The organism is Microbacterium sp. A94 (assembly GCF_051842855.1).
Classification (GTDB): domain Bacteria; phylum Actinomycetota; class Actinomycetes; order Actinomycetales; family Microbacteriaceae; genus Microbacterium.
Genome location: NZ_JBPXMU010000002.1, coordinates 225,685 through 341,027, shown reverse-complemented (window position 1 = coordinate 341,027; position 115,343 = coordinate 225,685). Strand labels below are relative to the sequence as shown.

Annotated in this window: 98 protein-coding genes, 1 tRNA gene and 3 pseudogenes (2 of these 102 only partly in view); 68 read left to right on the top strand and 34 right to left on the bottom strand. The window is 64.8% G+C overall.

The features are described 5' to 3' along the window. From ACSU1L_RS07490 to ACSU1L_RS07440, 11 genes are all read left to right on the top strand, one after another. Positions 1 to 593, top strand: the 3' portion of a protein-coding gene (locus ACSU1L_RS07490) for a PEP/pyruvate-binding domain-containing protein (protein ID WP_439255275.1). 481 nt of this gene lie to the left of the window's left edge; 593 of the gene's 1,074 nt are visible here — the last part of the coding sequence; the start codon falls outside the window, past its left edge; it ends in the stop codon at positions 591 to 593. A gap of 52 nt (positions 594 to 645) precedes the next feature. Next, positions 646 to 2,493, top strand: coding sequence for a PEP-utilizing enzyme (locus ACSU1L_RS07485; protein WP_439255274.1), 1,848 nt, complete (start codon positions 646 to 648; stop codon positions 2,491 to 2,493). A gap of 17 nt (positions 2,494 to 2,510) precedes the next feature. Next, positions 2,511 to 3,266, top strand: coding sequence for an SDR family NAD(P)-dependent oxidoreductase (locus tag ACSU1L_RS07480; RefSeq protein WP_438253839.1), 756 nt, complete (start codon positions 2,511 to 2,513; stop codon positions 3,264 to 3,266). A 30-nt stretch (positions 3,267 to 3,296) separates the two neighbouring features. After that, complete coding sequence (locus tag ACSU1L_RS07475) at positions 3,297 to 3,617, top strand: 2Fe-2S iron-sulfur cluster-binding protein (RefSeq protein ID WP_439255273.1); 321 nt, start codon at positions 3,297 to 3,299, stop codon at positions 3,615 to 3,617. Between the two features lie 13 nt (positions 3,618 to 3,630). Then, positions 3,631 to 4,914, top strand: a complete 1,284-nt coding sequence (locus tag ACSU1L_RS07470; RefSeq protein ID WP_439255272.1) for an NAD(P)/FAD-dependent oxidoreductase — start codon at positions 3,631 to 3,633, stop codon at positions 4,912 to 4,914. Positions 4,915 to 4,927: 13 nt separating this feature from the next. Beyond that, the gene (locus ACSU1L_RS07465) at positions 4,928 to 5,572 is read left to right on the top strand and encodes an HD domain-containing protein (RefSeq protein ID WP_438253842.1); all 645 of its coding nucleotides are present in this window, start codon (positions 4,928 to 4,930) and stop codon (positions 5,570 to 5,572) included. Beyond that, a complete protein-coding gene (locus ACSU1L_RS07460; protein WP_438253843.1) occupies positions 5,569 to 7,077 on the top strand; it encodes an aldehyde dehydrogenase family protein in 1,509 nt (502 codons plus the stop codon). Before ACSU1L_RS07465 ends, ACSU1L_RS07460 begins: the two co-directional genes overlap by 4 nt. Positions 7,078 to 7,295: 218 nt before the next feature. Then, a complete protein-coding gene (locus ACSU1L_RS07455) occupies positions 7,296 to 8,462 on the top strand; it encodes a thiolase family protein (protein ID WP_439255271.1) in 1,167 nt (388 codons plus the stop codon). A 192-nt stretch (positions 8,463 to 8,654) separates the two neighbouring features. Continuing rightward, positions 8,655 to 9,443: an IclR family transcriptional regulator domain-containing protein gene (locus tag ACSU1L_RS07450; protein ID WP_439255270.1), complete on the top strand. Its 789-nt coding sequence runs from the start codon at positions 8,655 to 8,657 to the stop codon at positions 9,441 to 9,443. A 16-nt stretch (positions 9,444 to 9,459) separates the two neighbouring features. Then, a complete protein-coding gene (locus tag ACSU1L_RS07445; RefSeq protein ID WP_439255269.1) occupies positions 9,460 to 10,446 on the top strand; it encodes a diaminopimelate dehydrogenase in 987 nt (328 codons plus the stop codon). Positions 10,447 to 10,509: 63 nt separating this feature from the next. After that, positions 10,510 to 12,222, top strand: a complete 1,713-nt coding sequence (locus tag ACSU1L_RS07440) for a long-chain-fatty-acid--CoA ligase (RefSeq protein ID WP_439255268.1) — start codon at positions 10,510 to 10,512, stop codon at positions 12,220 to 12,222. 129 nt (positions 12,223 to 12,351) lie between these two features. On the opposite strand, the gene ACSU1L_RS07435 is transcribed toward ACSU1L_RS07440, so the two are convergent. The 8 genes from ACSU1L_RS07435 to ACSU1L_RS07400 form a co-directional block, all read right to left on the bottom strand. After that, positions 12,352 to 13,554 (bottom strand): MFS transporter, encoded by a 1,203-nt coding sequence (locus ACSU1L_RS07435; RefSeq protein ID WP_439255267.1) that lies wholly within the window; start codon positions 13,552 to 13,554, stop codon positions 12,352 to 12,354. A gap of 101 nt (positions 13,555 to 13,655) precedes the next feature. Then, entirely contained in the window at positions 13,656 to 14,489 is an 834-nt protein-coding gene (locus ACSU1L_RS07430; protein WP_438253849.1) for an ABC transporter ATP-binding protein, read from the bottom strand. Then, complete coding sequence (locus tag ACSU1L_RS07425; protein WP_439255266.1) at positions 14,479 to 15,252, bottom strand: ABC transporter permease; 774 nt, start codon at positions 15,250 to 15,252, stop codon at positions 14,479 to 14,481. Before ACSU1L_RS07425 ends, ACSU1L_RS07430 begins: the two co-directional genes overlap by 11 nt. Further along, complete coding sequence (locus tag ACSU1L_RS07420; RefSeq protein ID WP_438253851.1) at positions 15,249 to 16,076, bottom strand: ABC transporter permease; 828 nt, start codon at positions 16,074 to 16,076, stop codon at positions 15,249 to 15,251. Before ACSU1L_RS07420 ends, ACSU1L_RS07425 begins: the two co-directional genes overlap by 4 nt. Then, positions 16,073 to 17,047, bottom strand: coding sequence for an ABC transporter substrate-binding protein (locus ACSU1L_RS07415; protein ID WP_439255265.1), 975 nt, complete (start codon positions 17,045 to 17,047; stop codon positions 16,073 to 16,075). Before ACSU1L_RS07415 ends, ACSU1L_RS07420 begins: the two co-directional genes overlap by 4 nt. A 130-nt stretch (positions 17,048 to 17,177) precedes the next feature. Beyond that, entirely contained in the window at positions 17,178 to 17,822 is a 645-nt protein-coding gene (locus ACSU1L_RS07410) for a GntR family transcriptional regulator (protein ID WP_439255264.1), read from the bottom strand. A gap of 208 nt (positions 17,823 to 18,030) precedes the next feature. Then, complete coding sequence (locus ACSU1L_RS07405; RefSeq protein WP_439255263.1) at positions 18,031 to 19,248, bottom strand: MalY/PatB family protein; 1,218 nt, start codon at positions 19,246 to 19,248, stop codon at positions 18,031 to 18,033. Positions 19,249 to 19,361: 113 nt separating this feature from the next. Then, positions 19,362 to 20,663, bottom strand: coding sequence for a DUF1479 domain-containing protein (locus ACSU1L_RS07400; protein WP_439255262.1), 1,302 nt, complete (start codon positions 20,661 to 20,663; stop codon positions 19,362 to 19,364). 73 nt (positions 20,664 to 20,736) lie between these two features. Here ACSU1L_RS07400 and ACSU1L_RS07395 point away from each other — a divergent pair, with 73 nt between their 5' ends. From ACSU1L_RS07395 to ACSU1L_RS07375, 5 genes are all read left to right on the top strand, one after another. Further along, entirely contained in the window at positions 20,737 to 21,864 is a 1,128-nt protein-coding gene (locus ACSU1L_RS07395; protein WP_439255261.1) for an ROK family protein, read from the top strand. After that, the gene (locus ACSU1L_RS07390; RefSeq protein WP_439255260.1) at positions 21,861 to 23,669 is read left to right on the top strand and encodes an AAA family ATPase; all 1,809 of its coding nucleotides are present in this window, start codon (positions 21,861 to 21,863) and stop codon (positions 23,667 to 23,669) included. The genes ACSU1L_RS07395 and ACSU1L_RS07390 overlap by 4 nt, the downstream gene beginning before the upstream one ends. Before the next feature lie 301 nt (positions 23,670 to 23,970). Further along, positions 23,971 to 24,513 carry a hypothetical protein gene (locus ACSU1L_RS07385; RefSeq protein ID WP_439255259.1) on the top strand — a complete coding sequence of 181 codons (543 nt, stop codon included), beginning with the start codon at positions 23,971 to 23,973 and terminating at the stop codon, positions 24,511 to 24,513. A gap of 144 nt (positions 24,514 to 24,657) precedes the next feature. Further along, positions 24,658 to 25,221, top strand: coding sequence for a hypothetical protein (locus tag ACSU1L_RS07380; RefSeq protein ID WP_439255258.1), 564 nt, complete (start codon positions 24,658 to 24,660; stop codon positions 25,219 to 25,221). A 125-nt stretch (positions 25,222 to 25,346) separates the two neighbouring features. Then, entirely contained in the window at positions 25,347 to 26,540 is a 1,194-nt protein-coding gene (locus ACSU1L_RS07375) for a DUF4041 domain-containing protein (RefSeq protein WP_439255257.1), read from the top strand. A gap of 559 nt (positions 26,541 to 27,099) precedes the next feature. Here the strand turns inward: ACSU1L_RS07375 and ACSU1L_RS07370 are convergent. Both ACSU1L_RS07370 and ACSU1L_RS07365 read right to left on the bottom strand, forming a co-directional pair. Beyond that, on the bottom strand, positions 27,100 to 28,188 hold the full coding sequence (locus ACSU1L_RS07370) for a hypothetical protein (RefSeq protein WP_439255256.1): 1,089 nt from the start codon (positions 28,186 to 28,188) through the stop codon (positions 27,100 to 27,102). A 53-nt stretch (positions 28,189 to 28,241) separates the two neighbouring features. Beyond that, positions 28,242 to 28,658, bottom strand: coding sequence for a hypothetical protein (locus tag ACSU1L_RS07365; protein WP_438253862.1), 417 nt, complete (start codon positions 28,656 to 28,658; stop codon positions 28,242 to 28,244). A gap of 98 nt (positions 28,659 to 28,756) precedes the next feature. On the opposite strand from ACSU1L_RS07365, the pseudogene ACSU1L_RS07360 reads away from it, so the two are divergent. The 4 genes and pseudogenes from ACSU1L_RS07360 to ACSU1L_RS07345 form a co-directional block, all read left to right on the top strand. Next, positions 28,757 to 29,041: pseudogene (locus ACSU1L_RS07360) on the top strand (transposase); the annotation flags it as partial. A 436-nt stretch (positions 29,042 to 29,477) separates the two neighbouring features. Beyond that, complete coding sequence (locus tag ACSU1L_RS07355; protein WP_439255255.1) at positions 29,478 to 30,704, top strand: CaiB/BaiF CoA transferase family protein; 1,227 nt, start codon at positions 29,478 to 29,480, stop codon at positions 30,702 to 30,704. Between the two features lie 57 nt (positions 30,705 to 30,761). After that, positions 30,762 to 31,730 carry an alpha/beta fold hydrolase gene (locus tag ACSU1L_RS07350; RefSeq protein ID WP_438253864.1) on the top strand — a complete coding sequence of 323 codons (969 nt, stop codon included), beginning with the start codon at positions 30,762 to 30,764 and terminating at the stop codon, positions 31,728 to 31,730. Between the two features lie 28 nt (positions 31,731 to 31,758). Continuing rightward, positions 31,759 to 34,047: an arylsulfatase gene (locus ACSU1L_RS07345; RefSeq protein WP_438253865.1), complete on the top strand. Its 2,289-nt coding sequence runs from the start codon at positions 31,759 to 31,761 to the stop codon at positions 34,045 to 34,047. Between the two features lie 178 nt (positions 34,048 to 34,225). Here ACSU1L_RS07345 and ACSU1L_RS07340 read toward each other — a convergent pair whose 3' ends face one another. Next, positions 34,226 to 35,776 (bottom strand): ABC transporter substrate-binding protein, encoded by a 1,551-nt coding sequence (locus ACSU1L_RS07340; protein ID WP_438253866.1) that lies wholly within the window; start codon positions 35,774 to 35,776, stop codon positions 34,226 to 34,228. Positions 35,777 to 36,135: 359 nt separating this feature from the next. On the opposite strand from ACSU1L_RS07340, the gene ACSU1L_RS07335 reads away from it, so the two are divergent. The 18 genes from ACSU1L_RS07335 (at position 36,136) to ACSU1L_RS07250 (ending at position 57,825) form a co-directional block, all read left to right on the top strand. Then, complete coding sequence (locus ACSU1L_RS07335; RefSeq protein WP_438253867.1) at positions 36,136 to 38,694, top strand: CoA transferase; 2,559 nt, start codon at positions 36,136 to 36,138, stop codon at positions 38,692 to 38,694. A gap of 42 nt (positions 38,695 to 38,736) precedes the next feature. After that, on the top strand, positions 38,737 to 39,978 hold the full coding sequence (locus tag ACSU1L_RS07330; RefSeq protein WP_438253868.1) for a thiolase C-terminal domain-containing protein: 1,242 nt from the start codon (positions 38,737 to 38,739) through the stop codon (positions 39,976 to 39,978). A gap of 11 nt (positions 39,979 to 39,989) precedes the next feature. Next, a complete protein-coding gene (locus tag ACSU1L_RS07325; RefSeq protein WP_439255254.1) occupies positions 39,990 to 40,472 on the top strand; it encodes a Zn-ribbon domain-containing OB-fold protein in 483 nt (160 codons plus the stop codon). A 128-nt stretch (positions 40,473 to 40,600) separates the two neighbouring features. Next, positions 40,601 to 41,461, top strand: coding sequence for an HpcH/HpaI aldolase family protein (locus ACSU1L_RS07320; RefSeq protein ID WP_438253869.1), 861 nt, complete (start codon positions 40,601 to 40,603; stop codon positions 41,459 to 41,461). Positions 41,462 to 41,594: 133 nt separating this feature from the next. After that, positions 41,595 to 43,142 (top strand): ABC transporter substrate-binding protein, encoded by a 1,548-nt coding sequence (locus ACSU1L_RS07315; protein ID WP_438253870.1) that lies wholly within the window; start codon positions 41,595 to 41,597, stop codon positions 43,140 to 43,142. A 71-nt stretch (positions 43,143 to 43,213) separates the two neighbouring features. Beyond that, positions 43,214 to 44,239 carry an ABC transporter permease gene (locus ACSU1L_RS07310; protein WP_438253871.1) on the top strand — a complete coding sequence of 342 codons (1,026 nt, stop codon included), beginning with the start codon at positions 43,214 to 43,216 and terminating at the stop codon, positions 44,237 to 44,239. After that, the gene (locus tag ACSU1L_RS07305) at positions 44,236 to 45,111 is read left to right on the top strand and encodes an ABC transporter permease (RefSeq protein ID WP_438253872.1); all 876 of its coding nucleotides are present in this window, start codon (positions 44,236 to 44,238) and stop codon (positions 45,109 to 45,111) included. The genes ACSU1L_RS07310 and ACSU1L_RS07305 overlap by 4 nt, the downstream gene beginning before the upstream one ends. After that, a complete protein-coding gene (locus ACSU1L_RS07300) occupies positions 45,108 to 46,109 on the top strand; it encodes an ABC transporter ATP-binding protein (RefSeq protein ID WP_438253873.1) in 1,002 nt (333 codons plus the stop codon). Before ACSU1L_RS07305 ends, ACSU1L_RS07300 begins: the two co-directional genes overlap by 4 nt. Further along, positions 46,106 to 47,158, top strand: a complete 1,053-nt coding sequence (locus tag ACSU1L_RS07295) for an ABC transporter ATP-binding protein (RefSeq protein ID WP_438253874.1) — start codon at positions 46,106 to 46,108, stop codon at positions 47,156 to 47,158. Before ACSU1L_RS07300 ends, ACSU1L_RS07295 begins: the two co-directional genes overlap by 4 nt. Next, positions 47,155 to 48,423: a 2-hydroxyacyl-CoA dehydratase gene (locus ACSU1L_RS07290; RefSeq protein WP_438253875.1), complete on the top strand. Its 1,269-nt coding sequence runs from the start codon at positions 47,155 to 47,157 to the stop codon at positions 48,421 to 48,423. The genes ACSU1L_RS07295 and ACSU1L_RS07290 overlap by 4 nt, the downstream gene beginning before the upstream one ends. A gap of 144 nt (positions 48,424 to 48,567) precedes the next feature. Continuing rightward, positions 48,568 to 49,758, top strand: coding sequence for a 2-hydroxyacyl-CoA dehydratase subunit D (locus tag ACSU1L_RS07285; protein ID WP_439255253.1), 1,191 nt, complete (start codon positions 48,568 to 48,570; stop codon positions 49,756 to 49,758). Beyond that, a complete protein-coding gene (locus ACSU1L_RS07280) occupies positions 49,755 to 52,199 on the top strand; it encodes a CaiB/BaiF CoA transferase family protein (protein WP_438253877.1) in 2,445 nt (814 codons plus the stop codon). The genes ACSU1L_RS07285 and ACSU1L_RS07280 overlap by 4 nt, the downstream gene beginning before the upstream one ends. 2 nt (positions 52,200 to 52,201) lie before the next feature. Beyond that, complete coding sequence (locus ACSU1L_RS07275; RefSeq protein ID WP_438254274.1) at positions 52,202 to 53,014, top strand: SDR family NAD(P)-dependent oxidoreductase; 813 nt, start codon at positions 52,202 to 52,204, stop codon at positions 53,012 to 53,014. Between the two features lie 29 nt (positions 53,015 to 53,043). Next, positions 53,044 to 53,832, top strand: coding sequence for an SDR family NAD(P)-dependent oxidoreductase (locus ACSU1L_RS07270; RefSeq protein WP_438253878.1), 789 nt, complete (start codon positions 53,044 to 53,046; stop codon positions 53,830 to 53,832). Between the two features lie 22 nt (positions 53,833 to 53,854). Further along, positions 53,855 to 54,148 (top strand): hypothetical protein, encoded by a 294-nt coding sequence (locus ACSU1L_RS07265; RefSeq protein WP_438253879.1) that lies wholly within the window; start codon positions 53,855 to 53,857, stop codon positions 54,146 to 54,148. Between the two features lies 1 nt (position 54,149). After that, the gene (locus ACSU1L_RS07260) at positions 54,150 to 55,634 is read left to right on the top strand and encodes a class I adenylate-forming enzyme family protein (protein ID WP_438253880.1); all 1,485 of its coding nucleotides are present in this window, start codon (positions 54,150 to 54,152) and stop codon (positions 55,632 to 55,634) included. After that, positions 55,631 to 56,848: a D-arabinono-1,4-lactone oxidase gene (locus ACSU1L_RS07255; RefSeq protein ID WP_438253881.1), complete on the top strand. Its 1,218-nt coding sequence runs from the start codon at positions 55,631 to 55,633 to the stop codon at positions 56,846 to 56,848. The genes ACSU1L_RS07260 and ACSU1L_RS07255 overlap by 4 nt, the downstream gene beginning before the upstream one ends. Next, positions 56,845 to 57,825 (top strand): PaaX family transcriptional regulator, encoded by a 981-nt coding sequence (locus tag ACSU1L_RS07250; protein WP_438253882.1) that lies wholly within the window; start codon positions 56,845 to 56,847, stop codon positions 57,823 to 57,825. The genes ACSU1L_RS07255 and ACSU1L_RS07250 overlap by 4 nt, the downstream gene beginning before the upstream one ends. A gap of 17 nt (positions 57,826 to 57,842) precedes the next feature. Here ACSU1L_RS07250 and ACSU1L_RS07245 read toward each other — a convergent pair whose 3' ends face one another. Further along, on the bottom strand, positions 57,843 to 58,772 hold the full coding sequence (locus ACSU1L_RS07245; protein ID WP_439255252.1) for an MBL fold metallo-hydrolase: 930 nt from the start codon (positions 58,770 to 58,772) through the stop codon (positions 57,843 to 57,845). Positions 58,773 to 58,946: 174 nt separating this feature from the next. On the opposite strand from ACSU1L_RS07245, the gene ACSU1L_RS07240 reads away from it, so the two are divergent. Further along, complete coding sequence (locus ACSU1L_RS07240) at positions 58,947 to 60,479, top strand: ABC transporter substrate-binding protein (protein WP_438253884.1); 1,533 nt, start codon at positions 58,947 to 58,949, stop codon at positions 60,477 to 60,479. Between the two features lie 61 nt (positions 60,480 to 60,540). On the opposite strand, the gene ACSU1L_RS07235 is transcribed toward ACSU1L_RS07240, so the two are convergent. Continuing rightward, positions 60,541 to 61,299 carry an SDR family NAD(P)-dependent oxidoreductase gene (locus tag ACSU1L_RS07235; RefSeq protein WP_438253885.1) on the bottom strand — a complete coding sequence of 253 codons (759 nt, stop codon included), beginning with the start codon at positions 61,297 to 61,299 and terminating at the stop codon, positions 60,541 to 60,543. A 130-nt stretch (positions 61,300 to 61,429) separates the two neighbouring features. On the opposite strand from ACSU1L_RS07235, the gene ACSU1L_RS07230 reads away from it, so the two are divergent. Next, on the top strand, positions 61,430 to 62,095 hold the full coding sequence (locus ACSU1L_RS07230) for an SDR family NAD(P)-dependent oxidoreductase (protein ID WP_438253886.1): 666 nt from the start codon (positions 61,430 to 61,432) through the stop codon (positions 62,093 to 62,095). Between the two features lie 39 nt (positions 62,096 to 62,134). On the opposite strand, the gene ACSU1L_RS07225 is transcribed toward ACSU1L_RS07230, so the two are convergent. The 4 genes from ACSU1L_RS07225 to ACSU1L_RS07210 all read right to left on the bottom strand — a co-directional run bounded on the left by ACSU1L_RS07225 (position 62,135) and on the right by ACSU1L_RS07210 (position 66,662). After that, positions 62,135 to 63,091, bottom strand: a complete 957-nt coding sequence (locus tag ACSU1L_RS07225; RefSeq protein ID WP_438253887.1) for an aldo/keto reductase — start codon at positions 63,089 to 63,091, stop codon at positions 62,135 to 62,137. 126 nt (positions 63,092 to 63,217) lie between these two features. Further along, positions 63,218 to 64,585 (bottom strand): amidohydrolase family protein, encoded by a 1,368-nt coding sequence (locus ACSU1L_RS07220; RefSeq protein ID WP_438253888.1) that lies wholly within the window; start codon positions 64,583 to 64,585, stop codon positions 63,218 to 63,220. Then, positions 64,555 to 65,706, bottom strand: a complete 1,152-nt coding sequence (locus ACSU1L_RS07215) for a CoA transferase (protein ID WP_439255251.1) — start codon at positions 65,704 to 65,706, stop codon at positions 64,555 to 64,557. The genes ACSU1L_RS07220 and ACSU1L_RS07215 overlap by 31 nt, the downstream gene beginning before the upstream one ends. Further along, positions 65,703 to 66,662: an enoyl-CoA hydratase/isomerase family protein gene (locus ACSU1L_RS07210; protein WP_438253890.1), complete on the bottom strand. Its 960-nt coding sequence runs from the start codon at positions 66,660 to 66,662 to the stop codon at positions 65,703 to 65,705. Before ACSU1L_RS07210 ends, ACSU1L_RS07215 begins: the two co-directional genes overlap by 4 nt. A gap of 150 nt (positions 66,663 to 66,812) precedes the next feature. On the opposite strand from ACSU1L_RS07210, the gene ACSU1L_RS07205 reads away from it, so the two are divergent. Beyond that, positions 66,813 to 66,956, top strand: a complete 144-nt coding sequence (locus ACSU1L_RS07205) for a hypothetical protein (RefSeq protein ID WP_438253891.1) — start codon at positions 66,813 to 66,815, stop codon at positions 66,954 to 66,956. Here ACSU1L_RS07205 and ACSU1L_RS07200 read toward each other — a convergent pair. Both ACSU1L_RS07200 and ACSU1L_RS07195 read right to left on the bottom strand, forming a co-directional pair. Further along, the gene (locus ACSU1L_RS07200; RefSeq protein WP_438253892.1) at positions 66,931 to 68,097 is read right to left on the bottom strand and encodes an acyl-CoA dehydrogenase family protein; all 1,167 of its coding nucleotides are present in this window, start codon (positions 68,095 to 68,097) and stop codon (positions 66,931 to 66,933) included. The two genes, ACSU1L_RS07205 and ACSU1L_RS07200, sit on opposite strands and share 26 nt — an antisense overlap. Positions 68,098 to 68,155: 58 nt before the next feature. Then, on the bottom strand, positions 68,156 to 68,623 hold the full coding sequence (locus tag ACSU1L_RS07195; protein ID WP_439255250.1) for a MarR family winged helix-turn-helix transcriptional regulator: 468 nt from the start codon (positions 68,621 to 68,623) through the stop codon (positions 68,156 to 68,158). An 88-nt stretch (positions 68,624 to 68,711) separates the two neighbouring features. On the opposite strand from ACSU1L_RS07195, the gene ACSU1L_RS07190 reads away from it, so the two are divergent. The 4 genes from ACSU1L_RS07190 (at position 68,712) to ACSU1L_RS07175 (ending at position 72,649) form a co-directional block, all read left to right on the top strand. Next, positions 68,712 to 69,635 (top strand): SDR family oxidoreductase, encoded by a 924-nt coding sequence (locus ACSU1L_RS07190; protein WP_438253894.1) that lies wholly within the window; start codon positions 68,712 to 68,714, stop codon positions 69,633 to 69,635. 13 nt (positions 69,636 to 69,648) lie between these two features. Next, positions 69,649 to 70,533 carry an amidohydrolase family protein gene (locus ACSU1L_RS07185; RefSeq protein ID WP_438254275.1) on the top strand — a complete coding sequence of 295 codons (885 nt, stop codon included), beginning with the start codon at positions 69,649 to 69,651 and terminating at the stop codon, positions 70,531 to 70,533. Positions 70,534 to 70,570: 37 nt separating this feature from the next. Next, entirely contained in the window at positions 70,571 to 71,023 is a 453-nt protein-coding gene (locus ACSU1L_RS07180; RefSeq protein ID WP_438253895.1) for a MaoC family dehydratase, read from the top strand. A 96-nt stretch (positions 71,024 to 71,119) separates the two neighbouring features. Further along, positions 71,120 to 72,649, top strand: a complete 1,530-nt coding sequence (locus ACSU1L_RS07175; RefSeq protein ID WP_438253896.1) for an acyl-CoA synthetase — start codon at positions 71,120 to 71,122, stop codon at positions 72,647 to 72,649. A 239-nt stretch (positions 72,650 to 72,888) separates the two neighbouring features. On the opposite strand, the pseudogene ACSU1L_RS07170 reads toward ACSU1L_RS07175, so the two are convergent. Then, positions 72,889 to 73,362: pseudogene (locus ACSU1L_RS07170) on the bottom strand (ATP-binding protein); the annotation flags it as partial. Between ACSU1L_RS07170 and ACSU1L_RS07165 the strand changes: the two are divergent. Further along, positions 73,360 to 74,232: pseudogene (locus ACSU1L_RS07165) on the top strand (IS481 family transposase); the annotation flags it as partial. The pseudogenes ACSU1L_RS07170 and ACSU1L_RS07165 overlap by 3 nt on opposite strands. On the opposite strand, the gene ACSU1L_RS07160 reads toward ACSU1L_RS07165, so the two are convergent. The 3 genes from ACSU1L_RS07160 to mftG all read right to left on the bottom strand — a co-directional run bounded on the left by ACSU1L_RS07160 (position 74,229) and on the right by mftG (position 77,508). After that, complete coding sequence (locus ACSU1L_RS07160; RefSeq protein ID WP_438253897.1) at positions 74,229 to 74,639, bottom strand: GlcG/HbpS family heme-binding protein; 411 nt, start codon at positions 74,637 to 74,639, stop codon at positions 74,229 to 74,231. The pseudogene ACSU1L_RS07165 and the gene ACSU1L_RS07160 overlap by 4 nt on opposite strands. An 86-nt stretch (positions 74,640 to 74,725) precedes the next feature. Beyond that, complete coding sequence (locus ACSU1L_RS07155; protein ID WP_438253898.1) at positions 74,726 to 75,943, bottom strand: alpha-hydroxy acid oxidase; 1,218 nt, start codon at positions 75,941 to 75,943, stop codon at positions 74,726 to 74,728. Next, a complete protein-coding gene (mftG, locus tag ACSU1L_RS07150) occupies positions 75,940 to 77,508 on the bottom strand; it encodes a mycofactocin dehydrogenase MftG (protein ID WP_438253899.1) in 1,569 nt (522 codons plus the stop codon). The genes ACSU1L_RS07155 and mftG overlap by 4 nt, the downstream gene beginning before the upstream one ends. Before the next feature lie 648 nt (positions 77,509 to 78,156). Here mftG and ACSU1L_RS07145 point away from each other — a divergent pair. Then, complete coding sequence (locus ACSU1L_RS07145; protein ID WP_438253900.1) at positions 78,157 to 79,665, top strand: ABC transporter substrate-binding protein; 1,509 nt, start codon at positions 78,157 to 78,159, stop codon at positions 79,663 to 79,665. 959 nt (positions 79,666 to 80,624) lie between these two features. Here the strand turns inward: ACSU1L_RS07145 and ACSU1L_RS07140 are convergent. The 3 genes from ACSU1L_RS07140 to ACSU1L_RS07130 all read right to left on the bottom strand — a co-directional run bounded on the left by ACSU1L_RS07140 (position 80,625) and on the right by ACSU1L_RS07130 (position 82,448). Then, entirely contained in the window at positions 80,625 to 80,912 is a 288-nt protein-coding gene (locus ACSU1L_RS07140; RefSeq protein WP_439255598.1) for a single-stranded DNA-binding protein, read from the bottom strand. 184 nt (positions 80,913 to 81,096) lie between these two features. Further along, positions 81,097 to 81,170, bottom strand: a tRNA-Gly gene (locus ACSU1L_RS07135). A gap of 51 nt (positions 81,171 to 81,221) precedes the next feature. After that, positions 81,222 to 82,448: an NAD(P)/FAD-dependent oxidoreductase gene (locus tag ACSU1L_RS07130; protein ID WP_439255249.1), complete on the bottom strand. Its 1,227-nt coding sequence runs from the start codon at positions 82,446 to 82,448 to the stop codon at positions 81,222 to 81,224. Positions 82,449 to 82,534: 86 nt separating this feature from the next. Here ACSU1L_RS07130 and dcd point away from each other — a divergent pair, with 86 nt between their 5' ends. Both dcd and ACSU1L_RS07120 read left to right on the top strand, forming a co-directional pair. Beyond that, on the top strand, positions 82,535 to 83,140 hold the full coding sequence (gene dcd / locus ACSU1L_RS07125) for a dCTP deaminase (RefSeq protein WP_439255248.1): 606 nt from the start codon (positions 82,535 to 82,537) through the stop codon (positions 83,138 to 83,140). Positions 83,141 to 83,180: 40 nt separating this feature from the next. Then, entirely contained in the window at positions 83,181 to 83,756 is a 576-nt protein-coding gene (locus ACSU1L_RS07120; RefSeq protein ID WP_439255247.1) for a hypothetical protein, read from the top strand. Between the two features lie 95 nt (positions 83,757 to 83,851). On the opposite strand, the gene ACSU1L_RS07115 is transcribed toward ACSU1L_RS07120, so the two are convergent. Further along, complete coding sequence (locus ACSU1L_RS07115) at positions 83,852 to 84,487, bottom strand: hypothetical protein (protein WP_439255246.1); 636 nt, start codon at positions 84,485 to 84,487, stop codon at positions 83,852 to 83,854. Positions 84,488 to 84,575: 88 nt separating this feature from the next. On the opposite strand from ACSU1L_RS07115, the gene ACSU1L_RS07110 reads away from it, so the two are divergent. Both ACSU1L_RS07110 and ACSU1L_RS07105 read left to right on the top strand, forming a co-directional pair. Beyond that, positions 84,576 to 85,163, top strand: coding sequence for a MarR family winged helix-turn-helix transcriptional regulator (locus ACSU1L_RS07110; RefSeq protein WP_439255245.1), 588 nt, complete (start codon positions 84,576 to 84,578; stop codon positions 85,161 to 85,163). Between the two features lie 13 nt (positions 85,164 to 85,176). Next, positions 85,177 to 86,010 carry a siderophore-interacting protein gene (locus ACSU1L_RS07105; protein WP_439255244.1) on the top strand — a complete coding sequence of 278 codons (834 nt, stop codon included), beginning with the start codon at positions 85,177 to 85,179 and terminating at the stop codon, positions 86,008 to 86,010. Between the two features lie 12 nt (positions 86,011 to 86,022). On the opposite strand, the gene ACSU1L_RS07100 is transcribed toward ACSU1L_RS07105, so the two are convergent. The 3 genes from ACSU1L_RS07100 to ACSU1L_RS07090 form a co-directional block, all read right to left on the bottom strand. After that, complete coding sequence (locus tag ACSU1L_RS07100) at positions 86,023 to 87,432, bottom strand: MFS transporter (RefSeq protein ID WP_439255243.1); 1,410 nt, start codon at positions 87,430 to 87,432, stop codon at positions 86,023 to 86,025. Positions 87,433 to 87,492: 60 nt separating this feature from the next. Next, positions 87,493 to 88,965 (bottom strand): nucleobase:cation symporter-2 family protein, encoded by a 1,473-nt coding sequence (locus ACSU1L_RS07095; RefSeq protein WP_439255242.1) that lies wholly within the window; start codon positions 88,963 to 88,965, stop codon positions 87,493 to 87,495. 77 nt (positions 88,966 to 89,042) lie between these two features. Continuing rightward, entirely contained in the window at positions 89,043 to 89,891 is an 849-nt protein-coding gene (locus ACSU1L_RS07090) for a serine protein kinase RIO (RefSeq protein ID WP_439255241.1), read from the bottom strand. Between the two features lie 288 nt (positions 89,892 to 90,179). Between ACSU1L_RS07090 and ACSU1L_RS07085 the strand changes: the two genes are divergently transcribed. Further along, positions 90,180 to 91,361, top strand: coding sequence for an MFS transporter (locus tag ACSU1L_RS07085; protein WP_439255240.1), 1,182 nt, complete (start codon positions 90,180 to 90,182; stop codon positions 91,359 to 91,361). A 173-nt stretch (positions 91,362 to 91,534) separates the two neighbouring features. On the opposite strand, the gene ACSU1L_RS07080 is transcribed toward ACSU1L_RS07085, so the two are convergent. Continuing rightward, complete coding sequence (locus tag ACSU1L_RS07080; protein ID WP_439255239.1) at positions 91,535 to 92,449, bottom strand: helix-turn-helix transcriptional regulator; 915 nt, start codon at positions 92,447 to 92,449, stop codon at positions 91,535 to 91,537. Positions 92,450 to 92,587: 138 nt separating this feature from the next. Here ACSU1L_RS07080 and ACSU1L_RS07075 point away from each other — a divergent pair, with 138 nt between their 5' ends. The 12 genes from ACSU1L_RS07075 to ACSU1L_RS07020 all read left to right on the top strand — a co-directional run bounded on the left by ACSU1L_RS07075 (position 92,588) and on the right by ACSU1L_RS07020 (position 106,310). Then, positions 92,588 to 93,049 carry a DUF3817 domain-containing protein gene (locus ACSU1L_RS07075; RefSeq protein WP_439255238.1) on the top strand — a complete coding sequence of 154 codons (462 nt, stop codon included), beginning with the start codon at positions 92,588 to 92,590 and terminating at the stop codon, positions 93,047 to 93,049. 147 nt (positions 93,050 to 93,196) lie between these two features. Then, positions 93,197 to 95,062 (top strand): molecular chaperone DnaK, encoded by a 1,866-nt coding sequence (gene dnaK / locus ACSU1L_RS07070; protein WP_439255237.1) that lies wholly within the window; start codon positions 93,197 to 93,199, stop codon positions 95,060 to 95,062. 2 nt (positions 95,063 to 95,064) lie between these two features. After that, complete coding sequence (gene grpE / locus ACSU1L_RS07065) at positions 95,065 to 95,712, top strand: nucleotide exchange factor GrpE (RefSeq protein ID WP_438253914.1); 648 nt, start codon at positions 95,065 to 95,067, stop codon at positions 95,710 to 95,712. A gap of 7 nt (positions 95,713 to 95,719) precedes the next feature. Further along, on the top strand, positions 95,720 to 96,715 hold the full coding sequence (locus ACSU1L_RS07060; protein ID WP_439255236.1) for a DnaJ C-terminal domain-containing protein: 996 nt from the start codon (positions 95,720 to 95,722) through the stop codon (positions 96,713 to 96,715). Positions 96,716 to 96,745: 30 nt separating this feature from the next. Then, positions 96,746 to 97,174: a heat shock protein transcriptional repressor HspR gene (locus ACSU1L_RS07055; protein WP_439255235.1), complete on the top strand. Its 429-nt coding sequence runs from the start codon at positions 96,746 to 96,748 to the stop codon at positions 97,172 to 97,174. Positions 97,175 to 97,352: 178 nt separating this feature from the next. Further along, positions 97,353 to 98,039: a GntR family transcriptional regulator gene (locus ACSU1L_RS07050; protein ID WP_439255234.1), complete on the top strand. Its 687-nt coding sequence runs from the start codon at positions 97,353 to 97,355 to the stop codon at positions 98,037 to 98,039. Further along, entirely contained in the window at positions 98,036 to 98,986 is a 951-nt protein-coding gene (locus tag ACSU1L_RS07045; RefSeq protein WP_438253918.1) for a carbohydrate ABC transporter permease, read from the top strand. The genes ACSU1L_RS07050 and ACSU1L_RS07045 overlap by 4 nt, the downstream gene beginning before the upstream one ends. Further along, positions 98,986 to 99,807, top strand: coding sequence for a carbohydrate ABC transporter permease (locus tag ACSU1L_RS07040; protein ID WP_438253919.1), 822 nt, complete (start codon positions 98,986 to 98,988; stop codon positions 99,805 to 99,807). Before ACSU1L_RS07045 ends, ACSU1L_RS07040 begins: the two co-directional genes overlap by 1 nt. Further along, a complete protein-coding gene (locus ACSU1L_RS07035; protein ID WP_439255233.1) occupies positions 99,804 to 102,494 on the top strand; it encodes a family 78 glycoside hydrolase catalytic domain in 2,691 nt (896 codons plus the stop codon). The genes ACSU1L_RS07040 and ACSU1L_RS07035 overlap by 4 nt, the downstream gene beginning before the upstream one ends. 61 nt (positions 102,495 to 102,555) lie before the next feature. Next, complete coding sequence (locus ACSU1L_RS07030; protein WP_439255232.1) at positions 102,556 to 103,815, top strand: ABC transporter substrate-binding protein; 1,260 nt, start codon at positions 102,556 to 102,558, stop codon at positions 103,813 to 103,815. Between the two features lie 79 nt (positions 103,816 to 103,894). Further along, positions 103,895 to 104,761 carry a dihydrodipicolinate synthase family protein gene (locus ACSU1L_RS07025; RefSeq protein ID WP_438253922.1) on the top strand — a complete coding sequence of 289 codons (867 nt, stop codon included), beginning with the start codon at positions 103,895 to 103,897 and terminating at the stop codon, positions 104,759 to 104,761. Positions 104,762 to 104,807: 46 nt separating this feature from the next. Beyond that, positions 104,808 to 106,310, top strand: coding sequence for an exo-alpha-sialidase (locus tag ACSU1L_RS07020; RefSeq protein WP_438253923.1), 1,503 nt, complete (start codon positions 104,808 to 104,810; stop codon positions 106,308 to 106,310). Positions 106,311 to 106,457: 147 nt separating this feature from the next. Here ACSU1L_RS07020 and ACSU1L_RS07015 read toward each other — a convergent pair whose 3' ends face one another. Next, on the bottom strand, positions 106,458 to 107,483 hold the full coding sequence (locus ACSU1L_RS07015) for a lactonase family protein (RefSeq protein ID WP_438253924.1): 1,026 nt from the start codon (positions 107,481 to 107,483) through the stop codon (positions 106,458 to 106,460). A gap of 139 nt (positions 107,484 to 107,622) precedes the next feature. On the opposite strand from ACSU1L_RS07015, the gene ACSU1L_RS07010 reads away from it, so the two are divergent. From ACSU1L_RS07010 to ACSU1L_RS06995, 4 genes are all read left to right on the top strand, one after another. Then, complete coding sequence (locus tag ACSU1L_RS07010) at positions 107,623 to 108,603, top strand: LacI family DNA-binding transcriptional regulator (RefSeq protein WP_439255231.1); 981 nt, start codon at positions 107,623 to 107,625, stop codon at positions 108,601 to 108,603. Between the two features lie 246 nt (positions 108,604 to 108,849). After that, positions 108,850 to 110,361, top strand: coding sequence for an FGGY-family carbohydrate kinase (locus ACSU1L_RS07005; protein ID WP_439255230.1), 1,512 nt, complete (start codon positions 108,850 to 108,852; stop codon positions 110,359 to 110,361). Positions 110,362 to 110,386: 25 nt separating this feature from the next. After that, positions 110,387 to 112,018 (top strand): fucose isomerase, encoded by a 1,632-nt coding sequence (locus ACSU1L_RS07000; RefSeq protein ID WP_439255229.1) that lies wholly within the window; start codon positions 110,387 to 110,389, stop codon positions 112,016 to 112,018. Positions 112,019 to 112,158: 140 nt separating this feature from the next. Further along, a complete protein-coding gene (locus tag ACSU1L_RS06995) occupies positions 112,159 to 113,586 on the top strand; it encodes an FAD-dependent oxidoreductase (RefSeq protein ID WP_439255228.1) in 1,428 nt (475 codons plus the stop codon). Here the strand turns inward: ACSU1L_RS06995 and ACSU1L_RS06990 are convergent. Together ACSU1L_RS06990 and mgtE are read right to left on the bottom strand one after the other, a co-directional pair. Then, positions 113,543 to 114,196 (bottom strand): Pr6Pr family membrane protein, encoded by a 654-nt coding sequence (locus ACSU1L_RS06990; RefSeq protein ID WP_439255227.1) that lies wholly within the window; start codon positions 114,194 to 114,196, stop codon positions 113,543 to 113,545. The two genes, ACSU1L_RS06995 and ACSU1L_RS06990, sit on opposite strands and share 44 nt — an antisense overlap. Before the next feature lie 50 nt (positions 114,197 to 114,246). Continuing rightward, positions 114,247 to 115,343: the 3' portion of a magnesium transporter gene (gene mgtE / locus ACSU1L_RS06985; RefSeq protein WP_438253930.1), read on the bottom strand. 274 nt of this gene lie beyond the right edge of the window; 1,097 of the gene's 1,371 nt are visible here — the last part of the coding sequence; its start codon lies off the right edge, out of view; the stop codon is at positions 114,247 to 114,249.

The following is a 115,343-nucleotide window of genomic DNA, read 5'->3' as shown; positions in this document are numbered from 1 at the left end:
TCTACACCTCGCGTGCCATCGTCTACCGTCTGCGCAATGAGATCCCGGACGAGGGCCTATCTATGGCGGTCGCGGTGCAGAAGATGGTCGACGCGAAAGCGGCCGGAGTCGCCATGACCATCGACCCCTCCAACGGTGACCGCTCCACCATCGTCATCGATGCGGCCTGGGGCCTGGGCGAATCCGTGGTCTCCGGCACTGTCACTCCCGACAATCTGCACATCGACAAGGTCCTCCTGACGATCTCCGAGGAGCAGATCGGCGAGAAGCACATGGAGATGGTTCCGGATGCTGCATCCCGCGGCGTCGTCGAACGCGAGGTTGAGGCAGAGCGCCGCAGCATCCGCTGCCTCACTGACGAAGAGGTCACCGCTGTTGCGGCGATCGCGAAGCGCGCGGAGAAGCACTTTGGCTCACCCCAAGACATTGAGTGGGCGATCGATCGCACACTGCCCGCCGGTGAGAACCTGCTGCTGCTGCAGTCCCGCCCCGAAACGGTGTGGTCGACGAAACAGCCAGATCGCGCGCCGACGAGTTCCGGTTTCGGAATCGCCAGTATCACCGAGTCTTTGATGACCCAGATCGGCCGCTGAGCCGCTTACCCGAAGTTTCCGAAGATCCCGCAGTCCCCGAAAGGACGCAGTCATGTCAGAGTCGACCGCTGTAGACACCACCACCACCGCACGCAATTCCTTCCCCAGCCCCTATGAGCAGGAGCCGCCTGCCGGCGCCGAGGGGTGGAAGGACCTCTACGCCTACAACCTCGTATTCCAAGACAACCTCCGCGAAGTGGAGGAGAACAAGTTCTGGTTCTGTGACAGCCAGCACTGGCCCACGGTGACCAAGCCCTTCGAGACGATCGGCTTCGAATTTGCCGTCGGCTGCCTCGGCCAGTACAACGCTCGTCAGCTACTCATTCCCACCGCGAACGGCATCGAATATCGCATCCACAACGGCTACGTCTTCATGTCGCCGGTTGCGGTTGATCCGCAGCACATCGAGGCGCGTGTTCCGGAATTCATGAAGCGCGCCGGGCACTACTTCGAGAATTGGGACAGCCTGCTCGAAAACTGGCACAAGAAGCTCCGTTCTACGATCGATGAAATTGAAGCACTCGACTTCACCGGACTGCCGGATGTCATCCCGATCGAGGACGTGCTGGCAGGCAAGGGCACGAGCCCCGCCACGGAGTTCCTGGAGAACTACGACCGCCTCATTTCGTTGGCCTACCGTGCCTGGCAGTACCACTTCGAGTTCCTGAACCTCGGCTACGTCGCCTACCTCGACCTGTTCATGTTCTGCAAGGAGTTGTTCCCGCGGATCCCCGACCTCGCCATCGCGACGATGGTGCAGGGCGTCGACATGGAGCTGTTCCGCCCGGATGACGAGTTGAAGAAGCTCGCCAAGATCGCGGTGCGTGACGGATTGAGCGATCTCTTCTCGGATGCCCCGGATGCCGAGGCGACACTGGCGGCGGTCGCCGCACATGCTTCCGGTTCAGCGTGGATGCAGGCGTGGAATGACGCACAGGACCCGTGGTTCAACTTCACAACAGGCAACGGCTTCTACGCACATGACCAGTACTGGCGTGATGTGCCGGCGATCCCGCTGGCGTTCATCAAGGGCTACATTGATCGACTGCAGGCCGGTGCGGACATCGACCGAAACGTGGATGCGCTCGTCGCAGAGCGCGACCGCATCACTGACGAGTACGCCGAGATGCTCTCGGGTGATCAACTGGCGGCTTTCCAGGGCAAGCTGGGCCTGGCGCGGGTGGTCTATCCCTACGTCGAGAACCACAACTTCTACATCGAGCACTGGACCATGGGCGTCTTCTGGCGAAAGGCCCGCCAGCTCTCGAACGTGCTGCATGAGGCGGGTTTCTGGGCCGAGGCGAATGACATGTTCTACCTGCGCCGCGACGAGGTGCGCGAGGTGCTCTTCGACTATGTGAACGGGTGGATGGTCGGCGCTCCCGCGATCGGCCCCTCACGCTGGCCCGCAGAGATCGAGCGTCGCCGCGGCATCGTGGACGCACTCTCGACCGCACGACCGCAGCCTGCCCTGAACACGCCGCCGGCGGTCATCACCGAACCTTTCACTCTCATGCTCTGGGGAATCACCGATGACCAGATCCAGAACTGGCTGGGCAAGAGTGACGTCCCCGAGGGAACGCTGAAGGGCATGGCTGCCTCTCCCGGCATCGCCGAGGGCCCCGCGCGCGTCATCGGCTCCGCAGATCAACTCTCCGAGGTGCAGGACGGCGAGATCCTCGTTGCTCCCGTGACCGCTCCCAGCTGGGGGCCGATCTTTGGCAAGATCCGCGCCACCGTGACTGACATCGGCGGCATGATGAGTCACGCTGCCATCGTCTGTCGAGAGTACGGGATGCCTGCAGTCACCGGCACCGGTACCGCATCCGTGCAGATCAAGACCGGCCAGCGGCTGCGTGTGGACGGAAGCTCCGGCACCGTCACGCTGCTGGATGACTGAACGGCCCAGGAGCTGACATGACCGGTACATCGAATGCCCGCACCGTCGTGGTCACCGGCGCCGGTGGAGGCCTCGGAGCTCAGTTCGCTCGAGCCTTCGCCGAGTCAGGCGATCGAGTGATCCTCGCCGACATTGACGCGGATGCGGCCGCCAGAACCGCTACTGAGATTTCGCGCACAGCCGCCGTTCCTGCCGTCGCGGTGCATGTGGATGTCACCGACCGTGCGTCGACGGATGCCCTAGCCGCCGCGGCGATAGCCGTTGGGGGATCCGTCGACGTACTTATCAACAACGCAGCCATCTACGGGACAGTCACGCGCTCGCCGTTCGAGGACATCGACGAGGGTGAGTGGGATCGGGTGATGGCGGTGAACCTCAAAGGTCCGTGGCAGGTGACTCGTGCCCTGTCGCCGCACCTCGCCACTGGAGGACGGGTGATCAACATCTCTTCGGCGACCGTCTTCAGCGGATCTGCGCAGTGGGCACACTACGTCGCATCCAAGGCCGGTGTCATCGGCCTCACCCGCGTGCTCGCCAAAGAGCTCGGCGTGCGTGACATCACCGTCAATACCGTCGCGCCCGGGTTCACTCTCACCGAGGCCAGCAACGCGCTGATCGAGAACGCCGCCGAGTACGGTGTCGACCGCGGGGCGATCCGCAGGCCGATCTCGCCCGAGGACATCGTCGGGACCGTGATGTACCTCGCTTCACCCGCCAGCGCATTCGTCACCGGGCAGACCATCGTCGTCGACGGTGGACGCCAGTTCATCTGAGCACCGATATCTGACCGAAGGAGACCAATCATGAGCACCGTCATCTACACCGCCGACAATGGCATCGTCACAGCGATTGACGGCCGCCCAGGGGATTCGATCATGGAAACCGCGGTCCGTAACGGCGTGCCGGGCATCGTCGGGGAATGCGGGGGGAGTCTCTCCTGCGCCACCTGTCATGTCTTCGTGGCTGCGGATACTCGCGATCTTGTCGGAGCACCGGGCGACCTCGAGGACGAGATGCTCGACGGCACCGCCGTCGATCGCCGAGAAGAGTCTCGTCTGTCCTGCCAGATCAAGCTGCAGGACGGCTGCGAATACCACGTCACCACACCGAGCGACCAGATCTGATTCGGAGCACACCATGAACGCGACACTCATCGTCGGGGCCTGTCAGGCCGGCGTGCAGATCGCATCGGTCATGCGCGACCGCGGCGACACCGCCCCGATCATCCTCGTTGGTGAAGAGGCACACCGTCCCTACCAGCGCCCGCCTCTGTCGAAGGGGTGGATCAAAGGCGAGCTGCAGCCAGACGACGTGATCCTGCGCACCCGGGAATGGTTCGCCGAGCGCGATATCGAACTCGTGACCGGCGACCGGGTCGTCACGGTGCACCGCACCGCCGACGGTACGGGCACCGCGGTGACCGAAGGTGGTCGCCGCATCGCCTTCGATCGTCTGGCGCTCACGACCGGAGCATCCGCTCGTCGTCTGCCCCTAGAAGGCACTGATTATCACGGCGTGCACTACCTGCGCGATGCGGATCATGCGATCAGCCTGCAGCCCGCGCTCGCCGACGCGTCGGCAAAGAATGTCGTCGTGATCGGTGGCGGCTTCATCGGCCTGGAGACTGCGGCTGTCGCCCGAGGGCTCGGCAAGAGCGTCACGGTGCTCGAAGCCGCACCTCGCCTCGTCGGACGCGTCGTCGCGGAGGAGACCAGCGCCTTCTATCTAGGCGCGCATCGGCGCCGCGGAGTGCAGGTCGTCCTGGACGCGCGCATCTCGCGCATCATCGGCGGAGATGCCCGCGTGGCTGGTGCCCAGGGATCGGTAACCGGAGTCGAGTTAGAGGACGGCACCGTCATCCCTGCCGACCTCGTTCTGATTGGCGTCGGCGTGATCCCGCGCACGGAGCTTGCCGAGCAACTGGGCCTGGACGTCGAGGGTGGCATCGTCGTGGATGCGGCGGCCCGGGCATCCGATGGTCTGACGGTTGCGGCAGGCGACTGCACCATGATGCCCAATCCCTACCCGCTCGGTATGGGCGGCAGCATCCGGCTGGAGAGCGTCAACAACGCACTCGAGCAGGCGAAGATCGCGGCCGCTTCCCTTCTCGGTGAACCGGCGGAGTACCGCTCGGTGCCGTGGTTCTGGTCGGATCAGGGCGATCTGAAGCTGCAGATCGCGGGCCTGTCGACCGGCTACGAGAGCGTCGTCGTGCGCGGCGATCCCGATACCGAGAAGTTCGCGGTGCTGTACTACCGCGAAGGGCGATTGATCGCCGCCGACGTCGTGAACCACCCGGCGGAGTTCATGGCGATCAAGTCGGCCCTCATCAAGGGCGGGACGATCTCACCCGCCGCCGCGGTCGACGTCGGCACATCCCTGAAGTCCGCCATCGTCCTGCCTGACGCAGTGAACGCCTGAAATCGGAGTCATCATGACCCTTCCCGATACTGTCCCCGTAGACATCAGCCCTATCGCCGCCGCGGCTGCGAACGACGATTTGGATCCGCTGTGGCGTGCCATTGTTGCTGAGTCGCGCTCGCGGCAGAACGACATCCATCTGCCCATCTCGTTCGCTTTCGCCGAGCGCTTGTGCGCCTCGCACCCCGAGGCAGACGCCCTGGTCGTCAGAGTCGCCATTGTGCTGCATGACACGGGTTGGTCGCGCGTCGACCAGGACCGCATCATCTCCGAGGGATTCTCCGGTGACTGGCGTCGGGCGGATGTTCGATACGAACATGAGCGGCACGGCTGCGACATCGCCCGCGAGGTGCTGCCGCCGCTGGGGTACGACGAGGCCTTTATCGAACGCGTGACTGCGATCATCGATGGTCACGACACCCGCCAGGTGTCGCACTCGATCGAGGACAGTCTCGTGCGCGACGCCGATCGACTCTGGCGGTTCACGCCCACCGGAATCGCGCTCGCTTCGTCGTGGTTTGGCATCACGCCCGCCGCGTACTGTGCACGACTGCGCGTAGAGATCGTGCCTGAGCTACTCACCGACGCCGCAGTGCGCATGGCCGAGGCCGAGCTCGGCCGCGCCGAAGTGCTTCTGAAGATCGAGCAATTGTCATGACGATGCTCGATGACGATTTCGTGGTGGCGATGCGTCATCGCCACCACGAAGCTGCCGCAGGATTGCCCTACACCCACGTCTCTGGACACCGCATCGGCGGAGCCGAGACGAACGGGTCCGGCGGTGGCGTCTCCCCGGTTGTGGACCCAGCCACGGGGGAGCGTTGGGGGTCTGTTCCGGATGCTGATGCGTCCGACATAGACGCGGCAGTTGCCGCAGCTCGCGCTGCCTATCCCCAGTGGGCGGCGCGGGCTCCCTCCGATCGTGCCGAGCTGTTGCGCCGCATGGCGGATGCGATCGAGAACAGAGCCGATGTGCTCAGCCTCACCAACACTCTGGAAAACGGATCACCGGTGGCCGAGACTGCCGGGGCCGCGGCAAATGCGGCATCCATCTTGCGAGTGTTCGCAAGCCTGGCCGGGCAACTCGAAGCGGGCGACGTGCGCGCCTTTCCAGATCGACGCAACGAGACCGTCGTCGCGCAGGACCCCATCGGCGTGTGTGCGCTCATCGCGCCCTGGAACTTTCCGATCAACCTCGTCGTGATCAAGCTCGCCCCTGCGCTCGTTGCCGGGTGCACTGTCGTGATCAAACCCGCGGGGCCCACTCCGCTGTCCATACGGTTCCTCCTCGACGCCGCCGAAGAGGCCGGGATTCCGGCGGGGGTCATCAACCTCGTGACCGGTGACGGTGCGACGGGCGAGCTGCTCGTGCGCCACCCTGGTATCGACAAAGTGGCTTTCACGGGGTCGACACCGGTCGGGCGTCGCATCGCTGCCGCGTGCGGTGAGCTGCTGCGTCCGGTGACCCTCGAACTCGGCGGTAAGTCGACGGCGATCGTGCTGCCGGATGCTGATTTGGATGCCATGTCGGCGGTGCTTCTGCGCAGCAGCATGCGCAATACTGGCCAGACCTGCTACATATCGACCCGCCTGGTCACCACTCCCGATCGCTATGACGAACTGGTCGACATGGTCACAGCGACGGTTGCGGCAGCGCCCGTCGGAGACCCGCTGGATCCTGCGACCGTGTTCGGCCCGGTCGCGACGTTCGCGCAGCGTGATCGGGTGCTCGGGTATATCCGCGCGGGTGTGGCAGAGGGTGCCAGGGCGACGGTCGGCGGAGACGTGCCCGAACCGCTGCGGGGTGGCGCGTTCGTCGCCCCGACCGTGTTTGCCGACGTCACGCCCGATATGACCATCGCCCGCGAGGAGATCTTCGGACCCGTCATCACGCTGCTCCGCGCGCCGTCGGTGGACGCGGCGGTCGAGATCGCCAACAACACGTCGTTCGGCCTCGGTGGGATCGTCTTCGGCGGAGATGAGGATGCCGCGTTCCGTGTGGCGCGACGCATGGACACGGGCTCCGTCGGCGTGAACATGTTCGCCTCGAACCACTACGCGCCCTTCGGCGGGCGACATGATTCCGGGCTCGGGGTCGAGTACGGGCTGGAGGGGCTCAAGGCGTATCTCACGCCGCAGTCTGTGCATCGACGCGTGCGCTGACTGTAGGCGCCGCTGCGTCGGGCTTCGTCGTCCGGTACACCTGTCGGTCGGAATCTACGGATGTCTGTCCAGAACGGGCGGATGCCCCGGCATCCGTGGATCTCGACCGACATCCGTGCCCGGCGAGGGCCGAGGGCTGGTCGATGACACTGCAAAGGCGTAGGCTCGTATCGCCAGGCGAACTCACGTTCGCACAGCGAACGCCACGAGAGGGCGCCGTGACCATTTATATCTACGATGCCGTGCGCACACCGTTCGGGCGTGCGGGCGGTGCGCTCGCCAGCATCCGTCCCGATGATCTCGCCGCCATTGTCATGCGGGCAAGCACTGAGCGCACGGGGCTTGACCCAGCGCGTATCGACGACGTCATCTTCGGCGACGCGAACCAGGCCGGTGAGGACAACCGCAACGTCGCGCGCATGGGCGCGCTGCTGGCGGGCTTTCCGACTTCGGTGACCGGGGCGACGGTGAACCGGCTGTGCGCATCGAGCGTGGAAGCGGTGATCCAGGGGGCGCGGGCGATCGAATCCGGGGATGCCGAGATCATTCTCGCCGGCGGCGTCGAGTCGATGAGTCGGGCGCCGTACGTCGTGGAGAAGTCAGCGAAGCCGTACCCGGCGACCGGCAACCAGATTATGTGGAACACCGCGATCGGGTGGCGGATGACGAACAAGGCCCTTCCGACGCCCTGGACGATCTCCAACGGCGAAGCAGCGGAGAAGGCTGCGCGGGTGGCCGGCATCACTCGTGAGGAGCAGGATGCTTTCGCCGTCCACTCGCATGAACTCGCAGCCCAGGCGTGGGCGGATGGCATCTATGACGGTGAGATCGTGCAGGTTCCGGGCGCTGAACTTGCCCGTGACGAGGGCATCCGCGACGGCTCGACGGTGGAAAAGCTCGCGGGGCTGCGATCGCTGTTCGCCGAGGATGGCACCGTGACCGCGGGCAACTCCTCGTCGATCAACGATGGGGCATCCGCCGTGCTGCTGGGCACGGAGGGCGCCTTGCCGGACGAACCGCTCGCGCGCATCACCGGCCGCGCCGCGCACGGTGTCGATCCCGATGACTTTCCGATCGCGCCGATCGAAGCAGCGAATAAGGCGCTCGCCCGAGCAGGCCGCACCTGGGCGGACGTCGATTTCGTCGAGCTCAACGAAGCCTTCGCATCGCAGTCGCTCGCGTGCCTGCGCGGTTGGCCGGAGCTGGAGCCCGAGAAGCTGAACATTCACGGCGGGGCGCTGGCCATCGGGCATCCGCTCGGCGCATCCGGCGGCCGCATCATCGGCCACGCCGCGCACGAACTGCGCCGCCGCGGTCGGGGTGTCGCGGTTGTCGCGATCTGCATCGGCGTTGGGCAGGGCCTCGCCGTGGTCCTCGAACGGTAAGGCGGTTTTAGAGTGCTCCGGTGGGCTGCGGGATGCGATGGCGGCACCGTGTTGGGCGGAGTTCGCACTGGTGGGCGGAGGTTCGATCCGCATTCCTCCGCCCCACGCTGCGTTCTCCGCCCCACGTTGCGGCCTGCTGCGGCCCGATTCGCGCCGATCAGTGCTCGTGTGCGCGAACGATAGGGTTTCGATGTGACTGAATCGGATGCCGCGCCCAGTGCAGATTTCGTGCAGTCGCTGGCTCGGGGGCTCTCTGTCATCCGCGCCTTCGATGGGGAACCGGCCGAGCTGTCGCTCGCCGAGGTCGCCCGTCGCGCAGACATTCCTCGGGCCGCGGCCCGCCGGTTCCTGCGCACTCTCGAGCAGCTCGGCTATGCGATCGCGACGTCGGATGCCCGATTCCGGCTGACCCCACGGGTGCTCGAGCTCGGCTACGGGTATCTCTCATCGCTGTCGCTGCCCGAGATCGTGCAGCCGCATCTGGATGCGCTCTCGCACCGAATCGGCGAGTCGGTGTCGGTGTCGGTACTCGACGGCGCAGACATCGTCTACGTCGCACGCGCGGCTGCGCGGCGCATCATGAGCGTTCGCATCACCGTCGGCACCCGCTTCCCGGCGTTCGCGACGAGCATGGGGCGCGTGCTGATCGCGGGGGAAGCATCCGACAGGGCCGCTGAGCTGCTGGCATCCGCGCCTCTCCTCTCCTACACCCCGATGACCACCGTGGATCCCGCTGCGATCCACCAGATTCTCGACGTCGTGCGCGATCAGGGCTGGGCGATGGTCGACGGCGAGCTCGAAGAAGGATTGCGTTCGATCGCCGTTCCGCTGCGCGGGCGCGACGGTGCAGTCGTCGCCGCACTGAACGTCTCGACAAGCACGGCCCGGGGATCGGCGGATCAGGTGCGGGCGGAGCTGCTTCCGCCGTTGCTCGAGACTGCGGCCCGCATCGAAGGCGAATTGGGTGCAACCAGCCGTTGAATGCAAAAGTAGGGGTATGAGCGAGAGAATTCGGATCGGTATCGCCGGCTACGGGAACTTGGGGCGCGGCGTGGAGGCCGCGATCGGAAAGAACCCGGACATGACGCTGGTGGGTGTCTTCACCCGTCGCGACCCGGCGCAGCTCACACCGCTGAACCCCTCGACAGACGTCTTCAGCATGGATGATCTGTCCGCGAAGCGCGACGACATCGACGTGCTCATCCTCTGCGGCGGCTCCAAGGACGACCTGCCGGTCCAAGGCCCCGAACTGGCCGCGCACTTCACCACCGTCGACAGCTTCGACACGCATGCGCGCATTCCGGAATACTTCGCGGCGATGGATGCTCCGGCTCAGGCCAGCGGCACGACGGCGTTGATCTCGGTCGGGTGGGATCCCGGACTTTTCTCCATCAATCGGCTCTACGGCGAAACGCTCATTCCCGCGGGCGACACCTACACGTTCTGGGGTCGGGGGCTCAGCCAGGGGCATTCGGATGCCGTTCGACGCGTCGACGGCGTCGCCGCCGGAGTGCAGTACACACTGCCCGCCGAAGCAGCGATCGACGCCGTGCGCAGCGGTACGCGCCCGCAGCTGAGCACGCGTGAGAAGCACACCAGGGAGTGCTTCGTCGTGTTGGAAGAGGGTGCGGATGCAGCATCCGTCGAGCAGGCGATCGTGACGATGCCGCACTACTTCGCCGACTACGACACGACCGTGCACTTCATCTCGGCCGAGGAACTCGCCCGAGACCACCAGGCGATGCCGCACGGCGGATTCGTGATCCGCAGCGGCAACACCAGCGATACGGCAGCGCAGGTCATCGAGTACCGTCTCGCTCTCGACAGCAACCCCGAGTTCACCGCCAGTGTTCTCGTGACCTACGCTCGTGCTGCTTTCCGGCTGAACAAGCTCGGCCAGCACGGCGCGGTAACGGTGCTGGATGTTCCGCCCGCGATGCTGTCGCCCAAGAGCGGAGCAGAACTGCGCGCCGAGCTGCTCTGACATTTCGGGAGCATCCGAGGGCAGTGCTCCCGCGTTACGCGTGGGGGAACGTAGGATTTGAGCATGCAGCTGAATGAGACGCGCGCCTGGAACCGGTTCTACGCGCCCGGGACGCCTATCGACATCGAGCCGGTCACCGGGTCGCTGAGCGATCTGCTCGACGATCGCGTCGCCCAGTGGTCAGACCGACCGGCGATCGCGTTCTTCGACCGGACGGTCAGCTACCGCGAACTCGGCGATCGCGTTTCCCGCGTCGCGAACGCGCTGCGCGAGATGGGCGTCACCGCCGGCGACCGCGTTGCGTTGATCATGCCGAATGCTCCCCAGCACGTCATCGCCTTCTACGCGGTGCTGCGCCTGGGCGCTGTCGTCGTCGAACACAATCCGCTGTACACCCGCGATGAGCTCGAGGTGCAGTTCCGCGACCACGGCGCGACCGTCGTCATCACCTGGGACAAGCTTGTGCCCACTCTGCGCGCACTGCCCGCCGAGCTCGGCATCCGTGACATCATCTCCGTCGACGTCACCCGCGCCATGCCGTTCGCGATGCGCCTCGCGCTGAAGCTGCCGATCGCGAAGGCCCGCGAGTCGCGCGACAAGCTGACCGCGCCGGCCCCGGGCACCATTCCCTTCGCGAAGCTCGAGAAGAGCGCGCCGCTTTCCGCGTCGCATCCGCGCCCCGCGGCATCCGATCTGGCGTCTCTGCAGTACACCTCCGGGACCACCGGCACGCCCAAGGGGGCGATGATCACGCACGCGAACCTGTGGGCGAATGCCCGCCAGGGCGCAGCATGGATGCCGGACTTCACGCGCGGCGACGGTCGCATCTACGGCCTGCTGCCGATGTTCCACTCTTTCGGGGTGCTGCTCTCGGTCATCTACTCCGTTGAGACCGGGTCATGCGCTGTGCTCTTCCCGACGTTCGACCCGGCCCTGGTCGAGAAGGCGGCGAAGAAGTTCCCGCCGACGTTCGTGCCGGCCGTTCCGCCGATGTTCGACCGGCTCGCGCGTGTCGCGAAGGAGGGCAAGCTCGATCTCTCCGGTGTCGTCTACGCGATCTCGGGTGCCATGACACTGACCCCGGCGATCGTCAAGCGCTGGGAGGACCAGGCCGGCAGCATGCTCAACGAGGGCTACGGGCTCACCGAGACCAGCCCGGTCGCGCTGGCGAACCCGTTCACGGATGCTCGTCGCATCGGCGCCATCGGCATCCCGTTCCCATCCACCGACATCAAGGTCGTCGACCCCGCCGACCCGACCCGTGAGGTCGAACTCGGCGAGGCGGGGGAGCTGCTGATTCATGGTCCGCAGGTCTTCCAGGGTTACTGGAACCGGCCGGAGGAGACGGCGGCCACCCTGCTCGAGGGCGGCTGGCTGCGCACCGGTGACCTCGTTGTGCAGGACGACGACGGCTTCGTCACGGTCGTTGACCGCAAGAAAGAACTCATCATCACGGGCGGCTTCAACGTCTCACCCAGCGAGGTCGAGCAGGTGATCGTGACGGTTCCGGGTGTTGCGGCATCCGCCGTCGTGGGAATTCCGCGCGGAAGCGGTGCGGAGATCGTCACCGCCGTCGTCGTGCTGGAAGACGGCGCGACATTCGATGAGGATGCTGCGCGCGAAGCGGCTCGTGAGCGTCTGGCCGAGTACAAGCGCCCGAGCGCCTACGTCGTGTGGGAAGAGCTGCCGACGTCGTTGATCGGCAAGGTGCTGCGCCGCAAGGTGCGCGACACGCTCATCGCTGACCGCAAGGCGACGCGCGCCGCGGAGGACTGATTCTTCCTCCGCTCCGGTCCATCCCATCTCCGCTCCGGTCGCACTTCGTGCTGCTAAAACGCGCGAATAGCAGCACGAAGTGCGACGGGAGCAGGGACGTAACCCGGCGCGGAGCGCGCCGCGTGGAACCTAGCGCGGGTCGAGCACGAACCGGTCGCGCGCGGCGAAGATCCCGAACAGTCCCTGCAGCGACATGGTCACCAGCAGGATGATCAGCGGAACTGTCCAGCTGCCGGTCAGAGCTTGTATGCCGCCGAACAGTGCGGGTCCGACAGCAGCAATCGCATAGCCGACCGACTGCGACATGCCTGACAGTGCGGACGAGGTGCTGTGGTCGCGGGCCCGATCTGCCATGAGCGTCAGCGAGACTCCGAGCGAGATGCCGGAGAACACTCCGAGCGGCACGACCCAGACGCCGATGGCATCCGGCCAGATCATGAGGCCGATGATGCTGAGAATACCGAGTGCCGGGAGCGCCGCCGGAGTGATCCGTGCGCCACGCCCACGCATGACGAACACGACGGTGAGCGAGCCGACCAGGGAGAAGATCTGGTAAACCATCACGTCGACACCGGCGAGGACGGCGCCTCGGCCGGTGTCGACGGACATCGTCGCGAGCCACGTCACCAGTACGTAGAACGTCGTTGACTGCACACCCATGTATCCGGCCACTTGCCAGGCCACCGGGTCACGCCAGATACCCAGGCGAGTCGCCGGCACCGCGGACGCCGCGCGCATCGCGCGCATCTCGCGGCGACTGACCTGCCACCACATGACCAGGGCAAGCGGTGCGATGACCGCGCCGGTGATCAGCAGTGAGGTCCGCCACCCGGCGCCGGCATCGTCGCCGGTGAGGCCGGCGATCGGAACCGCCAGTCCGGATGCCACGGCGCCAGCACCGCCCAGAAGAGCCGAGTACACGCCCATCATGAGGGGCACCCGCAGCGGGAAGTCGCGTTTGATGACGGCCGGTAGCAGCACATTTCCGATCGCTAGAGCGACGCCGATCAGTGCGGTTCCGATCCAGAGCCAGGCGGTGGAGCCGGGCAAGGAACGCACGATGGCCCCGACCGCGAGCAGCCCCATCGCGGCCAGCACGGCGCCGCCGAGGCCGAGCCGGCGGCCGAAACCATGGGCGAATGGGGACACGATCGCCCACGTGATCAGCACGACAGTTGACAGCGAACCGAGTAATGCGAGCGGGATGCCGGTGTCTCCGGAGATCCGGTCGATGAGCGGCCCGACCGCCGACACCGCCGGACGCATCAGCGTCGCGACCAGGCACAGCGCGATGATCGCGAGGACAACCTGCTTGCGTCCGCGTTGTGTCATCTGTTCGGTCCTTTCACACACAGTTCAGGTCGCAGTTGCTGCTGCTAAAACACACGTTTAGCGGCAGCAACTGCGACCTGAACAGAGGGGTGGGGCGTGGATCAGGCGCTGGTCGCCTGCTCCTCGCCGCCGGCGTTGTTCTTGGCTCGTTGGATCTCACCGTAGATGTGATGACGCAGTTCCACGAACCGCGGGTCCGAGCGTGTCGTCAGCTGGTCACGCTCATCGGGCAGGTCGATCACGATGTCATCCTGCACGACCGTCGGTCGGTTCGACAGCACGATGACGCGCTGACCGAGATACACCGACTCATCGATGTCGTGCGTGACGAACAGCACGGTGACGCCGAGCTCCTTCCAGATCTTGCGCACGAGATCCTCAAGGTCTGCCCGAGTCTGCGCGTCGACGGCCGCGAACGGCTCGTCCATGAGCAGAACCTGCGGCCGGTAGGCCACCGCGCGGGCGATGGCGACGCGCTGCTGCATGCCTCCGGAAAGCTGCCACGGGTACTTGTCCGCCGCATCGGCGAGTCCGACCGCTGCAAGCGCTTCGCTCGTGCGCTGCTGGCGCTCAGCCTTGGCGATGCCGGCGCTCTTCAGCGGCAGCTCGACGTTCGCCTGCACGCTCATCCAGGGGTAGAGACTGCGCCCATACTCCTGGAAGACGACCGCCATGGTCTTGGGTGGCCCGGTGATGGCCTTGCCCTCAAGTTCGAGGCGTCCGGCGGTGGGCGGCAGAAGACCGGCGATGCACTTGAGTAGCGTGGTTTTTCCGGCTCCAGACGGGCCGACGATGCAGACCAGCTGTCCCTGAGGGATGCTGAATGTCAGATCGCGGATCGCTTCGACAGCCTCCCCACCGGGAGTCGGTGACGGATAGATCTTGCGCAGACCGTCGACGAGGAGGACAGGGGTGTTGGTGTCTTCAAGATTCACGTTGGACTTCTCTCAATCCGTGGTACCAGCGGAGGATGTAGCGCTCCGTGTAGCGGAACAGCACAGCAAGTCCGAGACCGATCAGGCCCAGCACGAGGATGCCGCTCCACATTTCCGGTATCGCAAAGTTGCGCTGGAATTGGACGATGGTGAAACCGAGACCGGCGGAGGTGTACCAGAGCTCGGAAATGACCATGAGGATCAGGGCGATCGACAGGCACTGGCGCGCTCCGGCCAGAATCTGCGGCGCCGCTGCGGGAAGGATCAGATAGCGCAGGCGCGCCATCCGGCCCAGGCCGTAGCTGCGGGCGGTGTCACGCTGAACTTCATCGGTGGCGCGAACGCCCTCAACGGTGTTCAGCAGCACGGGCCAGAGCGACCCGAAGATGATCACGAAGACCTGCATCCGCCAGTTGACGCCGATGATGATCATCAGCAGCGGAAGCAGCACGGGCGGCGGGATCGCCCGGAAGAACTCCAGCAGCGGTTCGAGCAGTTGGCGAAGCGGCTTGAATGAGCCGATCAGCAGGCCGAGACCCACGCCGATGATGATCGAGCCGGCGATCCCGAGGAACAGGCGGCCAATGCTCGGCAGCACGTCCTCCGCGAGGCGTTCGCCGAACCAGGTGTCGAAGAACGTCGTGACCAGCTCGCCCGGCGTCGGCACGAAGAAGCTGGGATTGACGACCGTGGAGATCCACCACAGCAGCACCAGGACGATCGGCAGGGCGAGTAGGAAGAAGACAGACTTGAGGAATTTCATCCGGCCACATCCATTCGCACTGAGGTGTGCCAGGCGAGCACGCGGCGCTCGACGAACCGGGCCACCAGATTGATCGCGACGCCGATGAGTCCGGTCGCGAGGATCAGGGCGTACATGCTCGTGATCGCTCCGCCCTCTCGCGTCTCGGCGATCTGCTTGCCGAGGCCAGGAGTTCCGATGATGAGTTCGGCGGTGATCGCGAGGATTAGTGCGACGGCGGCGGCCAAGCGGATGCCGGTCATCAGATACGGCAGCGCGGTCGGCCACATCACGTGCCGAACCCGCTGGAACCGGGTGAGGCCGTAGCTTCGTGCCGTGGCATCCGCGACCGGGTCCACGTCCTTTGCCCCATAGATGACCTGCAGCAGAACCTGCCAGAACGCGGCGTAGACGATGAGCAGGAGCCCCGCTTGGATCTTGGTGCCGAACAGGAGCACAGCCAACGGGATGAGCGCAACAGATGGAACGGGGCGGAGAAACTCGATCGTCGAATGCGTCAGACGCTCGAGGAACCGGCTCGATCCGATGAGGAAACCGATCACGGTCGCCGCGACTACGGCGATGATCAGACCCAGCGACCAGCTGAGCATGGTGGAGCCGACATCGCGCCAGAAGGCCTTGTCGACGACGTACTCGCCGAAGCGGATGAGTACCTCGCTGGCCGGGGGAACGAATCGGGAATCGACCAGGTTCAGTCGTGAGGCCGCTTCCCAAATAGCCAGGAATGCGATCACACCGACTGCGCCCAGCCAGGGACCGGCCCCAGGCGAGGGGCGACGGCGTAGCCGCCGCACCTCGCTCAGGGTGTTGATGACAGCTGTCACGGCAGCAGGTTATCGTAGTCCGGCTCGGCCTTCAGGACGCCATAGTTCTGGGCGGCAGCGGCGAGCTTCTCAACCGAGGCACGATCCATCTCCGTCGGGAACCTCGGCAGCGTGATCTCTGCGAGAACCTCCGGCGGAGTCTTCGTGTAGGTGCCCATGACCTCGCGCACGACATCCGGGTTGGAGTCAGCGAACTCCAGCGACTTGGTCATCGCGGACTGGAACTTCTCAAGCAGTTCCGGGTCGATGTCGCTGAGGGCGAAGTATGCGGCGATGTCGAGCTTGGGGTCGAAGTCAGCGTAGGCGTAGGTGACGACGTTCAGGCCGGCTTCCAGCGCAGACGTGACGAACGGCTCCACGACGAATGCTGCGTCGACCTGGTCGTTCTCGACGGCCGCGATGGCGTCAGGGAACGGCACCTCGACGAAGTCGATCGTGGAGGAGTCGGCGCCGGCTTCATCGACGACCGAGCGAACGACGGTGTCGTTGATGTTTCCGACGCTGTTGCTCGACACGGTCTTTCCGGCGAGGTCGGCCGGACTGACGATGCCGGAGTCGGCCTTGGAGACGACCGCGCCCATGTCCTGGGTGGTGTCGCCAGTGCTGGAGACAGCAGCACTGACCATCGTGATGTTGAGGCCCTGATCGGCTGCGACCATCAGTGACAGCTGGTTGCTGAAGCCGAATTCGTAGTCGCCGGAGACGACGGCCGGAACGATCGCTGCCCCACCGGTAGCGGTCTCGATGGTGAGGTCCAGGCCCTCGTCTTCGAAGAAGCCCTGGGCATCGCCGACGTAGAGCGGTGCCGTGTCGGCGATCGGAATCACGCCGACCGTGATCGGAGTCAGGTCAGCAGCAGAGCTACTGGTGTCGGCATCGTCGGTGCCTCCTGCGGGGGCATCGGAGTCGGTGCAACCGCTCAAAACCAGAGCGGTGATCGCCGCGAGGGCGAAAAAGCCTGCCTTTTTCATGTCACTCCATTGTGTGAAAGGGGTATGGATTTCGGGTGGCTGCTGTGCCACTCGATTCGATGACCGTACCCGCGCTTTGACAGCGTTGTCAATTCTGTTTACGAGATTGATAACAATCCGCGTTCGACCCTCAGTGGACGGGTGTCGCCTCGGCGAACTGCGTCAGGGTGGCGATGACGCTGCCGACATGGGTCTCCATCGCGGCGCGGGCGCGGTGCGGGTCGCGCGTGCACACGCCCTCGATGATGTCGAGGTGCTCGGGAAATGAGGTGTTCGGTCGCCCGGGCACCAGGAACAGCTGGAACTGGTGGCGCACCATTTGGCCGTTGAGTTGCTCAAGTACCCGGTTTGCGGCGGCATGCTCGGCGATGTTGCGGATGGTGCCGTGCAACAGGGAGTTGAGTTCCGAATACCGCATCAGCTCATGGTTCTCGATGGCCTCGCGCATGTCCTCGCCGACCTGGCGGAGAAAGATGATCTGCTCCTCGGTGACTCGTTCGGCCGCTCGGGCGGCGACTAGGCCCTCGACCGACTGGCGGATCTCGGTGATCTCGACCGCTTCCGCCGGCGTGATCTCGCGGACGCGCGCGCCGCGGTTCGGTGTCAGTTCGACGAGCCCCTCCGCCTCGAGTTGGATCAGCGCATTGCGGAGGACAAAGCGGCTTGCACCGTACTCCTCAGCGAGGTCGGCTTCGATGAGGCGCTGGCGTGGTGCATAAGCTCCGCGCAGGATGGCGGAACGCAATTTACTGCGGACATCGGGATTCTCGGGCACCGGACGTGCTCCTCTCAGGTCTGCAAGATTGTTGACAATCTAGCGCATGGCGACCCGTGGTGATCACGTCGGTTCTGCTCCTGTCGCACTTGACGCTGCTAAAACGCGGGTATAGCAGCGCAAAGTGCGACCGGAGCGGGGGTCGCGGATCGCGATGAGCATCGCTCTGCCGATCTCGCGATTCACCGCCGAACGCGGCGAAAAATGGTCACACGACCTCATCGACATCGCCGATGCGATCGCCCAGGGGCGCAGCTGACGGGGCCCCACGCTCCGCCAGCGCCGAGGCGATCCGCTTGATCGCCTCGGCCATCAGCGGCCGCGGCATCGCGAACACGAAGCGGGTGAAGCCGACGGCGGCTTCACCGCATGCGGCCCCATCGGTCATCGCGACCCCGGCGTGCTCCCGGAACCAGGCGCCGAGATCACCGGTGAGGCCGGTGTTCCGGAAATCGAGCAACGCGATATAGGTGCCCTCTGGCATTGTCACGCGCACATCGGGCAGGTGCTCGGCGACGAGTGCGGTGAGCGTGCGCCGGTTCCCGTCCAGATACTCGACGACCTCGGCCAGCCACCCCTCGCCCTGGGTGTACGCCGCGACGTTCGCCACCGCGCCGATGGTCGATGTACCGTGGCCGGCCCAGCCGCCGGCGCGCTCCCAGAGCGCAGCATCCGCCTCGTTGGAAATGATGATCTGCGCGCACTTGAGGCCGGCGAGATTCCAGGCCTTCGACGCGGATGCCGCGGTAATGGCGTGATTCGCGGCAACGTCGGAGATTGAGGCATACGGGATGTGCTCGGCAGGCGTGTAGACGAGCGGCGCGTGGATCTCGTCCGAGAACACGCGTCCGCCGGCGGCTGTCACTGTTTCGGCGACCTGCTCCAGCTCTGCACGCGTGGCCACCGTGCCGAGCGGATTGTGCGGATTGCACAGCACGAACAGCTCGCCGCCATCGGCGAAGGCTGCGGCGACGGCGGTGTGATCGATATGCCACCGGCCGTCGACCTCGATGCTCGGGACCTCGATGACCCGGCGCCCGTGCATCTGCGGAACCATCAAGAACGGCATGTACGCCGGAGTCGGAACGATGACCGCGGCCCCGGGCTGCGTGAAGTGCTCGATCGCGAACTCGAAGGCGGCGATGACGTCGGGGAGCGCGTGCACCTGCGCTGGATCGATCTGCCATCCGTGCGCACGGGCATACCGATCCGCCGTCGCCTCGGCGAGCGCATCCGAGAGGTGGGTGGGAAGGTAACCGGTGAGCCCGCGTTCCATCGCTGCGCTGACGGCCTGCGTGACAGCTGGGGCCTGACCGAAGTCCATCTCTGCGACGAAAGCCCCGATCATGCCGGGAAAGGCGGTCCACTTCATGCTGCCCGCATCACGCAGGTCATCTTCGGTGAGCGCGTCGAAATCCTGGGACATGATCGCTTCCTCTCGCAGGTCACGGAGAACTCCGGGTGAGAGTCCTCCGTGACGAGCGTAACCACGATCTGCGTCGAGGAGGCGCGCAGCAGGCGACTACGCGCAGCAGCCGACTACGGCTGCGGCAGCGCCGCCGACCGCTCGACGCGACGCGCCTTGCGGGTGATGCCGAGACCGCGCGCGCCGATCTGGCTGAGCTGCTCCTCGCGGAAGCGGTTCGCCCACTCCACCTCGTAGTCCTCCTTCGGGAAGTCCGCCGGGCTCTCGCCGCGGCGGAAACGATCGGCGACATCCTGGGCGTAGGCGGCGTTCTTCGCGCACATGGGGGCGGCGGGAATGTAGATGACGTTGCCCCAGCCCTCCTGCTGCTCAACCGAGGCGACGCCGTGAATCACATCGGAATGCCACCACACCGAGTCGCCGGGCTGCACGGTGGGGATGCCGGCGCGGGCGCGCATGAGCAGTGGATGCCACTCCTCGCTGATGCCGAGTGCCATGCCCTGCGCCGCGCCGCAGAGGGAGTCCTCCGGCACGTCGTCGAGCAGTGGGCGGATGAGGATGTACGCCATCGCCTCGGGGATCGGGACGGTCCAGAGCACACCCTGGTCATCCTGCATCTCGCTCATCGCAAGCCACCCCTGGAAGCTGCGGAACACGCTGCACATCGTGGATGACGGGTACTCGTCGACCTCGGTGCGGAAGGCGCCGTCCCACGGGTCGTACGATTCGATGTCGCCGTGGAAGATCGACTCGAACACCTGCTGATAGGCCGGCGTGAACCAGCGCTCGATCGATCCGGAGTCTGTGTGCGCACCCAGGCCCTTCGACGTCGTCCCCGGTGGGCGGCGACGGATGCGATCGGGGTACATCGAGTCCTGATCCGGGTCGAACCAGGTCACCCCGCGCGATTCGCTCTTCCACAGTCGGTTGAGGAAACTCTGCGTCTTCGCAGTGTGCTCGTGCTGGCGCGCCTCCATCTGCGACGGTGACCAGTAGATCGGATAGATCTCCGGCTTCGAAGCATCCAGCGTCCCGAAGAAGTTGTCCGCAGGTCCGCGGTACTGCGTCATGAAATCGTTGCTGTCGACGTAGTCCACCAGGGACTGATCCCACTCGGTCGCCTGTTCGGGGGAGACCTGACCGCGTACGACGGCGCAGCCGCGACGGTGGATGAGATCGATGGTCTCCTGTGGGACGGTGCCGGCCTCGATATCGGCGTACTGCACGATCGGCCAGACGTTCTCGCCGCGGGCGTGCGCGGCTTCGATCTCGAGAACCTTCGGCTCGATGAGCGCTTCGATTCGTTTGAAGTAGGCGTCCACGTCGCCGATCTGCTCACGTAGCATCCGTTTGATGGTCCGTACCGCGGCCGGGAAGTCTTCGGGCGGGGATGTCCAGCTCGTCTGCTCTGACATGATGTCTCCTGATGATTCGGGATTCAGTAAGGTATGATTACTGAATGCGTTGGACCCACCATAGGAGATGCGGATGACGACGTCAACAGGCCCGGGTGTCGACCGCACCGTGCCGCGGGCAGAGCTTTTGGCATCCATTACCGACGCCAGCGTCCTTGCGGCGATCCGCAACGCCGACGAGCCGGCATCGCGTGCGGAGATCGCGCAGGCGACCGGACTCTCCAAGCCGGCCGTCTCCACAGCGGTCGCTCGCCTGGCAGCGCGCGGAGTGCTGCAGGAAGTTGGTATCCGACAAGGGCGCCGCGGCGGAGTCGCCACCCTGTTCCGCATCGATCCGGACCACGGCCGCTCGCTCGCGATCGTCATTCAGAATGATCAGATCGCCGTCGTCTCGCGCGATCTCGCCGCCGTTGTGCGCGCCGAGCATCGCGCCGTGGTCGCCCCCGACAGTGATCCGGCCCGCATAGTCGCGCAGACCAACGCTCTGATCGCGGATGCTGCGCGTGAACACGCCGCCCGGGTGCTCGCCGTGACCGTGTCGATCGCCGACCCGGTGGATGCCCGCACCGACAAGCCGGCCGTGCTGGAGCGCTCGGTCTTCCCAGCGGCGCTTATTGACCCGCGCCGGGATCTACAGCTGCCGGCCGGTGCCGATGTGGTCATCGACAACGACGTGAACTGGGCGGCTCTCGGCGAACTGCGCGAGGGCGCGCTGCGGGAGTGCGCGAACTTTCTCTACGTGTACGCGGGGGAGGGGCTCGGCGCCGGTCTCGTGCTGGATGGGCGCCTGTTCCGCGGCAGTTCCGGACTCGCCGGTGAAATCGGATACCTGCGCGCCGACGAGACCCAGGACATCACCCAGCACCTCGCCCGTCTGGGGCTGGGGACTGCCGAGCGCTACGGCCTGGACCCGTCTCGGTTCCCCGGACTCGATGACGAGAGCCTCACCGCGGTTGTGGATGCCCTCGCCCGAGCGGTCGCGAACGCGGTCATCATCGTCAACCCCGAGGCTGTCGCGCTGGGTGGGCCGCTCAGCCGGATCCCCGATTTCGCCGAACGCCTCGGCGACGGCATCCGTTCGCTGAGCATCGATCCGCCACGGGTCATCGTCAGCGCATCGACGCCACTGCGCGGTGCCGCGATCGAGGCGCATCGGCTTGCGCTCGCGCAGATCGGACTTCCGAAGGAGATGACGGCATGAGCGCCCTGCGCCCCGCGTGGTTGCGCGAATTCGATCTGTCGCTGCCGATCACCGCGCAGTACCTCGTCACCGGAAATGTGCACGATCTGCATCTGGATGGGGATGACGGGCACTTCCTCACGACCGTCGATGCGCTGCTGCGCTGCCTCGTCGAGAACGCGTACGACCTCGTCTACCGCTTCGATCCGCTCGAGGGCATTCTGCTCGATCATGCGGGAGCCGGCGTCGTCAGCAACGACTTCTTCCCCGATGCCCATCTGGGCCGCGCAACCGTTGGTGCCATTGCGAAGGTCGCCGATCTCGCGCTGCAGGCGACGGCCGTTTCGCATCTTCGCGTCGCGCTGATCATCGACGGGGCGTCGGCTCTCTGGGCCGACGACATCAGCGTTGAAGTCTCCCGTCTGATGCTCGTGGCTCGCCGGCTTGCCGCGCGGGATTTCGTGGTGGATGCGGTGGATCCTCTTGCAGCGCGTGTCGCAACCAGCAGCGGCGGGCGGGGCGTTTCGCCGCGAAATGCCGTCATCTGGGTCGGTGATGCCGAGGCGGATGCACCCGGATGGCTCCGTGAAGCCGACAGCACTCGTGCGCTGCGGGTGCCGCTGCCGACTCTCGGCGCGAGGCGTCAGGCTGCGATGGAGCTTCTTCCCGCGCTGGACGGCTTTGCCGATTCGGATGCTGACGTGCGCGGTGCCGCGATCGATCTGCTCGCGGCGACCACGCAGGGGGTGACGTTCCGAGGCATCCGAAACATCGTCGCGCTTGCGCGCGATCAGGGAACAGCGCCGGGGAACATCGACGAAGCCGTCCGCAGCCATCTGCTTGGTGTGGTCGACAGTCCGTGGCATGATCCGCACCTGCTGGCGCGCGTGCAGGGGGCTCGCGAAAGCGTGCAGCAGCGCGTTCTCGGACAGGCGCGCGCCGTTGAGCGGTCGTTGGATGTGCTGCTGCGGTCTGCGCTCGGGCTTACCGGTGCTCACCGGGGGCGTCGACGTGGCGGTCCGCAGGGGATCCTGTTCTTCGCCGGCCCGACTGGGGTCGGCAAGACCGAGCTTGCGAAGGCGCTCGCCGAGGTGCTGTTCGGCGCCGAAGACGCCTACATCCGCTTCGATATGAGTGAGTTCTCCGCTGAGCACAGCGAGGCGCGTCTGATCGGCGCTCCTCCCGGCTATGTCGGGCACTCAGCGGGAGGAGAGCTGACGAATGCCGTGCGTGAGCGGCCGTTCTCGGTGCTGCTGTTTGACGAGATCGAGAAGGCGCATCCGCGGATCCTCGACAAGTTCCTGCAGATTCTCGACGAGGGTCGTCTCACCGACGGTAGCGGCAGCACCGTGCACTTCAGTGAATCGCTGATCGTGTTCACCTCGAACCTGGGTGCGGTGGATGCTTTTGTCGAGTCCGATCGAGATGCGCGTCAGCGTCGCATCCTGAACGAGATCCACCGCCACTTCACCACCGAGCTCCAGCGCCCGGAGCTGCTCAGCCGTATCGGTGACAACATCGTCGTGTTCGACTCGATCTCTGCCGCGACGGGAGCGCAGCTGGCCGAGCGTTATCTGGATGCCGTGATCGACACCGTGCGGTTGCGGCGCGGTGTCGCGTTGGAGCTTCAGCCCCAGGTGCGCGCCGATCTGGTCGCGGCAGCGCTGGAGCGGCTGGAGTTCGGCGGGCGTGGCGTTGCGAGTGTGATCGAAGCGGCACTGGTCAATCCGCTCGCGAGAGTGCTGGCGGAATCGGGTGATGCCCGGACGGTTTCTGTGAGGGGACTCGCGCGGGTGCAGGATGCGTGGGTTTTGAGCGTGGCGTAGCCCGGGGCACTCCGATGGAAGTGCTTGTGTGAGTTCTCAAGCTAGTTGGCACACTGAAGGATAGTTGGCACTGATGTTGGCGCGGCTTCTCGCTGCGTCCTGGCATCCGTGTTCTCACACTAGTTGGCATAAATCCAGGAAGAACTTCCTGGTCAACGCACTTTTCATGCGGATGACGTCTCGCTATGCGGTGTCGAGAAGGTCCGCCACGCGGCGGGGCGTCATCAGCCAATGCCGGTCGGTCCAACTGCTGATGTCATCGGTCGCCGATAGACTGCGGGCATTTACTGAGGGAGTACAGATGGCACGTCGTCGTGGTCTTTTCGCTGAGCTTCAGCATCAGGCGAAAGTGGCGGAGCAGCGTCAGCAGGCAGCGATGCGGCAGCAGGCGCAAGCTGCGAAGCGGGCCGAGTCTGCTCAACGCGCTGCGGAACGCGCGAGAATGGCCGCGGATCGCGCTTCCGAGCAGGACCGCAAGCGGCTTGAGCGTGAGGCGGCGTTAGCTTACGCTGCTGCTCGTGTCGCCGAAGCTGAAGAGCTGACTTCTGACCTAAACGGCAAGTTCGCTGAGCTTGATGATGTTCTCGCGGGGACGCTGTCGGTTGATGACTTCGTCGATCTTGAGTCGCTCCGTGCGGTGGTAGTTCACCCGCCGTTCCCGCATGTGGATCTGCAGATACCGATCCCCGCCCCAACGCCGATTCCTGATCCTTCACTGCCGGTAAAGCGAGAACCCGAGCCGGTGAAAGGGCTGTTTGGGCGCAAACAGAAGCAGGAACAGGCGGTTGCTGCTGTTGAGGAGCAGTACGCGGTCGACTACGCAATATGGGAGGCGGCCCGATAGGAACTGCCCGCTAAGCGTGCGGCGGCGTCGGCTAGGCACGCGGAGGCTGAGCGGCAGCGTGAGCAGAGTCTCGCAGCGGCGATTGCGCGTTATGAAGACGAGAGTGCCGCGCGTGAGCGTGCGGTCTCTGCTCAGAATGAGGAGTTGGATCAGTTGATTGCTGGTCTTGGCTACGGAACTGTGGATGCTGTGCAGGAGTACGTCTCTATCGTGCTTGCCAATTCCACGTACCCGGAATGGCTTGAGATTACGCATTCTGCAAGGTTTGATCCTGCTGAGGCCGAACTAACGATGCGAGTCCTGGTTCCAGGTCCGGGCGTTGTGCCCACATCGAAGCACTACAAGTACACGAAAGCAACGGACGAGATCACACCAGTCGCCGCGACCCAGAAGGATACAAAGGAGCGTTACACCGCACTAGTTCACAACGTTGCGTTGCGTTCGCTTCATGAAGTGTTCGAAGCGGATAGGCGCACGCTGATCAAGACGATTGCGCTCGAGCTCGGAACACAGACGATCAGCCCCGCGACGGGCCAACCGACTTACGTGCCGTTCGTCGCGGTGGCTGCGAGTCGTGAAGAGTTCGACAAGCTCGATCTTTCCGGCGTCGTGCCCGCGGCAACGCTGGAGCACCTTGGTGCTGCCATCTCCAAGAATCCACACGGACTCCTTCCGGTTGTCGCTGGCGGGGTTCGGCGCGCACGATGAGCAGCACTGGTCTGTCGTTTAATCCTCCGCCTGGCTGGCCTCAGCCTCCGTCGGGTTGGGTGCCACCGGCAGGCTGGACGCCGGATCCGTCGTGGCCCGAGCCACCTCTGGGGTGGCAACTGTGGGTGGTCGATTCGCTCGAAGCTCCTCAGCAGAGCGAGGCAGAGGAGCCACTGGAGGAATTTTCTACTGCGAACGAGGAAGTTGAGTACGCGGGCGACTCTGGCCGTCTCGCGTTTTTGGAGGCCGAGAACGCGGCATTGCGCGCGCAAATCACGGAGTCCAGTTCCGCGGAGTACGTGGATCTCGACGATGCGCGCGTGCTGCAAGACGTTGGAATCTACCGTTACCACCATCCCCTGGAGTCCGCTGCGGCGTATCAGGATCAGTTGAGAACTCTGGAGAAGGAGATTGCAGCACTCGTTCTTGCCGGAAACGCGATTGTCCGATCTGAGCTCTTCACGTTCAACAACTCTCTCGCGCAAGGGCGCCGGATGACGGATGACCTCGCCAAGCTCATGCTCCGCGCGTACAACGCCGAAGCAGACAACTCGATTCGTGCTCTCCGTGCCGGCAACGTGGTGACAGCGAAGAAGCGCCTCGATGCGTCGCGCACCGCGATTGCGAAGCTAGGCAAGCTCATGGAAATGCGCATCAGCGACGAGTTCCATGACCTTCGGGTGCGCGAGATTGAACTCACTGCAGACTGGCTCTTCAAGAAACAAGAAGAGCGCGAAGCTGAACGTGAGGAACGAGCGCGCCTTCGAGAACAGAAACGAGTTGAGAGGGAGCTCGCAGAGGAGCGCGCCCGACTAGACAAAGAGCGGTTGCATCTGATCAACACTCTTGCTGCGTTGCAGCAAAGCGGTCATGTTGACGAGGCCCTTGCGCAGCGGTTGTCGGCTGTGGACGAGGCGATTGCGCAGAACGACTATCGAGCGGCGAATATTCGAGCTGGGTACGTGTATGTGATCTCTAACCAAGGCGCGTTTGGAAAGAACGTCGTCAAGATCGGGCTGACGCGGCGCCTTGAGCCTCGCGACCGCATCTTCGAGTTGGGTGGCGCATCGGTACCATTCAGGTTCGATACTCATGCCTTGTTCTTCTCCGAGAACGCGGTCACGCTCGAGGCCGACCTCCACCGCCACTTCGCCGATCGAGCGCTCAACCGTGCCAATTCACGTAAGGAGTTTTTCTTCGTGACACCGGCAGAGGTCCGCGAAGTGCTTTTGAGCAAGATCGGGAACATTCTCGAGTTCAACGAGAACGTTGAAGCGACCGAATATCGACAATCGGTCGGGCTCTGGCCCGTACCCTAAGCGGCCCCCGAGGGCTCTTAACCGGGTGAAGCGGGTGTAGTTCCCCGGGATGACTTGCGGCACGCTGGGCTTGCCCAGGCTGGAGCGACGACACGGGAATCATGACCCGCGCGGGTCACCGCACTGCACCCGCGGCGTTTATCCAACAGCGCGCCGCGGACGATCTGAGGAAGAACGTGAACTCGCGTACTGGCTCGCAAACGAACGTAAGAAGGCGCCCGCGCAATTCATCCCGGAACAAGTCGAACGGCTCGCAGCACTTGCGGTCCTTGCGGACAATCGAGGGAACCAAACACGCGACAGCGCCATCGCGCAAGAAGATGCGTAGTCGAAGGCTGTCCACGATAGGGGCCATTTCGCTCGACCGGCTGGTGAGGCGGGTGCGGTCGGTACGCAACTGGCCTGCGAAGGGAAAAGGTTAGAGCACACGTCGGCCGATCTGCGTCCTGGCATGGCGGGGATGGAGCTCGCCCTGGTTGCCCGCGGATCCGTAGGTGTGGACGTAGATTGCCGGTGCCTCCGACTCAGCGACGAGAACGCGGAGTCGGAGGCACGGGGTTCAAGTGATGTTGGCGGTCGGCGCCGTTATGTTGGTGCGACGGCGGAGTTCTTTTCGCCCACGGGTACGAAGCGCAGCGGTGAATGCGGATTCGCGCTTCTCGTAGAGCTCTTTCTCTCTCGCGTCCTCCTCTTCCGAGGTCATGTCGTCTGGCCAGGGCGCGGAGTCATCCTGGTCGAGGTTCCAGATGAGGAAGCAGGCGCCCATCGCATCGAGGAGGTCCTCCAGCAGATCCGGTCCAGGACGCTGAACATCGGGCAGATCCTCGAGCGAGGTGAGGTGCATGTTGTAGCCGTTGGCCACAGCGAGAGCCTCGCGGACCATGGCGGTGATGATGGACTCTGCTGACTGCCGCTTGGCCATCCGCTCGAGAACCAGTGTGGGGCGCTCGCACGCGAAAGGTTCGATGTTGTCCGCCGTCATGACGACCGCCGTATGGCGAATGCCACTTGCCTTGGAGGCGAGGAGCGCCGCCCAATTCAGCCAATCGGCGACCGCCACAGCGCAGGCCACCGGCTCAAGACCGATGAACGCAGACGGGCGGGCCATCGGGTCGGCGGTGAGAAGTTCATGCGCGCGTGCCACATGAGCGGCGGAGACAACTGAGCGGCTGAGAATGCTTGCCTGCTCACCGCGTCCGCTGAGGTCTCCTGCCTGCGCGGCGGTGACCGCGAGGATCTCGGCTTTGGACTCGTCCAGAATTGCGGCGAGTAGCGTGGGAGATCCGACCGCGTGGAGGATACGCCCGACGGCATGTCCGGATTCCTCGGCGTCGTCGTATGAGATGTTCATGCCGCCGGACGCGAGAGGCAAGTTCGGCTTGCTGACCGCGTTGAGTGTTTCCTGATACTTATCACGATCCGGCCCGGCGTCGTGGCCTGGAACGTCCTCGTGTTCGTCGTCTTCCTCGGGGCTCTCGTAGGCAACCCAAAGGGCGGTTGAAAGGCGGGTCAGGGCCTTCGCGAGTCCGATGGCGTAGGGCTCAAGGGCGGCATCGATTGACGTGAGATCGCTTGCGCGGTCTCCGATGGATGTGGGGTATGTACGGACGATCGTTGAGCGGGATTCATCTACTGCGTATCTGGTCATCGCTTCTCCTATGTTGGTGGTGGCTGATGGTGTGTGGACCGACCATCTGTCGGTCAGCCGTCAGTTTCATTCGGGAAGGCTGCGCGGTAGGCGGATTCCAGTTCGTCGAACACGGCCGTATCGCCACGTGTGAGAAGCGTCCGGAGCAGGTCCTGCGGGTCGAGACCGACGTCGATCGAGTCCGTGCGGTGGTCACCGCCAGCCGGCGCAAGCAGAGCCCCAAGTGGTTCAGGGAAGCGCGTGGCGAGTGCATGGTCGATGCCGGGGCGAGAGCTGCGGCTTTGCGGTCCGGGAACCATGGTCGGATTGGTCATGGGGCTGAGAGCCCAGCCGGTGTTGATGCTCCACACAATGTGTCCGGAAGTGCCTACGAGCCGGAAGACCAGGCCCATGCCGATGAACCTGCCGTGCGGTTCGTCGCGGGTGTCGTATCCGGTGGCCGTGGTGACGGTGCGGCTAAGAGTGGTCATGTTTCTCCTGTGCGTGGTTGAGTTGCTGTTAGGCGGGTGGAGGTGTGGAGCGGGGGTCGGTCTCTGCGGTAATGCGCTTGAGCGTGGCGTGATGTCGCTTCGCCGCATTCCCGCGGCGTCACTGGCGTCAGATCTGGTCCACGAACCCGCTGGAACGCGTGAACAAGGAGATCAAGCGTCGCACCGATGTTGTCGGGGTGTTCCCCAACTCGGCCGCCCTGCTGCGCCTGGCTGGGGCCGTACTGATCGAGCAACACGACGAGTGGGAAGCCGGCGAACGCCGCTACTTCTCCGAAGCCTCGATGCTCGAACTCGCCACGATGAACGACCCCATTGAGGCTGTCAATGAGGAGGTGATCCTCCCAGAACTCGCCGCCGCCTAAACTAGAACAACTGACCTGCACGGTGTTGAGGAAACTCCACCACCTAGCGGGACGTCACCCCCGCGCAGGGCGAGAAAGCAATGCGCGCGAGCTCGACATCATCATCCGCGAAGTGTGTCGCACGCGCGATGCGGAGGATCTTTACGAGGCGCTCGCTCCGCTCGGTGTTCCCGTCGGATATTACGCAGATGCGCCTGCCCTGGTTGCGTCAGTGCACGCACGTACCCGTGGAGATTTGACGATCCTGGATCATGCGCAGCAAGTACTGATGGTCCCACGTCCCGGATACACATTCGGGGGTGAGCAGCTTGGTCCGCTGACCGCGTGGCCAGCTTCGCCAGGTGTCGACAATGAAGATGTCGATGCGTGGCCGGACGAGTCTCCTAAGCACGTGGCGACTCAGGATCCGCATGAGCACGCAGAGCAAGAATCGAGCTTGTCACACCTACCCCTCACGGGCGTACGAGTTCTCGACCTTACTTGGGTGGCCGCGGGCCCGTACTCCACGCAGTTGCTGACAATGCTGGGCGCGACTGTCGTCAAAGTTGAATCATCCAAGCGCCCGGACCTGTTCCGTCAGATGGTCGGCACGACAGCGAAGGGGCTCGACAGTTCGGCTCGCTTCAACTCAGTCAATCTGGGAAAGGCGAGTATCGGCATCGACTTCAAAGCACCGGACGGGCGGGCGCTTCTGAGGCGTCTGGCGCTGACATCGGATGTCATCGTGTCGAACTATCGGGCGGGGGCGCTGGAAGGCCTCGGGCTTAGCTACGAGGACCTCAAGAGCGAGCGCCCCGATCTCGTCGTGACCTGCATCTCTAACGGAGGTCGCGGTGGAACGGACCCCGGGTACGTCGGTTACGCGTCGAACTTCAACTCCATGGGCGGATTGGGGCACTTGACGGGATACCCCGATGGTCCCCCGACTGAGGTTAGAGACTCCATCGATCTTCGTGTCGGCACCGTGGCCATTGTCGGAACTATCGCAGCGCTCTTAGGCGTGGCGAGGACGGGACGGGGCGGAGCGGTCGATGTGTCAGCCCAGCAAGCGATCACCGGCCTCGTGGGCGATTCAGTGTTGGAGTATCAGCTGACCGGTCAGGTGCCATTGCGTTCGGGCAACGGGCTCTACTCGCAATGGCCGTATGGCGTCTATCGCTGCGCGGGGGACGATGAGCGGGTCGCCATCGCCACCGGGACCGTAGAAGAGAGAGCGAGATTGTTCGCAGTCGTAGGGCTCGAGCAGGCCAGCGCATGGTTCTCCGATGGTGATCAGCGAGTTGTGGCCGAGCATCAAATCCAGAGCTGGGTGGCGTCTCGCGCCGCAGACGAAGTAGCCGCGGAGCTGAGTGTTGCCGGCGTCGCGAACAGCAAGGTGATGAATGGCCCAGATCTCCTGGATGACGAGCATCTGCAGAGCAGAGGTCTCCTGCGTAGCGTCACCCATCCGTCACTTGGCGAGCAGATCGTCGTGGGTGCACCGTGGCTCATAGACGATCGTGCGCCAGAACTCACGTGTGCACCTGAACTTGGACGGGACACCGCAGCTGTTCTGGATGAATGGTTAGGGCGGACCGGCGAAGAAATCGCGGAGCTGATCTCGACGGGGACGGTCGAGTCATCGGAGAGCATCCGAGACAAACCGGAGGCGGCTGTAATATGAATCATTCATAGTTCGATCGGAAACTTTCCTAATGCATAAAGATCGTCAGGTGTAGTGATGAAGAGTGAGTGCAGCGAGCCCGATCGGGTAGGCACTGGGGCGCTCGCTCGGCGTCTCGGCGTTGACGAACCGCGACCCGAGCGACGCAGTCTTCCAACCAGCTCAGGCTCGCTCAGCGCCTTGCAGTGGGGCGTAGCGCCGCCGCAGATCATCCTTTTGCACGGAGCAGGGCTGCACGCGGGGGCGTGGTCACGAATGCTGCTCGAGCTGAACCTTCCGGCGCTCGCGATCGACCTGCCTGGTCATGGGGTCTCGGATCATCTGCCCGTCGAGTCATATCGAATCGCATCCATGGCTGACATGCTGGCAGAGGCGCTCGATTCCATCGCGATCAACGATGTCGTCTTTGTCGGACACTCACTCGGAAGCTTCGTCGCGGCATGCGCTGCTTCCAGCCTGGGGGGCGTCAGCGACTTGGTCGTACTCGATGCCACCCCGCATCGTCTGGGCATGAGCGATCCGACACGGATGCATTCGGGTACGCTCGATGAGCTCGTCGAAGCGATGCTTGTGCGCATGCCCCAACGATCACGTGAGTCGCTCGAGCGTTCGATCATTCGCAACACGAGACCAGTGTCCGGTGGTCGCCGCGAGTGGCTGTGGGATCCGGCGTTCGTCGACGCGGCACCCCTCCGAGCGCGGGAGCGCGAGAGCGTGTGGCGAGCGTTCGCAAGCGCTGCTGCGCGCACTGTGCTTCTCCGGGCCGAGAGGGGCGGTGTGACCGAAGACGAGGCTGATGAGTTCGCGCGCCGGGTTCCTAGAGCACAGGTGACGACGGTCGCGGGCGCGGGCCACAACCTGCACAGTGACCGCCCCGATTTCGTCGCGGAGAGGATCCGAGGGCTCCTCGAGGATGGCGAGTCACCTTCGAACGGGTTAGATGTAACACTGGGGGAACGAACAGGCGATCAAGAGCGATCTCTCCGGGTGTCAGTGTCGAAGTCCAAGTGGCGCCCGACGGGGTAACGCTGCCAGCGAGAAGGATGGATGAGTAATGTCGGAGTCGATGCTGCCGCGCCCCTATCAGTTTGCGAAGGATGTTCAGCCCGCCTGGCCTGACCCGTCCCGGCCGCCTGCGGGTGCGCCGAATGTGATCGTGATCCTCGCCGATGATCTCGGATTCAGCGACATCGCCCCCTTCGGCTCGGAGATCGAGACCCCCGCCCTCGACGAGCTGGCGGCCTCGGGCTACCGCATGCCGAACTATCAGACCCCGCCGCTTTGCGCTCCCGCGCGTGCAGCGCTGCTGACCGGACTGAATCCGCATCGCGCCGGGTTCGCCACCGTCCCCCACTCCGATCCGGGTTATGATCACAGCCGGTTCGTCCTTCCGCCTGGTGTGCCCACTCTCGCGGAGTCGTTCGGCGGGGCGGGCTACGCGACGTTCATGCTCGGCAAATGGCATCTGACCCCGGAAGCGCAGCAGCATGACCTGGGAGAACGAGCATCGTGGCCGTTGCAGAAGGGATTCGACAGATTCCTGGGGATCCTCGACGGCTTCACCAACCAGCATTCGCCGCACCGGTTGATCCGGGACAACGGGCTCGCGGGCACCGAGGAGTACGCCGAGGACTACTTCCTGACGGATGAGCTGACAGATCAGGCGGTGCGCTGGATTCGCGAGACGAACAGCACCGGGGAGCGCCGGCCGTTTTTCATGTACTTCGCACATCCGGGAATGCACGCGCCTCTTCAGGCCCCCGTGCGCACCGTGGACAAGTATCGAGGCAGGTACGCGGAAGGGTGGGATCGCCTTCGCGAGCAGCGATTCACCCGCCAGAAGGAGCTGGGAGTCATCCCGGAAGGCGCTAGCCTTCCACCGTCTAACGCCGAGCCAGGAGGCGACGTCGCTGACTGGACGGAACTGGATGACGCGTCGCGAGCGCGCTTCGAGCGGTACATGGAAGTGTACGCAGCGGGCGTCGATGCCATCGATCAAAGCACTCGACGCATCATGGATGTCCTGCGTGAGCACGGCGAGCTCGAGAACACGATCATTGTCTTCACTTCGGACAACGGCGCGAGCGGCGAGGGCGGTGCGCATGGCACACGCAGCTACTACAGCCAGTTCGGCGTCGCGGCCGACGTCGAGGACTGGCCTGTCGATGTCGAGGCTCCGCTCGCGGAGATCGGCACATCGCGCACGATGTCGCACTATCCCCGCGGCTGGGCGCAAGTGTCCAACACGCCCTTCCGCCTCTACAAGTCGCATCTGCTGATGGGGGGTGTGCGGGCGCCGCTGATCATCTCCTGGCCCGCCGGCCTGCCGCGCGCCGAGGGCGACGGGGGCATCCGAGAGCAGTTCGCCTTCGCCACCGACATCGGTCCCACACTTCTGGATCTCGCGGGCTGCGACCGCGTCACGAGGACCGAGGGCCGGGAGCCTGTTGCCATCGACGGCGAATCGCTGAGCGACGTCATCGCAGACCCCGCTGCCGCGCGGCTCCGCGAGCAGTACCAGGAGCTGATCGGGCGACGCTCCCTCACCCGCCATCCCTGGAAGCTCGTCAGCTCGGTGCGCGGTGGCCCGGCCTGGAAGGAGGCGGACTGGGCGCTGTACGACTTGGGGGCGGACCCGACCGAGATTCATGACCTCGCCTCAGAGTTCCCGGACCTCGTGGCGGAAATGGCCGACCGTTTCGTGCAGTTGGCGTGGCAGAACGGGGTGTTCCCGATCTTCGACGACGGATCCCAGAGGCGGCGGCGTCCGGAGAGTGAAGCGCACCTCTCCGCCCCGGTTCGCCTGCATCCCGACCTGCCTCAGCTGGAGCGTTTTCGCTCGGCCCGACTCGTGCAGTCCCGTACCGTCACGATCCGCTGCGTGTTCGTGCACTCGGACGGCGACGAGGGTGTGCTGGTGAGCCATGGCGACCAGGGCGGCGGCTACGCGATCAGGGTCGAGTCCGGCGGTGTGCGCCTCATCTACAACGAGTACGGAGCGCTCCGCAGCTTCTGGCAGGAATCCCCGAGTGCCTTCGCGGGCCGACGATCGGTGTCCGTGCGATTCGAGCACCGCCCCGGGCGTCGGTGGGGGGTCTGGATGGCACAGGGGGCTGGCGAGCTCCAGGAGGTTGGAACGGTGCGGCAGCTGCTCGGCATGGCGCCGTTCGCAGGCATCAGCGTTGGTCGCGATGCAGGCGGACCGGTCGACTTCGAGCGGCCGAGGGGCATCGGTGTCGATCGATATTCCGGAATGGTTCTCCATGTCGACTACGAGCCCGGTCCACTGCAGTCGGAGGCCGGATACTCGCTGGCGCCGCGTTTCAGCGCCGCCTTCGATTAGTCAGCTTCCGGCCGGCCGGCCGCGGCGCGATCAGCGGAGCTTGCGGTGGCCCTGCTTACGCGGAGCTGTTCCAGTGGGTCAGCGCGTTGCTGGGGAAGTCGATCGCGCGACGAAGCGTTCCCCGCAGATCGCTCTCGGAGGATCCGCGGGGAACGCTGTGCCGTGCACAGGTGTCAGGTCACTTCTTCACGCCGACCCCGTCGAGCATCGGGTATCCGGCCTGGGATTCGGTGATGCCGAGGACATTGTCGCGGTACGCGATGGTGTAGCTTCGCCACAGAATGGGGATGTACGCGGGCACGGTCTCGGATGTCGCCACGGCGATCTCGGCATAGAGCTCCTCCCGAGCGGCGTCATCGATCGTCTGCTGCGCCTCTTGCATGAGGTCGCTCAGACCAGGCACCTCGACGCCTCCGGGATTGCGGATCGTGTCGGTGCTGAGGTGGCGCCAGAGGAATGCGGAAGGGTCGACTCCCGGTACGAGGTTCTGCGGTGCAGAGGGGATCGTCGGCTTGGACCAGATGGACTCGGCGACTCCGCCGGTCGCCGGGAACACCAGCTCGACGTCGACGCCGATCTCGGCCCAGCTCGCCTGCACAGCTTCTGCGAGCTGCTTGTTGTTGGGAGGGACCGCCATGGAGAACGAGAATCCATCGGCGTAGCCGGCGTCAGAGAGGAGCTGCTTCGCCTCGTCGAGGTCGGCGGAGGGCTGAGGAACGTCGGAGTTGTGCCCCGGTTGCCCCGGGGCGATGAACTGATTCGCGACATCTCCTCGGCCGAACATCACTCCGTCCACCAGGCCGGCACGGTCGATGGCTTTCGACAGGGCCATCCGAACGCGGGGATCTTCCAGTTCAGGTGCGAGATCCGGGTTCAGGAACATTGCCACCAGTTCCGCGCCGACGATGTCGTACGTCGCGATGCCCTGTGACTCGATCGCGTCGGCTTGCGTCGGCTCGATGACCGCGATGTCGATCTCGCCGGAGCGGATTGCGTTCGACATCGCGACGGGATCCCGCAGAGCGCGAAGCGTTACGCCGGCGACCTGGGCCGCGTCGGGATTCCAATGCGTCGCACTCTTGACGAGCCCGATCTGCACGTCCGGAACGTCCTCCTCCACCAGGAACATTCCCGTGCCGACGGGCATCTCGAAGTCTCCGCTGGCGACGACCTCCGAGCTGAGCATTAGCCCTACGCCCCCCGCCAATGTCAGCGGCAGGGTCGCGTTGGGGGAGCTCAGCTCCACGCGCACCGCATGATCGTCGATCGCTGTGATGTCGACGACCTCAGCCAGATCAGCGCGGATGTTCGACGACGGAGCCATGTAGTGCGAGAGGGTTGCGACGGCGTCCGCAGAGTCGAAGTCCGTTCCGTCGCTGAACACCACGTCTTCGCGTAGCGTGATATCCCAGCTTGTCCCCCCGTCGGGAGTCTCCCACGCCGTGGCCAGGCCCGGCAACAGTTCTCTGTCGTCTCCCAACAGGATCAGGGGGTCGTACACGAGCTGGTAGATCGGCACGATTGTGGATCCGGGCATCTTGGACGGATCCCACGAGTTCTTCAAGTTCCGGACGCCGACGGTGATGTGCCCGTCTGGATCCATCGAGGCAGCCGCGTCGGAACCGGGACTCCCCTCATTCTGCGGTGCGGCGCATGCAGTCAGTGGCGCGGCCATGAGCGCGAGGGTCACGAGGAACGCACCAGTATGTCTGGCGATCGTCTTTGGCATGTCACTCCTTTGTGAAGGCGAGACGGAGATGGTATGTAACAAATTATCCGTCGGCGTGGTCAGAGCATTACACAATGTCCCTCTCGTGGTCAAGGGTGCCATTGTGAAGTGATGAAAAACGCCGCCGAATCAGTATCGAGAGCTGGGCCGCGGTGTAACGATCACGATTGACACGGAAGCCAAATTATGTAACCGTTGAGCACACGACAAGTAAATTTGCATTATGCAATAAGGAGATTCTCGCCGCGGGCGGTCGTCGATCACGAGGGAGTGACATGGGGAGTATTGCCAACGCAGACGCAGGTGTACCGCGATCGCGAAGCCGGTCTGGGGAAGGTCAAGCGGGCGTCGGGCGGTTGATGGCGCCCCTCAGTGGCATTCGTGTTCTCGAGATCGCCGACCAGCACGGCGAGTACCTGGGACGGACGCTCGCCTCGCTCGGCGCGGATGTCATCAAGATCGAGCCTCCAGGCGGGGAGGTGACGCGTCGACTCGGACCGTTCGCCGGTGATCCGACCGACCCGGAGCAGAGCCTGCACTTCCGGTACTACAACCTCGGCAAACGAAGTGTGGTGGCGAGCCTGGATACATCTGCGGATCGTGCGCACGTAGAGAGTCTCCTCGAGACGGCAGATGTGCTGATCGATTCGCGGGCGAGCGGTCCTGTGTTCCGTCCGCAGGAGCTGGAAGGTCGATGGCCCCACCTCATCCACGTGAGAGTTTCTCCGTTCGGAGATGAGGGTCCCTGGAGCACCTTCGTGGGAAGTGACCTCGTCCACCTCGCGCTCGGCGGAGTCGTCATGAACTGCGGATACGACCCCGACCCGACGGGGGCATACGACACGCCTCCGGTAGCCCCCCAGGGTGGGCAGGCATATCACATCGCCGGCGACCAGGCGCTCATCGGCGTTCTCGGCGCCCTCCGCTACAAGCGGCGGACGGGGGTGGGGCAGCGCGTTGCCGTCTCCGTCCACCACGCAGTCAGCCAGAGCACCGAGCTCGACCTGCCGAGCTGGATCTACAACCGCGAGGAGCGCAAGCGGCAGACTGCCCGGCACTCGTCGCCGCAGTCCACAGAGCGTTCCATAGCGATGACCAAGGATGGTCGTTGGCTCGCGACGTACCGCACGTACCTTCAGCACTTCCTGCCTGCGTACCGTGGGAACGTCGCCTTGCTCTCACGCTTCGGGATGCAGAACGGCCTCGATGCGCCCGAGTGCCAGGAGGAGGCGAAGAAGGGAACCCTGGCGCTGAGTGCGCGGGTATCCGCCGCGGTGGACGCATTGGTTCAGCGATTCCCGTTCGCACGGGACCTCTGGCGGGATGCTCAGGAGCTCGGCATGTCGTGGGCGCCGGTGCGGTCGCCTGAGGAGAATCTTCACGATCCCCATTGGCAGGAACGCGACACGTTCGCAACCGTGCTCGAGCAGGATCTCGGGACCGAGGTCAGGTACCCGCTCGGCCGGTGGTTCTCGGAGGACTCGAAGTGGGCGATCGGTGCGGGTGCTCCTCGACTGGGCGCACATTCACGGGAGAGCTGGCACCCCGCCGAGGAGCGAGCATCGTCCTCTGAAAAGTATGGGTCGCCTCTGCCGTCGGATGCCCCTGCTCACGCGGACGGAAGCGATGCGGAGCTGCAGGATTGGCCGCTCGCCGGTGTTCGAGTAGTCGATCTCTCCTGGGTGCTCGCGAGCGGGGGCGCGGGGCGATTCCTCGCCGCGCTCGGCGCCGAGGTGATCAAGGTCGAGCACGATTCTCGCCTCGACGGGTATCGGAACAGCGTCGGCCTCGTCCCACCGGGCGGCAGAGAGGAACGGGACCGTGCGACATCACGTCTCACGCCTGAGCGCACGAGCATCAACCAGAGCGGGGCCTTCCTCGAAGCGAACGCCGGCAAGCGCAGCTTCAGCTTGAATCTGAAGAGCGATCGGGGGCTGGAGATCCTCACGCGTCTCGTGGAGGAAGCGGACGTGCTCATCGAAGGCTTCTCTCCGGGTACCCTGGCGCGGCTGGGCTTCTCGTCGGAGCGATTGCGTGAACTGAATCCTCGACTCGTCTACGTCGCACAATCCGGAATGGGCGCTCACGGGAGCTACGGCGACGTGCGCACCTACGGGCCGAGTGCACAGGCCTTCTCCGGGCTGACGGAGATGAGCGGTCTGCCCGATCCCTATCCTCCCGCCGGGATCGGATACTCATATCTCGACTGGTACGGGGCTTACAACATGGCGTCGGCGGTCCTTGCCGGACTTTATCAACGCGACGCGTCGGGGCAAGGTGTTCACCTGGATCTCTCACAGGTGGAGATCGGGCTGGTGCTCGCCGGACTTCCGATCGTCGACTACCAGGTGAATGGACGTCCGTCGGCGCGACAGGGGAATCGGCCTTCGTACCTGAAGTCGGCCCCGCACAATGTCTACCCGGTTGCGGGGGACGACCGATGGATCGCAATCACCTGTATGACCGACACACAATGGCGGAGCCTGGTAGAGGTGCTCGGATCGCCCGCCTGGGCGGATGATCCGGCGTTCGCGTCCATGGATGGTCGGCTCCGCGATGTCGATCGTCTCGATTCATTCATCGCGGAGGCCACTCGAGGCTGGGACGGCAACGAACTCATGATGCGGTTGCAGGCGGAGGCGGTGCCTGCAGGGATCTGCCAGACAGCAGCCGATCGCTGCGACAGCGATCCGCAACTGTGGAGCGATCGGTGGATGGCTGAGCTTGACCAGATCGACATGGGCAGATGGCCGGTTCGAGACGTGGCATTCCGGCTGTCGCGAACACCCGCGCGCATCGGAGGGATGCTGCGCAGGAGCGGACCCAGCTACGGCCAGGACAACAACTACGTGCTTCGCGACGTCTTGGGTCTTACGGAGGAAGAGATCGCGGACTTGGCTACGGACGGAGCCCTCTGAATCAAGAGGGTCCGGTAATTGAATTCTGAAGAGAGGAAGAAGATGGGCAATCTGCGAGATAAGTACTGCATCGTCGGCGTCGGCGAAACTGAGTACACGAAGAACTCCGGCCGAACCACCCGAGCGCTCGGGACGGAGGCGATTCGAAACGCGTTGGCTGACGCCGGGCTTCGACCTGAAGACGTCGATGGAATGATGAGCTATAGCGATCGGGACTCCACCGCCTCGACGGCGATGGCGCTCGACCTGGGCATTCAGCTCAACTTCTACATGGACTGCCAGGGCGGCGGGTCGAGTACGGAGGCCCTCGTCGGGCTCGCCATGGGAGCTATTGAAGCGGGCATGGCCCACACGATCGTCATCTTCCGAGCGATGAACGGCTACAGCGGCGTTCGCATCGGCGGTACACCGACGGACAAGACGGGCGTTGCGACGAAGATCACGGGTCAGGACCTGGACACACTCCCGTACGGGTACAAGTCGGCAGCGCAGAAGTTCCAGTTCGCCATCGCCCGGCATATGCACGAGTACGGCACGACGAACGAACAACTCGCGCACATCCGTGTGGTGCACAGCAAGCATGCCGCCAACAATCCGAAGGCATACTTCAAGGACCCCGTGACCGTCGACGATGTCCTGTCCTCGCGTTGGATCTCTAAGCCGGCGACTCACCTGCTGGATTGCTGTCTGGAGACCGACAACGCAACATGCATCATCGTTACCTCAGCGGAGCGCGCACGAAATCTACGGCAACGTCCGGTGTACGTGAAGTCCGTCGCGGGCCGCGTCACCAAGCCCTTCCCGTCCGCGTTCTACCACTATCAGTGCGACCCCATCACGCGGCAGGCGGGTGAGTACGCCGCTCGCACGGTGTTCCGGAACGCAGGTGTAGGCCCCGAGGACATTCAGATCACCGGCGCGTATGACGCTTTCACCTTCACTACGCTCTTCCTGCTGGAAGGATACGGCTTCTGCGAGAGGGGAGAAGGAGGCGACTACGTCACGAGCGGTGCGATTGAGCTTGGCGGTATCCGGCCTAATAACACAAGCGGAGGGCTGCTCTGCGAGGGCTACACGAACGGAATGAGCCTCGTCATCGAGAATGTTCGGCAGCTGCGCCACGAAGCTGATGATTACTGTGAGGTGGACGCGGCGGGCCGGAGGAAACACACCTATGATTACTCGGCTGGTTGTCGTCAGGTCAAAGATGCCGAGCTCGCGATGTCGATGGGGGAATCGGGCGTCGTCTCGACCACGAGCGCGCTGATTCTGGGGGGTAAGTGATGTATCTCGGAATGGATCTGATCGTCGAGAGCAACGACTCCGAACGCCAGGGGTACTTCGAGCATGCGAAGGCAGGGCGACTGGTCGTCCAGAGCTGCGATGACTGCAGTTTGCTGCGGGGTGCCATCGGTTCCGGCTGTCCTTTCTGCGCGTCGCCGAACTGGAGCTGGCGCGAGGTGAGTGGACGCGGCCAGATTTACAGCTGGCAGATGGTCATGCATGCGATCCAGCCGCAGTTCCGCGACTGGGTGCCCTATCCGATTGTCCTGGTCGAGCTCGACGAGCAGCGGAATGTGCCATGGCGCGACGGACGCGAGGGCGAAGCGGTCTCAGTGCGGCTCATTACCAATCTCGTCGCGGAGGACGTCATGCAGCCGGAACGTCGAGAGGGCGAGATACGGATCGGTCGCAGGGTCGAGGTCTGTTTTGCCGACATCGACGAGACACGGGCGCTCCCGCAGTTCAGGCTGATCGATGACGAAGAACTCGGGTAGCAGTCGTTCGAGCGGCGCCCCGGCTGCGGGGAAATCCGCGCAGCCGGGGCGCCGTCGTTGGCGGGCGGTCGACGCCACCAGTGGAGTTGCGTGGGCGCCCAGTGCACAGACGGCCGGGGGAAGATGTCATGACGCGGCTCAATAAGGTTGTCGGCCTTCTTGAGGACGGACTCCCAGCTTTCGGGCCGCTCGTGGCTTCAGCGGGCAGTTACCAGGAGGCGAATGCACTCGCCGATTCTCCCTACGACATGGTGACGTTTGACCTCGAGCACAACCCATACGATGTCGATGCGCTGCGTATTTCGCTGCAGTTCCTCTTGAACAGGCGCCAGATCCATCGGGCAGAGACGGTGGCGCCCTCGATCGTTCCGTTCGTCCGCGTGCCGGTGAACGGACGCGAACGCAATGAATGGATAGTGAAGCAGGTGCTCGACCTCGGGGTGTTCGGCGTAATCTTCCCGATGGTCAACACAGTCGAAGAGGCCGAGCATGCCATTGCGTCGTGCAGATACCCCCGTCCACAGTCTCGGACTTCCACCGAACCTTCCGGGTTGAGGGGGCATGCACCGACCCATGCGGTGCGCTATTGGGGTCTCACGCCGGACGAGTACTACGAGAAGGCGGACGTCTGGCCGCAGAACCCTGACGGGGAGATTCTGCCGATCCTGCAGTGCGAGCACGTGGAAGGCGTAAGCAACATTCGCCGAATCCTCAGCGTGGCGTCGTCGCGCCCTGGCGTGGTGCTGATCGGAGAGAACGACCTTTCGGTGTCGATGGGTTATGGGGGTAAGTCAACGCCGGAGGTCGAGTCCGCGGTAGGCGAGGTGATCCGGGCCTGCCATGAGTTTGGCGTTCCCTACGGCACTGCCCGAGGCAACGCGACGTCGATCGAGCAGAAGGTGGCGGATGGCTACCGCTTCATCTTCACGCGTGAGTTGCCGTCGTATGAGGTGCTTCGTGCCGGGCTGCGGGCGGCCGGCAGATCGTAGAGGCCGTGCCCGGTAGTCCCGCACGTCCTTCGAGCGACCGGGGTTTGACGCCTGCCGAGATATGTGTAACATCTAATCTAGTGACCGTGTGTCGAATCTTTACATTTAGCGGGACAACTCACAAAGGAGTGACATGCTCAGGAATACTCAGAAGCGCCGGGCGCGGACGTGGGGCGCGGGTCTTCTCGCCGTCACGATCGTGCTCTCCGGGTGCGCAGGCGGGAACACCGCCGAGGAATCGGGAGCGACCGCGGAGACGGACCCGAACGCAGAGATCTCGATCGGCGTACGCTTCTTCGGGACGTCGTGGGACCCCGCGACGATGCCCGGCGCGACGATCGTGCCGATCTATCAGCTCGTGTACGACAACCTCATCGGTCTCGATGCCGATCTGGACCTGGTTCCCTCCCTTGCGGAGGAATGGTCCACGGACGACGGCGGTCTGACGTGGGACCTGACGCTGCGCGAGGGAGTCGTCTTCAACGACGGCTCGACCTTCGGGTCGGAGGATGTCATCGCGACGCTGGACTACTACGCGGGTGACGGGTCGAACACGAAGGCCGACCTTGCGGGAATCAGCAGCGTCGAAGCAGTCGACGAGACCCACGTGCGGATCGCGCTGACCAGTGCGAACGTGGGGTTCCCTCAGGTGCTCGCAGGCCGCGCGGGACTGATCCTCAGCGCAGAAACGGTGGAATCCGGTGACTTCGCCTCCCCGGTCGGCACGGGCAAGTTCCTCGTCGAGAAGTACATCGAAGGGTCCGAAGCCGGCTTGGTGCCGAACCCCGACCACTGGAACGCGGATGCCGTCAAGCTCGGCGGCGTCACCGTCCGCTGGATCGAAGACCCCGTCGCCATGGCGAACGCCATTCGCTCGAACGAGATCGACATGGCCGTGATCGAGCCAGCACAGGTCGATGCCGTCGAGGCCGCCGGCATCCGCACGTACACCGTGCTGGGAGCGCAGCTCGTCGCCATCGGTCTCAACGACGACCTTGCTCCCGAGCTCGAGGATCCGCGCGTTCGCAGGGCGCTGTCGATGGCGATCGACCGCGAAGGGATCGTGCAGGGGCTGAACTTCGGCCGCGCGACCGTCGCCGATCAGCTGATCGCTCCCGGACGCGTCGGCTACAACGAAAACCTGGGTGAGATTCCGTACGACATCGACGGCGCCAAGAAGCTCCTCGCTGAGGCAGGGTACCCCGACGGCTTCACCTACACGATGGCCGCGCAGGCGAACAACAAGCAGCTCGCCGAGGCCATTCAGGCCAGCTGGGCCGAGATCGGCGTCAAAGTCGAGCTCACCTTCCCCCCGGGCAGCGGTGTCGCCGACGCCACGTGGGCCAACCCCACGATCGCGATCGCGACGCAGAACCTGGTCCCCGACGTCGACCCGGCGCCGTTCCTGTGGCGGCACATCAGCACGGAGACGATCCGCAACCCCGGGAAGATCGAAGTGCCCGGCGTGGAGGATCTGATCCGTCAGGCGCAATTCACGGCAGATGGCGACGAGCACGACGCCATCTTCGACGAGATCGCCGAACTCACGCGTGAGAACATGTCGGCGTACATTCCGGTCATGTGGCGGAACTACACCGTCGCGTACAGCGAGGACTTCGTCGGGATGCAGGAATGGCAGGCCGGGTACCCGATCATCGACGGGCTCGGCGTCAAGAAGTAACAGGATGCGCCGGTGGGGACAGTGCTGCTCCCACCGGCTCCGTCTCGAAGGAAACGGGAGAAGGAGTTACCATGACGGCGACCAAAGCTGAGGCCTTGCGCCGAGCGCCGGCGGACGGCAGAGCGGATCGGCGCCCCATCGTGACGCGGGGCGCCCTCCGGTTCCTCGGTACGAAGTTCGGTCGGATGCTGCTCGTGTTCATCGCGACCACGCTGCTGGTGTTCAGCCTGACATCGCTCGTGCCGGGGGACCCCGCACTGGCCCTCGCTGGTGATGATGCGGACCCAGCGACCGTTGCCCTCATTCGGGCCGAGCTCGGCCTCGATCGCCCGTGGATCGTCCAGTATCTCAGCTGGTTCGGCGGGCTCTTCGTCGGAGACTTGGGTACATCGTTCACCCTCCGAGCTCCGGTGGGTGCGCTCATTCTCGACCGGCTCCCCGCGACGATGTCGATCGCGCTGACGGCCATCGCCATCGCGGTGATCGCTGGCGTGCTCGTCGGGATGCTCGCCGCCGCCTATCGTGGGCGGATGGCGGACCGCGTAACCACTGTCCTGTCGACGCTGGGAATCGTGACTCCCAACTTCTGGGTCGGGATGATCCTCATCCTCCTATTCGCCTTCGCCATCCCGATCTTCCCCGCGGTGGGCTACACCGCATTCGAGGACGATCCGGTTGATTGGTTCGCCCACATCATCCTCCCGGCCATCGCTCTGGCCATGGCCGTGGGCGCAGAGTTGCAACGTCAGACTCGCAGCTCGATCTCCGATACGCTCACCCAGGACTACATTCGCACTGCCCGCTCGCAGGGTCTGTCGCGCTCCCGTGTGCTGTGGACCCGAGCGCTCAAAAATGGTTCGCTGCCGGTGGTCACCGTGATCGGCTACCAGATGGCGGGGCTGCTCGGCGGCTCGGTGGTGGTGGAAAAGGTCTTCAACATCCCAGGTCTGGGTACGCTCGCGATCAATTCGGTCGTCGCCAAGGACATCCCCGTCCTTCAGGGCATCGTGCTCGTAACCACAGTGATCGTGATTGTTGTCAACTTCCTCACCGATGTGCTTTACACCGTTCTGAACCCGAAGGTGCGCGTGTCATGACCTTCACGATCCAAATACCCACTGGTCGTCGCCCTAAGCGTGTCGGCTTCGCACAACGCTTCGCACACCAGAAGCTCGCCATCGCGGGTCTGGTAGCCCTTGTGCTCACGGTGCTTGTGGCTGTCTTCGCCGATCTGTTGAGCCCCTATGACCCAGACGCGACAGCGCTCACATCCGTCCTGCTCGCCCCCGGTGTCGACGGTCATGTACTTGGCACCGATGAACTTGGCCGAGACCTGATGAGCCGACTCATCTCAGGCGCGCAGGTCTCGCTCAGCGCCGCGCTGCAGGGCACCGTGCTTACCGTATCGATTGGGGTGACGCTCGGGCTCGCGGCAGGGTTCTTCCGCGGATGGGTGGAGCGAGTCATCATGTTCGTCACCGACGTATTGATGAGCTTCCCCGGCATCCTGCTCGCAATCGCGATCGCCGGAATCCTCGGACCCAGCCTCAGCAACGCGATGATCGCACTGGGCGTGGTGCTCGCCCCCGGAGCGATCCGTCTCATCCGTGGGTCGGTCCTCTCCGTTCGGGAGGAGACCTACGTAGAAGCGGCGCGCAGCATTGGCACGCCGTCCGTGCAGATCCTCGGCCGACATATCCTGCCGAACGTCATTCCGCCGCTCATCGTCTATATCGCCGTTTTGGCCGGGCAGGTCATGCTCATCGAAGCGGGCCTGAGTTTCATCGGCGTCGGCGTCCAACCGCCACAGGCTTCCTGGGGTGCAATGCTCTCTTCCTCATTCGCTTACATTGATCGCGCGCCGTGGCTTGCGGTCTTCCCCGGCCTGATGATCGCTCTCTGTGTCTTCTCCCTCAATCTCTTGGGCGATGGCATCCGCGACTCCATTGGAAAGAAGGTCGTTCGATGACTCTTGACCGCACGGAACCAATTCTCGAAGTCGCCGACCTCCGGACGGAGATCGAGATCGACGGGCGCTGGATTCCCGTAGTCGACGGCGTGACCTACTCGGTGCGCCCCGGTGAGACGCTGGGTCTCGTCGGCGAATCAGGCTCCGGCAAGAGTGTCTCCGCCATGACGATGATGGGGTTCGTCGGACGCCGACGAGGCCAGCGTGCGTCAGGGCGCGCGGCGTTCCGAGGGTCCGACCTCCTGACGATGCCAGAGAAACAGCTCGCCCGGCTTCGTGGCAACGGCATGGCGATGATCTTCCAGGAGCCGATGACGAGTCTGGACCCTTCGTTCAAGGTGGGAAACCAGATTGCCGAAGGGATTCGTCTGCACCAGGGTGTGACGCGTGCCGAGGCCAAGCGGCTCGCGATCGAAGCCATGGACAAGGTCCGGATCCCGAACGCGAAAGCGCGCGCCGAGAGCTACCCGCATGAGTTCTCGGGTGGCATGCGCCAGCGTGTGCTGATCGCGATGGCGATCGCCAACGACCCTGCCCTGCTGATCGCCGACGAACCGACCACGGCGCTCGATGTCAGCGTCCAAGCGCAGATCCTCTCGCTCCTGGCAGATATGCGCGACGAGCTCGGTCTGGCGATGATCTTCATCACGCACAACATGGGTGTCGTCGCCGACATCTGTGACCGGGTGGCCGTGATGTACGCAGGGCAGATCGTGGAGACGGGAGACGTGCGCGACACATTCGCCTCGCCGCAGCACCCGTACACTAGTCGGCTACTCGCATCGATGCCGCGACTCAGAGGCGCCCGCAAGCAGCTCGAGTGGATCCCCGGTACGCCGCCGCGGCCGGTTGAGTTCACCGCCGGCTGCCGATTCGCGCCACGATGCATGCATGCGCTCGAGGAGTGCCTGCAGCCGACGACGCTCATCGAGGTCGGAGACGACCGCGCCAACCGATGCACACGGGGCGTTCAATGGAAGGAAGATGTGACGTCATGAGCGATGCTGCGAACGCTGCGAACGTCCTCGAGGCCGAGAATCTCGTGGTCTCCTTTCCCGTGGTCCGCGGCGGCCACCGCACCACGGTGCGCGCGGTACGCGGAGTCGACCTCACGCTCGGCGCTGGCGAGACGCTGGGAATCGTGGGGGAGTCCGGGTCCGGCAAGTCGACTCTCGCGCGTGCCGTGATGCGACTGATCCGCTCTGAAGGGCGGATTGTCCTGCTCGGGTCAGATGTCACGGACCTGAGCGAGAGGCATTTCCGCTCGCATCGCCGCAAGGTGCAGATGGTGTTCCAGGATCCGTACTCGTCTCTGAATCCCTCGCTCACCGTCGGCCAGAGCGTCGCGGAACCGCTCAAGGTGCACGCGCGGCTATCCGCCAGGGAGCGTCGCGAGCGCGTCGCGGAGGTGCTGGATCTCGTCGGTCTGCGTCCCGAATTCGCGGACCGCTACCCTGACGAGTTCTCCGGAGGTCAGCGGCAGCGCATCGCGATCGCGAGGGCCATCGTGCTCGAGCCGGAGATCCTCATTTGCGATGAGGCGGTCAGCGCGCTCGATGTTTCGACGCAGAATCAGGTGCTCAGCCTACTCGAGAGCCTGCGTGAGCGACTCGGGCTGTCGTATCTCTTCATCTCCCACGACCTCGCCGTCGTCCGTCACATCTCCGATCGCGTCGCAGTGATGTACCTGGGCGAGGTCATGGAGGAGGGCCCGGTCGATCGGCTGTTCGACGGTCCTGCGCACCCCTACACCCAGGTGCTTCTCGAGGCGGTGCCTGAGCCGGATCCGGAGCTGCAGCGGTCGACGGCTAAGCGCGTGCTCGACGGCGACGTCCCCGACCCGACGAATCCCCCACCCGGATGCTCGTTCAGCAGCCGATGCCCGTACGCGATGGAGATCTGCCACGTGGAGCCGGCGCCGGTCATCGAGGTCATCGGAGGCGGGATCTCACGGTGCCACCTCCACACCACCGGCCCGGCCCTCGCGGGCGCGCCGCTGAGAGCACTCCCGATCATCGGCGTTACCCAGGGCGGGGCATCGGTATGACGCAGAAGTGGCAGGGCGTGCGCAGCGTCAAGCGGCTCGATTCGGTGCGGGAGGCCACCGCGTTGAACAAGGCCCACAGCGAGCTCATGTGGTCCGACATCGCGAACGGCAGCCCCTTCGTCTTCGGTTACGGCCCCATGGAGCTGTTCAATGCGATGGGGATCCACCTCGTGTTGCCCGTCCAATACGGCTCGGTCCTCGCGGCTAAACAGATGTACGGTCAATTCCAGCGTGCGATCGAACGGCGGGGGTACTTCCCCTCTCTCTCCAACTACGAGAGCCTGCCGCTGGGTTACTGCTTCGATCCCGACCCCCGCGCGCCGTACGGCGGGCTGCCCACACCGGCGGCCATCTTCGGTGGATACATGCAGGAGCCGGGCATCTATGAGCTGTACGGCCGCGAATTCGGCGTGCCCGTGCTCCTGACCGACGACCCCTATCGGCAGCTCGGCATCCCCGACGGCTGGTGGGACGGTCCCGAATGGCGCGATCCGCGAATCCTCGACTTCGCGACGAACGAGGTGCGCGCGGCGGTGCGGCTGCTCGAGCAGGTCACCGGCATACCGTACCGGGAGACCGATCTGCGCGAGCTGATGCATCGCGCAAACGAGATGGCCGAGTACTACGAGCGCATCGTGCAGCTGGGGTGGGGGAGCGGCGGCCCCGCGCTCTTCACAGCGACGGATGCCTACTCCGAGGTGGCCATCTTCGAGACCCACTTCGGCCACGAGTGGGCGCTCGAGCACGTCAAGCGCGTCCACGCAGAGGTCGAGCAGCGCGCCGCCGACGGAGCCTTCGCGGTGCCGGAGGAGAAGACCCGTCTGCTCTGGGGTGGGACGCCGCTGTGGTTCAACCTCGGCTTCCTCAACGCCTGGGAGGAGAGTCACGACACCGTGTTCATCGAGACGATGTACTTGCCCCGGGCGAAGCGCCTCATCCAGGACCCGAGCGAGGATGCGCTACGCTCGGCGTTCCTGCGCCGCCACATGAAGTACACCGGCAGCAGCCCGAAGGCCGCCGCGTCGCTGATCGTGGCGCAGTGCCGGGAGTTCGGGATCGACGGCGTCGTCCTTCCTGCCAGAGCGGCGACGCGCGACACCATCGCGTCGTCCCGATACATGGCGCTCGAGCTGCAGGTCGCGGGCATCGAGGTTCTACTGCTCGACTACGCGCCATTCGACAGCGAGGCCTGGGACGAGGAGTCGATGCGGGCGCAGGTCACCACCTTCATCGAGGGAATCCAGAGCAGCACGGGCAGTTCCTAGATCTGAACGGATCGACGGGTGGTGCACGTCGTCACGCCCGCCAGTCGTCACGCGGAAGACGCAGACGGCCCTGCAATATGTGTAACACAATTCGTTCGATCGAGTGGTAAGATATTAAACATGATGGTGAATGAGGAGGTTCGCATGGATCGCGATACGGCGTTCAGCGTGTTCCATCACGTCGTGGAGGCGCGTTGGGATGCGGCCGCGATCACCGAGCTGACCGGCGGGGTCGATGAGCCCATCGCCGGATTCCTCGACACCGGCTTCCCGGAGGAGATCGCGATCGCGGCGGGCTACCGCCCGATGCTCCTGACCGGCGACCTCGCCGTCGCACCCGCCACCGTCGACGCCCATCTCGACGTGTCGGCGCCCACCCGCATCCGCTACCTGTACGAAGCGCTCGCCACCGGTCGCCACGATGCCGTCGAGGTGCTCTGCGTCACCGGCGGTGACCGCTGGATCGGCGAGACCGCAGGCTTCTTCGAGGCCTATCGCTCGGTCTTCGGCGCGCCTGACATCGCGCACACCCTGTATCTCGAACGCGCACGCGGGAGCTTCGCCGAGCACCGCGAATACAATCGCGCCGGAATGGTGCTCCTCGCCGAGCAGCTTTCTGCGATCGGCCCGCGTGCCGTCACCGCCGACAGTCTGCAGAATGCCATCCGACTCGTCAATCGGACGCGCGAACTGCTCCGTCGGGTCGAGGCGATCCGCGCATCCGACAACTCCACCATCACCGGCGTCGACGCTGCGGCCATCGCACTCGCCGCCATGCTCATGCCGAAGCAGCGCTTCAACGGGCTCCTCGAGGAGACGCTCGACGCGCTGGACGAGCGGGAGCCGGTGGGTGGCTTGGCCGGCGCGCCGCGTGTCTTCCTCAGCGGCAGCTCCGTCGACCAACTCGGCTTTGTCCGCCTGATCGAGGATCTCGGAGCCGTCGTCGTCGGCGAGGACACCGAGTTCGGCATGCGCTACGCCCACACACCCGTGCGCGAGAACTCCGATCCCTTCGACGCACTGGCCGATCGCTGGACGTACAAATTCCCCGAGAGCTGGGCATTCGGTCGCGAGCGCCGCATCGCGCAGCGTGTCGAGATGGCGGCGGCGACACAGCCGGACGCCGTCATCGCGCTCCACCTCCGCGGCGACAGCGCCTACGGTTGGGACTTCCCGGACCAGGCCGAAGCACTGCGCGCTCGCGGCATCGCGGTGCTGGCACTGCCCGACACCGACTACGCGCTCGAAGAGACGGCGCACCTGCATGCTGTGATCGGAGACCTGCTCAGCGGTCTCGACCCGCGGCGCGACGACACGACAGAGGAGAAGCGATGACCGCGATGCTCGAAGGGGTCCGCGTACTGGACCTGACAGACGAGATGGGATTTGTCTGCGGAAAGATCCTTGCGGAGCTCGGTGCCGAAGTGATCAAGGTTGAACGCCCCGGCGGCGACCCTGCCCGGAAGCTGCCACCGTTCCGCGGCGACGAGCCCGGCATCGAGAACAGTCTCTACTGGCGGTCGTTCAACGCCGGCAAGCGCAGCATCGTGCTGGATCTGGACACCCCCGAAGGTGCAGACGCGTTCCGCGCACTCGCGCGGACGTCGCAGATCATCGTCGAGGGGTCCGACCCGCGTGCCCTCGAACGTCGCGGTCTTGCGGTGGCAGACCTCCGCGCCGAGAATCCCGCACTCATCGGCGCCTCCGTGACACCGTTCGGCCGCACCGGCCCGTACTCCGAGTACATCGCCTCCGAGCTGACAGTGATCGCGATGAGCGGAGTGCTCAACAACACGGGAGACCCCGATCTGCCGCCGGTCAAGGAAGCTCTCGACTCGGGCTACTTCCACGCCGGTGTGGCAGCGGCGCTTGGCGTGATGCTCGCGTACTTCGAGGCCGACACCTCGCACACGGGTCAGGACGTCGACGTCTCCGTGCAGGAGGTTGCCGCGAGCCGGATGACCTCGGCCATCGTGGCCTGGAGCGAGGGCGTCGCCCTCTCCCGTGAGGGGCACAAGTCCCAGCTTGGCCCCACGGCGACGGACTGGTTCTGGCCCTGCAAGGACGGGCACCTGTTCTGGCACATGCTCGGCGGCGCCTTCGGGGCGACCGCCAACAAGGCGCTCAGCGACTGGATCGGCGAATACCACCCGGTTCACGCGCTGCAGGAGATCGACGACTGGATGTCGTTCGACAAGGCGGGCATCACCCAGGAGGAATGGGGCCGCTTCGCCGACGTGATCGGTCCGTTTTTCCTCCGCTTCACCCGCGAGGAGGTCCGCCGGGAGTCGCTCGCACGGGGCCTGAATGCGACCGTGGCCAACGAGCCGGGCGACGTCCACGCCTGTGAGCACCTCCGTTCGCGGGAGTACTGGTCGCGTGTCGAGGACCCTGCGCTTGGTCGCATCGACATCCCGCGCTACTTCTTCAAAGCCAGTGTTTCCACGACCGGCATCACGACGCCGGCCCCCACGCTCGGCGCCGACACCGAAGAGATCCTCGCCGGCCTCGGCGGCGCACCGAGGGACACCGTCGCCGCAGCTCCGTGTGACGCTCCGACCACGCCAGCGCTCGCCGGGATCCGTGTCCTCGACTTCGGCTGGGCACTCGTCGGGTCGATCACGGGCAAGCTCCTCGGCGACCACGGGGCAGAGGTCATCCGAGTCGAATCCTCCAAGCGTCCCGACATGACGCGCGTCGACCGCCGCTTCTCCCGATCGACGCGCACCAGCTTCGACGACAAGCCCTGGTTCGCGCACTTCAACACCTCGAAGAAGAGCCTGTCGATCGACCTAAAGAACCCCAAGTCTCGTCGCGTCATCGAAGGACTGATCCGACAGGCCGACGTCATCAACGAGAACTTCACCCCCGGCACCCTCGCCGCCCTCGGTTACGGGTACGAAGACGTCAAGAAGATCAACCCCGATGTCATCTACATCAGCGGCAGCCTGTTCGGTCAGACCGGGCCGCTGGCGAACGAATGGGGCATCGACGGCACCGGCGCGGCGATCTCGGGGCGACTGCACCTGACGGGATGGCCCGATCGCACGCCGATCACCCCCAGCGCGGGCATCTACGGCGACTACATCGTGCCGCTGGTCAACGCGATCGGCGTGGTGGGGGCGCTCCTTCACCGACGTCGTACCGGCCAGGGCCAGTACCTCGAAGCGAGCATGTACGAGGTGACCGCACAACAGATCATGCCCGCGACCCTCGATTTCGAGGTGAACGGACGCGAGCAGAGTCGCACCGGCAACCGCGTGACGGATGCCGCGCCCCACGGTGTTTACCCCTGTGCGGGTGAGGATCGCTGGAGCGCGATCGCGGTGTTCGGCGACGAGGAATGGTCGCGCTTCGCCGCGGCCATCGGCGCACCCGCATGGACGACCGATCCTGCCTTCGCCACGCACGAGGACCGCAAGCACAACGAGGATCGCCTCGACGACCTCGTCGCGGAGTGGACGCGCGAGCGCGAGCCGCACGAGGTCATGACCTTGCTCCAGGCCGCCCGCGTCCGTGCGGGCGCCGTGCAAACTCCGCACGACTTCATCGATGCCGATCCTCAGCTCACCCACCGCGGGGTCCTCGCGGAGGTACCGCACTCCGTGCTCGGCGCTTTCCCGCACCAGGTGCCCCCGTTCCGTCTCTCACGCACGGTCGCCGAGGTCACCGCCGCGCCCATGATGGGCGAGCACAACGAGCAGATCGTCACCGGTGATCTCGGTTTCAGCGAGGTCGAGTTCATCGACCTGCTCTTGGAAGGAGCACTGCAGTGAGTATGGATTCAGGATCGGGTCGACTGTCCGGGCGAACGGCCATCGTCACAGGCGCCGGCACAGGCATCGGACGCGCGATCGCGGAGATGTACGCGCGAGAGGGGGCTCGAGTCGTCGTGACATGCCGCACCGTGGTCTCCGGTCAAGAGACCGTGGAGCTGATCCGCATCGCCGGCGGCCAGGCGCACTTCGTGCGCGCCGACGTCTCGAAGGAGGACGAGGTGCGCGATCTGGTCGCGGAGACGATCCGTGTCTTCGGTAGGGTCGACGTGCTCTGCAACAACCACGCCGTCTACGGGATCGAACCGCCCGAACTGACCGACCTCACCGAGGAGGTGTGGGACCGGACTATGGACGTGAACGCCAAGGGCGTCTTCTTCACCATGAAGCACGTTCTGCCCGTGATGCGCGAGCACGGCGGCGGATCGATCGTCAACATCTCGTCGATCGCCTCGCTGGTCAAATCCGCGCTACCCGTCTACGCCGCATCGAAGGCGGCGGTCAACGCGCTCACGAAGGCGGTCGCCGCGCAGGCCGCAGAGTACGGCGTGCGGGCGAACATCATCACCCCCAGCACGATCGAGACCGACCGGCGCACCGAGTTGGCGCACATCTCGGAGTACAAGAACGACTTCATCGCGACGACGGCCGCCGAGCACGACGCACGGCCGATCGTCAGCAAGGTCCTGCCGGGATTCGGCGAGCCGGACGACATCGCCTATGCGGCGACGTTCCTGGCATCTGATGAGGCGTCCTACATTACTGGCACGGTGCTGCCGGTCGATGGCGGCACGACACGCACGCGGACGGACTGACCATGGCGCGGGAAGAAGGAGCACAGACAATGAGCAGCGGCAGGATCGCAGGCAAGAGCGCCATCGTCACCGGAGCCGGCAGCGGGATCGGACGGGGCATCGCCCGGCGGTTCGCGGCGGAAGGCGCATCGGTCACGGTCGCCGACCTGGCGTTCGAGGCGGCCCAGGAGACGGTCTCGCAGATCATCGAGCGCGGCGGCAGAGCCATCGCCCTGCGGGTGAACGTCACCGACGCGGATGATGTCGCGGCGATGACGCAGGCCACCGTCGACTCCTTCGGCGGGATCGACATCCTCGTCAACAACGCCGGCATCTCGTTCGGGGACACGCTCAGGCTGCACGAACTCGAGCAGGACGCCTGGCAGCGCCTCCTCGACGTCAACCTCACCGGTGTGTTCCTGTGCTGCAAGCACACGCTGCCGGCGCTCATGGAGCGCGGCGGCGGCGGATCGATCGTGAACATTGCCTCGGCCGCCGCGATCGGCATGGCGCCCCGCGCCGGGTACGCCGCGTCGAAGGGTGGGGTGGTCGCTCTCACGCGCAGCCTGGCCTTCCAGTACGGCGAGTACGGTATCCGCGTCAACGCGATCTGCCCCGGTCCCGTCGAGACCCCCATGAGCAACGCCGTGCGCGCCTCCGGGATGTACGACGACGACGGCATCGTCGATCTGTCGATCAAGCGCCGCGGCACGCCCGATGACATCGCGAGCGCGGCGCTGTACTTCGCGTCGGATGAAGCGCGGTACGTGACATCCGACATCCTCCCCGTCGATGGCGGTTCCCTTCGCCTGCGAGCAGAAAAATTCCGCGGCCGCTGAGCCTCGGAGAAAGGAAGAGAATATGACTACTTGGACTGCAGGAACCCGTGTGTTCAGCGCCGCGTCCAGCGTGGAGGCGATCATCGTCACCGGTGCGGATGTCGAGCTCGCGTGCGCAGGTGCGCCTATGCTGACCGAACGCCCCGAGGGTGTGGAAGGGAACGGCGATGGTGCAGAACTCGCCGTCGGAAAGCGGTTCGAGGATGCGCAGACCAGCCTCGTCGTGATGGTCACACGCCCCGGCGCCGGTCCGCTCACCGCCGATGGCCGTGAGCTGGGCCAGCGCGCCGCGACACCACTGCCCTCCTCGGATTGACATGAGCATCTCCGTTCTGCTCAGCACCATCGCCGAGATCGCGCCGGACCGAACCGCGATCGTCGATGGACAGGGAGCGCTGTCGTATGCAGAGGTGCAGCGGGGTGCGCAGTCCCTGGCGGCCCGTGCAGCCCACGACGGCGTAGAGGCGATCGCGTTCATCGGGACAAACTCGGCGGCGGTGCCGCTGCTCCTGTTCGCCTCCGCCTCCGCCGGTATCCCGTTCGCGCCGCTGAACTATCGGCTCGCCGACGAGCAGCTGCGCCGCCAGGTCGAGCGCCTCGGGCGGGTACTCATCGTCACAGACGACGCAGGCGCACGTCGCGTCGGGGGTGTGGGCGACGCGATTCTTCTCGATATCGCTCAGGCGCGGACGCCTGCTGTCGTCGAATCCGCCTCCTCTGATGGCGGGAACATCGCGGTGTGGCTGTTCACCAGCGGCACCACCGGTGAGCCGAAGATCGTGGAGCTGAGCCACGAGAATTTGACGTCTTACATCCTCGGCACCGTGGAGATGCTCTCCGCACCCGAGGAAGACGCCGCGCTGGTCAGTGTGCCCCCGTACCATGTCGCGGGGATCGCCGCCGTGCTCTCGTCGGTGTTCGCCGCGCGGAAGATGGTCTACCTCGACTCGTTCGACGCGGAGGGATGGATCGCCGCCGTGAGCGACCAGAAGGTGACCTCGGCGATGGTCGTGCCGACCATGCTACAGCGGATCCTGGACGAGCTCGTCTCGACCGGTGAGACGCTGCCGTCGCTGCGCGCACTGTCCTATGGCGGCGGACGGATGCCCGTGGAGCTGATCAGCGCCACTCTCGCGCACCTGCCGCACGTGGGGTTCACCAACGCCTACGGTCTGACCGAGACGAGTTCGACGATTGCGCTACTCGGACCGGACGACCACCGTGAGGCACTGGCGTCTTCGGACTTGTCGGTGCGTGCGCGCCTCGGCTCCGTCGGTCGGCCGATCCCGTCGATCGAGCTGCAGATCCGCGGAGATGACGGTGCGATCGTGCCACCGGGCGACGAAGGTGACATCTGGGTGCGAGGTCCGCAGATCGCGGGTGCGTACCGCGGGATGGATTCACACCTGGTCAACGGTTGGTTCGCGACGAAGGACCGAGGCAGGCTGGACGTGGGTGGCTACCTCTTCCTCAGCGGACGTGCGGACGATGTGATCATACGTGGAGGCGAGAACATCTCGCCCGGTGAGATCGAGGATGTTCTCCGGGAGCATCCGACGGTAGTGGATGCCGCCGTTGTGGCGATGCCGGATGACCAGTGGGGCGAGGTGCCTGTGGCGGTGCTGGTGATATTGCCCGGGGCGACGGTGGACCCGGATGAACTCCGAACGCTGGTTCGATCGCGTCTGCGGTCTTCACGGGTGCCGGCGAACATCGTTGTGTGGGGCGAGCTGCCCCATAACGAGATGGGCAAGCTCCTGCGCAAGGACATCCGCGCGCAGCTGGTCGAGCGCGCGTCGTGACACCGGAGGCGTCGTCCGAAACCTGGTCCAACTGGAGCGGGTCTCGGACTGTCTCCGTCTCGCGGCAGGAGCGCCCGGCCAATGAGACCGGCATCGCGCAAACGGTCAGGCAGGCCGTGGCCGAAGGGCGACAGGTGCGCGCGGTCGGGCCGGGCTTCTCCTGGGCAGACACCGTCGGCGAGGAGGCGGTGGTCATCCACACCGATCGCCTGCAGGGTGTGCGCAGCATCGACCTCGACGCCGGCATCGTCTCGGCGGCCGGGGGAACGAGACTGCTCGACCTGTGCGCGGATCTATGGGATCGAGGTCTCGAACTTCCGACTCTCGGTGGGTTCTCTGGGCAGAGCATCGCCGGTGCCCTGGCAACCGCGACGCACGGCTCGGGCGCGACGCAAGCGGCACTGTCTGCATACGCGCGCGCCTTTCGAATCGTGGATGCCCACGGTGAGATCATCTCCGTCACCGGCGACGACAACGCCGTGCTTCGCGCTGCGCAGGTGAATCTGGGCATGCTTGGCGTCGTGACCGAGGTTGACATGAGCGTGCATGCGGCGACTTGGATGACGGTGCGTGACTCCTGGTATGCCGAGTTCTCGTCTGGCTGGCTCACCCAGCAGGACGGAGTCCGACGCGCGGTGCGGTGGCACCCACGAGGTGACGGTGCTCCTGAAGGACGCCGATTCCACTTGAAGGAGTGGGCGCCGGCGCGGCCGGGCGCCGAGGGTGCACTACCGAGCTACGTGGCGCTCGCTTCCGCAGGTGCGACGGCGCCTGCGGCCTTCACCGTTACGGAGCATGCAGCGGCGGTGGATCGGGCAGGCGACCTCGTGCGCGAGATTGACGATGCACTCCGGCGGGCACCAGAGGTCGAGATCGCGATGCCTGTCGCGCTGCGGGTCGTGTCGTCGGATGCGGCGTACCTGTCGCCGTACGCCGGGCGAACGTCGGTCACGGTGTCCGCTGCGGCTCCGAGCGGCGAGCGATTCCCCACGTTGTTCGCGATGCTCGAAGAGATCTTGGTAGTCTATGGCGCGCGACCGCACTGGGCGAAGGAGCATTGTCGCTCGGTCGAGTACCTGAGCGCTCAGTACCCGGATTTCACGAAATTCGAAGGCGTACGCTGCGGTTTCGATCCGATGGGGAGGTTCCTCACACCGAGTCAGAGAGTGTTGACGGCGCACGTCGGCGGGTCACGAAGAGGAGAGAGCATATGACGACGGTTCTGGACGATTCGGAGAGCGATGCCGCCACCGTGGGTGGCCGTGCGGAGGGAAGGCTAGCTCGACGCATTACCGCACGCGACATCATGGCGACCTTCTTCGCATATTACTGGCGCAATGACGCTGCCATCGAGGTCCCGGGCACCTTTCTGGTCTCGGTACTCGCGGATTTCGACGTCGCGGCACCGAACGCGCGTGCCACGCTCCGCCGTCTTGAGCGCGACGATCTCCTCGAGACACGAAAGGCCGGCAGGAATCTCTTCTTCCGCGCCGCTCCTCCTACGCGAAGCCGCGCAGAGCCGGGTGTGCGACGAATACTGAACTTCGGCCTCACCGACGATTGGTCTGGGGTGTGGACAGTCGTAGCATTCTCCGTGCCGGAGCAGCAGAGTCGGATTCGCATGGCACTGCGCGACTCGCTGAGATTGGAGGGCTTCGCACCGTTCTACGACGGCGTGTGGATCGCGCCTGGAGACCTGCGGGAGGTCGCCGTCACGAAGGCCGACGTTCGCGGGGTCGAACAGCTCAGTGCGCATCTCGTCGAGGATTCGTCTTTCATGGTGCGCGGCCGTCAGCCGATCGAATCGTGGGACCTCGAAGGCATCAATGCGGCGTATGCGATCGTCCTAGACGAGGCTGAAGAGCTCGCGGCGCAGTTCGCCGCTGGCGATCTCTCTCCCGCGGCAGCACTGGTGAAACGAACGCTGCTGCTCACTCGATACCGTCGTTTGGTGCCGCTAGATCCAGGCCTGCCGCTCTCGCTCATGCCGGAAGGCTGGCTGCGGCGGGAAGCACGAGACTCCGTCGCCCGCGTGTTCGACGCGCTCGGTCCGCTGGCAGTGTTCCGCTTCGAGCAACTGCTGGACGGAATCGACGAGGTCTGGGCCGAACGCGTGCGGGAAGCCGCGCTGCGCACTCTCGACGAGCTTGCGGCAATGTCACCGGGCGACCAGGACCTGCTGACGCGTTGATCGCCCGCTGAGCGGCCTCAGTGAGGCGCGACCACGAGCATGCCCTGGAAGCGCTGGGCCTGCGACGACTGGACGCGCATCCCGGTCGGCGCCACCCAGTGCGAGCCGAGGACGAGTACATCGCGATCGGCGACCTGCGCGAGCAAGCTACGCCGCGAACGCTCTGCCTGCGCCGGATCGGTGTCGATCGAGCAGCCCCACTCTGGGAAGCTGATGTGGCTGGGGTGGATGAGGAGATCACCCGTGATCCACGCCTCTGCGCCGTTGGATCGGACGCGGACACACAGGTGCCCTGGAGTGTGTCCGGGGAACGGCACGACCTCCACGCCATCGTTGATCTCCTGCGCGCCGCGAGTAGTGGTCATCACGCCATGCGCGCGTAGCGGCAGCAGTGAATCCTCGATGGCCCGCATCTGCGCATCCTCGTCGTTGGCGGGGCTCCGTTTGCCCTCGGTCCAATACGCGAGCTCGACATGATCCATCACATACCGGGCCTGCGGGAACGCCGGAACCCAAGCGTCGCCTTCGAGCACGGTGTTCCACCCGATGTGATCGAGGTGCCCGTGGGAGTTGATGACGGTGGTGACGTCGCGCCTGCTGTAACCTGCCAGCGCGAATGAGTCCAGGTACGTCGTGCGAAGCATATGTGCGTTGACGCGACCGGGGCGCATCTTCCGATCGCCATAGCCGGTATCGACGACGATCACCTCGTCGCCGATCTCGATCACGAAGGAGTGAAAGCTCTGCACCGCGTCCCCGTCTGCGGTGACGGCGGCGCGGGGCATCCAGCCGAGCTCGGGGGCATCCGGGTCACCGTCCGGCAGGAAGGTGGCGAACGCAAGCTCGACGTACTTCTCGGGGATACGCGTGATCCGTGCCTCTCCGACCTGCCAGCGCAACGGGAACTCCGCAGGGCCTGGAAGCGGTGTACGCGCAGAATCTATCATCTTTTTTCCTTCCGATCAGAAAATTAAACAAGCGTCACGTTCAAACTGCCCGTGCTGTCGGAGAGTATCCGCTCTCTTTTTAGCAGAGATATAGAAATAAACACATCAATCGCACTCCGATCGGATGCAATGCTAGTGTCTGTTATCACGGTAATGCAGACACAAAGGAGTGGAATGAAGAACCGGAAACTAGCGCGATCGATATCCGCGATCGCCGGGGTGACGCTTGCGCTCGCGGGGTGCGCAGGAACATCTTCCGCGGAGAGTGCGGACGACGTCACGATCGACACGGGGGCGACGATCTCGATCGGAGTGCGCTTCTTGCACAATTCCTGGGATCCGTCCAAGATGCCCGGGGCCACGATCGTCCCAATCTACGACATGGTCTATGACACCCTCGTGCGTGTGAGAGCTGACCTGACGCTGGAGCCGGGGCTCGCCGTGGGTTGGGCAACGCCTGATGCGGGTTCGACATGGGAGTTCGAGCTCCGCGACGACGTCGTCTTCAGTGACGGGTCGACCTTCGATGCGCAGGACGTCAGCGACACTCTCGAGTACTACGCGGGTGACGCTTCGAATTCGAAGGCCGACCTCGCGGCGCTGGCCGGCATCGAGGTGATCGACGACACGCACCTTCGCGTGACGCTCTCGGCGCCGCAGGTCGGATTCCCCGAGACGCTCTCGTCTCGCGCTGGGCTGATGCTGAGCTCCGACGTGGTCGCGTCCGGTGACTACGAGCTTCCGATCGGAACCGGCAAGTTCACCGTCGATCGAGACGCGCCGGGAGTGCAGCTCGACCTCATTCGGAATCCCGATCATTGGAACGCGGAGAGCGTTCAGCTCGCCGGCGTCTCGCTGCGCTGGATCGAGGATCCGACCGCGATGGCGAACGCCGTCCGATCCGGAGAGATCGACATGGCGCTGATCGAGCCGGCGTTCGCCGACTCGATCAGCGCCGCAGGCATCCCTTCCTATGAGATTGACGGCTCGGAGTTTGTCGGCATCGGACTCAACCCCGATCTCGCCCCCGAACTCGCTGATCCGCGCGTGCGCGCCGCGATGTCCATGGCAATCGATCGCGCGGGCCTCGTCGATGGCATCTTCTTCGGCCATGCTGCAGCTGCCAATCAATTCATCGCGCCCGGACGCTTCGGGTTCGATGAGTCCCTTGCGGAGATCCCGTATGACCTCACCCGGGCGCGCGCACTCATGGCGGAGGCGGGGTACGCCGATGGATTCAGGTACACATTCGCGGGGCAGGCGAACAACAAGCAACTCACGGAGGCGCTCCAGGCGTCCTGGGCGGAGATAGGCATCGATGTCGATCTCGCGTTCCCTCAGGGTGCTAGCATCGCGGAGGTTACGTGGGTGAAGCCCACCATCCCCATCGCCACCCAGAACCTCGTCCCCACCCTGGATCCGACGCCGTTTCTCTGGCGGCACCTGAGCGCCGAGTCGGTGCGGAACCCCGGATCCATCACGGTCGATGGCCTGGATGAGCTCATCCGCGCGAGCGAGGGGATTGTGGACCCCAACGAGCGCGCGCGGGCTTTCGCGGACATTGCGCGCCTGACGCAGGAGACGGTGCCCGCCTACATCCCCGTGCTGTGGCGAAACTACACCGTCGCATACAGCGACGATCTGGTGGGCATGCAGGAGTGGAAGGCCGGGTTCCCGATTATCGACGGGGTGGCCGTGAAAAAGTAGGCGAAAGGCGAGGAAGCGGCGTGGGTCATGACCCACGCCGCTTCCTCGTGTCCTGCACGACTCAGACTGCGGAGCGGCCGCCATCCACCAGGATGACCTGACCGCGAAGGTGGCGGGCGCGATCGGACAGCAGGAATGCCATCCAGTCACCGATCTCCTCCGGCTGCGCGCGGCGTCCGGCGGGGGCGCGCATCGGGGCCGTGACCATCGTGCCGGACCCGACGGCGGCCGAGCCGAATCCTGTCTGCACCGATCCCGGGCAGATGCAGTTCGCGCGAACACCGTGCGCCGAGAAGCGCGCGGTGAGGTGGCGGACGAACTGCGTGACGGCGGCCTTCGATGCGCCGTAGGCGGGGGTGGAGGTGGGGTGACCCGAACGAAAAGCGCCGAACGAGCCTGTCGTCGCGATGGCGCCGCCACCGGCCTCGATCATTGGGTTGAGGAAGCGTTGAGCGGCGAGGAATTGCGACTCGAGATTAATCGCAAACACTAGGCGCCAATCATCGACGCTCATGGAGCGGACATCGCCTTCACCGCCGATGCCTGCGTTCAAGCACAGGCGCGTCGCCGGACCCCGCCACTGCTCGGCGAGCGACGCGATGCGATCGACGCCGTCGACAGTGGATGCGTCGCCGGGTGCGGCGAGTGCGACACCACCGTTGGCGATGATCTCCCGCGTCACCGTGTCTGCGCGCTCCTCCGAGAGGTCTGCGACGACGACAGCCGCGCCTTCCCGGCCGAGGCGCAGTGCTGTCGCGCGTCCGATTCCGCTGCCACCACCGGTGACGACGGCCACCGTTCCGTCAAGTCCGAGATCCATGATCTTCTCCTCTTCGAGTTTCAATATGCATTATATCAACATATGATCGGGGCTATATTGATTTATTTTGCTCCGGGGTGCGTCGAAGTCGTCGCACGTTCGTGCGCATATTCAGAGGCAAGGGGCAGATATGGATCTCAAACTGGCTGGCAAGACGGCGCTCGTCACGGACGCGACTTCGGCTATCGGAACCGCGGTGGCAGAGCGACTCATCGTGGAAGGTGCCGCGGTGCTGCTCGTGGACGACGTAGCGGAGGCGGTAGCGGCTTTGGCGGCGAAGCATTCCGGTGCCGGAGGCAAGGTCGCTTCCGCGGTTTCGGAAGGGGCTGTCCTTCCCGCTGTTGTCTTCGACTGGTGCGAAGGATTCGACGTCGCATGGCTTGGCGGGCTCGCCGGTATGTCGTCGGTCTCGGATGTCGTGCGCCTGGTAGATCTGATCGCCGATCATATGGCCGACCGCCGGGGTGGCAGCATCGTGCTGCAGTCGACGACCGCGGCCGCGGTGGATGTTCCCGGCGCGAGTGCCCCGTACTCAGCGATGGCGGCAGCTGTCACCCAGATCGCTCGACAGGTTGGGGTGCGACGAGCCGAGCAAGGCATACGTGCGAATTCGGTCTGTGCTGGAGGGATCCTCAATCCCATGACCGGATCGGTCATCGACGCACCCGCCGTGCCGCTGGCCCCCGCAGCTCCCGCATCCGACGTTGCGGACGCAGTGGTGTTCCTGATGTCGCCTCTCGCGTCGTACACGACAGGGCAGGCGATCGTGATCGACGGCGGCGCTTCGATCATCTGAGCGGGCCTCTGCCGCCGCGCGGTGTCCACCGCCGGGTGCTCACGCGAACGACATGGACGCCTCCGTAAGTGCAGCGGCGGTTTCGCTTGGAAGCGGCGCCAGCTCGTCAAGGATTTGCGACAGCTGCTGAGGTGTTCGCGCGCCGACCACAGGCGCCGTCACGCCCTCGCGTCCGGTCATCCACGCGGTAGCCACGGCTGCCGGTGAGCGGCCCACCTGGCGTGCGATGTCACGGAGGATTTCGACAAACGTAAACGCCTCATCCTTGGTGAACACCGCGGTCATCTTGGCTCTCGCGCTGGCGGTGACCTCGTCCTGTGAGGAGAACTTCCCGGTGAGCAGACCGGATGCGAGGACGAAGTACGCAAACCCGGCGAGGGAGAATTCGGCGATTATCGGCAGATAGTCGCGTTCGAAGCTTCGCCGTGAGATGAGGTTGTATCGCTGCATAACTGCGACGGGGCGGCGTGCCCCGATGCGGTCGGCGAGTTCGATCCATTCACGCATCCGCTCAGGCGTGTAGGTTGACAGGCCGACGCCTCGGATGAGGCCCTCGCTGACGAGTGCATCGAACGCCGTCACTGTCTCCTCGAGAGGCACGGTCGGGTCGTCCTTGTGGGCGTAAAAGACGTCGAGATGGTCGGTGTTCAGCCGTCCCAGTGACCCTTCCGCGCCGCGCCGAATCGCATCCGCGGAGAGGAGGCCGCGCCCGCTTCCGCCGCCGACTTTTGAGGCGATGAGCGTCCGCTCCCGGACGCCTGGACGGGAGGACAGCCAGGCGCCAATCACTCCTTCCGAGGTGCGGAGCACCTCGTCGCTGGATCCGGGCGCCGTGTAGACGTCGGCGGTGTCGAGCAGGATCGGTGAGGTGCTGCGGTTGAGCAGCTCATCGAGCACTGCGGCGGACTCGTCTGTCGATGCCGTCCAGCCGAAGGCGTTCGTACCCAGGGCGATGCGGGGCTCGAGGGAGCGGAGCTGTCGGGAGATGTCGGCCACGGGATCCTCCAGAATCGGTCGGTTCGTCTCCACTCTAGATGTAACGTTGAAGTATTCGCACGTGTGCCAGAATACTGAATATAAAGCTTCTGTACGGCGCGGCCGTCGATCCGAAAGCCTCGTGCCTTATGCGGAACCGAAGACGTCCCGACCGTCTCGAAACGTGGCGAGCACGTCGACCCTGGACAGATCGCGGCGGGCATCAGTCCAGGTGCCGTCGATGATGCAGAGGTCCGCCGGGTCTCCGGGGCCCAGGTCCAGGCGCGGTGCTGTCCCGTTCCACCCTCCGCGACGGAACAGCGTGAAGGCATCCTCCGGGCTGATTGCCTCGTCCTCGCCGAGGATGACCCCCGACGCGGTACGACGGTCCACTGCAGCCTGCATCGCCGTCCAGGGGTCATCCGTGGAGAAAGGCAGATCCGTTCCGCCGAGCAGTGTTAGCCCGGCGTCTGCCCAGGATCGCACCCGCAGGTAGTTCGCGACATCAGACGCCACGCCATGGCGGCGGAGACGGTCGCCGTGGGTGCGCAGGAATCCCGGATGCACACCGATTGCGGGCGCGTCGGCGTGGCGCGCCGCCCACAGCAGCGTGACCTCGGCGGCGGCGACGAAGGCATGCTCGATGCGGTCGCGGGCCTGCAGCACGTCAGCCGCGGCGAGCAGCATCGCCATGGTGTCGGCTGTGACGCAGTGCAGCGCGACGGCGGCCGGCCGGGCGGCAGCCACCGCCGCGGTGATCGTCTCGGGCAGCGGCACCTCGTGGTCTGCGAGCACGATCTTGACGCCGTCGGCTGCGGCGTGTGCGCGTGCGGGATCAGAGTTTGCACCGAAGACCGTCAGCGCCAGGTCCGAGCCCACCAGGCTGCGAAGGGTCTCTGCATCGATATGCGACAGCGTCGGAGTCATGTCGTCGGTGCTCACGACGCCGCGGGAGTGCAGCCGCGCGATCACCGATGATAGTGCCTCGGCTGAGGTCGTCGTAGATGTGGCCAAGGTGGCATCCTGGTCCCAGAATCGCCCGTCGGCGGGAACTTCCACCGTAGATTCGAGGGCCCGGCACGCGGCGCTGCTGAGCACCCAGAGGTGCCCTCCGCGGTGCTGCACGCGCACCGGGATGCGGGCGCCGAGCAGCTCGTCCAGAAAGCTTCGGTCGAGGGGACCGACGACTGTGTCGTCGTACCCCACCACCCGCAGCGGCTCGCCCCGCGTCGCGGCGGCACGCAGCATCGCGGTGAAATCCTCGCGACTGCGGCAGCCGCTCGCGTCGATCGACCTCCGTCGCGCGGCCGCCGCGTACAGGTGCACGTGATGATCGTGCAGCGCCGGAAGAAGAGTGCGGCGGGGTGGCGGCGCAGAGGAGGGCGACACGGCGACGATGACGCCGTCGGCGATGTGCACGTCGATCGCGGATCCGCGCCAGTCGAGGCCGCTGATCATGCGCGGATGGGTCACCATCGTGCCGCTCATGAGATCGCCGAGACGGATGCCGTCCATGCCGCGACCTGTGACAGCGCCATGTCCACGCGGCCCGCGCGGCCGTTCGCCGCCATGCCGAACGCGGCGACCGCCGCGATGATCCCTGTCAATGGGTCGGCAATGGCATCTCCGAGGAACTCGGGGCGGCTGCCACCCGTGTCGGAGGGGTACCAGGCGACGAGCCCGCCCTCCACCGCGCAGTCATCGCCGAAGCCCACGCGGTCGATGCCCGATCCGGTGCCGTGCGCGGTGATGGCCAGATGCAGCGCGTCGGGTCGCGCCGCAGGGAAACGGGCGAGCGCATGCGGTCGCATCGAGGTGATTACGATATCCGCCTCGCCGATTATCTGCGCGAGGTGCGTGCGATCGGCAAAATCGAGCTCCCGTGTCTCCTTTGCGGAGTGCAGGCGGCTCTCGAAGGCGGCGTCTGTCGGTTCCACTGTCGCCGGTGCGGTCACATCGACGAGCCGAATTACGTGTGCACCGCTCTCCGCCAGCAGTGCACCGGCCAGCGGTCCCGCCCACAGCCGAGACAGGTCGACGACGACGCGGTCGCGCCACTGGCGCCCGCTCCGCGCGGCCGAGGCGTCCACCGCGAACGGCGACGCCGTGGCCGTGGCCGTGGCCGTGGCCGACGGCAGGATGCCGACCGCCAGCCCCAGCAGCCGGGCCCGCGCGAGGACGTCGCCTGTACGCTTCTGCGCGCACCACTCCAGCAGGCCGTCACCGGCGGGCTCTACGGCTCCGCCGGTGAGGGCGGGGAGGCTCTCGCGGTCGTCATCGCGCGCGAGGTTGAGGGCGAGCCATCCGTCGGAGCAGCGGTGCAGCCGCGTCGCACCCCGCAGCGATCGCCCCGATGCCGGGATGTGGGTGTCCTGCGACAGCCGCTCGCGTTCGGCGAGCAGGCCACCATCAATTCCCGGCCGATCCGCACCGGCGCGCTCAGCGAGCATGTCGGCCAGTGAGCCCAAGCGCTCGATCACGGCGCTGACATCGGCCGACGGCCGTGCGCCGGAGATTGTCAAGGTGCGTGTGAAGTCCGGAGCCGAGGTATGAGTCCGGGGTGAGAGGACACCCGGAAACGGATCGTCGAGCGCTCCGCGCAAGCTGTCCGCGACGAGGTCAGCGGACTCGATCATCGTGCGATCTCGTCGATCAGGCCCCAGGCCAGCGCTCGTTCGGCATCGAGGACCCGGCCGGTGAGCATGAGCACCAGCGCGCGGTTCGCCCCGATGCGGCGCGGTACGCTCACCGTGCCACCCGAACCCGGAAGAAGGCCCATCCGCACCTCGGGCAAACGAAAGCGGGCATCCGGTCGGGCGATGATTCGGTCGGCGAAGGCGCTCAGTTCCAAACCCGCGCCGATGACGGCACCGTGCACGTGCGCATCGAGGCGAGCGCCCAGGTGCGCCACGGTGGCTGCGAGTCCCTGGCGCAGGCGCACGCGATGGGTCTCGGTGACGTCGGTGGGGGCGGAGAACTCCTCGAGGTCGCCGCCGGCGCAGAAGTGCGGACCGACGCCGCGCAGTATGATTCGGCTTTCGTCGTACCGCAGCCCAGTCAGCGCTTCGACGAGCTCATGCCGTGCACGGGTGTCGAGCGCGTTGGCGTGTAGGGGGCGGTCGAGCCAGATGGTGACGGCCTCGACATCGGCCTCGATCCGAATGCGAGGGCTCGGATCGCCCGCGGGTTCGGGCGCCCGACGCCGTGACAGCCACGTCTGGTATTCCTGTCCTGCCTGCAGGGCGGAGTAGGAGATCGACTCCATCGCCAGCGCGTCATCGATCGGAAGGGCCGCGGTGGCCCGGACGAGCTGGGTGAGGACGACGGATGCCACCGGGTTGCGGTTCACGGCGGTGACGAGTGCATCCGCGGAGGACGCGGGAACCGCGAGATCTGCGGTCTCGCTCTGGCGCGGGGGGATCTCCTCGGCGACGCGTTCGTACGTGATCGCTGGCAGCGTGCGGATCGCGAGGACTGCGGCAGGGTCGGCGTTCGTGACATCGAGGATCGCAGGCACGACCTGGGCGGCGTCAAAGTGCCCCGCCGCCAGGAGCGCGAGTCGTTCATCGACCGTGAGGGCCGGCTCGTTCATGCTCGCCAGCTTACAAGGTGCACGGTAGGCGAGCGTTGGTTCCGAGTGTGCTCACGCCCCGGAAGTCAATACAATTCTGGAGCGTACGACATGTTCTGGTAGCGTGCATGTGCTCGCGGGTTCGGCATCGCCGTTCGCCACCCAGGTCGCGTGAACGAGAGCGCCGGTGGGGCACCGGCCAGCGTGGAGCTCGTCGATGGGCCACGTGCCGGGCACGACATCATGTTGGAGCGCCCGCCCCTGATTGCGAACCTGATCGCCGCAGATCTCAGCGCGTCAGGCGCCGCCCGATGATCTCTTTCATAATCTCCGTGGTGCCGCCGAAGATCGTAGCGACGCGGGAGTCCATGTAGTCGTGCGCCACGGCGTATTCGCGCATGTAGCCGTAGCCGCCGTGCAGCTGCAGGGCGCGCTGGATGACCCGCTGGTGCAGTTCTGTTGCCCACCACTTCGCCATCGCCGCAGTCACCTCGTCCAACTCGTGGCCGGATGCGTCGAGGATACACCGATCGATGAACGTCTGCGTCACCTCGATCTCGGTGGCAAGCTCAGCCAGGTAGAAGCGGTTGGCCTGAAAGTCCGCGATGCGCTCGCCGAAGGCCTTGCGCTCGGTCGCGTAGATCAGCGCCTGGTCGAACGTCGCCCGCATCCGCGCCATGGATGTCACGGCGATGCTGAGACGTTCGACCGCGAGGTTCCGCCGCATGTGGGTGAAGCCCTCGCCCGCCGTGCCGAGGATGTTCGTGCGCGGAACGCGCACGTCGGCGAAAGACAGCTCGGCGGTGTCCTGCGCGGACAGGCCGATCTTCTTCAGCGGTCCGTTGCGAGTGAATCCCGGAGTATCAGCATCCATGATGAGCAACGTGATGCCCTTGCGGCCGGCTGCGGGATCGGTGCTGACGGCGACGATGAAGAAGTCCGCGAGCAACCCGTTCGATATGAAGGTCTTGGATCCATTGACGATGAGGTCGTCACCATCCGCGATCGCTGTCGTCGTGATGGCTGCCAGGTCGGAGCCCGTGCCTGGCTCAGTCAAAGCGATGGCGCCGACCAGGTCTCCGGAGATCATCGGAGCCAGCCAGCGGGCGTTCTGCTCGGGTAAGCCGAAGGTGATGAAGTAGGGCGCCACGAGGTCGTTTTCGCCGTCGATCGACATGGAGACGTCTGTCGCGCCGGCGCGGGCGAACTCCTCGATGATGATCGCGTTGTATCGGAAGTCTTCGACGCCGCCGCCACCGAACTCCTCGGGTGCGGTGATGCCGATCAGGCCGGTCTCGGCTGCCTTGCGGAAGAAGCTGCGGTCGACGCGACCTGCTTCACCCCACGCTTCGAGATTCGGGCTGACCTCGCGTTCGACGAAACGACGAACGACGTTTCGGAACTCGTCGTGCGACTCGTCGAAGATCGTGCGGGGAAGGGCGACGGATGTCATCATCTGCTCGATTCTGGAGGCGGGTTTGCTAAGGCTGCGAGACGAGTGTTCGGGCGTCGGCTCAATCGGATGGGAAGGCGAGCTGCCGGAGCACACGGCTGAGCGTCTCGCGTTCGGATGCGGTGAGGGGAGCCAGTAGCTCTTCCTCGGCCTGTCGTACTTCGACGCGGGCGCGGGCGTGTGTTGCTTTACCCTCGGGTGTCGCAACGAGGACATTCGATCGACGGTCGCGGGGGTCCGGCACGCGTTCGACGTATCTGCGCTCCTGGAGATCGTCGATGAGGCTGACCACCTGGCTGGGATCCAGCCGCAGCAGCTCGGCGATCTCCTTCTGACTGGGCCGGCCACCGTCGCAGGCGAGCGCCAGCACGCTGTACGAACGCACGCGGAGGCCGTGGCCGGCGAGCCGGGTGTTGGCGGTCGAAAGCGAGACGGCGTTCGCGCGGGCCATCAGGAAGCTGACGTCGCTCCCGATGCTGCCAGCGGCCAGCTGCTGCTGACGTGATGGGGTGTCGATGTCGGTGGTCACACGACCAGCATAGCGAATGAAGAAGTAGATAGTTGACTTTTCCTACTATTGTGTGGTCTTATCAATTTACGACCTTAAGGAGCACACCATGTCGCTGAACGGCAAAGTCGCCATTGTCACAGGTTCGGGCCGCGGCCTCGGCCTCGCCTACGCCCAGGAACTCGCGCGGCAGGGCGCATCCGTCGTGATCAACGACGTCGACGCGCAGACCGCCGCAGATGCGGTTGCCACCATCGAGGCCGACGGTGGCAAGGCAGTCGCCGTGGTCGCGCCGGTCGGTTCGACTGAGACGGCGAAGCAACTCGTACAGACTGCGGTCGACTCCTTCGGGGGACTCGACATCCTCGTCACCAACGCGGGAGTGCTCCGCGACACCGTGCTCTGGAAGATGAGCGACGAGGACTTCGACCTGGTGATCAACGTGCACCTCCGCGGCACCTTCACCTGCGTCCGCGAGGCAGCGACCTACATGCGCGAGAACGGTGTCGCTGGCCGCATCATCACGATCGGGTCCCCGACTGGTCAGCGTGGCAACTTCGGCCAGACCAACTATGGCGCTGCCAAGGCCGGCATTGTCGGGATGGTCCGAACCTGGGCGCTTGAGCTCAAGAAGGCAGGCATTACCGCCAACGCAGTCATTCCGGTTGCTGCGACCGCGATGACCGCCACCGTGCCGTACTTCGCCGCTGCGGTCGAGGCCGATGCGAAGGGCGAGCCAATGCCGGAGTTCTTCCGCAGGGAGATCGGCTTCGGCAACGCATCCGACGTGTCCGGCCTCATTGCATTCCTCGCGTCCGACGAAGCAGCCGCGATCACCGGTCAGGCGATCGGCGTCGGCGGCGACCGTCTGCAGGTCTGGAGCCACCCGGAGCCCGCCGTCACCGAGTACCGCGACGGCGGATGGACCTTCGACGCGCTCGTCGAGCAGTCTGCTCTCCTCACGGGCAACGTGCAGTCGGTCGGCGAGAAGTTCCCGGCGCTTCCTGCCGAGCTTCAGCCCGCTCAGGCGTGATCCGATGCCTGCGATGACCCGCTACGAATCTGCGATCGACCTCGAGGCGATCACTGCGATCGACATGCACGTGCATGTCGAAGTCGACGGACACGGACACACCTCCTTGCCCGATGACCTCAACGAGGCCGCGACGAAGTACTTCTCCACCGATGCCGGGCGCCCCGACCTTGACTCCATCGCGGAGTACTACCGTGAGCGCAAGATGGCGGCGGTCGTGTTCTCGGTCGACGCCGAGACTCACCTGGAGCACCCGCCGATCTCCAGCGCGGAGATCGCGGAAGGCGCGGCGCGTAACAACGACGTCCTCATCCCGTTCGGCTCGGTCGACCCGAATCGGGATGACGCGGTCGAGCGGGTCGCTCGCCTGATCGGCGATCATGGCGTGCGCGGCTTCAAGTTCCACCCGACGGTGCAGAATTTTGATCCGAGCGACGTGCGCTATCAGCCGATCTATGCAGCTCTGCAGGATGCCGGTGTCGTCGCGTTGTTCCACACCGGGCAGACCGGTATCGGCGCTGGCCTTCCTGGAGGCCGTGGCCTTCGGCTCGGGCTGTCGAACCCGATGCTGCTGGACGGTGTGGCCGCAGAGAATCCCGACCTGCAGATCATCATGGCGCACCCGTCTGTGCCGTGGCAGGACGAGGCGCTCTCGGTCGCCACGCACAAGCACAACACCTGGATCGACCTGTCCGGGTGGAGCCCGAAATATTTCCCTGCCGAACTCGTCCGGTACGCGAACTCGCTCCTGAAGAAGCGCGTCCTGTTCGGGTCGGACTTCCCGCTCATCACCCCGGACCGCTGGCTCAAGGATGTCGAGCAGACGGCCCTCAAGTCCGAGGTGATGCCGGGAATCCTCAAAGGCAACGCGGCCCGTCTCCTCGGCCTCGACGCTTGAACGCTGACGTCATTCCCCTCTGAAAGGACTCACCACTATGACCACTACAGTCACTTACGCGGACCTCGCCACACTCATCGGATCGGAGCTCGGCCCGTCCGAGTGGATCGATATCACTCAGGAGCGGGTCAATACGTTCGCCGATGCGACCGATGACCACCAGTGGATCCACACCGACCCCGAGCGCGCGAAGGATGGCCCCTTCGGCGGTCCGATCGCGCACGGGTTCCTCAGTCTGTCGCTGCTCATCCCGCTGTGGGAGTCGCTGCTGGACGTCGAAGGTGTCACGACCAAGGTCAATTACGGTCTCGACAAGGTCCGCTTCGTGTCGCCTGTCAAGGTTGGATCGCGTGTCCGCGCGACGGCCACGGTCGCCGAGGTCACCGAGGTGGCCGGCGGTGCCCAGCTCACGATCGATGTCACGATCGAGGCGGAAGGCAACGGCAAGCCCGCCGTCGTCGCCCGGAGCCTGCAGCGCTTCTACGCCTGACGCACTCTCCGGGTCGGCCTCCCCAGCGCGCCGGCCCGGAGATTCCACCATCGCGACGGTCGTAGACGACTGCCAGCCTCGACGGAGAGACATACGATGCATGATCATGGACTCGGTTCCTGGATGGCGACGCGTCGTCTGAAGACCCCGGATAAGACCGCACTCGTCTTCGAGGACGGGCGCAAGCTCACGTACCGCGAACTGGCAGAGATGGCCGATATCGTCGCGGCCGATCTCGTCCGTCGCGGCACCGGGCCGGGAGATCGCGTCGCCTATCTGGGCGAGAACAGTCCCGACTTCCTCGCGGCTTTGTTCGGAACAGTACAGATCGGGGCGGTCTTCGTTCCCGTCAACACCCGACTCGCTCCTCCTGAAATCCAGCACGTACTCACGGACTCGGGAGCGCGAGTGCTGATCCACGATGCCGAGTTCAGCGCTCGAGTATCGGACGTCGCATCTTCGGTCGCGCATGTGATCGCGGCGGGTTCCGCGCATGAGCGGGAGGCATCTGCGCCGCGCGAAGCCGTGGGCGTTCCGCGGCAGAGCAATTCTGAGGATGCGCCTGCCGCGCTGGACCGGCCCGCGGCCATCCTCTACACCTCGGGAACGACGGGCAAGCCGAAGGGCGCGGTCCTCACGCACGGGAACCTGACCTGGGCGGCGCTGAACGCGATCATCGATTACGACATTGTCTCGACCGATGTGGCCCTGATGATCTCGCCGCTTTTCCACGTCGCATCCCTCGGGATGGGCGCGCTTCCGATCATCATCAAGGGCGGCACGCTGGTGCTCGAGAAGCGGTTCGATCCAGGTCGTGCGCTCGCGCTCATCGAGCACCACGGCGTATCGATGCTCTCCGGCGTGCCGACGACATACCAATTGCTCTGTGATCACCCCGATTGGGCAACCACGGATGTCTCGAGCATGCGGAAGCTGACCTGCGGAGGATCCGCCGTACCCTCACGCGTCCTGAACGCCTACGAGGAGCGAGGGTTGTCGTTCTCGCAGGGCTACGGAATGACCGAGACGGCTCCGGGCGCGACCTTGCTTGCTCCTGAGCGCACGCGCGAGAAGCAGGGGAGTGTCGGGGTTCCGCATTTCTTCACTGGTGTGCGGATCGCCGGCGAGGATGGCCGTGCCGTGCCGAGCGGCACCGTCGGAGAGATCGAGATCTCCGGACCCAACGTGTTCGCCGGCTACCACGGTCGACCCCAGGCAACGACGGAAGCGTTCACCGCAGACGGATGGTTCCGCTCCGGTGACCTCGGATACCTCGACGGTGACGGCGTGCTCTACATCTCGGACAGACTCAAGGACATGATCATCTCCGGCGGTGAGAACATCTACCCCGCCGAGATCGAGAACCTCATCAACGACATGGATGGTGTCACCGGTGTGGCCGTCATCGGAGTTCCCGACGAGCGTTGGGGCGAGGTGCCCTGGGCTGTGCTCACTGTTCGGGACGGCATCACGATCGACACCGATCAGGTGCGTGCTCATCTGGATGGGCGACTGGCGCGCTACAAGGTGCCCGCGAAGACCGTGATCGTCGATGAGCTGCCCCGAACGGCGAGCGGCAAAATCAGGAAAGCTGACCTACGGGTTCGATTCGCGCCCTCGATATAACCGCCGGGCGGCGCTCCTGATGCGTCTGAGCTCGTCAAGTTTGGCGGTCCTCGAGCGCTGAGGTCGCCGTGCCCACATGGTGCCCACGACGAAAATGGATCTAGCCCTAATGAACCTGGATTTACCCAGAATCCTGTGATGTCTCCAGATATCGTGCACGCCTGAACCCCCGTTCTTGTCGGCGGCGCGCGAACTTTGAACGTTTGCGGCCGTTCGAAAAGTGAACGGTTTCGAGCAGTTTAGTCAGGCGTTTGGTTGGTTGTGGTTTTGATGCTGGGGAGGCTGTCGATGCCTCGTCCTCGGAGCCTGAAGCTGGCGCCTTTGAGGGTGACGACGTCGGCGTGATGGACGATGCGGTCGATCATCGCGGCGGCGACGGCTTTGTCTCCGAAAATGCCGCCCCAGCCGGAGAATGCCAGGTTGCTGGTGAGGATGAGTGAGGCGTGTTCGTAGCGAGATGACACGAGCTAGAGGAACAGATTCGCGGCGTCTTGCTCGAACGGGTGGTAGCCAACTTCGTCGACGATAATCAGCCCGTAGCGTCGCAATCGTGCGAGCTCTTGTGGGAGCCGGCCTTGACGGTGCGCGTCGGTGAGGCGGGTAACCCATTCCGTCGCGGTCGCGAATAGCACCCGGTGCCCATGGCGGGCAGCGATCATTCCTAGCCCGCTCGCGAGATGGGTTTTGCCGGTGCCGGGAGGGCCGAGCAGCAATCCCTCCAGGTCGCGCGCGGTACCGTCTCGAACTGGGTGGCCCGCTACCGGGCCGAGGGCGAGAGCGGCCTCCTGGACCGTTCCTCGCGGCCACTGCGATCGCCGGGCCAGACACCCCAGAAAACTGAGCGACGAATCGTCGCATTGCGAGTCACCAGACGGTGGGGCCCCGCACCGAATCGCCTATCACCTGCGTCTGCCGCAATCGACGGTGTCGAAGGTCCTCGCCCGCTGCCGTGTGCCACTGCTGGGACACATCGATCTGAACACCGGGGTGCGGGTGCGCAAGCAGAAACCGGTGCGTTACGAACATGAACGCCCCGGCGATCTGGTCCATGTCGATGTGAAGAAGCTCGGCCGGATCCCTGACGGAGGAGGACATCGCACCCTCGGCCAAGCGAAAGGCAAGAAGAACAAAACGAGTGTCGGGTACTCGTTCCTGCACCCCGCGATCGATGACCACTCGAGAGTGGTCTACTCCGAGATCCTCGATGACGAGAAGAAGGAGACGGCGGCAGGGTTCTGGGAGCGCGCGAACGCGTTCTACGCCAGCTTGGGTATCACCGTGCTCCGCGTCCTCACCGACAACGGCTCCCGCTACCGTTCACGGCTGTTCAACGACGCGCTCAGCGAGCAGGTGAAAACACAAATTCACCCGCCCCTATCGACCGCAGACGAACGGGAAGATCGAGCGATTCCACCGCACCCTTGCGTTCGAATGGGCCTACGCCCGCCACTACGGATCAGATACCGCCCGAGCAGGCGCCTACCAGGCCTGGATCCACGACTACAATCACCACAGACCCCATACCGCTCTCAGAGGCCTCACCCATCGACCGCGTCCATAACGTCAGTGGGAAGAACACCTAGGAGGAGAGAACGGCAAGAGCGGCTTCGACGCACTCGTCGTCCTGTGCGGAGGTTGCCGCGCCGCTGACTGCGATCGCCCCGACGACTATCCCCTCCTCGCGGATGAGCGCCGTGCCCCCGCCTGCCAGAATCGGAGTCTGGACGACCTGGGCCAACTGGGCGAAAAAACTGGGTGCGGATTCCTGCATACGACGAAGGGTTGCGCCGTCGTAGCCGAAAATGGCGACGCTGTTCGCTTTGGCCTGGGCCACCTGGACGGTGAGCGGTGGGACACCGTCCATGCGTCCGAAAGCCTTCAGATGTCCGCCTTCGTCGACCACCGCCACGGTGATCTGTGTTTCAAGCTCAGTGGCACGCTCGATGGCGCCGCTGATGAGGTCCTGAACTTTTTGAAGCGTGAGTGGCATGGGATTCCTTGGCGTTGATTCGAGTGGACAGTGTGACCAGCTTGCGCGTTGGGCGTGCACACCTGCGTTTCGCGATCAGCGAGGTATCACCAGCGCTGTTCGCCGCTCCACAGTGCGTCAGCGCGCGCGACGTCGTTTACGGTCTGGCAACCGGTCAAAGCTAGGGTCGAGGACAATTCGTCGGACAGGATGTCGACGACTCGTCTCACACCCGCCCGACCTCCGACGGCCAGTGCCCACAGGGCGGCTCGGCCGACGAGCACCGCATCAGCCCCAAGGCTGAGGGCCTTGAACACGTCCACGCCGCTGCGGACGCCACTGTCAAGGTAGATCTCCATCCCGTTGCCGACCGCCTCTTTGATCTGGGGCAGGGCTTCCAAGCACGGCGCCATTGCACCCATGGACGGCGGCACACCACCGTGGTTGGATACGATCACCGCGTCGGCGCCGTGATCAACCGCGCTGATCGCGTCAGCCGGTGTCTGTATGCCCTTGATGACGATCGGTAACGACGTGCGAGCGCGGAGCTTAGTAACGTCATCCCAAGTCAATGACGGCTGGATAGCCTGACCGAAGACCTCTGGGATCTCGTGCTTTGTGCCTCTGTACTTCTCGACATTGGCCCACCTGGGCGGTCCATTCAGGTGTGGCCACACGATTGGGGAGACATCAGAGACTCCGTGCAGCGCCGCGCGCTCGGGGAATCGGCGTGCGCCGACGATGTGATCAACTGTGAGGATGATGGCCTCGTATCCCTGCTCCTCGGCACGGCTGACGAGGTCATTGGTCACATACTCGTCTCGAAGCATGTAGAGCTGGAACAGGAGGCGCGCGGACGGAGCGCGATCTCGAACCTCTTCGAGTGAGAGCGTCGAGAGGGTACTCAGCCCCATGGGGATGCCCGTCTTGGCGGCGGCTTCGACCATAGCGCCCTCGCCTTCGGGGTGGAATCGCTGCTGGCCGCCGGCTGGAGAGATCATGACGGGAAGCGGGCTTGGCTTTCCGAGGATCGACGTACTGATGTCGGGTTCGACGACTCCGGCGAGAACCCGTCCGCGGATGAGCCGTCGCTGGAATGCCCAACGGTTCGCGGTCAGTGTTTCCCACGTCGGGGCGCCCTCGCGGCCGAAGTGATTATCAAAGCCCCCCGCAGGGAGCACTTCGCGCGCTTGAGTCTCCAACTGCGCGACACTCAAGAATGTCTGTTCGCGTGACTCTGCAGGGCCGGATCCGCGCTCGCCGACGGGTGACGGAATCGCGGCGTCGACGCCCGCCTCAAGCCGTGCTGAGGACTCGTTCATCATTGCTGTGTTCCTTCGCTCAGGTGTGAATCTTCATCCATCAGTGCGGCGATGCGCTCCCCGATCATGACCGCAGTTGCATTCGTGGCGGCGCGTACCCCTTGGGGGATGATCGAGGTGTCTGCGACCCGAAGGTTGGCGACGCCATACACGCGGCCTGCTTGATCTACCACGGCGGCAGGGTCGGTGGTCGGCCCCATCTTGCAGGTTCCGGTTATGTGCAGCGAGGACATAGAGGTTCGCCGCAGCCATCCGATCAGCGCCTCATCGGTCGCCAGATCTTCGTCCCGCGGCTCGATCCGGTCATCGAGAATGCCGGCGAAGCTTTGATGTTCACCGAGTCTCACTGCAAGCCGGACGGCCTCGACCATTCGGGCGAGGTCTTCTTCTTTCTCTAGCAGCCGGAAATCGATGGTGGGCTGAACTTCCGGGTCGTTCGATACTAGCGAGAGTTCGCCGCTTCCGAGCGGACGCTGCAGTCCGACAACCATGCGGACACCGAGTGGTTTGCGAGGCTGGCCGGGCTGCGCCCGTTCAGTGGCGTAAGACTGCATCGAGATCTTCAAATCGTTGCGGAACTCTGACGATTCGCTGGAGTAGTGCAGAGAAATCTGTGCGCGCGGCGCACGGGGGTCGGTTGCATGCCCTGGCTGTGTGTGCCAGGTCACCCAAGCGGCAGGATGATCGTCCAAGTTCTTACCGACACCAGGAAGATCCACCAGCACCGGAACTTCACACTCCATCAACTGGCGCGCGGGTCCAACACCGGAGAGCATCATGATGTGCGGAGAGCAGATAGCTCCCGCGCTGAGAACAACCTCTCTTCCCCGCACCCGCAGCACCTCCCCCCCGCGGGAGACTTCGATGCTGGCGACACGATCGCCTTCGATCACAAGGCGGCGCACGAAGGTGTCTGCCCAGATGGTCAGGTTCGAACGGTGACGGGCCTGCGTCAGATGACCCAGGGCCGTGCTATACCGAATTCCTCCGGGATTGTTGAGAGGTGTTGGCCCGACACCGGTTGAGCCGGGCGCGTTGTGGTCTCCGCAATTCTGGAACCCGGCCGCGCGGCACGCCTCATAGAACGCGACTTGGTCAGCATTCCATTCCGATCGGGGATAGCGGTGCACTGGGATCGGGCCGGAAGCGCCGTGGAACTCGTCATCGTAGTCACGGTCCTGCTCCAGCCTGCGGAAGTACGGGAGCACCTCGTTGTATGACCATCGGTCGTTGCCTCCGGCTGCCCACTCATCGAAGTCCTCAGGGATGCCTCTGACGAAGATCTGGCCGTTGATGGCGCTCGTGCCGCCTGTCGCTTTCCCCCTGAGTACAACGACCTCTGGTGCCTCATCGGTTGCCTTGCCCGTGAACTGCCAGTTGTGTGCTGTCGTAGTCATGTCGAGTTCAGTCGCATGCCCGTACTTGAGCTCGTCCGGCAAATCGTCCAGCGTGGGGTAGTCCGGACCTGCCTCGATGAGCAGGACGGATCGCTTTGGGTTCTCCGAGAGCCGCGAGGCGAGGGCCGCTCCCGCTGAGCCGGCCCCAACTACAATGACGTCGTATTCCAAGTTCGCTCCTACCACTCTGTAATCTGCGTTATCAGGGTGAGTCGCATTGGTGTCTGAGCATGAAGGTCTGTGTCACGCTCCGACAATTGCAATTATGCTCGACAATTAGCGCTGTAATAAGGGCGTCTTTTGAACGCGAAACAGCGATAGGTCAGGACTCCAATTTGATGGTGCTCAGCCGCGACGGGTTTCTCCATGCATCGAGCGCGTTCCATAGCTCCACGGTTTAGCTCTCTCCAATGAGGCACGGTCGATTGTGGTGCTCGGGCTCTCTGATCATGACACCTTGCTCGAGTCGGCGTCAAATCAGAAAATGCCACAGCAATACAATCGTTCGGTGGCAGTATGTGTACACGTCCGTGCTCTTGTGTCGATCACAGATCAGATTCGGAGCCCAGGCTAATCGGAGACACGGGGGGCAGTTCGCTAGATGTACGCTACTGTCAAGCCCGGCGACAGTGATGTTGCTGATGTTTCATTACCGAGCGGGGTGGTCGTGAAACGTCGCCCGCGGAGGCATGCTCGTACGTTGACACCGGTGTGCATATATGTAAACTTTGGAACCACGATCGATGTTTTTGTGGTTCGGTCGCAACACAAAGGAGTGAAATGCGCAACGCTACACGGAAGCGCCGGCACAGAACATGGGTGGCGGTCGCTGCCCTGACCGCAGTAATGCTCACCGGCTGCTCTATCGGCGATAAAACGCCCGCCCCCGCGGACGCGGCCACCGACCCCGAGGCGACGATTTCGGTCGGCGTCCGTTTCCTGCTGAATTCGTGGGATCCGTCGAAAATGCCGGGTGCCACTATTGTCCCTATTTACCAGCTCATTTATGACAACTTGATTGCGCTGGAAGCAGACCTCGAATTGGTTCCCGCTCTCGCTGAAACGTGGGTGACCGTAGATGATGGACTTACGTGGGAGTTCGGGCTCCGGGACGGCGTAACCTTCAGTGATGGTTCATCTTTCGACGCCGAGGACGTGAAAGCCACGCTCGAGTACTATGCCGGCGAGGGATCGAACATCGGCGCTGACCTCGCATCGATGAGCAACGTAGAGATCGTTGACGAGCAGACGGTCCGCGTTGTGCTGTCGACCCCCAACGTCGGGTTGCCTGGTCTCCTGGCAGGGCGCGTCGGTATCATGCTCAGTTCCGAAAGTGTCGCGTCTGGCGACTTCGAGTCCCCAGTCGGAACCGGCAAGTTCCTCGTAGAGAAGGACACTCCCGGAGTCCAATTGGACGTCGTGCGCAAACCTGATTACTGGGACCCGGACGCGGTGCAGGTCGCCGGAGTGACCTTGCGTGCGATCGAAGACCCAGTAGCCATGTCCAACGCAATCCGCTCGCGCGAGCTTGACATGGCGATTATCGAGGCACCGCAGGCGGACGCCGTTGAGGCGGCGGGATCTTCCACCTACGCGCTCAATGGTTCACAGCTGATGTCGATAAGCCTCAACCCTGACTTGGCGCCGGAGCTTGCGGATCCACGGGTTCGGATGGCTTTGGCTATGGCAATCGACCGTGAGGGCATCGTGAATGGGCTCGCGTTCGGTCGAGGGGAAGCGGCCAATCAGTTCGTCGTGCCTGGGCGCTTCGGCTTCGATGCCGATTTGGAACCGTTCGATTTCGACGTAGAGGGCGCTCGCAAGCTGTTGGCCGAGGCCGGCTACGCGGACGGTTTCACGTACACGATGGCTGCGGACGCGAATAATAGGGCGATCGCCGAGTCCATTCAGGCCAGCTGGGCGGAGATTGGTGTCGACGTGGAGCTCACGTTCCCGACCGGAAGCGCGATCACAGAGGCAACCTGGATCAAGCCGACGATCGCCATCGCGACACAGAACTTGGTACCCGACCTTGAGCCGACTCCTTTCCTGTGGCGGCACCTGAGTACTGACACGATCCGCAATCCCGGTAAGGTCGACGTTCCCGGCGTGACTGACCTGATGCTCAAGGCTCAGTCGACCGTAGACGACGACGAGCGGGAAGCGATCTTCTTCGAGATCGCGGAGCTGACGCGCGAGACGATCTCGGCGTACATTCCAGTGATGTGGCGCAATTACACCATCGCCTACAGCGACGACCTCGTCGGGGTCCAAGAGTGGCAGGCCGGCTACCCCGTTCTCGACGGAGTGGGAATGAAACAGAAGTAACCACTCGATCCCGGCGGGCTCTGCCTGCCGGGATCGATCTTCCGCGTCATACCTGATCGTGGCCGTTCTCGTCTGGCTGAACGCGCCGTACTCGCGCGGACGCGTGACATGTGGTGTCACTTCCAAAGCTATTGCGTACTCTAAACGGCATTGGAGTGGGAAACCCGGACTGATGTCTCAGTCGATAGGAAGTGCTGTGACGGTTGCTGAGGGCTTCGGCGTGAGAGCCGTTCGCCACAGCGGTTCGCGCGATCGCGGAGGGACGCCAGCACACCGCCTGTGGAGAGTTTGCCGACGGACGCGCGGCGCCCGTCCCCGGCCCGCCTCAAGACTTTGATCCGTACTCGCACCGAGCTCTGGAACACGTTCGTCGTGCTCCGCGAAACCTTAAACGGGGGGCGGGGTACTCGAGAGTCTGCGCGAACGTCGAGTCCTCGCCCCGCGACCAATCGGAACGGGGAAGCTACCAGCTATGCGAGGTATCAGTTCCGCAGCGAGGGGCATCTGCTTGGCGTCATCGAGCCGCCTGATCGCTGTGTCGTGGTCGATCGCCGCGCTGAGCCGTTCGATCATTTCGCCGCACGACGCCGTACCGCGCCACTCGGCTGTCGACGGATCCGGAGAATCGATTTTCCAGTAAAATCTGTCGGCATTGGCGGACGACGGCCGGATGGTCCATACGTCCTGGCTCAGCTCGATGTCGCCGGCCCGGCCGACTTCGGCTGGATCCAGGCGACGCCACGCGCCTCGGGGCCGGTGGTTCTGCTCGAGATCATTGAACAAGCGTGTGACGCTCGGTCGCTCCTGCGCGTCCGTGATCTGGTTTTATTCGCTCATGGTGCTTTCCTCTCGACCTCTTCTGGCCCGATCGGTTGGTCGTGTGCGACATCGCCGGCACAGTGAAGGGGCGTACGGATCCGGGGTCTGGATCCGTACGCCCCTTCTGAGACGTTCAGCGGTCAAGGTGCGATGGTCGCGACCTGCCAGGGCGTCTCAGTCGTCGCCACCGGCCCAGTCGCCGAAGCTTCCGGGCTCGGCGCTTTTGGGTTGCGGTGCACGTCCACCCTCGCGAACTTCAACGAAGGAGCGACCGCGTCCGCCACGATCTGCGTGCCCTGCCGACGCTGACCGTCCTTTACATACGCCTGAAAATGCAGGTCGCCGGAGACAATGACTCGATTCCCCTCTTTGAGAGATGCAGCGACGTTCTTAGCCTGCTTCCCGAACACGGCCTCGTTGTGGGAGATCGGCTCGCCGACGTCCTCCTACTCTTTGGTCTCCTCGTTGAGCCGACTAAGGTGCTCAAGAAATGGGTAGGTAGGCCCTGGCGTCTTCACTGTGTCGAAGTCCGCGACGCTGTTTGGTGAGTGCCAACTACCCTGCGAAAGTGCCAACTACGTTGAGAACTCACAGCTTGGCAGAAGATTACTGTGGAGGGACTGACGGGAATCGAACCCGCGCTATCTGCTTGGGAAGCAGAAGTTCTACCATTGAACTACAGTCCCACGGCCTTTCGGCGTTCGGCCAGCATAACAAATGTGGCGACTGTCACGCGCTCACCGCAGCGGATCGAATGCCGCGATAGCCGGATCCACCCGACCGGTCGTGATCTGCTCGGCGAGCAGTTTGCCTGTGGCGGGCCCCAGCACGATGCCCCACATCCCGTGGCCGCCGGCGACGTACACACCGGCCGCTCGCGTTGCCCCGACCAGCGGCAGCCCGTCCGGGGTTACCGGCCTCGAGCCGACCCACTCGTCCTGGCGGTCATCCAGGTCGACGCCCCGCAGCAGCACCCGCGACTGGTTGACGATCGCCTGCACGCGGCGCGCCTGGAACGGCTCGTCCGGCCCGCGGAACTCCATCGTTCCGGCCACGCGCAGCCGGCCCTGATACGGAGTGCAGGCGATCCGCTGGAACGGCAGGTAGATCGGATGCTCCGCCGGCTGCTCGGTCGCCACGGTGAAGGAGTATCCGCGACCGGCCTGTACCCGCGTCTTCACTCCGAGCTCGCGCGCGAGCCGCGGCATCCACGCGCCCGTCGCCACGACCACCGAGTCGGCATCCAATCGCTCGCCGGATGCCAGCACCACCGCAGGTCGCGCGCCACCGGTGACAACCGCGGTCACCTCTGCGTCGGTACGCACAGCGCCGCCTCGAGCGACGACCGCGCCTGCCAGCGCCTCGACGAACGGTGCCGGCTCGAGAAACCGCTGCCCCTCCAGCCTGTATGCGACCTTCACCGCATCCGAGAGCATCGGAGCAAGTGATCGCGGGTCGTCCAGCGGCTCGAACGGCACATCCTGCCCGTGCCGGATCACTCCGGCGATCTCCTTGAGGAAGCCCTTCGAATGCGACCGATCAGCGAAGCCGATGACGAACGGGCCCTCGCGCGTCCACGAGTCGACCCCGCCGTCGGTCAACTCGTCGAAGCATTCCAATGCGATGCGGTCGATCGGCGTGAGTGCCGCCATCGTGCGATCCCACGCTCTGCTGGTGCCGTGCGAGGCGAAGCGTGCGAGAAAGCTCCACAGCGCGGCATCGACGCGGAACGGGACGTGCAACGCAGCATCCCGATCGAGCAGAGCCCGGGGACCGTACGTCCACAGACTCGGGTCCGCCAGCGGAATCGCCTTGCCCGGCGTCAGCCAGCCCGCATTGCCCCACGAAGCACCGGCCGCGATGCCGGTGCGATCGAGCACCGTGACTTCGACGCCGCGTTCCTGTAGATGCCACGCGGTCGCCAACCCGACCATTCCCGCCCCGATGATGATCGAGCGCGCCATTGCAACCTCCCGAGTACGACAGTCCTGCCCAGGATGTCAGAGTCCCGCGGCTACGGCACCTGGTGCAAGCCCATTAGGCTGATCCCGTGCTTCTCAGTGACCGCGACATCAGAGCAGAACTCGCAGCCGGCCGCATCGGGCTGTCGCCGCACGAGCCGGAGATGATTCAGCCTTCCAGCATCGACGTGCGGCTGGATCGGTATTTCCGGCTCTTCGATAACCACAAGTACCCGTATATCGATCCCGCCGAGGACCAGCCGGAGCTCACCCGGCTCATCGAGGTCAAACCCGACGAGCCGTTCATTCTGCACCCCGGCGAGTTCGCCCTCGGCGCCACATTCGAGCAGGTCACGCTGTCGGATGACATCGCTGCGCGGCTGGAGGGCAAGAGCTCGCTCGGACGCCTCGGTCTCATCACCCACTCCACGGCTGGTTTTATCGACCCGGGCTTCACGGGCCACGTCACCCTCGAGCTCGCGAACGTCGCGACCCTGCCGATCAAGCTGTGGCCAGGCATGAAGATCGGCCAGCTCTGCTTCTTCCGCCTGACCTCGCCTGCCGAGAACCCGTACGGCTCAGGCCCGTACGGCAACCGCTATCAGGGGCAGCGCGGACCCACGGCATCCCGTTCGTTCCAGAACTTCCACCGCACGGATGTCAGCAACACCGATCTGGGGTCACTCGGCGGCTGACCGGGCGCGTATCGCCGCACCCACACGTAGTATCGAGAGCGTGAGCGGCGAAAACACGGAAAACCCGCAAGATCCCGGCGCGGATGCCACGACTGATGTGCCCGTGCCCGGTGGTGAGCCGCCGGCATCCCCCGTTGCTCCGGGCGTGGAAGCCTTCGACGTCCCGCCGCCGGAGACGGTCGCCACTCCCGATGCTGAAGCGGCTATCGAAGGTTTCGAGGTGCCGCCGCCGCCCACATTCGGTGCAGCGCCGCCACCTCCCAGCGCGGAGCCGGTCATCCCGCCGGCGCCATCGGAGAATGGCGGAGCTGCCGCAGCGGATGCTCCGGCGCTCCGCAAGCGCAGCACGTGGGCGCCCAACGACACGTGGACGTCGGCATCCGCTCACAAGCAGGAGGTGGTGCCGCCGACCGCTGCGCAGAAGGCCGAATCTCGCGCGGCCGCGTCACGTGCTGCGACGGCGCGCGACGAAGCGACGCGGAACTACGTCAGCCCGGCCGCAGGCGGAACGGACGGCCAGAGCTACCGCGGCTGGACGATCGTGATCTACACAGGTCTCACCGTGCTGCTCTTCGGGGCCGTCGGGCTCATGCTGTTCCTGGGGGCACAGGGCTGACATCCGCGGCGTCGGCCTCCGTGTCGATAGAAAAGGAAAGCGCCGGGCATGAGTGTTCATGACCGACGCGTGCCATCCATCCTGCGTGACGCAGGTCAGCGGTCGTTGCGACCCCGGCTGAAGCCGGAGTCGAAGCCCCGCTCGTAGGCGCCCTGCGCGAAGTGGGCGAAGTGCGCGCGGCCGTGGCCGTGGTGGCCGTGGTGGCCGTGGTGGCCGTGCTGTCCGACGCCGTGCCCGTGTCCGACGCCGTGTCCGTGCCCGTGTCCGTGCCCATGGCGGTGTCCGAAGCGGCGGTGCCGTCCGTGTCCGCGGGGGAGCGGTTTCTCTTCGTCCCAGCCGAATGCGCGAGCAAGCTGTTCGAGCGTGGCCAGGGTGGTCGCAAGATCTTCGGCGGGCACCGCGTCAGTGACCTTCGCGCGGATGCCGTCGACGATGCTGCCGAGGCGATCCTTGGCCGTGCGCCCTTCTTCGGTCAGGGCCCAGCTGCCGTCGGCATCCGACACCCAGCCGCGCTCGATGAGTAGGCCGAGTTTGTGTTCGGGCAACGGGCGCTCGCTCTTGCGGCGACCGGCCGGAACCGTGCCGTCGACGATGTTCAGCAGTCGCCATTCACGACGCGTGATGCCCTCTGACTCGAAGGCTCTGGCGAACTCGGCTGTCATGAGGCGATCGACGGCATTGAGCCAGAACCCGAATGGGCGGGAGTTTTCATCAGTGTTCATGGTGTCCATGAGTGAATCCTTTTGTTTGTAATATGACATGTGTATGTATTGTGACATGCAGTGGGGATGCATGTCAAGTGGCATGTAAGGTCGAGGTGTGAGCAACCAGGATCCCGACCCCGCCGAAGCCATCGCCCAGGCGCTGTCTCGCTTGCGAGGGCGGCGCCCACACGGCAAAGCACCGCACGGCATGCGCGATCACAGCGGCCCCCACGACCAGCACGAGCACGGCCAGCATCCGCACGACCAGCGCACGCACGGCGAGCATGCCGAGCATGCCGGACACGGACACCGCGGTGGCCGTGGATTCGGCCCGCCGCCGTGGGCGGGTGGTCACGGACCGCGCTTCGGCGGCCCCGCACTCGTGCGAATGCTGGATGCGCTCTCCGCAGCATCCGCGCCGCTCAGCGTCAGCGCGCTGGGCGAGGCGATCGGCGTCGACCAGCCGCGCGCATCCCGGCTCGTCCAACAGGGTGTGCAACGCGGACTCGTGCTGCGCGAAGCCGATCCCGATGACGCGAGACGCACACGGATCGCGCTCACCGATGAAGGGCGACGCATCGCGCGTGGCGTGCGGGGCGAGAGACGTGAGGCGCTGGGTCGTGCCCTGGAGACCTTTTCCGACGAGGAGAGCCGAGAACTCGCGCGTCTACTCAACAAACTCGCCGACAACTGGTCGGTATGAAGGAGACGGCCCGATGACTACACCCCAGACGCGCCCGCGTCGTCCCCAGCGTCCGCAGATCGTGCTCGAGGTGATCGAGCGAATTCAGCTCACCCCGCATATGGTCCGTATCGTCGCGGGCGGGCCCGGGATCGCTGTGGTGGAGGATGCTGGATACACCGACGCCTACTCGAAGATGCTCTTCGCCCACCCGGAGACCGACCTCACGCCGCCCTACGACCTCGCGGCGCTGCGCGCCGAGCTGCCGATCGAGCAGATGCCTTCGCAGCGCACGTATACGATCCGCCGGTTCGACCTGACTGGCGGCCGGCTCTGGATCGACTTCGTCGTGCACGGCGCAGACGGTGTGGCCGGGCCATGGGCTGATGCGGCACAACCGGGCGATGTGGTTGTTCTCGGCGGGATCGGTGGCGGATATGCCCCCGACCCCGATGCTGACTGGCACCTGCTCGCCGGTGATGACGCTGCGCTGCCGGCGATCGCTGCCGCGCTGGAAGCCATGCCTGCGCAAGCCGAGGGCGTCGTGCTGCTGGAGGTAGACAGCGCTGCCGATCAACTCGAGCTCACCGCACCCGCCGGCTTTGAAATCGTGTGGTTGCACCGCGAAGGACAGCAAGCCGGAACGACCACGCTGCTCGCCGACGCGGTGCGCGAAGTGGAGTGGCGCAGCGGACGCGTGCAGGTGTTCGCACACGGAGAGCGCGGCGCCATGAAATCGCTGCGGCCCTATCTGACCGACGAGCGCGGACTCGACCGCACCCAGCTTTCACTCTCGGCCTACTGGGCATATGGGCGCCAGGAGGAAGCCTTCCAAGCGGAGAAGCGCGAGGCCGTCGGGCAGATCTGAACCGTTTGGACCTCAGCTGACCCGGCTCGCCTTGACCGGAAGCAGCAGCAGGAACCCGGCCAGCAGCACGAGCATGATGCCGAGGATTCCGAACGCGGTCGACCCGGTCAGCACGATCAGCAGTGCCCACGCTCCCGACGCCATCCAGCTAGCTGCGCGCCCGGTCGTGGCGTAGAGGCCGAAGATCTCTCCTTCGCGTCCGGCCGGAGTCACACGTGCCAGGAACGACCGCGACGCAGCCTGGGCGGGGCCGACGAACGCGCAGAGGATGAGTCCGCCGATCCAGAAAACGATGGTGCCAGCATCCACCAGGAAGAACACTGCCAGACCGGCGACGATCATCGACGCGAGCGCGAACAGAATGATGCGCTTTGGGCCGTACCGGTCATCGAGGCGGCCGGCGAGGATCGTCGAAATCCCGGCGATGAGATTCGCGGCGATGCCGAAGATCACGAGTTCAAGGAACTCGAAGCCGAACACCAGGTTGGCGATCACCGCGCCGAAGGCGAAGACGCCGCCCAATCCGTCGCGGAACACGGCGCTGGAGAGCAGGAACCAGAACGTGGTCCGCGTCTCCGTGTTGCGGTACAGGCCGATGACGTCTTTCACCAGCAGTACGTACGACTGGAAGAATCCGACCTTGCGCTCCGGGCGTCCGAGTGACGGCTCCGGCACATTCAGGAAGATCGGGATGCTGAAGATGATCGCCCAGATGGCGCAGCCTACGGCGATCAGACGGAACGGCAGACCGTTCTCGGTAGCGAGGCCGAACCAGTCCGCCATGAAGAACACCACGACGAGCACGAGCGCGATGATTCCGCCGATGTACCCGAATCCCCAGCCGAGACCCGAGACCTTGCCGACCGTCTTCGGGTTAGCGATCCCGATCAGCATTGCGTTGGAGTTCACCGCGGCGATCTCGCCGAACACCGACCCGGCCGAGATCAGTGCGACGCCCAGCCAGAACAGTGTCGGGGTCGGTTCGACGAACCACAGTCCGAACATGCAGAGGATGAGGGCCCCCGTGCCGATTCCGAGCCACAGCTTCTGGCGGCCCGCAGCATCCGCTCGCTGTCCGAGAACGGGTGCGACCAGGAGGATGGCGAGGCCGGCGATGGTCGAACCGAGCCCGAGGCCGGAGGCGAGGCCTGCTTCGGCGGCGGTGCGGATCGGGTCGCCCGTGTCGAGGGCTGCGATGTCTGCCGGCAGGAAGGCGTCGGTGGTCAGATAGAGCGCCGTGAAGATGAACGTCAGGATTACGGTGTTGAACGGCTGCGTCGCCCAATCCCACAGCGCCCACGAGTAGACCTGTTTCTTCGGGGCGGGCGTGTCGCCGCGCAGGTTCAGGCCGATCACGGCAACAGCGCCCGTATTGGCGGTCGCCTCGGGGGTGGCGACATCGTCATTGTCAGAAGCACTCATGATCGCAGTCTGGCCAATGCCGGTGAACGGAGGGTAGCGGCGCGCCGTAGCGGCCCCGCGTCAGCGCTCGTCGTCATCGCGTACGGGGATGTCGTTGTCCTCCGCATCCTTCAGCCGACCCGCCGTGTAGTGATCTCCCTCGCGGAGCGCCGCCAGCAGTGACTGCGGGATCTCGCGGAACGCCGGAACGGAGACCGCGTCGCCGGATGCTTTCCGCTTCAGAACATGGTGGAAGAGGATGTTCAGCGCCAGAGCGGCGATCGTCGTCGAACTGATCGCCGAGTTGAAGATCACCGTGAACCAATCCGGGAAGCCGGAGTAGATATCGGGCTTCACCAGCGGCAGCAGGCCGAAGCCCAGCGCGACAGCAACGATGATGAGGTTCAGGCTGTCGCGGTAGTCGACCTTCGCGAGCGTCGCGATACCGCTGGCCGCCACCGAACCGAACAGGACGATGCCGACGCCGCCCAGCACGGGTGTCGGGATGGCGGCGACGACGCGGCCGAGCACGGGCAACAGGCCGAGGATGACCAGGATCACACCGCCCGCGGCGACCACGAACCGGCTTTTGACCTTCGTGATCGCGACCAGGCCGATGTTCTGCGCGAATGCGGTCTGCGTGAACGAGTTGAAAATCGGCGAGACGGCGCTTGCGAGCATGTCGGCCCGCAGTCCCGCCGCGATGCGCTTTGAGTTGACCTTCGTGCCGACGACCTCACTGACCGCCAGCAGGTCCGCGGTCGTCTCCGTGAACGTCACCAGCACGACGATGAGCATCGAGATGATGGCGGCGATATCGAACGTCGGCATCCCGAATGCGAATGGCGTCGGCAGGGCAACGATCGGTCCCTCCGCGACGGTCGAGAAATCGGCGACTCCGATCACAGTGGCAAAGATGGTGCCGAGTACGAGGGCGATGAGGATGCTCAGACGCGAGATCGTCGCCGAACCGAACTTCGACAGCACAATGACCAGCAGCAGTGTGAGAGCGGCGAGCCCGATGTTTCCCACCGAGCCGTAGTCCGCCGCGGTGTCATCGCCGCCCATCGCCCACCCTGCCGCGACCGGCAGCAGCGACAGGCCCACGGCGGCGATGACAGACCCGGTGACCACGGGCGGGAAGAACCGCACGATCATCGCGAACGCCGGAGCCAGCACCAGCCCGATCACGGAGGAGACGAGCACAGCGCCCATAACCGCCGGCATCCCGCCCTCGCCCATGATCGCGATCATCGTCGCGACGCCCGAGAATGACACGCCCTGCACGAGCGGCAGCTTCGAACCGAAGAACGGCACGCCCAGCGTCTGCAGCAGCGTCGCGAGTCCGCCGATGAACAGGGCGCAGGCGACCAGCATCCCGATCTCAGCCTGATTCATGCCGCCGGCCTGCCCCATCACGAGCGGCGGTGCGATGATTCCGCCGTACATGGTCAGCACATGCTGCAGCCCGTAGGCGAAGCTCGGGCCGATGCCCAGCTTCTCGTCTTCGGGGCGGGTGGCGGTGGTCTTCGAGCTGTTCTTCGAACTGGTCATCGGGGGGAGAGCGCCTTCGGAAGGGGACGGATCGACATCTGAGAGTATCGCGAGCGCGGGAGCGGCCACGTGCCGGGTCATCCGAATGATGCCGCCATCAGTTCGGCGAACAGGTATTCGGCGTCGCACTCCACCCGATGCCGGGCGAACCAGTCGCAGATGTTCACGCAGTCCCGGTGCAGCAGATCGAGTCCCTGCGGGTTTGCGATGACGTCGACGATCTGCGGCACATCGATCGCCCAGACCCTGCCATCGTGAACGAGCAGGTTGTAGGCGGACAGGTCGCCGTGCGCGAACCCGGCCCTGGCGAACAGGTGCATGATCTCGACGATCTGGTTGAAGTAGTCCGTCAGAGCGCGCCGGTCGCCGCGCACCTGGGCCAGTCTGGGCGCTGCGGTGGCGCCGGATCCGATGAACTCCATCAGCACCTCGGTGCCGTTCACCTGCACGGGATACGGAACCGGAGCACCGAGCTGCCACATGCGGCTCAGTGCGCTGAACTCGGCGAACGACCATTGCGCCGCGGCGATTTCCCGGCCGAAGGTCGATTTCTTCGCCATCGCACGCGAATCGCGTGAGCTCTGCACGCGTCGCCCCTCGGTGTAGACGGTCGATCGGTGGAAGGAGCGATGCTCCTCGCCGCGGTAGCGCTTCGCGACCAACAGGGTGCGCTGCGACAGGTCACCGGGGACGGCGCGCTCCAACAGATACGCGTCGGCCTCCTTGCCGGTCTTGAGGATGCCGAGTTCCGTGTCGAGCGCGCCCGCGCTCGTCACGACCCAAGCGGGCCTCGGGTCGGGTCCGCGTTCGGATGGGGTGACAGCCGGCCAGGTCGACCAGCGCTGGTTCTCACCGGGGTCGACATCGGCGAAGGCGAGATTCTGGGAAAAGGGGGATACGTCGAATGACGCGGAGGGATCAGTCACGGTGGTTGCTCCGGGAAAGGAGACCACGCGCGGATCAGGAGCGGGTGGCCTCGAAGGGAAGAGTATCGGCGAGAAGCGCGACAGAGACAGTGGACATCTCGTGCTCCTTCCGCTCGGCTCTTCCGGGGCGTTCCCGGTGTGATGAAAAAACACTAGCAGTGTCATGCGCTCCTGTTGAACACCTCTGTCGCGGCCGTGCGGTCACGGCCACGGCTACGCCGGACGATCGGTCGGATGCTGCGGACGCGTGGTCGGGTGAGGCATCCGCGTTGCTGACAACGTTGAATCATGACCGTCACCGCTCCTGTCCCCATCCCCGCCGCCGAGCGCATCAGATACGGTGCGCTCATCGTGGTGATGCTGCTGAGCTTCCTGCTGGTCACGGCCGAGTTCCTGCCCAACGGCATGCTCACAGAGATTGCGGACGGGCTCGGCATCACGCCAGGGCAAGCCGGACAGATGGTCACCATCACGGCACTCGTCGGTCTCTTCGTGGCACCCACCGTCGGGATGGTGTTTCCCCGGGTGGATCGACGCACACTTCTGGTCTGGATGGCGCTCGCCGCGGCCGCATCCAATCTCATCGTCGCCGTATCGCCGAACCTGCTCATCATCCTTCTCGCACGCTTCCTGCTCGGCGCAGCCTTGAGTACGTTCTGGTCGATGTCGATCACGGTCGCCGTGCGCATCGCCGGGCCGGAACGGCTGGGACGCGCGGTGATGTTCACCTCTGCGGGCACGTCGCTGGCGACTGTTGCAGGTGTGCCCGTCGGCGTCATGCTGGGCGAGATGATGGACTGGCGCGCAGTGTTCGCGCTCACCGGAATCGTCACGGGTCTGCTTGCGATCGCGCTCGGCACAATGCTTCCGCCGGTTCCTCCCGCGCAGGTGTCAAGCTTCGGGCTGCTTCTGGACACGATCCGTCGCCCGGGTGTGGCTCTGGGGCTGACCGGACACATCTTCGTCGTGCTGGGGCATTTCCTCGCCTACACCTACATCCGTCTTGCTCTGGAGCGGGTACCGGAGGTCGACGGCGGAACGATCGTGATGTTGCTCGCCGTCTTCGGTATCGGCGGCCTGATCGGCAACGTCGCCATCGGCGTGATCATCGACCGGACATTCCGAACGCTCGCTGTGGTGGCGCCAGCTGTGATCGCGGTGGCGGTCGGCGCGACCATCGTGCTGTCGGACTCCGTGCTCGGCGTCGGGATCGCTGTGTTCGTCTGGGGCTTCTTCCTCGCCTCCTGGCTGCTCGTGGTCAACACCTGGGTCGGGCATCGGATGCCGGATCGCCTAGAAGCGGGCGGAAGCCTCGTCGTCGTTGGATTCCAGGCGGCGATCATGGTCGCGGCCGGGGTCGGCGGGATCCTCGTCGACAGTGTTGGTGTGGAGCCGTCGTATGCGCTGGGCGTTATAGCCCTGGTGATTGGTGCGGTGCTGTTCGGGCTCTCGAACCGCGCGCGTGGGTGATGTGTGGGAGCGCTACGGGTCAGTTGCGGTTCAGTGGCGGCTCACAACTCCTGAAGAACTGCGCGCTGCGCGTCGGATTCGGCCCGTTTCGGGAGACCCGGGCCGATTCTTCAGGAGTTGTGCGCGCCGGACCCGGCCCGGTGGGCTCCGAACATTCCCCGGGCTAGGGAAGGCTACGCCGAAACCAGATCGCGGCTGACGCGCCAGGCGGACGGGGTCATCCCCGTCGCACGCCGGAACGCGCGGCTGAATCCTTCGTCCGAACCGTAACCGAGGTTCCGTGATGTCTCCGAAACGGAGTGGCCAGCCTCCAGCATCCGCTTCGCCGACTGCATGCGCACCTCGGTGACATAGCTCACCGGCGAGCGGCCGAGCGCTGTGTGAAAGCGTTCGGCGAAGACCGACCGTGACATCGCGCCGATGCCGGCTAGGGCCTCGACCGTCCACTCGCGTCCTGGCTGGTCATGGATGGCGTCGATCACGCGGTCGAGGAACGGATCGTTCGAGCGGGACGGCCAGCCCGTGGGGGCGCAGCCGTTTTCGGCCCAGGCGCGGATGACCGACAGGAGCACCGTCGTTGTCATCAGGCGGCAGATGACGGGGTCGCCCGAGCGCAGCGGGCAATCGTCCGACTCGGCGGGACCGAGATTTCGCGCGAGCGCTGCCGCAGCCGGTTCGAGGCCGGCGAAGTCGGTGACGGTGACGAACTCGGGCAGTACGGTGCTCAGTGTGCTTGCTGTTTCGGACAACTGCAGCTCCGCAATCATCAGGGACGCGCCGTGCTCGGACTGCAGGGCAACCGATCGGCGTCCCAGGGTGAGGAAGGCGTCGCCTTCTCCGAGTACCTCGCGCTCGCGACCGGGTGAGAGCGCGACGGCTGATGATGCGCGGTCGACATCGAATGAGCATGCCTGCGCCAGCGGCGGTTGCCCGGAGACACTGCCTGCGGACACGAACACGAGCCAGATCGCTCCGGATGCCAGCGGCGCGATGCCTCCTGCATCCAACTGCACCCGTCGTGCCGCGCCCAGGCGCACGTCAATCGACGAGAGCACCCTCTCAAGAGCATCCGCGTCGATTGTCGTCATGCTCAGAGGCAACCGTGCGGTGTTGGCGGCTATTCCTCACTGTTCGGAGGAACGAGGTTCACAGCCGGCACCATCCGCTGTGCTTGGTGGCAGCTGCAGGAATGTAGCGTGGAGGGACACCCCAACATAAGGAGCGCGATGTTCCGCACGCCTGCCAGTCTTTACCGCGTCCTCGCGATCGCCGAGGCGATCACCTGGACCATTCTCATCTCGGCGTTGATCGCCCGTGCCGTCGGGGCTCCGGGCATCGTGGTCACGATCGGTGGGGGCATCCACGGTTTCGTATTCCTCGCCTACGGTGCGACGGCGATTCTTGTGGCCTTTAACCAGCGGTGGTCGATCGGCCTCGGTGTGCTCGCCGTCGTCAGTGCCGTCGTGCCCTATGCGACGATCCCGATGGAGATCTGGCTGCACCGCAAGGGTCGGTTGCAGGGGGATTGGCGTCTTGAGGCGAGCGACCACCCGCAGGACCGCACCTGGTACGACCGGACGATGCGCTGGTTCCTGCGCCACGCGTGGGTGCTCGTGGCGCTCATCGCCGTCGCTGTAGTTGCGCTGTACGTGATCCTGCTGACGATCGGTCCTCCCGGCGGGAAGTAAGCGCCTGAAGCGGACTTGAGTCGCCTCGTATCAACTTCGCTTTGACAGTATCCGCCGTCGGGAGTACAGTTGAGCCATCGCGACTCAGGTTTGCTGATTCGCTCACAGAACTTCACTAACGAACTTCAACTCAGAAGGAGAAAACACATGGCACGTGCTGTTGGAATCGACCTCGGAACGACGAACTCCGTTGTCAGCGTCCTCGAGGGTGGCGAGCCGAAGGTCATCGCCAACGCCGAGGGTTTCCGCACCACCCCGTCGGTGGTCGCGTACACGAAGGACGGCGAGATTCTCGTCGGCGAGACCGCGAAGCGTCAGGCTGTCACGAACGTTGACCGCACCGTTGCATCCGTCAAGCGTCACATGGGCACCGACTGGGGCTTCGACGTCGACGGCAAGAAGTGGACGCCGCAGGAGATCTCCGCGCGCATCCTCATGAAGCTCAAGCGCGACGCCGAATCCTACCTCGGCGACACAGTGACGGATGCTGTGGTCACTGTTCCCGCGTACTTCAACGACGCCGAGCGTCAGGCTACGAAGGAAGCCGGCGAGATCGCCGGACTCAACGTCCTGCGCATCATCAATGAGCCCACCGCTGCGGCCCTCGCCTACGGCCTCGACCGTGGCAAGGAGGACGAGCTCATCCTCGTCTTCGACCTCGGTGGCGGAACCTTCGACGTCTCGCTGCTCGAAGTGGGCAAGGACGACGACTTCTCCACCATTCAGGTGCGCTCCACCTCCGGTGACAACCGCCTCGGCGGTGACGACTGGGACCAGCGCCTGGTCGACCACCTCATCAAGCAGTTCAAGGACACCAGCGGTGTCGACGTATCGGGTGACAAGATCGCGCTGCAGCGTCTGAAGGAAGCAGCCGAGCAGGCCAAGAAGGAGCTGTCGAGCTCGACCAGCACCTCCATCAACTTGCCGTACCTGTCGCTGACCGACTCCGGCCCCGTGTCGCTGTCCGAGACGATCACCCGCGCCAAGTTCGAGGACCTCACCAAGGACCTCCTCGACCGCACGAAGAAGCCGTTCGAAGACGTCATCCGCGAGGCGAACATCAAGGTCAGCGAGATCGACCACATCGTGCTCGTCGGTGGATCGACCCGTATGCCTGCTGTTGCTGAGCTCGTCAAGCGCGAAACCGGCAAGGAAGCAAACAAGGGCGTGAACCCGGATGAGGTCGTCGCCGTCGGCGCCGCGCTCCAGGCCGGCGTCCTCAAGGGCGAGCGCAAGGACGTTCTCCTCATCGACGTCACCCCGCTGAGCCTCGGCATCGAGACCAAGGGCGGACGCATGACCAAGCTCATCGACCGCAACACCGCGATCCCGACCAAGCGCAGCGAGACCTTCACCACGGCAGATGACAACCAGCCGTCTGTGGCGATCCAGGTCTTCCAGGGCGAGCGCGAGTTCACCCGCGACAACAAGCCGCTCGGCACGTTCGAGCTCACCGGAATCGCTCCGGCGCCGCGGGGCATCCCGCAGGTCGAGGTCACGTTCGACATCGACGCCAACGGCATCGTGCACGTGTCCGCGAAGGACAAGGGCACCGGCAAGGAGCAGTCGATGACGATCACCGGCGGCTCGTCGCTGTCGAAGGAAGACATCGAGCGCATGGTCCGCGAGGCCGAGGAGAACGCCGCCGAGGACAAGAAGCGCGCGGAAGCTCTCGAGCAGCGCAACCAGGCCGAGACGCTCTCGTACTCGATCGAGAAGCTCATCAAGGAGAACGAGGACAAGCTTCCCGCCGATGTTAAGGACGAAGTCCAGGCCGACGTCGACGCTCTGAAGGCGGCTTTGGCCGGCGAAGACGATGACGCCGTCAAGGTGGCCTTCGACAAGCTGAACGAGTCGCAGGGCAAGCTCGGCGAAGCGATCTACGCTCAGTCGCAGGCGGATGCCGCGGCCGGCGAGTCCGCTGACGGCGAGGCCGGTGAGTCTGACGCCTCCGCCGAGGAGGATGTCGTCGACGCCGAGGTCATCGACGACGAGGACGAGGAAAAGAAGTAACCATGAAGGATAAGAACTTCGACGAGAACGGCGAGGTTCGTCCTGAGGACGAGGGGTCGGATGCTGCGGCATCCGGCCCCGCGTCGCAGGAGAACCCGGACTCCGCTGACGCGGCTGCCGCTGAGGGTTCGGATGATTCGATCATCGACTCGGACGACGAACTGACGGTCGACGACATCCTCGGTGCCGATCAGACCGGCGAGGCTGCTGCGGAAGACGCGGTCCTGGCAGATCTGGAAACAACTCTGCTGAACGACCTCAAGCGGCTGCAGGCTGAGTACGCCAACTATCGTCGGCGTACGGAAGAGCAGCGTCAGGTCGAGATCGAGCGCGCGAAGGGGGAGGCCGCCAAGGGGCTGCTCCCGGTGCTCGACGATTTCGATCGCGCAGCGCAGCACGGTGATCTGGTGGAGGGCACCCCCTTTGCTGTGATCGGCGAGAAGATTCGCGCGGTCGTCGAGCGACTGGGCGTGGTTGCCTACGGTGCGAAGGGCGAGGAGTTCGACCCCCAGCACCACGAGGCGATCTTCCAGCAGCCGACTCCGGGTGCCGAGTCATCCACGATCCTCGAGGTCGTCGAGGTGGGCTACCGCCTTGGTGATGTCGAGTTGCGCCCGGCGAAGGTCGTCGTCGCCGTCCCCGCGGAGTAGGAGACCTATGGCCAGCCAGGATTGGTTCGATAAGGACTTCTATAAGACGCTCGGCGTCGCCAAAGACGTCAGCGATGCGGATCTGAAGAAGACGTATCGCAAGCTCGCGCGCAAGCATCACCCGGACTCCAATCAGGGTGATGCCAAAGCCGAGGCGAAGTTCAAGGAGGTCAGCGAGGCGTACTCGGTGCTCTCCGACGCGGAGCAGCGCAAGGAGTACGACGAGATCCGGGCGATGGGCTCGGGCGCCCGTTTCACTTCAGGCGGCGCGGGCGCCGGCGGCGGCTTCGAGGACGTGTTCAGCCGATTCGGCCAGGGCGGCCGCGGTCAGAGCAACGCTGACTTTGAGGACATCTTCGCGATGTTCAATCAGGGTCAGCCGCAGGGCGGATCGTTCGGAAACGGACGCTTCGGCCAGACCAGCGGCGGGTTCCGCGGCTTCGGGGGACCTCAGAAGGGTTCCGATGTCACGGCGCGCACGACGCTCGACTTCGCCACCGCTGTGCAGGGTGAGACCATCTCGCTGCAGGGCGAGGACGGCAAGCCGTTCAAGGTGAAGATCCCTGCCGGTGTCGCTGACGGACAGAAGATTCGTCTGCGCGGTCGGGGTCGACCCTCGCCGGACGGCGGGGAAACGGGTGACATCGTCGTGACGATCAAGGTGCGCTCGCATCCGGTCTTCACGCGTGACGGCCTAAACCTGCGAGTGACGGTCCCGGTGACCTTCACCGAGGCGACGCTGGGGGCGACGATCGAGGTGCCCACTCTGGGCGGCGACATCGTCAAGCTCCGGGTGGCACCGGGCACGCCGTCCGGTCGTGTGTTGCGTGTCAAGGGACGCGGAGTCCAGACCTCGAAAGGCACCGGTGACCTGCTCGCCGAGCTGCAGGTCGCCGTCCCGACCCACCTCGACGACGCAGCCAAGGAAGCGCTGCTCGCCTTCCAAGCGGCGGAGCCGAAAGAGAACCCGCGCGCGGAGATGATGGCAAAGGCCCAGGCCTGATGATGACGAGTTCGAACTGCGGAGGTGATCATGATGGTCGAGGATGAAGACGCCCCGATCTTCGCGATCGCCGTCGCAGCCGAACTCGCCGCGATGCATCCGCAGACGTTGCGCCAGTACGACCGCATCGGACTGGTCATTCCCGGGCGCACCCGTGGCGGCTCGCGTCGTTATTCTGCACGCAACATCCAGCAGCTGCGTGAGGTTGCGCGCCTCAGTGCCGAGGGCATGAGCCTTCCGGCGATCGCACGCCTGCTCGATCTCGAGGATGAGGTGCGGATGCTGCGCAGCCGAGTCGTCGAGCTCGAGACGTCGCTGCGGGCGGAACGCGAGAACCGTCCGGGTGTGCGAGTCTTCGCTGCGGGGGCCGGCGGTGTCATTCCGGTTCTCAGCGGTCGCCGCATCCGCCGGTCCACCGATGTGGTGCTGTGGCGCCCCGGCGGGCGCACCGAGAGCTGAGGCTGCTGGCGCGTCGGCGCGCCACCCGTTTCCTGTTCAACAAGCGCAAATGGCTGCATTCTCCTCTGAGATGCAGCCATTTGCGCTTGTTGAACGCGCGCTGCGTGGCCCGTACTTGACTTCTGAAATCGATTCCAGTTAACTGTCAATCGTTAACGGTACACAAAGAGGTGATGTCATGGTGTCAATCCGACCTACCCGCGCTCCCGCTCTCGGCGAGCAGCTCGCTGGCGTTCTGCGCGACCAGATCGTGCGTCGGCAGCTTGAGCCCGGGACTCATTTGGTTGAGGACTCGCTTGCCTCGCAATACGACGTCAGCCGAGGCCCCGTCCGCGATGCGCTCCGTCAACTCGAGTCGCAGGGGCTGGTCGAATCCCGTCGCCGCGGTTACTTCGTCGTCGGACTCAGCCAGAGTGACATCAACGACCTCTACGAGCTGCGCGAGTCGATCGAAGTGAGCGCAGTGACCCGCGCGGTGTCGCGCTCGTCCGAAGCGTATCTGCGGACCGGGCGCGCGATCGTGGATGAGATGGTCGCCTGTGCCGGACGCTCTGCCGCGGCCGACTTCGCCGACGCGGACATGCGCTTCCACGCCCTGCTCTATGAAATGAGCGGCAACCGCCGGCTCGTCGACGTCTGGGAGGCATACGAGCCCGTCTTCGCCAGCCTGATGCAGCTCACCGTCGAAGAGGATGTTGACCTGCATCCTTCCGCACATGATCATGGCCGACTCATCGACCTCATCGAAGAGGGCGATGTCGTGAAGATCCAAGCCGAGCTGCGTGAGCACCTTGACGGCGCACGTGCACGCATGGCGAGCGCCGTCGAAGCGCTGATCCCACTGGACGAGATGAAGGTGTCATGACGACTGTCGATATCGAGCGATCTGCAGACGTGATCGAGCAGAAGCCGGCCGCTGAGGTGCCGGCAGCGCGTCGGCGCTTCGTCGGGGTGGCGCAGTCGCGCACACTGCTCGTACTGGCCATCCCTGCACTGATCTTCTACGCCTTTGCCGTCCTCGTGCCCTCGGTGCGCGGTGCGGTTCTCGCATTCACAGACTGGGATGGGCTGTCCCAGAACTACGACTTCATCGGGTTTGACAACTTCGTCCGCATCTTCACGACGCAGAGCTCACTCGAAGCGCTGAAGATGACGCTGATCTTCGCGATCGCCGTGACGGTTCTTCAAAACGGCATCGGGCTTCTCCTCGCACTGGGCGTGAACAGCGGCCTGAAGTCGCAGAACTTCCTGCGTGTGCTTTTCTTTGCTCCGGTCGTGATCACGCCCGTCGTCGTCGCCTACCTGTGGAAGTTCCTGCTCACACCGAACGGTGCGGTCAACACGGTGCTGGGTGCCGTCGGCCTCGGGGACCTGGCGCCCAGCTGGCTGGGTGACCCTTTCTGGGCGGCAGCATCCGTCGTGATGATGATCGTTTGGCAGCACGCCGGATACTCGATGGTCATCTACATTGCGGGGCTGCAGTCGATCCCTCAGGAGATCAACGAAGCCGCAGCGGTCGACGGCGCCGGATCCTGGCGTCGGTTCTGGTCGGTCACGTGGCCCCTGCTCGCACCCGCTACGGCGATCAACATCATGCTCACGATCATCGGGGGGCTGAAGATGTTCACCGAGGTCTTCGTGCTCACCGCCGGAGGCCCTGGTGGCTCGACGGAGACGATGTCGACCTTGCTGTACAAATCCGCCTTCCAGTTCAACGAATTCGGCTACGGCATCGCACTGGCGCTCGTGCTCGCGGTCATCGTGGTGTTCTTCTCTGTCGGGCAGCAGCGCATGGCGCGGAAGGTAAACTGATGTTCCGTTACACGAAGGGCACGTTCGCCCGCGAGATCGTGATGCTCATCGCTGCGGTCGTCTTCATCTTCCCGGTGTACATTCTCGTCAACATGGCGTTGCGGCCGGCGAATGAGGCGACATCGCCGCTCGTGCCGTCCGCGCAACCGACATTCGCGAACTTCATCGAAGCGTGGAACCAGGCGGGTCTCGCGCAGGCGCTGCTGAACAGTGCGATAGTCACCATCACCAGCGTCGTGCTGATCGTCGCCATCTCTTCGATGGCCGCCTATCCTCTCGCGCGGGTGATGTCGAAGCTTTCGACCACACTGTTCTGGGTCGTACTCGTCGGCATGATGATCCCCTTTCAGGTCGCGCTCATCCCGCTTTACCAGACGATGCGAGACCTCGGCCTGCTCGGCTCGCTCGGCTCATTGATCCTGTTCTACACCGGCAGTCAGGTGCCGTTCTCGGTATTCCTGTACACGGGTTTCCTGCGCACACTCGAGCGCGACTACGAAGAGGCGGCAGCGCTGGACGGCGCGGGCACGTTCCGCACCTTCCTGAGTATCGTGTTCCCCCTGCTGCGGCCGATCACCGGCACCGTCATCATCCTCAATGCGATCACCGTCTGGAACGACTTCCTGGTGCCGCTGCTCTACCTCAGTGGCACGCCGCAGCAGACCGTCACCGTCGCGCTGTACGCGTTCGTTGGTCAATTCGTCTCCAACTGGCCAGTGGTCTTCGCCGGTCTGGTCATCAGCGTGGCGCCGGTGCTCCTGGTGTACTTCCTGATGCAGAAGCAGATCATCAAGGGCTTCGCTGGAGGGCTGAAGGGATGAGTCTCGAAGCTTACGCGCTGCGCGCCGACGGTCAACACGAGCCGCAGGGCATCATCTCAGCGCCCGCGTTCTCCTGGCGATTGCGCGCTGATCGCCGAGGCGCCCGACAGACAGCATTCCGCATCGTCGTCGCGCTTCGCCTTCCGACAGGCGTGGTGGCCACCGTCTGGGATTCCGGCCGGGTCGAGACCGATGTGACGGTGGGCGCACGCTACGCCGGTGCACCGCTGGCAACCTCGGCCGACTACGTATGGACGCTCGAAGTTGAGGATGAACACGGCGTCAGCATGCGCAGCAGCGCGACGTTCGCGACCGGCATCGTGCACCGCGACGAGTGGACTGCGGCATGGATCGGCCGCAACCCGGTCTTCCGGCACACCGCTCTGCCGCCGCAAGACACCGACATCAGCTTCACCGTCAACAAGTTGCAACCGGTACGCCGTTTCGTGCGCCACTTCGACCTGGATGAGGTGCCGACAGCGGCCAAAGTCCATGTCTCAGCGCAGGGTGCATACCGTTTGTACATCAACGGCAGCAAAGTCGGAACGGATGAACTCGCACCCGGGTGGACCGAGTACCGCGATCGCATCACCTACCAGTCGTGGGACGTCACCAAACACCTGCGCGCCGGTCGTAACAGCATTGCCGCGCTGCTCGGCGACGGATGGTACGTGGGCTTCATCGGTACCGATCGTCGCCATCAGGCGCAGCACTACGGCAAGCAGCCCGCGTTGCTGGCGCAGCTCATGCTGGACACCGGCGACGGCGGACGAGAGATTCTCGCCACAGGCGAGGGGTGGAAGGAAGACGCGTCCGACATCCTGTACGCCGACATGCTCATGGGGCAGTACGAGGACTCGCGTCGCGCCGAGCCCGACTGGCACCTTCCCGAGCACGACATCACCGATTGGTCGGATGCCGTGATCACCGATCGGTCTGTCGAACTGCTCACCCCTGAGGTGGACCCCGGCGTGCGGACGACTGTGCGCTTACCTGCCCTCGCGGTGGAACAGCGCGAACCCGGCCGCTTCATCGTGGACTTCGGCCAGAATCTCGTCGGACGGGTACGGCTCACCCTCCGCGACCAGCCGGCGGATCGTCGCATCCAGCTGAACCATGCCGAGGTCCTCGATCACGGTGAGCTGTACACCGCCAACCTGCGCACAGCAGAACCCGTCGACGTCTTCTGGACCAACGGTGACGCCGAGCAGGTTTTCGAACCGCGGTTCACACTGCACGGTTTTCGCTTTGCTGAGATTCAGGGCATAGCGGGAGAACTGCTCGCATCCGATATCGAAGCGATTGTTCTGCACAACGACGTCGACATGCTCGGCGAGTTTGCCTCGTCAGATTCATCGCTGGATCGGCTCTTCCAGAACATCGAATGGGGGCTTCGGGGCAACTTCGTCTCCATCCCGACCGACTGCCCGCAACGCGACGAGCGGCTAGGGTGGCTCGCTGACGCCCAGGTCTTCGCTCCGACCGCCCTCGCGCTCGCAGATCTCGGCCCGCTGCTGCGTCGTTGGATGCGCGATGTGCGCAGCGCGCAGAGTGCCGACGGCGCCTTCCCCGATATCGCCCCGCATCTCATCCACCTCCGTGAAGGCGCCCCCGCGTGGGGTGACGGCGGCGTGACGATCCCCTGGAGCGTCTATCGTGCAACCGGCGAGGACGCCGTGCTGGCCGAGGCGGCGGATTCGATGATCGCTTGGGTTCGCCACATCGAACGACACAACCCCGACTTGATCTGGCGCGCCCAGGTCGGCAACGACTACGGGGACTGGCTGCAGATCGGCGAAGAGACACGCAAGGATGTCCTCTCAACGGCCTACTTCGCGCACAGTGCGAATCTCACAGCGCGGTCACTGCGCGTGCTGGGCCGTGACGTGGAAGCGGCCGAGATCGAGGAGCTGCACGCGCGCATTGTCGACGTCTACCGATCGAACTTCATCGCAGCCGACGGCACGGTCGCCGGTGACACGCAGGGCGGACAACTGCTGACGCTTGCCTTCGGTCTGTTCGCCGGAGACGTCGAGCGCGATCGTATCGCTGTGAAACTCGTCGAAACCGTTGAACGGCGCGAGGTCTCACTGACGACAGGGTTTGTCACGGTCGGCCTGCTGTGCCCGGTGCTCGCTCAGATCGGTCGCGAAGATCTCGCCTTCCGGCTGCTGCACAATGATCAGTACCCGTCGTGGCTGTACTCGGTGAAGAACGGTGCCACCACGATCTGGGAACGCTGGGACGGCTGGACGCCCGAGCACGGATTCCAATCCGCGCGAATGAACAGCTTCAACCACTATTCGTTGGGATCGGTCGGAGAGTGGTTCCTCTCCGGCATTCTCGGCATCGGGCAGGAATCTGCATCCGCCGGGTACCGGGAGATCGAGCTCGCACCTCGATTCGATCCCTTCCTCGACCACGCGGAAGGCTCCCTTGAGACTCCCCGCGGTCGGGTCGTGAGCACCTGGCGGCGTGAGGATGACCAGATCCGTTGGTCGGTCGTTGTCCCGCCGGGCCCTGGTGCCACGGCGGTCGTGCCAACAGCATCCGAAATCACGGAAGGAGGCGAGAACGCGACGCACTCGCACGGCGTCACCCTGATGGATCGAGATCAGCGGGGCACCCATCTTCGGCTGGAATCCGGAGCCTATGAATTCCGTTTCCCGGCCGGGCGCACCCTCTGACAACCCTTTACCACCTGTATCGGGGGCTCCCGCCCCCTTCCTGCATTGGAGTTTACTCACCATGAAATTGCGTTACATAGCCGTCGCAACCGGTGTCGCTGTCGCGGGCTTGAGCCTGTCAGCATGCTCGGCGTCGGAGCCGACATCGCCCACCGAGCCGACCGACGCACTCACCATCGCTACGACCTCGAACAACCAGGGTCCGATGGAAGCGGTTGTTGAGGCATACAAGGAGAAGACCGGCCTCGACATCAACCTGACTGTCGCCGACACCTCTCAGTTCCAGACCACCATCCGCACTCAGCTCAGCAGCGGGACAGCACCCGATGTCTTCACCGTTTGGGCCGGCGGCGGCAACCCGGGTGCGATCGACGTGCTCCAGGAGGCCGGCTACCTCGCGGATCTCTCGGACCGGGACTGGGTGAGTGACGTTGACCCTGGCACGGCTGAAACGTTGCAAATCGACGGCAAGACGTACGGGCTGCCCTCCAAGCTCGACGCGGTCGGCACGATCTACAACAAGGCCACTCTCGATGAGCTGGGGTTGGAGATTCCGATGACCTACAGCGAGCTGCTCAGCTACTGCGGCGACGTGGCATCCGCCGGCAAGGTCGCTTTCGCACTCGGCATCCAGACCGACTGGGTTACTCAGCTGGTGCCCTACGCGCTCGTCGCGGCCACCGTGTACGCGGATGATCCCGACTTTGACGGGCAGCTCACCGACGGCTCCGCGACGTTCGCGGGATCGGGCTGGGGCGATGCGTTCGACAAGTATCTCGAGATGGACGAAGCCGGATGCTTCAACGCGGACCCGCTGGGCACCGACGTCACAGCGTCGTACGAGCTGGTCAACTCGGGCGAAGCCGTCGGCGTCGTCCAGGTGCTGGCTTCGTACCCGCAGATCGCCTCGACAGCTGCGGAGGGCACCGAGTTCGGCTTCTTCCCGCTGCCCGGTGACGACTCCGGTGAGCCTTCGATCGCCCGCGGAATCGGTGTGAGCTTCGCCGTGAACGAGGGTGCGAAGAACAAGGTGAATGGACTCGACTTCGTCGACTGGCTCGCAACGCCCGAGGCAACGAGCATCTGGTTCGACGCTGCTCCTGGAATCCCCGCGCTGGTCACCACAGAGGTCGAGCTCGACGACGTCATGCAGACCGCAGCTGACGTCATCGCCGCCGGTCGCACGGCGCCGATGCCCGATCAGGGCTGGCCGAATGCCAAGGCGCAGTCTGCTCTGTTCATCGGCTCGCAGCAGCTGTTCTCCGGCCAGGCCGGTTCGGACGATGTTCTGCGTTCGATGGATGAGGCCTTCGCCGGCTAATCCATCTGGCTTCGGGGCGGATGCGATCGCCTCCGCCCCGAAGTGCCCACCGTCATCACTTCTGAAAGACAGCACACGCATGCCTACGCACGACATCATCACCGCCATTCCGCTCGCCTTCGACGAGCACGGTGCCCTCGACCTGGCAGGCAGCCGGACGATCCTCGAGTACGTTGCCGATTCCACAGTTCAGGGGGCTCTCGTCCTCGGAACCACCGGCGAGTTCCCGGCACTTTCGATCGAGGAGCGCAACCTCATCGCTCGGCTCTCCGTCGAGGTGCTCCAGGGCATGCGAGTCATCGTGCACGTCGGGGCGGCCAGCCGTTTCGAGGTCTCGCAGCTCATCCTGGGAGCGCGCGAGGCCGGTGCGACCGAGATCGCGGTCCTCACGCCGTACTATCTTCCGGCGCCGCCCGAGGATGTCTTCGACTTCTTCAGCGAGGTCGTCGCCGAAGCCGCGGGACTCGATGTTTACATCTACATGTTCGAAGCGCGCACTGGTATCCCGGTCGATGAGGAGCTCATCGTCCGACTTGCGGGGCTGTCGGGTGTGGTCGGGGTGAAGGTGAGCGGAGAATCTCTCGAGCTCATCTCGTCGTTCCGGAAGCGGCTCCCCGAAGGATTCCGGATCTACACCGGATCGGACGGTGACTTCGCCCGTGCAGGTTTGGCAGGGGCTGATGGAGTGATCTCCGGCGTTGCATCTGCGTTCGCACGTCCCTTCGTGGCGATGCGGGAAGCGCTCATCGCCGGGGATGAAGAACGTGTGGCGCAGTTGCAGGTCGATATCGATGAAGTCGTCGAATCGGTACAGGGATCGCCCGCGCGTATGCGGGCGGTCCACCGGTTCGCGGGGCATCCGGTCGGCGGTCGGCGGATGCCGATTCCTGAGCCCGATGCCGCGACGCTGGCGCGTCTTGAGCGCGCGGTCCAGTCGCACCACTGAAAATCGTGGCGCCCAAACACTGGGAGCCCAGGAAATGGAGATTGCAATGTTGCCCTCACCCACCCCGTCGAGGAAGCGGCGGCTGACTGCAGCTGCGGTGCTCGGCGTCGTCGGACTGATCGCCGGACTGACATCTGCTCCGGCCTACGCCAACGTCGATGACGCACCCATTCGGGTAGCGGACGGTCTCATCGACCTCGCCGACACGAACACGCTGGGCCTACCGCAGTCTGAAGGTGCGGAAACCATCACGATCTTCGCGCCCGGTGATGATGACCTGAAGTTCAACCACGGCGTCGTGCTGATGCCATTCAAGGGCAAGCTCTACGCTCAGTGGCAGACGTCTGAGTGGGACGAGGACACTCCGGACACGGTCGTTACGTACAGCGTCAGCTCTGACGGCGACGACTGGAGCGCGCCGGTGCATATGACTCAGCCCCGTGAAGACGGATACACCTCGAACGGCGGGTGGTGGACGGATGGTGAGACGCTGATCGCCTATCTCAACGTCTGGCCGGCATCGACGAGCCCGCGCGGCGGCTATGCCGAGTACATCTCCAGCACTGACGGAGTGAACTGGACAGAGCCCCAGCGGGTGACCGGAGCTGACGGACAGCCAATCAACGGAATCATCGAGCAGGACGTCAAGGCGCTGCCAGGCGGACGAATTCTCACCGCGTTCCACGTGCAGCCCGGGCTGCACGTCAAGCCGTTCTACACGGATGACCCGCTGGGGGTCACCGGCTGGACCCAGGGTGAGTTCGAGAATCAGCCGAACACCGATGACATGTCTCGCGAGCTCGAGCCGAGCTGGTTCCAGCAGCCGGATGGCTCAGTTGTCATGGTCTTCCGGGACCAGGGCAACACCTTCTACAAGCTCGCTGCAATTAGTGAGGACGAGGGTGAGACCTGGAGCGAGTCCGTGCTGACGAACATCCCAGACAGCCGCACCAAGCAGAGTGCAGGAAACCTGCCGGACGGGACCTCCTACCTCGTCGGAAACCCCACTGGAAACAATCAGCGCATTCCGCTTTCGATCCTGCTGAGCGCGGATGGCGAGACGTTCGACACTGGGTATACGCTTCGGGATGCTGATGACCTGCAGCCGCGTCGATATCAGGGAGTCGTCAATCGGAAGCCGAGCTACAGCTATCCGAAGAGCATCGTCTGGGATGACCACCTGTACATGTCGTACGGCACGAACAAGGAGGACGCGCAGCTCACACGCGTTCCGGTTTCCGAGATTTCGCTGCGCGACGTCCCCGGCGAGATCACGACCCTGCGTGCCATCGGTCAGAATCGCTCGCTCTCGGCGATCTGGACGCCTCCGGCCCAGCAGGGGGATGCTGCTATCACGGGCTATGTCATTACCGCTGAGGCCACGTCGGGACGAACCGCGACGGTCGAAGCTGACGCCGACGACACCCGCGCCACACTCACTGAACTGCACCCGGGGCGTTACCGCATCACGGTGACAGCAGTCAACCAGTACGGCGCAGGGGAGGAGTCCGACTACTCCGCTTGGGTCAATGTGAATGGGCGGCGTTGATCGAGCGTAAGTAGCGCTCTACGAATGGGCCGTCTTCCTTGGGAAGGCGGCCCATTTATGTTCGAGTTTTCGGAATGACGCATCACGTCGAGAACACGCAAACCGTCCTTCCCGAGCCACGGGATGGACGGTTTGTGCGTTCTGGAATCAGACGAACCGGACCCAGTTCGCACCGCGGCCGGTCTCAGCCTGCTGGAGAAGTTCGAGGTCGTCGCCGTGGACGGCGTAGAGCGAGACGGTGGTGGATTGCTCGCCGGTGGCCACGAGATACCTGCCATCGGGGCTGACGGCGAATCCGCGCGGCTGGGGCTCGGTCACAGTGAAGCGCTCCGGAGCTGAAACGGATCCGTCGTCGGACACCGTCACCGCGCCCAGCGTGCTTTCCGTGCGCTCCGTCGCCCACAGGTGGCTGTCTCCGGCAAAGTGGATGTCGGCACCCCAGATGTAGTGGTTCGCCACCGGGTCGGCGCCGAACACGCTGTGCCCGAGGTTCTTCGTCGTGTCGTAGGCGGTGCTCGCGCCGTGAAGCTCGAGCTGGCCACTCTGCACGTCACGCGTGAAGTGGAGTACCTCGCCGGAGAACTCGGTGAGCACGTACACGGCATCTTGCGCGTCGTTCAGCACGAGATGCCGCGGTCCGCTGCCGTCCGGAGCCGCCACCGTCTCCGGCGTGAGAGGCACAAGCCGGGCATCGTCGGCCACCGCGTACTGCGCGACGACGTCGGCGCCCAGCGACACGAAGTACGCGAAGCGGCCGTCTGCGCTCGGCAGCACCGAATGCAGATTCGGGAACTCCACCTTCGATACCGGATCGCCCACGGCGCCGTCCGCGATCGAGCAGCTGATGCCGTAGCCACCGCCGTAAGACGCGCCGAGCAGGCCGGTGCCGTTGCGCGTGAGCGCAAGGTAGTTCATGCCTCCGTTGGGGAGGTCGAGCCGCGACTGCGGTGTGAGCTGTCCGCTCGCACGGTCGAGGGACAGCGTCAGGATGCCAGCGGGTTCACCTTTTACCCCGGCATAGACGAGGTCGCGGGCAGCGTCGACCGCGAAGGTCGAGCATCCGATGATCCCCTCGGTGACGGCCAGGCGTTCGAGTCGTTCGTCAGCGAGCTGGAAGGTGCTGATGGAGTTGTCGCCCGCATTGGCGACCAGGACGAGCGCGGAGTCGGTCATACCTTGATCGTAGGGCGCGTCGGCCTCAGCGGGTGCAGAATGACGGGGCAGCAATCGGTTTCAAGAATGACGCTCAGCGCGCGTTGCCAGGCGATACTGTTCACACACGAAGAGTGATGGAACACCTTGGGAGGTGCTCGTGTCCACGATCTACGACGTCGCGAAGCTCGCGCAGGTCTCGCCGGCGACGGTGTCGCGCGTGTTCAACGGCACGAGCGTCTCGGCCCAGAAGGTCGAGGCGGTGCGTGCCGCCGCGAAGCAGCTGAAGTTCACGCCGAATCGCACAGCGCGTTCCCTGCGCCGACAGAGCTCCGAAGTAATCGGTTTGGTAATTCCGGACATCGAGAACCCGTACTTCACCGAGATGGCGCGCGGAGTCGAAGATGTCGCCTCCGAGGCGGGATACTCCGTCGTGCTCTGCAACTCCGACTCGGTGCTCGAGAAGGAAGCGACCTACCTCGGCATCGCGATCGCAGAACACATGTCGGGAGTGATCATCGCGACAGCATCCGATGAATCAAGCCTCGACACGATTTTGGCCACCGGGCGACCTGTTGTCGCCGTCGACCGCGACACCGGGTACGAGATCGACAGTGTCGTGATGGCCAACCGGGCAGCAGGAGCAAGCGCCACGCAGGACCTCATCGATGCGGGCTACGAACGCATCGCCTACATCGGCGGCCCGCAAGAGATCGATACCGCCGCAGAGCGCGCCGACGGATGGCGCGATGCCCGGACCAAGGCGGGGCGCCGGGCTGACGATGACCTCATGCGGTTCGCAACCTTCCGCGTCGATGGTGGACGGGCTGCGATGGAAGAACTGCTCGCGCTTCCCGAACCGCCCGATGCCGTCGTCGCGGGCAACAACCTCATCGGAGTCGGCGCGATTCAGGTGCTCACCGAGCACGGGCTCACACCGCCGAGAGTCGGCGTCGCTGTCATCGGATCGCTGCCGTTCACCACGCTCTCGCCAACCGCGGTCACGGTGGTGCGCCTCCCCGCGCGGCACATGGGCGTGACCGCCGCCCGGATGCTGCTGGAGCGGATCTCCGGTGACACGCAGCCCGCGCGCACCGTTGTGCTGCGCAATGAACTCCAGGCTGCCAGCGCGACGCGCTAGCCCGCCGCGCCCGCACCACACACCGCATCGCACACCGCACCCGGCCCCCGCATCCCAACTGCTCCGGTCGCATTTGGTGCTGCTCTGAATGCGGAATAGCGACATCAAATGCGACCGGAGCGAGGGGCAGCGACGCCATTGCGAGCTGAAATCGATTTCAGGTAGACTCGCCACACGCGCGATCACACACCCGATCGCACACGCGATCAAGCACACGCGATCACACACCGCGATCAAGGAGGACACATGCGCTGCACGCTCGGCGTCGATGTCGGCACGTCCAGCACCAAGGGCGTGCTCGCAGCCGAAGACGGCGCGATCCTTGCAACGGTCACCCGCGCACACGATGTGAGTCGTCCACACACCGGTTGGGTGGAGATGGACGCGCGCATCTGGTGGGACGAGTTCGTCGACATCGCCGGTGAACTGATCACGACCCTTCAGCAGGCCCAGGGCCCGGAGGCCGTCGAGATCACCGCGGTCGGAGTCAGCGGCATGGGACCCTGCGTGCTGCTCACCGATGAGGCCGATGAGCCGGTGCGCCCCGCGATCCTGTACGGCGTCGACACGCGCTCCGGCGCCCAGATCACGCGCATGACCGAGGAACTTGGCATCGACGAGATCACCCGCATCGGCGGCTCGACGCTCACCTCCCAGGCGGGCGGAGCGAAGATCGCCTGGGTCGCCGACGAGGAACCGGATGCTTTCGCCAGGGCGGCTCGCCTGTTCATGCCGGCATCGTTCCTCGCTCGAAAACTCACCGGCGCCTATGTGCTCGATCACCAGTCCGCGAGCCAGACCTCACCGCTCTACGACATCGAGAACGAGACCTGGTACGAGCCGTGGTGGCAGCAGTACGCCAGCACGATCGAGCCGCCTCGGCTCACCTGGGCGGGTGAGATCGCCGGCACTGTCACCAGCGAAGCGGCTGAAGCAACCGGCATCCCGGCCGGCACTCCCGTCATCACGGGCACCATCGACGCGTGGACAGAAGCGGTCAGCGTCGGCGCACACGGGGTCGGCGACCTCATGCTGATGTACGGCACGACGATGTTCCTCGTGGCGACCGGCGAGCAGACGCTGCGTACCCCCTCGATGTGGACGACCGCCGGAGCCTTCCCCGGCACGCGCAACCTCGCCGGCGGCATGTCGACGTCGGGCGCCCTGACCGCCTGGCTGAAGGACCTCACGGGTTCCGACTACCCGGAGCTGCTTGCCGAGGCGGAGGCATCCGGTCCCGGCGCCAACGGCCTGCTCATGCTGCCGTACTTTGCGGGTGAGCGCACGCCGATTCAAGATCCGGATGCCCGCGGCATCATCGCGGGCCTCACACTGCAGCACAACCGCGGCGACCTGTACCGCGCAGCTCTCGAGGCGACAGCCCTGGGAGTTCGCCACAACGTCGAGACCATGCGCGCGGCCGGTGCGGATATCCGCCGAATCGTCGCCGTCGGCGGAGGAACGCAGGGCCAACTCTGGCTGCAGGTCGTCTCCGACGTCACCGGGCTGGTGCAAGAGGTCCCCGCCACCACGATCGGCGCAAGCTACGGGGCGGCGTTCCTGGCAGCATCCGCCATCGCCGGCGAAAACCACGCGGACAAACCGGTCATCACCGACTGGAACCCGGTCACGCAGACAATCACACCGAATCCCGACCTTCGCGACTTCTACGACACCCTGTTCGACCGTTATGTGCGGCTGTACGAGGGCTCGAAGGACGTCATCCACGAACTGGCCGTCGACCAACGCGACGCCTGAACCGCCACCACCAATGGAGAGCAGCATGAGCTACACCCTTCCCGCGCCGGCTACGCGTCCGGCATCCGTCCCGAAGACCGCGTACCTGATCACCTCTGGCGATCTGCGCGAGGCCGCCAACGTCGGTGGCTGGCCGACCCAGGTTGCGCTCGAAGCCGGCGTCACCGGCGTCTTCAACGAGCTCGGCTGGAACGTCATCCGCGCCTTCGATGTCGACCCCGCCACCGGCCACGGTTTCATCTCCAGCCAGCGCATGGGCCTTGAGGTCTTCAAGAACATCCCGGCGGATGCCCCGCTGATCGTCGCCATCGCCAACTGGCAGTACTCGCACCACGTGCTCGCGGGCCTCCGCACCCACGAGGGTCCGATCCTCACCGTCGCGAACTTTGCCGGCGACTGGCCCGGACTCGTCGGCCTGCTCGGCCTGAACGCGGGCCTGACGAAGATGGACAAGCCGTACTCGTCGACCTGGTCAGTCGACTTCACCGACGACTGGTTCACGGCCACCCTCAGGGAGTGGACCGAGACCGGAACGATCACGCACGACTACTCGCACGTCCGCGCTCTTCCCGCGCTGCCGGACAGCCCGGAGAAGGAGCTCGGCCAGGCGCTTGCCGCGCAGCTGCGCGACGAGAAGGCCATCATCGGCGTCTTCGACGAGGGCTGCATGGGCATGTACAACGCCATCTTCGATGACGAGATGCTCAACCACACCGGCATCTACAAGGAGCGCCTGTCGCAGTCGGCCCTGTACGCCGAGATGCTCAACGTCGCTGAGGAAGAGGCGGATGCCGCCTTCGACTGGCTCGTCGAACGGGGGATGACGTTCCACTTCGGTGAGGATGGTGCCACCGAGCTCACCCGCGAGCAGGTGCAGTGGCAGATGAAGATGTACATCGCTGCTCTGCGCATCTCCGATGACTTCGGATTGGATGCTGTCGGCATCCAGTACCAGCAGGGGTTGAAGGACCTCGTTCCGGCATCCGACCTTGCCGAGGGCATCCTGAACTCCACTGAGCGCCCGCCGGTCACCTCGCGTGATGGCAAGCGTGTGCTGCACGAGGGTCGCGCGTTCCCGCACTTCAACGAGGCGGATGAGGGTGTCGCGGTCGACGCTCTGGTCACCGACCGTGTCTGGCGCGCGATGGGTCTCGTGCCCGACAACACGCTGCACGACGTGCGCTGGGGCGAGGACTACAACGGCGAGTTCGTCTGGGCGTACGAGATCTCCGGTTCCGTGCCGGCATCGCACCTCGGCGGCTGGGACAAGGCCGAGGGCTGGCGCCAGGGCCATGTCTTCTTCCCCGCCGGCGGTGCCACGCTCAACGGCGTCTCCAAGCCCGGCGAGATCGTGCTGTCACGCGTGTTCATCGCTGACGGCATTCTGCAGGCGGACATCTTCCGTGCATCCGTCGTCGAATTGCCGGAAGAGGAGACTCAGCGCCGCAAGGCTGCGACGAACGAGGAATGGCCGCTCGCGCACGTCGTGCTGCACGGCGTCTCGCGCGACCAGTTCATGGCCCGCCACAAGGCAAACCACGCGCAGCTCGTCTACGCACCGGATGCTGAGACCGCTGACCGCGCCCTGATCGCGAAGGCAGCGATGTTCGACGGCATGGGCATCAAGGTCAACCTGATCGGCGACGTCAAGATCTGACCGGTTGCTGGGAGGACTCCCGCGCGAGAATTGCTTTCCCGCATGAGACAGGGCGTAGTACGGCCTGTCTCATGCGGGAAACTGTTTTTCGTGGATGCTGCGCCCGGGCTGCGCCGCGTGAGCAGGTAGTCTTGCGACCGATGAGAGTCACGCGTCGCGAGCTGCTGATTGGCGCCGGAGCCGGCGCCCTCAGTGTGCTGCTTGCATCCTGCACCCCGACGCCGTCGCCCACCCCGACGCCGACGCGTTCGCCGATTCCGCTGCCGGTTACGAGCGTTCCCGCTCCCGCGGCGCTGATCCGCAGCCGCTGGGGAACCGATCCGTTCTCGCGCGGCGCTGCCAGCTTCACCCGCATCGGCGTGCAGCAGGCGACGCGTGACACATTGGCGGCGCCCGTGGACGGGCGGCTGTTCTTTGCCGGCGAGGCGACGGACACCCAGAACCCCGGCACGCTCCTGGGGGCGATCCACTCCGGTGAAAGTGCCGCCATGCGCGTCCGCGCGACAGCGGCACCGGGCGAGCGGATCGCGGTAATCGGTGCGGGACTTGCCGGTGCCGCCGTCGCCGCGAAACTCGCCGATGCTGACATCGAGGTCACCGTTTTCGAAGCACGCGACCGTGTCGGGGGACGGGCGCACTCAGACCTCCACGATGACTGGCCGCTGCCGGTCCAGCTCGGCGGCTGGCTACTGCCCGCCGCGCCCGCCACCGCAGACGGCACAGGCACAGACAACGGTGACGGTGCAGACAGCGCCGACGCCATCGGCAACGCCGCAGCCACGACCTTCGCGGATCTGAAAACAGTGGATCTGGCATCCTCGCTCTGGCGCTCGCCGGATCAGGACACCGAGCACATCGGAAACGCCGCACTGGAGACGGCGATCGCTGCCGCGCAGTCGCTGCCAGCAGATGTCTCGCTCACCGAGGCGCTCGCAGAAACCGGCGCCGAGCCTGATCAGCCGGAACTCGCGGCGCTGTTGGCATACCTGACCACGACCTCGGGTGCGGATGCCGATACGGTGTCCAGCTGGTTCCCGCCGGCTCTTCCGGCCCCGGCACGAACCGGCATTCTCGGAGACCTCGGAGAGTACGTCAAACAGCAGTTGGAGGGGGCGCAGCTGACACTCGCCTCGCCGGTGACCCGCATCGCCTACGACGATGCGGGCGTCAGCCTGCGACTCGGCACCGGCGAGTCCACCTCGTTCGATCGCGTCGTGATCACCGTGCCGCTGGGCGTGCTGCAGCGCGAGGGTATCGAGTTCGCACCGGCACTGCCGTTCCCGCATCGCGGCGCAATCAATGCCCTCGGCATGGGGCACATTGAAACCGTGTGGCTACGTTACGACGAGTCGTTCTGGGACACCGAGGCGACGCTCTGGCACGCGGTCGACTCAGACCAGCTCGTGCGCACCTGGATCAACCTGCTCCCGGCTACCGGGGAGAACGTGCTGGTCGGAATCGTCGGCGGCACGGCAGCGGAGAAATTCGCTGAGCTGGAAGATGAACCCGCAGCCCTTGCGGTGCTCACATCGCTCGAGCTCTTTGCACCTTCCGCCGCGCCGGAGTGATTCTGCTGATCACGGCCAGGATCATCGCGATGAGCGCGAAGATCGCCAATGCGATGCCACTGGTGATCAGGAACTCGTCGATGCCTCTGACCTGGCGCAGGTCCAGGAAGTAGTACGGGTACCAGCCGATCCTGGGGCCGCGCCACATCGTCACGCCGCCCCAGACCAGGGGAAATGCCAGGCTGCCCGGAATGATCCACCATGGCACGGAACGGTGACCGGGAGTCAGCGTCCACGCGATCGCGGTAAACGCGGGCAACCAGAAATGAAGTACCTGATCTGACCAGGGAACGTCCACCCGGATGCCACGGAGCCCTGCCTGCCAGACGATCAGGGCGAAGGCAAGACCCGCAGTGATCGTCCAGGTCAGTACCAGCGAGAGCGCGATGCTGAACCAGCGCGGATCCTCGTCGCGTCGGAACGCCAGGACGCCGCCGACCACGAGCAGCACAACCAGCGCGCAGTTCGACTCAACGGTGAGGTAGGCGAAGAAGTTGCGACCGGCGATGGTCTGCGAGCTCAGCCCCCAGAACAGTCGGTGCACGAGCGCGATCAGGCACACGGCTGCTGTGACAAAACGAAGCACGCCGAACGTGAATCGTGCCCTCACTGTCGCCAGCCTCCACATCGACGCGATCGTACGCCGTCCGGCGATTCTACTTAAATGCCCAGGATGGCACGGGCGATGACGAAGTAGATCACCAGTCCCGTGGCATCCACGAAGGTCGTGATGAACGGGTTCGAGAACACCGCGGGGTCGACGCGGATCATTCGCGCGACCAGGGGCATAACCCCGCCGATCGTCGCCGCCACGGTGCACACGGCGAGCAGTGTGCAGCCGATCACGAGGCCGATATGCCAGTCGTAGACCAGCGCCGTGATCGCGAATCCCAGCAAGCCCAGCAGAATTCCGAGCGATACTCCGACGCGCAGCTCACGGGTCAGCACGCGCAGTAGATCGCGCGGTCGCACCTCGCCCAGAGCGAGAGCGCGAGTCACGGTGGTCGCTGCTTGGTTCCCGGTGTTGCCGCCGGTGCCGATCAGCAGTGGCACGAACAGCGCCAGCACCGTCATCTGCTCCAGTGTCGCCTCGAACACCGACAGCACCTGCACGGTGAGCGTGGCCCCGATGGCGAGCACGAACAGCCACACGATGCGCGAGCGCACGATCTTGCGGATCGGCGTCGACAGGTACGGACGGCCGAGCGGCTCGACGCCACCCTGACGCGCAGCATCCTCATTCTCTTCACGCTTGAGAATGCGAACGGCATCATCGATCGTGAGGATGCCGACCAACCGGTTCTCGCTGTCCACGACGGGAACCGCCAGCAGCCCGAGGTCCGTGCACTCGCGGGCGGCGATCTCGGCGTCCGTTTCGGCCAGCGTGGTGCGAGCGTCGCGCATTAGAGCGTCGATCGTCGCGTCATCATTCGCCGCGAGCAGATCGCGCAGGCTCACCACGCCGATGACCCGTCGGGCGTGGTCGGTGACGGGGAGCGTATAAATGGTCTCGGCATCATCGAGTCGCGCGCGCAGCCGTGTCATCGTCTCGCCGACGGTCAGATCTGGGTGCGTCGTGACGTACTCGGGGCTCATCCGACGGCCGATCGAGTTCTGCGGATAGCCAAGAACAGCAGCCGTGAGCTCGCGCTCGCGGACGGGCAGCCCACGCAGCAGGCGGGGCGCGACGGATGCCGGAAGCTCCTCCAGCAGCCAGACGCGGTCGTCCGGGTCCATCTCGGCGAACAGTGTCGCGA

Bases quoted from the DNA above. Each gene is read 5' to 3' on its own strand.
- ACSU1L_RS07485 (WP_439255274.1), top strand. From the start codon at position 646: ATGTCAGAGTCGACCGCTGTAGACACCACCACCACCGCACGCAATTCC.
- ACSU1L_RS07480 (WP_438253839.1), top strand. From the start codon at position 2,511: ATGACCGGTACATCGAATGCCCGCACCGTCGTGGTCACCGGCGCCGGT.
- ACSU1L_RS07475 (WP_439255273.1), top strand. From the start codon at position 3,297: ATGAGCACCGTCATCTACACCGCCGACAATGGCATCGTCACAGCGATT.
- ACSU1L_RS07470 (WP_439255272.1), top strand. From the start codon at position 3,631: ATGAACGCGACACTCATCGTCGGGGCCTGTCAGGCCGGCGTGCAGATC.
- ACSU1L_RS07465 (WP_438253842.1), top strand. From the start codon at position 4,928: ATGACCCTTCCCGATACTGTCCCCGTAGACATCAGCCCTATCGCCGCC.
- ACSU1L_RS07460 (WP_438253843.1), top strand. From the start codon at position 5,569: ATGACGATGCTCGATGACGATTTCGTGGTGGCGATGCGTCATCGCCAC.
- ACSU1L_RS07445 (WP_439255269.1), top strand. From the start codon at position 9,460: ATGAGCGAGAGAATTCGGATCGGTATCGCCGGCTACGGGAACTTGGGG.
- ACSU1L_RS07440 (WP_439255268.1), top strand. From the start codon at position 10,510: ATGCAGCTGAATGAGACGCGCGCCTGGAACCGGTTCTACGCGCCCGGG.
- ACSU1L_RS07435 (WP_439255267.1), bottom strand. From the start codon at position 13,554: ATGACACAACGCGGACGCAAGCAGGTTGTCCTCGCGATCATCGCGCTG.
- ACSU1L_RS07425 (WP_439255266.1), bottom strand. From the start codon at position 15,252: ATGAAATTCCTCAAGTCTGTCTTCTTCCTACTCGCCCTGCCGATCGTC.
- ACSU1L_RS07415 (WP_439255265.1), bottom strand. From the start codon at position 17,047: ATGAAAAAGGCAGGCTTTTTCGCCCTCGCGGCGATCACCGCTCTGGTT.
- ACSU1L_RS07405 (WP_439255263.1), bottom strand. From the start codon at position 19,248: ATGTCCCAGGATTTCGACGCGCTCACCGAAGATGACCTGCGTGATGCG.
- ACSU1L_RS07400 (WP_439255262.1), bottom strand. From the start codon at position 20,663: ATGTCAGAGCAGACGAGCTGGACATCCCCGCCCGAAGACTTCCCGGCC.
- ACSU1L_RS07395 (WP_439255261.1), top strand. From the start codon at position 20,737: ATGACGACGTCAACAGGCCCGGGTGTCGACCGCACCGTGCCGCGGGCA.
- ACSU1L_RS07390 (WP_439255260.1), top strand. From the start codon at position 21,861: ATGAGCGCCCTGCGCCCCGCGTGGTTGCGCGAATTCGATCTGTCGCTG.
- ACSU1L_RS07385 (WP_439255259.1), top strand. From the start codon at position 23,971: ATGGCACGTCGTCGTGGTCTTTTCGCTGAGCTTCAGCATCAGGCGAAA.
- ACSU1L_RS07370 (WP_439255256.1), bottom strand. From the start codon at position 28,188: ATGACCAGATACGCAGTAGATGAATCCCGCTCAACGATCGTCCGTACA.
- ACSU1L_RS07365 (WP_438253862.1), bottom strand. From the start codon at position 28,658: ATGACCACTCTTAGCCGCACCGTCACCACGGCCACCGGATACGACACC.
- ACSU1L_RS07350 (WP_438253864.1), top strand. From the start codon at position 30,762: ATGAAGAGTGAGTGCAGCGAGCCCGATCGGGTAGGCACTGGGGCGCTC.
- ACSU1L_RS07345 (WP_438253865.1), top strand. From the start codon at position 31,759: ATGTCGGAGTCGATGCTGCCGCGCCCCTATCAGTTTGCGAAGGATGTT.
- ACSU1L_RS07340 (WP_438253866.1), bottom strand. From the start codon at position 35,776: ATGCCAAAGACGATCGCCAGACATACTGGTGCGTTCCTCGTGACCCTC.
- ACSU1L_RS07335 (WP_438253867.1), top strand. From the start codon at position 36,136: ATGGCGCCCCTCAGTGGCATTCGTGTTCTCGAGATCGCCGACCAGCAC.
- ACSU1L_RS07330 (WP_438253868.1), top strand. From the start codon at position 38,737: ATGGGCAATCTGCGAGATAAGTACTGCATCGTCGGCGTCGGCGAAACT.
- ACSU1L_RS07325 (WP_439255254.1), top strand. From the start codon at position 39,990: ATGGATCTGATCGTCGAGAGCAACGACTCCGAACGCCAGGGGTACTTC.
- ACSU1L_RS07320 (WP_438253869.1), top strand. From the start codon at position 40,601: ATGACGCGGCTCAATAAGGTTGTCGGCCTTCTTGAGGACGGACTCCCA.
- ACSU1L_RS07315 (WP_438253870.1), top strand. From the start codon at position 41,595: ATGCTCAGGAATACTCAGAAGCGCCGGGCGCGGACGTGGGGCGCGGGT.
- ACSU1L_RS07310 (WP_438253871.1), top strand. From the start codon at position 43,214: ATGACGGCGACCAAAGCTGAGGCCTTGCGCCGAGCGCCGGCGGACGGC.
- ACSU1L_RS07305 (WP_438253872.1), top strand. From the start codon at position 44,236: ATGACCTTCACGATCCAAATACCCACTGGTCGTCGCCCTAAGCGTGTC.
- ACSU1L_RS07300 (WP_438253873.1), top strand. From the start codon at position 45,108: ATGACTCTTGACCGCACGGAACCAATTCTCGAAGTCGCCGACCTCCGG.
- ACSU1L_RS07295 (WP_438253874.1), top strand. From the start codon at position 46,106: ATGAGCGATGCTGCGAACGCTGCGAACGTCCTCGAGGCCGAGAATCTC.
- ACSU1L_RS07290 (WP_438253875.1), top strand. From the start codon at position 47,155: ATGACGCAGAAGTGGCAGGGCGTGCGCAGCGTCAAGCGGCTCGATTCG.
- ACSU1L_RS07285 (WP_439255253.1), top strand. From the start codon at position 48,568: ATGGATCGCGATACGGCGTTCAGCGTGTTCCATCACGTCGTGGAGGCG.
- ACSU1L_RS07280 (WP_438253877.1), top strand. From the start codon at position 49,755: ATGACCGCGATGCTCGAAGGGGTCCGCGTACTGGACCTGACAGACGAG.
- ACSU1L_RS07275 (WP_438254274.1), top strand. From the start codon at position 52,202: ATGGATTCAGGATCGGGTCGACTGTCCGGGCGAACGGCCATCGTCACA.
- ACSU1L_RS07270 (WP_438253878.1), top strand. From the start codon at position 53,044: ATGAGCAGCGGCAGGATCGCAGGCAAGAGCGCCATCGTCACCGGAGCC.
- ACSU1L_RS07265 (WP_438253879.1), top strand. From the start codon at position 53,855: ATGACTACTTGGACTGCAGGAACCCGTGTGTTCAGCGCCGCGTCCAGC.
- ACSU1L_RS07260 (WP_438253880.1), top strand. From the start codon at position 54,150: ATGAGCATCTCCGTTCTGCTCAGCACCATCGCCGAGATCGCGCCGGAC.
- ACSU1L_RS07250 (WP_438253882.1), top strand. From the start codon at position 56,845: ATGACGACGGTTCTGGACGATTCGGAGAGCGATGCCGCCACCGTGGGT.
- ACSU1L_RS07245 (WP_439255252.1), bottom strand. From the start codon at position 58,772: ATGATAGATTCTGCGCGTACACCGCTTCCAGGCCCTGCGGAGTTCCCG.
- ACSU1L_RS07240 (WP_438253884.1), top strand. From the start codon at position 58,947: ATGAAGAACCGGAAACTAGCGCGATCGATATCCGCGATCGCCGGGGTG.
- ACSU1L_RS07235 (WP_438253885.1), bottom strand. From the start codon at position 61,299: ATGGATCTCGGACTTGACGGAACGGTGGCCGTCGTCACCGGTGGTGGC.
- ACSU1L_RS07230 (WP_438253886.1), top strand. From the start codon at position 61,430: ATGGATCTCAAACTGGCTGGCAAGACGGCGCTCGTCACGGACGCGACT.
- ACSU1L_RS07220 (WP_438253888.1), bottom strand. From the start codon at position 64,585: ATGGACGGCATCCGTCTCGGCGATCTCATGAGCGGCACGATGGTGACC.
- ACSU1L_RS07215 (WP_439255251.1), bottom strand. From the start codon at position 65,706: ATGATCGAGTCCGCTGACCTCGTCGCGGACAGCTTGCGCGGAGCGCTC.
- ACSU1L_RS07210 (WP_438253890.1), bottom strand. From the start codon at position 66,662: ATGAACGAGCCGGCCCTCACGGTCGATGAACGACTCGCGCTCCTGGCG.
- ACSU1L_RS07200 (WP_438253892.1), bottom strand. From the start codon at position 68,097: ATGATGACATCCGTCGCCCTTCCCCGCACGATCTTCGACGAGTCGCAC.
- ACSU1L_RS07190 (WP_438253894.1), top strand. From the start codon at position 68,712: ATGTCGCTGAACGGCAAAGTCGCCATTGTCACAGGTTCGGGCCGCGGC.
- ACSU1L_RS07185 (WP_438254275.1), top strand. From the start codon at position 69,649: ATGACCCGCTACGAATCTGCGATCGACCTCGAGGCGATCACTGCGATC.
- ACSU1L_RS07180 (WP_438253895.1), top strand. From the start codon at position 70,571: ATGACCACTACAGTCACTTACGCGGACCTCGCCACACTCATCGGATCG.
- ACSU1L_RS07175 (WP_438253896.1), top strand. From the start codon at position 71,120: ATGCATGATCATGGACTCGGTTCCTGGATGGCGACGCGTCGTCTGAAG.
- ACSU1L_RS07160 (WP_438253897.1), bottom strand. From the start codon at position 74,639: ATGCCACTCACGCTTCAAAAAGTTCAGGACCTCATCAGCGGCGCCATC.
- ACSU1L_RS07155 (WP_438253898.1), bottom strand. From the start codon at position 75,943: ATGATGAACGAGTCCTCAGCACGGCTTGAGGCGGGCGTCGACGCCGCG.
- ACSU1L_RS07130 (WP_439255249.1), bottom strand. From the start codon at position 82,448: ATGGCGCGCTCGATCATCATCGGGGCGGGAATGGTCGGGTTGGCGACC.
- ACSU1L_RS07115 (WP_439255246.1), bottom strand. From the start codon at position 84,487: ATGGACACCATGAACACTGATGAAAACTCCCGCCCATTCGGGTTCTGG.
- ACSU1L_RS07105 (WP_439255244.1), top strand. From the start codon at position 85,177: ATGACTACACCCCAGACGCGCCCGCGTCGTCCCCAGCGTCCGCAGATC.
- ACSU1L_RS07100 (WP_439255243.1), bottom strand. From the start codon at position 87,432: ATGAGTGCTTCTGACAATGACGATGTCGCCACCCCCGAGGCGACCGCC.
- ACSU1L_RS07095 (WP_439255242.1), bottom strand. From the start codon at position 88,965: ATGACCAGTTCGAAGAACAGCTCGAAGACCACCGCCACCCGCCCCGAA.
- ACSU1L_RS07085 (WP_439255240.1), top strand. From the start codon at position 90,180: ATGACCGTCACCGCTCCTGTCCCCATCCCCGCCGCCGAGCGCATCAGA.
- ACSU1L_RS07080 (WP_439255239.1), bottom strand. From the start codon at position 92,449: ATGACGACAATCGACGCGGATGCTCTTGAGAGGGTGCTCTCGTCGATT.
- ACSU1L_RS07075 (WP_439255238.1), top strand. From the start codon at position 92,588: ATGTTCCGCACGCCTGCCAGTCTTTACCGCGTCCTCGCGATCGCCGAG.
- dnaK (WP_439255237.1), top strand. From the start codon at position 93,197: ATGGCACGTGCTGTTGGAATCGACCTCGGAACGACGAACTCCGTTGTC.
- grpE (WP_438253914.1), top strand. From the start codon at position 95,065: ATGAAGGATAAGAACTTCGACGAGAACGGCGAGGTTCGTCCTGAGGAC.
- ACSU1L_RS07060 (WP_439255236.1), top strand. From the start codon at position 95,720: ATGGCCAGCCAGGATTGGTTCGATAAGGACTTCTATAAGACGCTCGGC.
- ACSU1L_RS07055 (WP_439255235.1), top strand. From the start codon at position 96,746: ATGATGGTCGAGGATGAAGACGCCCCGATCTTCGCGATCGCCGTCGCA.
- ACSU1L_RS07050 (WP_439255234.1), top strand. From the start codon at position 97,353: ATGGTGTCAATCCGACCTACCCGCGCTCCCGCTCTCGGCGAGCAGCTC.
- ACSU1L_RS07045 (WP_438253918.1), top strand. From the start codon at position 98,036: ATGACGACTGTCGATATCGAGCGATCTGCAGACGTGATCGAGCAGAAG.
- ACSU1L_RS07040 (WP_438253919.1), top strand. From the start codon at position 98,986: ATGTTCCGTTACACGAAGGGCACGTTCGCCCGCGAGATCGTGATGCTC.
- ACSU1L_RS07035 (WP_439255233.1), top strand. From the start codon at position 99,804: ATGAGTCTCGAAGCTTACGCGCTGCGCGCCGACGGTCAACACGAGCCG.
- ACSU1L_RS07030 (WP_439255232.1), top strand. From the start codon at position 102,556: ATGAAATTGCGTTACATAGCCGTCGCAACCGGTGTCGCTGTCGCGGGC.
- ACSU1L_RS07025 (WP_438253922.1), top strand. From the start codon at position 103,895: ATGCCTACGCACGACATCATCACCGCCATTCCGCTCGCCTTCGACGAG.
- ACSU1L_RS07020 (WP_438253923.1), top strand. From the start codon at position 104,808: ATGTTGCCCTCACCCACCCCGTCGAGGAAGCGGCGGCTGACTGCAGCT.
- ACSU1L_RS07015 (WP_438253924.1), bottom strand. From the start codon at position 107,483: ATGACCGACTCCGCGCTCGTCCTGGTCGCCAATGCGGGCGACAACTCC.
- ACSU1L_RS07005 (WP_439255230.1), top strand. From the start codon at position 108,850: ATGCGCTGCACGCTCGGCGTCGATGTCGGCACGTCCAGCACCAAGGGC.
- ACSU1L_RS07000 (WP_439255229.1), top strand. From the start codon at position 110,387: ATGAGCTACACCCTTCCCGCGCCGGCTACGCGTCCGGCATCCGTCCCG.
- ACSU1L_RS06995 (WP_439255228.1), top strand. From the start codon at position 112,159: ATGAGAGTCACGCGTCGCGAGCTGCTGATTGGCGCCGGAGCCGGCGCC.